Raw genomic sequence first — 112,528 nt, 5'->3', positions numbered from 1 at the left:
GATCATCCACTTCTGGGCACTGATCTTCCTGTACATCTGGGCTGGTCCGCACCACCTGCACTATACCGCGTTGCCTGACTGGGCCTCGACGCTGGGCATGGTGTTCTCGGTGATCCTGTGGATGCCGTCCTGGGGTGGTATGATCAACGGCCTGATGACCCTGTCGGGTGCATGGGACAAGCTGCGCACCGACCCTGTGATCCGGATGATGGTGATCTCAGTTGGCTTCTACGGCATGTCCACCTTTGAAGGCCCGATGATGTCGATCCGCGCGGTCAACTCGCTCAGCCACTACACCGACTGGACCATTGGTCACGTGCACTCGGGCGCGCTGGGCTGGAACGGCATGATCACCTTTGGTGCGCTGTACTTCCTAGTACCTGTCCTGTGGAAGCGTGAGCGTCTGTACTCGCTGCAAATGGTCAGCTGGCACTTCTGGCTCGCCACCATCGGCATCGTGCTCTACGCCGCGTCGATGTGGGTCACCGGTATCATGGAAGGCCTGATGTGGCGTGAAGTGGATGCCAACGGCTTCCTGGTGAACTCGTTCGCCGACACCGTGGCTGCCAAATTCCCGATGTATGTGGTGCGTGCGCTGGGCGGTGTCCTGTTCGTCGCTGGCTCGGTCATCATGTGCTACAACCTGTGGATGACTGTGCGGAAAGCGCCGGCCAAAGAGGCCAGCCTGACCGTCGCGGTCCCGGCTGAATAAGGAGGGCCGGAGCAATGGCAATTCTCGACAAACATAAGATCCTCGAGACCAACGCGACCCTCCTGCTGATCTTCAGCTTTCTGGTCGTAACCATCGGTGGCATCGTTCAGATCACCCCGCTGTTCTACCTTGAGAACACCATCGAAAAGGTGGAGGGCATGCGCCCTTACACCCCACTCGAAATGGCGGGTCGTGAGATCTATCTGCGCGAAGGCTGCTATGTCTGCCACAGCCAGATGATCCGCCCGATGCGGGATGAGGTTGAGCGCTATGGCCACTACTCGCTGGCGGCTGAGTCGATGTATGACCACCCGTTCCAGTGGGGGTCTAAGCGTACCGGGCCTGATCTGGCCCGCGTCGGTGGCCGCTACTCGGACGACTGGCATGTACGCCACCTGCGCGATGCACAGTCGGTGGTGCCGGAATCGGTGATGCCTAAATACGGCTTCCTCGAAACCCGTAAGATCGACGGCGAGTATATTGGTGACATCATGGCCGCCAACGCTTTGGTGGGAACGCCTTATACCGAGGACATGCTGGAGAACGCCGTGGCCGATTTCCGCGCGCAGGCCGATCCGGACAGCGACTATGACGGGTTGCTGGAACGCTATGGCGATAAAGTCAACGTGCGCAACTTCGACGGCCAGTCTGATCTGACCGAGGCCGATGCGCTGATCGCTTATCTTCAAATGCTGGGCACGCTGGTCGATTTCTCGACCTTCACCCCGGACGCAAGCCGCTAAGGAGGGTGTGATGGAAGAATATACACTCCTACGGCAGTTCGCGGATAGCTGGATGCTGCTTGTGTTGTTCGTCTTCTTTATCGGCATCATCATCTGGGTGTTCCGCCCCGGTGCCAGCAAAGAATACAACGACACCGCCAACATCCCGTTCCGGCATCAAGACAAACCCGCCACATCCAAGGAGGCGCGGCAATGAGCAAGACACCTGAAAAACAGCCGGGTGATCCAAACACAACCGGCCATTCCTGGGATGGAATCGAGGAATTTGACAACCCGATGCCGCGCTGGTGGCTATGGACCTTCTATGCGACCATCTTCTGGGGTCTGATCTATACGATCATGTACCCGGCATGGCCGCTGGTTCAATCTGCAACAGCAGGTGTTCTGGGATGGTCCTCGCGTGAGCTGGTTCAGCAGGAGCTGGTTTCGTTCGAAGAGGCAAACGCCCCTTGGAATGCCAAGCTGGTCGAGACACCGCTCGAGGATATCTCGAAGGACCCCGAGTTGCAGCAATACGCCGTGAACTCTGGCGGGGCCGTATTCCGCACCTGGTGCGCACAGTGCCACGGTTCCGGTGCTCAAGGCGCGCCCGGCTTCCCCAACCTGTTGGACGATGCATGGCTGTGGGGCGGTTCGCTTGAAGATATCGAGTACACCGTTGCCTATGGTATCCGGAACGAAGAAAGCGACGATGCGCGCTATTCTGAAATGCCGGCCTTTGGTGAGATCCTCGAAAGCGAAGAGATCACACAGGTTGTCCAATATGTCATGTCGCTGACCAATGCGCAGACGGACGATGCGGCGGCGCAAGCGGGCAAGGTTGTTTTTGAGGACAACTGTGCTGCCTGCCACGGCGATAACGGCCAGGGCGACGTCTTTCAGGGCGCTCCGAACCTGACCGACGCGATCTGGCTTTACGGTGGCAGTGAAGAGGCTCTGACCGAAACAGTCACATACAGCCGCTTTGGCGTAATGCCTCCGTGGGAAAACCGCCTGACCGACGCGCAGATCCGCGCCGTGACGGCCTATGTCCACCAGTTGGGTGGTGGTCAGTAAACCATAAGGAACACCTTCGGGCAGTTCGCTGCCCGAAGGCTGTGGCACCGGCTGTTCCATCTGTTCGCGCGTTTCCTGAACAGCCGGTGCCCACTTTTACCACGTTCTGCCAGTTTCGTTGAGTTGTCTGTAGTGATGCGGGCAGCTTTGACGCGTCCAGGCGGGCGTAGTCTTGGGCTGCGACAATTGGCCGGTATGTGACCTGCGGCTAACCCGCGACACAGCAGCTTTCGCGACAATCGCGGTTTTTCTGCTAAAATAAGTGAAAAAGCGGGCAAAACATCTCTGCTCCGACACACTCAGGGTCGGCTGATTTGCAAAAGATGTGTGTTCGATGCGCGTTTTGACCCATGTCAAAGTTCGCTTGCCCGTGATCTGGAACAAGTCGCCTTCAGAAGACCCATTTGTGGAGCCAGCCAGTGAGCGATTCCGATCCCGCCCCCAGCCTTTACGCAGCCAGAGAGCCGATCTTTCCAAGACGTGTCTCAGGGCCGTTTCGGAACCTGAAATGGATCATCCTGATCGTGACACTGGGCATCTACTATGTGACACCCTGGATCAGATGGGATCGCGGGCCAAGCCTGCCGGATCAGGCAGTTTTGCTGGATTTGGCAAATCGTCGGTTCTATTTCTTCTGGATCGAAATCTGGCCCCACGAATTCTACTTTGTCGCCGGTCTGCTGATCATGGCCGGTCTGGGCCTATTCCTGTTCACCTCGGCCTTGGGGCGTGTCTGGTGTGGCTATGCCTGCCCGCAAACAGTTTGGACCGATTTGTTCATTCTGGTTGAACGTTGGATCGAAGGGGATCGAAACGCCCGTCTGCGTCTGCACCGTCAGGAAAAGCTCGATTTCCGCAAGGTCCGGCTGCGGGCCACGAAATGGACCGTCTGGTTCCTGATCGGTCTGGCAACGGGTGGGGCCTGGGTATTCTATTTTGCAGACGCCCCGACGCTTTTGGTGGATCTGGTCACAGGCAACGCGCATCCAGTCGCCTATACGACGATGCTGATCCTGACGGGCACCACGTTCTTCTTTGGTGGTTTCGCCCGCGAGCAAATCTGCATCTACGCCTGCCCTTGGCCACGCATTCAGGCGGCGATGATGGACGAGGACACGCTGGTTGTCGGCTACCGCGAATGGCGCGGCGAACCAAGGGGAAAAGGCAAGCGGACAGCGGATTCCGAGTTGGGGGATTGCATCGACTGCATGGCCTGCGTGAATGTCTGCCCAGTTGGGATCGACATTCGTGACGGTCAGCAGCTGGAATGCATCACCTGCGCCCTGTGTATTGATGCCTGTGATGACATGATGGCCAAGATCGGTAAGCCGCGCGGGCTGATCGACTATATGGCCCTCAGCGATGAAACGCGCGAGCGGTCTGGGCAGCCGCCGAAAAGTGTGTGGACGCATATTTTCCGCGCCCGCACGATCCTATACACGGCCCTGTGGTCGCTGGTTGGTTTTGCGTTGCTGTTCGCTTTGTTCATCCGCTCGGATATTGACCTGACCGTTGCTCCGGTTCGTAACCCGACATTTGTCACGCTGTCCGATGGCACAATTCGCAACACCTATGACGTGCGGTTGCGCAACAAGCATGGCGAAGATCGTTTGTTCACTCTGTCTCTGACCGGGGATCCGGCCATGCGGCTGGAAATCGAAGGCACGAACCTGCACACTGTGAATGTTCCGGCAGATACGGCACAATTAACCCGTGTGTATATCATCTCGTCCCGCGACTCGGGCCCAGCCGGAGCGGATTCAACGCCGGTCCGCATCTGGGTTGAAGATCTGAGCAGCGGTGAGCGGGCCTATAAGGACACCACGTTTAACGGACGGGGGAATTGATCATGGCGGAACGGAAATTCACCGGAAAGCACGCTTTGGCGGTATTCATCGGCGCTTTTGGCGTGATCATCACCGTGAACCTTGTGCTGGCTTACAGCGCGGTCAAAACCTTTCCGGGGCTTGAGGTCAAGAATTCATACGTGGCCAGTCAGGAGTTCAACGAACGTCTGAAAGAACAGCAAGCACTGGGGTGGACCGTACGGGCTGAAACCAAGGGCGGGTTGCTGATCCTGCACATCACTGACGAAAGCGGCGCACCTGTTCAGGTCAGCGAGTTGCAGGCTGTTGTGGGCCGTGCGACCCATGTGCGCGAGGATTTCGTGCCGGATTTCACCTTTGACGGAACAGCCTACGCCACGCCAGCTACGTTGGGCGAGGGCAATTGGAACATTCGTCTGGTGGCGCGGGACAGTGATGGCGCGGAATTTTCGCAGCGCGTTCCGCTGTATGTGAAGGGGTAAGCGATGACCGTGCAGCTTTCTTCCGGCACTGCAGCCTGTCCGGGCTGCCTTGCGGCACCGGCGGAACCCGCCCGGCCGATTCCGGAGGATGTGCAGATTGCCCTGTCTTTGCCGGGCATTCACTGCTCGGCCTGTATTGCAACGGTCGAGCGGGAACTGAACGCGCATCCCGGCGTCGAAGATGCACGGGTGAACCTGACCCTGAAACGCGCGATGATCAAAGCAGCGCCTGAAACGCGCGCTGTCGATCTGATCCCAGTGCTTGAGAAAGCCGGTTTTGAAGCGCACGAGCTTGATCCGGGTGCCTTGTCGGCCACTCAGACGGACAAGGCAGGGCGCGACTTGCTGATGCGCCTGGCGGTGGCCGGGTTTGCCTCCATGAACGTCATGCTGTTGTCGGTTTCGGTCTGGTCCGGGGCCACTGACGCCACGCGGGACATGTTCCACTGGATTTCTGCCGCGATTGCTCTGCCTGCCATCGCGTTTTCAGCCCAGCCCTTCTTTTCCAATGCGTTGAGCGCCTTGCGGGTGCGCCGCCTGAACATGGATGTGCCCATTGTGTTGGCGATCTTGTTGGCGCTGGTCACATCGCTTTGGGAAACCGCGTTGAGTGGCGAGCACGCCTATTTCGATGCGGCCCTGACCCTCACCTTCTTCCTGCTGGCGGGACGTTATCTGGATTACCGCACCCGTGCCGCAGCCCGTTCCGCCGCCGAAGAACTAACCGCGCTTGAGGTGCCGCGCGCGATCCGTTTGGTGGATGGCGTAGAACATGAAATCGCAGTTGCTGATCTGAAAGTTGGCGATTTGATCCTTGTGCGCCCCGGCGGTCGGATGCCTGTGGATGGTGAGATCGTGTCTGGCCAGTCCGAACTCGACCGCTCGCTACTGACCGGGGAAACGGTGCCTGTATTTGCCGAAATCGGCCAGTTGGTCAGTGCGGGTGAGGTCAACCTGACTGGTCCCTTGACCCTGCGCGCAACAGCAGTGGGCGAGGATACGTCGCTGCACCGTATGGCGGATCTGGTGGCCATCGCTGAATCCGGTCGTTCGCGCTATACCTCTTTGGCTGACAAGGCGGCCAAGCTTTATGCGCCGGGCGTTCACATCCTATCAGCGCTCAGCTTTCTGGGCTGGTACATTTATTCCGGCGATATCCGCACGGCGTTGAATATCGCGGCGGCGGTTCTGATTATCACCTGCCCATGTGCTCTGGGTTTGGCCGTTCCAGCGGTGACAACGGCGGCGTCTGGCCGGTTATTCCGCAAAGGTATGTTGATCAAACATGCAACCGCATTGGAACGTCTGTCCGAGGCAGACACGGTGGTGTTCGACAAAACGGGCACTCTGACATCAGGTGCGCCGGAACTGGTCAATCTTGGGGAACATGCCCGCGCAAAAGTCGAAGTCGCTCTGGCGCTGGCCGAGGCGTCGGCACATCCTTTGTCTGTGGCTTTGGCGAAAGCCGCGCGTGAGGCCGGGATCAAGCCTGCCAGCGTGCGGGGCGTCGTTGAGGTTCCGGGTTACGGCACCGAAGGTGATTACCGTGGTCAACGTGTGCGTTTGGGCCGGGCCGCTTGGGTCGGGGCCGAGCAGGGCAGTGAAACCTCAGCCTGGCTGTCGATTGGTGATCACGCACCTGTGGCGTTCCGCTTCTCGGACGCGTTGCGCCCGGGTGCGGCCGAGGCGGTCGACGCTTTGCGTTCCGCTGGCAAGCATGTGGTCCTGATGTCCGGCGACTCGCAGGGGGCTGTGTGCACACTGGCTGAAAAGCTGGGGATCACCGACTGGATTGCCGAGGCATTGCCGCAGGACAAGGCGCAGCGCATTCAGGATCTCAGCGATCAGGGTCACTATGTCCTGATGGTGGGCGACGGTCTGAATGACACAGCGGCCTTGGCGGCGGCGCATGTTTCGATCTCACCGGCATCGGCGTTGGATGCCGCACGGGTGGCGTCGGACATTGTGTTGTTGGGCAATGACCTGAGCCCCATCGCGGATGCGTGCGACACGGCGGTCAAAGCGACAAAACGCATTCGCGAAAACTTCCGCATAGCGACAGTTTACAACGTGATTGCCGTTCCTTTGGCGGTGATTGGGCTTGCAACTCCATTGATCGCAGCTTTGGCGATGTCGACCTCTTCGATCACCGTGTCGCTCAACGCTCTGCGGCTGAGGTAAACCAGATGGAAGTTCTTGCCTATCTCATACCGATTTCTTTGTTGCTGGGCGGCGTTGGTTTGGTCGCCTTTATCTATACTGTTCGTTCAAACCAGTACGAAGACCCCGAAGGCGATGCGCGCCGGATCCTGAGCGATGAATGGGACGACAAACCCAAACCCTGACCGCGTTGGGCAGAGTTGATCCAACTGCCCTTGAAATTGCCGCAATGCCCGGTTATGTCCATGCCACCCGCTAGCAGAGAGAACACGCCAAATGGCCACCACCAACCCGATTCAGTTCATTCAGCAAGTCCGTGCCGAAGTGTCCAAGGTCGTCTGGCCGACCCGGCGCGAGGTGCTGTTGACCACGGTTATGGTTTTCATCATGGCGGCGCTTACGGCTGTATTCTTTGCGTTGGTCGATCTGGGCATCCGGGGTGGTCTTCAGCTGATCCTAGGCGCGTTCAGCTAAGCGCCGAAACGCTGCAGCCCTCTTGCACTGCGGGCAATGTCAGAGTAGTTGACGCAGGACTATTCGGAATGGGCGTGTGGCGATTCGGGCTGCGCGCCGCTTTTTATTCCGGATGACGTGATAAGATTTCAATGACGGGCGTATCCGGCACATCCGATACCCCGAAGACAGACAAGGACGACAGGTTCATGGCGAAACGGTGGTACTCGGTCAGCGTTCTTTCGAATTTCGAAAAGAAGATCGCAGAACAGATCCGCACGTCGGTGGTTGAGCAGGGCCTTGAGGACGATATCGACGAAGTACTGGTGCCCACCGAAGAGGTGATCGAAGTGCGCCGCGGCAAGAAGGTCACAACCGAGCGCCGCTTTATGCCCGGCTACGTGCTGGTGCATATGGAAATGTCGGATCAGGGCTATCACCTGATCAATTCGATCAACCGCGTCACCGGTTTCCTTGGCCCGCAAGGCCGCCCGATGCCGATGCGCGATGCCGAAGTGAACCAGATCCTCAACCGCGTTCAGGAAGGCGAAGAAGCGCCGAAACTGATGATCACCTTCGAGGTGGGCGAAAAGGTCAAGGTCAACGACGGCCCGTTCGAGGATTTCGACGGCATGGTCGAAGGCGTGGACGACGAAGCTCAGAAGTTGAAAGTCTCGGTTTCGATTTTTGGTCGCGAGACACCGGTCGAACTGGACTTCACGCAGGTAACAAAGCAGAGCTAATTGCTCTCCACTTGTATTAGACGCCGCGGTGCTTCGAGCAGCGCGGCGTTTGTTGTTTTGACGCCCCAGTCTTCCAACCAGAACAAAGAGAGGTTCGACAGGCAAGGTTTAGTCTGCGCTAGGGTCGACCCGGTATAAGTTCTTGTTGTTGAAGCACTGTCAGAATGTCGAGGATTGTCGAAGGGCTGACGTCAACTGAGCCTTCAAGGAAAACGCCAACACCACCTTCTGCGATCTCGCGCGGGCCGCCTTTGTCGTAGGCTGGGTCAAGTGACGCAAGCTCTGCCGGGAGTTCCGGGCACAAAGGAGTGTCGTTCAGTGCAAGATCCACTGCTGCCAACATCAACTCCTTCACAGAGTCTAAAGTGTCATCTTCCAGCAGTTGCTCTCGCTGTTCTTCGGGGGCCGTTAGAGTAAGATCAATAAGCTTGAAATAGGCGCAGTTGTCCCGCACTTCGACAGTCGCTTCGGTGGACAAGCTGGCCAGGATCGATCTTTTTTCTTCACCGCGTTCAAAGTTGCGTTCACCGGTGCGGCTGCATTCAAAGATCGTGATGGTCACATCGCCATCCAAATCTATTGTTTGGTCTTCGGCCTTAAAGCTCAAATCATCTAGTCGGACCTGCAGGCCACAATTGTCGACGATTGCATTGTCAGCCAACCGCTCGGGCACAACCTTTTGAACTTCGCGCAGGTCGAGAAGGGCACCGACCCCTATCCGAGTGGGCGCAGCGGCGGTGAGATTCAGATCAAGTGTATATGGCAATTCTGTATCGCGAACGGGCAGTGTCGCATCGATGACAAAGTCCACTTGCTGCGCGTCGGGTACGCGGGCGTCCAGAAAAGATGCCAAAAAGGCGGGGAGGATAAACCAAAGTCTCATTCAGCAAACTCCAACACGCCAAGTTCTTTCAGACCTGCAAGGACTTTCACAATTGTCTCAGCACTTACATCCGCTGATCCGACAACAGCGGCGCCCAATCCTCCGGGTGCGATTTCGCGCGTTCCGCCAGATTCGTAATTCGGATCAAGAACAGAGAATTCTTCGGGCAGTGGCGGACAAACCGGATTGGCCGCCAAAAACTCTCCACCCTTTTCAAGGACCGCTTCGTTGATGCGGTTTGTCAGGCCGAAAAAGTTGGTGACAGCACCGATAAATCCGCGCGGGCTGAGATCGGCACTTTCGATGCTGAATGTAAGGCATTGACCCTTCACTTCTGCCTTGGCGACAGCGACCGCATCCACCGTGGCCCCGAAATACCGAAAGCCCGCTTCTTCATTCCGCTTGCATCGTGTGAACTGAGCACGAGCTGACCCCTCAACCTTTACAGTTTCGCCTATGGCAGTAACGTCTCGAACCTCAAGATAGATTTGACGCTTACAACTTTCTTCCAGGGGGCCCGTCAAAATCTGGGGCGCCTTTTCCTGCAATCCGCGCAAATCCATGAACGCGCGCAATCGCAGTCGGGTTGGGCTGGATTCCTCTAGACCACCGTAGACGGTGAAGGGAACGGGAATATCGCGCAGAGGAACTTCTTTGGTCAATTTTACCTGAAAGCGACCGGCATAGGTAGCGGGATCAATGCCTGCCGTGTTGCGTGAGGAAGCGTTTTGGGATGCTTCTGATTGGGCAACTGTCTCGGATACTGTGCCCTGATCTTGTGCTTTGCTGCCGCACCCCGGCAACACAGCAAAAAGAGCACAAATCAGTAGTCCCTTGCCTCGTCGAGATGATGCCATCCCAGACCGCCCCTTCTTTAACTAAGTTGCCCTAAGATAACCGTCGGCGGTTCGTACGCAACTTTTGTATTCAAATTAGGTAACTTCTAAGCCGCTCCAGTCTGTCGCAACGTTTGGTTTGGCTAGTGCAGGTATGGTTCAGGAATACGGCGGGATCCTCTTGCCAACGTCACCTTTCCGCTATAAATGCCGCCTCTATCGTCTTCGGGCGAGATTCTCTCGTGGGAGGGTGCTGGGATCGCGATCCCGGTCCGAACCACGCAACATAATCTGGGTGGGACGCGTCCTGCCTAAGTTGAAAGGAAAACCAAATGGCCAAGAAGCTTGCTGGTACAATGAAGCTGCAGGTTCCTGCAGGTCAGGCGAACCCGTCGCCGCCAGTTGGTCCAGCGCTGGGTCAGCGCGGTATCAACATCATGGAATTCTGCAAGGCGTTCAACGCCAAGACAGCAGACATGGAGCCCGGCGCTCCTTGCCCGACCGTGATCACCTATTATCAGGACAAGTCCTTCACCATGGACATCAAGACGCCGCCCGCGTCTTACTACCTGAAAAAAGCAGCTGGTCTGAAGCCGGTCGGCAAGCGTAACCGCCCCCGTGGCGCGGAAAACCCAGGTCGTGAGACCGTGGCAACCGTGACCTCGAAGCAGGTTCGCGAAATCGCCGAAGCCAAAATGAAAGATCTGAACGCCAACGACGTCGAAGGCGCAATGCAGATCATCCTGGGCTCGGCCCGCTCTATGGGCATCGAGGTGAAGTAAGATGGCAAAACTCGGTAAACGTACCCGCGCTGCGCGCGAAGCTGTCGCCGGCAAGGAAAACCTGTCGGTTGAAGAAGCTGTTGCCCTGGTCAAAGGCAACGCAACCTCGAAATTCGACGAGACCATCGAAATCGCGATGAACCTGGGCGTTGACACTCGTCACGCAGACCAGATGGTTCGCGGCGTTGTTGGCCTGCCGAACGGCACCGGTAAAGCGATGCGCGTTGCTGTGTTCGCTCGCGGCCCCAAGGCTGACGAAGCGAAAGAAGCTGGCGCAGATATCGTTGGCGCAGAGGACCTGATGGAAACCATTCAGGGCGGCACCATCGAATTCGATCGCTGCATTGCCACCCCGGACATGATGCCGATCGTCGGTCGTCTGGGTAAAGTTCTGGGCCCCCGTAACCTGATGCCGAACCCCAAAGTTGGCACCGTGACCATGGACGTGAAAGCGGCCGTGGAAGCAGCCAAGGGCGGTGAAGTTCAGTTCAAGGCGGAAAAAGGCGGCGTTGTGCACGCTGGCGTTGGCAAAGCGTCGTTTGACGAAGCCAAGCTGGTTGAAAACGTTCGCGCTTTTGTCTCGGCTGTTGCCAAGGCCAAGCCGTCGGGCGCCAAAGGCACCTACATGAAGAAAATCGCGCTGAGCTCGACCATGGGCCCGGGCGTGACACTGGATGTTGCGGAAGCTTCGGGCGAATAAGCCCCGGCATTCAGCTTAGAAGAATTGATCCCGGGTGGTGCGAACTGCCCGGGATTTTTCTTGTGTCTTTTTAGGTCCAATCCATGCCTTCACAGAAGGGCCAACTTTTTGCAGCAAATTTAGAAACTTCACACGCTCGGCCTTTTATGCAAACCATACTGGTGCAAGGGTAAAGTTAGGTTTTGAGTTGGTAGCCCAAAAACTGCCGTAATTCTCGAATAACGAACGTAGAAATTCTATTTCAGCCAGACGGGATCGTGGGCCTGTCAGGTGGCATTCTTGGAGAATACAATGTGTGGATATTGCGCACGCAGATTGAACCCTGACCTTATCGAGCAAATGAAGGGTGAACTGCCGGGCACTGTTGCGACCACAGTCACTGCAAACACACCTGGAAGCCCGGCTTTGGTCAACGCGATCGCAGCGGTTGCGAGTGGTAGTTTGCAAATCGTGGATACAGGGGTTTCATTCCGTTCTACTGACGATGCGTTGTCTGCGGGTGTTGGCGCGCGCGATGACGCGTTCGTTTTTGCGGCTGCCGTGTCAGCGGATGAAGGTGGTTCATTGGCCAGTTGGATGGGGCGCGGTCTTCCCAATTTGGCCGAGCGGGAAATTCCATCGATGTCCTTGCAGCCCACAGATACTCCTGAACCCGAGTTTTGGGCGTTCACTTTGGCCTCATCATTCGAAGATTGGCTCTCTTGATCCGGGAATGATCAAAAGGTTATTGAAAGACGTTACCGCAGCGACATCTTTTTGTGACTATCCGTTTACGCACCTGATCGGCGCCGAGAGAACTTAGTCAGTCAAAATCACTTTCCATTCGTTCTGCTTGAGACCCTGGAAATTTCTGAGGGTCATCATAAGCATTTGAGTTTGAATTGGGTTCCCAAGCGGTGTTGAGGAAGGCTAGGCACTTTTGGCCGTGATCGCCGAATCCGGAAGCAATGTTGAGATGAAACTTACCCGCTTCGATGAATGTGAAAGTACGCTTGCGATTGACGCAAATTTACCCCTTGGAAACCCCGCCTATCTGCCCTAAGTAGACCTGCGGAATAAAGCGTGCGATTCGTCGTGCGCTTTCTTTCGTTTCGTCCAAGACGGTGGGTGGGTCCATTCGGTCCCTTAATTCCCTGCCTGAGACGGGTAAGACCAAAGAATTCTGAGGGTCCCACCCTCGGGCGCATTTTGGCCAATCCCGTAATAACGGACCTGAACGCCGGAGCGAAAGCTGCGGCAAATATGAGCCGGGGTGAGGTATCGCCCCAAACTTGGAGAGAACTGTGGATAGAGCCCAGAAAGAGAAAGTGGTCGAGGAACTCGGCCAAATCTTCGAAAGCTCTGGCGTCGTAGTGGTTGCTCACTACGCCGGTCTGACAGTTGCCGAGATGCAGGATCTTCGCGCACGTGCTCGTGACGCGGGTGGTTCCGTGCGTGTTGCCAAAAACAGGCTCGCCAAAATCGCCCTTGAGGGTAAGCCGTGTGAAAGCATGGCCGACCTGCTGACAGGGATGACCGTTCTGACCTATTCCGAGGACCCTGTGGCAGCAGCCAAGGTGGCCGAGGACTTCGCCAAGGATAACAAGAATTTTGAGATCCTCGGCGGTGCAATGGGTGAGAACGCTCTGGACCGCAAAGGCGTCGAAACAGTTTCGAAAATGCCGTCTCGCGAGGAGCTTATTGCTTCGATCGTGGGCTGCATTGGCGCACCTGCTTCGAACATCGCCGGCGCGATTGGCGCACCTGCAAGCAACATCGCAAGCATCCTTTCCACCATCGAAGAGAAGGCGGAAGCTGCGTAAGCGGTTGGCACTGAATGATCTGCGTGGGGCATATGCCCTGACGTTGGAACACACACTGTAAAACGGAAAGAGCTAATACAATGGCTGATCTGAAAGCACTCGCAGAAAGCATCGTGGGTCTGACCCTGCTGGAAGCACAAGAACTGAAAACCATCCTCAAAGACGAATACGGCATCGAGCCCGCAGCTGGCGGCGCCGTAATGGTTGCAGCAGGCGGCGACGCCGGCGGTGCAGCTGAGGAAGAAAAAACCGAATTCGACGTCGTTCTGAAGAACGCCGGCGCATCGAAAATCAACGTCATCAAAGAAGTTCGCGGCATCACCGGCCTGGGCCTGAAAGAAGCCAAGGAACTGGTCGAAGCCGGCGGCAAGATCAAAGAAGGCGTGGACAAAGCAGAAGCAGAAGACGTCAAAGCCAAGCTGGAAGCAGCTGGCGCCGAAGTCGAGCTGGCCTAAGCTTAGTCTCAGGTGCATCGCTGATGCGCCGAAAAATTTGGCTGGGTCCGGAGAAATCCGGGTCCAGCCGAACCTGTCTTAGAAAGGGCCTCAAAATGTGGGGCGTTTTCTAAGACACGGTTTTCGGATCGGGAGGCCGCCTTCGGGACGGTGGCCATGAATTGATCCGGACGTGTTGTCTCGATTGTGCAAGATGCCGGGGCCCGACGGTGTCTTTGCCCGCTGAGAACATCGAAAGGTGACATCTGACATGGCTCAAACGTTCCTTGGCCAGAAACGTCTTCGTAAATACTACGGCAAAATCCGCGAAGTGCTGGAGATGCCGAACCTTATTGAGGTACAGAAATCTTCTTATGATCTTTTCCTGCGCTCCGGCGATGCAGAGCAGCCAACAGACGGCGAAGGCATCAAGGGTGTGTTCCAGTCGGTTTTCCCGATCAAGGATTTCAACGAAACCTCCGTTCTGGAGTTCGTGAAATACGATCTGGAAAAACCCAAATATGACGTCGAAGAGTGTATGCAGCGCGACATGACCTACAGCGCGCCGCTGAAGGTCACTCTGCGACTGATCGTGTTTGATGTCGACGAGGACACCGGCGCGAAATCGGTAAAAGACATCAAGGAACAGGATGTCTTCATGGGCGATATGCCCTTGATGACACCGAATGGCACTTTTGTCGTGAACGGGACCGAGCGTGTGATCGTATCCCAAATGCACCGCTCGCCCGGTGTGTTCTTTGACCACGACAAGGGCAAGACCCATTCCTCGGGCAAGCTGCTGTTTGCCTGCCGCATCATCCCGTATCGCGGCAGCTGGCTGGACTTTGAGTTCGACGCCAAGGACATCGTGTTCGCCCGTATCGACCGTCGCCGTAAGCTGCCTGTGACAACCCTGCTTTATGCGTTGGGTCTGGACCAGGAAGCGATCATGGACGCGTATTACAACACCGTGTCCTACAAGCTGGACAAGAAGAAGGGCTGGGTCACGCCATTCTTCCCCGAGCGTGTGCGTGGTACACGCCCGACCTATGATCTGGTCGACGCCAAATCCGGTGAAGTGATTGCTGAGGCCGGCAAGAAAGTCACCCCGCGCGCGGTCAAGAAGCTGATCGACGAAGGCACCGTCACCGACCTGCTGGTTCCGTTCGATCACATCGTTGGCAAATTTGTCGCCAAGGACATCATCAACGAAGAAAACGGCGCGATCTATGTCGAAGCCGGTGATGAGCTGACCCTGGAATACGACAAAGACGGCGACCTGATTGGCGGCACCGTGAAAGAGCTGATCGATGCGGGCATCACCGACATCCCGGTTCTGGACATCGACAACGTCAATGTTGGTCCGTACATGCGCAATACCATGGCTCAGGACAAGAACATGAGCCGCGAAACCGCGCTGATGGACATCTACCGCGTCATGCGTCCGGGCGAGCCGCCCACCGTCGAAGCTGCGTCGGCCCTGTTCGACACGCTGTTCTTCGACAGCGAGCGTTATGACCTGTCCGCCGTTGGCCGTGTGAAAATGAACATGCGTCTGGCTCTGGACGCGCCGGACACCCTGCGCACTCTGCGCCGCGAAGACATCGTGGCCTGCATCAAGGCGCTGGTGGAACTGCGTGACGGCAAAGGCGACGTGGACGATATCGACCACCTCGGCAACCGCCGTGTACGTTCGGTCGGCGAACTGATGGAAAACCAGTACCGCGTTGGCCTGCTGCGCATGGAGCGCGCGATCAAAGAGCGTATGTCGTCGGTTGAAATCGACACCGTCATGCCTCAGGACCTGATCAACGCGAAACCTGCTGCGGCTGCTGTCCGCGAATTCTTCGGTTCGTCGCAGCTGTCGCAGTTCATGGACCAGACCAACCCGCTGTCGGAAGTCACCCACAAACGCCGTCTCTCGGCGCTTGGCCCCGGTGGTCTGACACGTGAGCGTGCGGGCTTTGAGGTTCGCGACGTACACCCGACCCACTATGGTCGGATGTGCCCGATTGAAACGCCGGAAGGTCCGAACATCGGTCTGATCAACTCGCTGGCCACCTTTGCTCGCGTGAACAAGTATGGCTTCATCGAAACACCGTATCGCGTCGTCAAAGACGCCGAGGTGACCGATGAGGTTCACTACATGTCCGCGACCGAGGAAATGCGTCACACCGTGGCGCAGGCGAACGCGACCTTGGATGCCGATGGCAAGTTCATCAATGATCTGGTTTCGACCCGTCAGGCCGGTGACTACACCCTCGCACCGCGCGAGAATGTGGACCTGATCGACGTGTCGCCGAAACAGCTGGTATCGGTTGCTGCATCGCTGATCCCGTTCCTTGAAAATGACGACGCCAACCGCGCTCTGATGGGCTCGAACATGCAACGTCAGGCGGTTCCGCTGCTGCGGGCCGAAGCACCGCTGGTCGGTACCGGTATCGAGGAAAAGGTTGCGATCGACTCGGGTGCTGCGATTCAGGCGAAACGCGCCGGTATCATCGACCAGGTCGATGCCCAGCGTATCGTTATCCGCGCCACCGAGGATTTGGAACTGGGCGACGCTGGCGTTGACATCTATCGTCTGCGCAAGTTCCAGCGCTCGAACCAGAACACCTGCATCAACCAGCGTCCGCTGATCAAGGTAGGTGACACCGTCCAGAAGGGCGAGGTCATCGCCGACGGTCCGTCGACCGATATGGGTGAACTGGCTCTGGGTAAGAACGTGGTCGTCGCGTTCATGCCGTGGAACGGTTACAACTACGAAGACTCGATCCTGATCAGCGAACGTATCGCGCGTGATGACGTCTTTACCTCGGTCCATATCGAGGAATTCGAAGTCGCCGCCCGTGACACCAAGCTCGGCCCGGAAGAGATCACCCGCGACATCCCGAACGTTGGTGAAGAAGCGCTGCGCAACCTCGACGAGGCGGGCATCGTTTACATCGGCGCAGATGTTGAACCGGGCGATATTCTGGTCGGCAAGATCACTCCGAAGGGCGAAAGCCCGATGACCCCGGAAGAAAAGCTGCTGCGCGCCATCTTTGGTGAAAAAGCATCTGACGTGCGCGACACCTCGCTGCGCGTGAAGCCGGGCGATTACGGTACGGTCGTGGAAGTCCGCGTCTTCAACCGCCACGGCGTCGAGAAAGACGAGCGTGCGCTGCAGATCGAGCGTGAGGAAGTCGAACGTCTGGCCCGTGACCGGGACGACGAGCTGGCGATCCTGGACCGCAACATCTATGCACGTCTGCAAGGCCTGATCCTTGGCAAAACCGCTGTCAAAGGCCCGAAAGGCGTCAAGGCAGGGTCGGTTATCACCGAGGACCTGCTGGAAACCCTGACCCGTGGTCAGTGGTGGCAGCTGGCGCTGGAAGGTGAGCAGGACGCACAGATCGTTGAGGCTCTGAACGAGCAGTACGAAGTGCAGAAACGCGCTCTGGACGCCCGTTTCGAAGACAAGGTCGAGAAGGTCCGTCGTGGCGACGATCTGCCGCCGGGTGTGATGAAGATGGTCAAAGTCTTCATCGCCGTGAAGCGCAAGCTGCAGCCGGGCGACAAGATGGCCGGTCGTCATGGGAACAAAGGTGTGATCTCCAAGGTTGTTCCGATGGAAGACATGCCGTTCCTGGCCGATGGTACGCCGGTTGATTTCTGTCTGAACCCGCTGGGTGTGCCTTCGCGTATGAACGTCGGTCAGATCCTTGAAACCCATATGGGTTGGGCCGCGCGCGGTCTGGGTCTGAACATCGATGAGGCTCTGGGTGAATATCGCCGGTCCGGCGACCTGACCCCGGTGCGCGAAGCGATGAAGCTGGCCTATGGCGAGAATGTCTACGAAGAAGGCATCACCGGTCTGGACGAGGATGGCCTGATCGAGGCTGCGGGCAACGTGACCCGCGGTGTTCCGATCGCAACCCCGGTCTTTGACGGTGCCAAAGAGGCTGACGTCAACGACGCGCTGGTGCGTGCGGGCTTCTCGGAAAGCGGTCAGTCGGTTCTGTTCGACGGTCGTACCGGCGAGCAATTTGCACGTCCGGTCACCGTGGGCATCAAGTACCTGCTGAAACTGCACCATCTTGTGGACGACAAGATCCACGCGCGTTCGACCGGGCCGTACAGCCTGGTGACCCAGCAGCCGCTGGGTGGTAAGGCGCAGTTCGGTGGTCAGCGCTTTGGTGAGATGGAGGTCTGGGCTCTGGAAGCTTACGGCGCCGCCTACACCCTGCAGGAGATGCTCACCGTGAAATCGGATGACGTCGCCGGCCGGACCAAGGTCTATGAGTCGATCGTCAAGGGCGAGGATAACTTTGAAGCGGGCGTACCGGAATCGTTCAACGTTCTGGTGAAAGAAGTCCGTGGCCTCGGCCTGAATATGGAACTCCTGGATGCGGAGGTTGAGGAGTAAGGGCGCTGCCCTTTCTCCCGTCCCCCCTTCCGCAAGATTTGAGGTAACAAATGAACCAGGAAATCACCAACAACCCGTTCAACCCGCTGACGCCCCCGAAGGTCTTTGACGAGATCAAAGTCTCGCTGGCGTCGCCCGAGCGGATCCTGTCTTGGTCCTATGGCGAGATCAAGAAACCCGAAACCATCAACTACCGGACGTTCAAGCCTGAACGTGACGGCCTGTTCTGCGCGCGTATCTTTGGCCCGATCAAAGATTACGAATGTCTGTGCGGCAAGTATAAGCGGATGAAGTATCGCGGCGTTGTCTGCGAGAAATGCGGTGTGGAAGTCACCCTGCAGAAAGTCCGCCGCGAGCGTATGGGCCACATCGAATTGGCCGCGCCTGTTGCGCATATCTGGTTCCTGAAATCGCTGCCGTCCCGCATCGGTCTGATGCTGGACATGACGCTGCGCGATCTGGAACGCGTTCTGTACTTTGAAAACTACGTCGTCATCGAGCCCGGTCTGACTGACCTGACCTACGGCCAAATGCTGACTGAAGAAGAGTACATGGATGCGCAGGATGCCTATGGCATGGACGCGTTCACCGCCAACATTGGTGCCGAAGCCATCCGCGAGATGCTGGCCCAGATCGATCTGGAAGCCGAAGCCGAGCAGCTGCGCGCTGATCTGGCCGAAGCAACCGGAGAGCTGAAGCCCAAGAAGATCATCAAGCGTCTGAAGGTTGTTGAATCCTTCCTCGAGTCGGGTAACCGTCCCGAATGGATGGTAATGACCGTGATCCCGGTCATTCCGCCGGAACTGCGTCCGCTGGTTCCGCTGGATGGTGGCCGTTTTGCGACCTCGGATCTGAACGATCTGTATCGCCGCGTCATCAACCGGAACAACCGTCTGAAGCGTCTGATCGAGCTGCGTGCGCCTGACATCATCGTCCGCAACGAAAAGCGGATGCTGCAGGAATCCGTGGATGCTCTGTTCGACAACGGCCGTCGCGGCCGCGTGATTACCGGTGCCAACAAGCGTCCGCTGAAATCGCTGTCGGACATGCTGAAAGGCAAGCAGGGCCGCTTCCGTCAGAACCTTCTGGGTAAACGTGTCGACTTCTCGGGCCGTTCGGTCATCGTGACCGGGCCCGAGCTGAAGTTGCACCAGTGTGGTCTGCCCAAGAAGATGGCGCTGGAACTGTTCAAGCCGTTCATCTACTCACGCCTTGAAGCCAAGGGTCTGTCTTCGACCGTGAAACAGGCGAAGAAACTGGTCGAGAAAGAGCGTCCCGAAGTGTGGGATATCCTCGACGAGGTGATCCGCGAACACCCTGTCATGCTGAACCGTGCGCCGACGCTGCACCGTCTTGGCATTCAGGCGTTCGAGCCGGTCCTGATCGAAGGTAAAGCCATTCAGCTGCACCCGCTGGTCTGTTCGGCCTTTAACGCTGACTTCGACGGGGACCAAATGGCCGTTCACGTCCCGCTGAGCCTTGAGGCGCAGCTGGAAGCCCGTGTTCTGATGATGTCGACGAACAACGTTCTGTCGCCTGCAAACGGCGCACCGATCATCGTTCCGTCGCAGGATATGATCCTGGGTCTGTACTATGTGACCCTGGAACGTGAAGGCATGCCGGGCGAAGGCAAGGTCTTTGGCTCGATCGAAGAAGTTCAGCACGCGCTGGACGCGGGTGAGGTGCATCTGCACTCGAAAATCACCGCGCGGATCACGCAGATCGACGACGAAGGCAACGAAGTTCAGAAGCGCTATGAAACCACTCCGGGCCGTCTGCGTCTGGGTGCCTTGCTGCCGATGAACAACAAAGCGCCGTTCGAGCTGGTCAACCGTCTGCTGCGGAAGAAAGAAGTGCAGCAGGTGATCGACACCGTCTACCGTTACTGCGGTCAGAAAGAGTCGGTTATCTTCTGTGACCAGATCATGTCGATGGGCTTCAAAGAAGCGTTCAAGGCTGGCATCTCGTTTGGTAAGGACGACATGGTCATTCCGGGTGACAAGTGGGGCATCGTTGATGACACCCGCGGTCAGGTGAAAGACTTTGAACAGCAGTACATGGACGGCCTGATTACTCAGGGTGAAAAGTACAACAAAGTTGTCGATGCCTGGTCGAAGTGTAACGATCGCGTCACCGAGGCTATGATGTCGACGATCTCGTCGTCGGATCGGGCAGAGGACGGCTCGGAACAGGAACCGAACTCGGTCTACATGATGGCCCACTCGGGTGCGCGTGGCTCGGTCACTCAGATGAAACAGCTGGGCGGTATGCGCGGTCTGATGGCCAAGCCGAACGGTGACATCATCGAAACGCCGATCATCTCGAACTTTAAAGAAGGTCTGACCGTTCTCGAGTACTTCAACTCGACCCACGGTGCCCGTAAGGGTCTGTCGGATACCGCTCTGAAGACGGCGAACTCGGGTTACCTGACCCGTCGTCTGGTGGACGTGGCGCAAGACTGTATCGTTCGTGAGATCGACTGTGGCACCGAGCGTGCGATCACTGCAGAAGCAGCCGTGAACGACGGTGAGGTTGTCGCCTCGCTGGCCGAACGTGTGCTGGGCCGTGTCGCTGCTGACGATGTTCTGCGTCCGGGCACAGATGAGGTGATCGTCGCAGCAGGTCAGCTGATCGACGAACGTATGGCCGACACCATCGACGAAGCCGGTGTTCAGTCGATGCGCATCCGTTCGCCTCTGACCTGTGAGTCCGAAGAAGGCGTCTGTGCAACCTGCTACGGTCGTGACCTTGCGCGTGGTACCATGGTGAACACAGGTGAAGCTGTTGGCATCATTGCCGCCCAGTCGATCGGTGAACCCGGTACACAGCTGACCATGCGGACCTTCCACATCGGTGGTGTTGCGCAAGGTGGTCAGCAGTCGTTCCAGGAAGCCAACCAGGAAGGTGTTGTCGCGTTCGAGAACCCGCAGATCCTGGTCAATGCCGCAGGCGAAAGCCTGGTCATGGGCCGGAACATGAAGCTGGTAATCAACGACGAACATGGCGAAGAGCGTGCCAGCTTCAAGCTGGGCTACGGCTCCAAGCTGTTCGTCAAAGACGGCACCAAAGTGGCCCGTGGCGACAAGCTGTTCGAATGGGATCCCTACACTCTGCCGATCATCGCCGAGAAAGCCGGTACCGCGAAATACGTTGATCTGGTTTCGGGCCTTGCTGTCCGCGACGAGACCGACGAAGCAACTGGTATGACCCAGAAGATCGTGATCGACTGGCGCGCGGCCCCCAAAGGCAGCGACCTCAAGCCCGAGATCATTCTGGTCGGTGAAGATGGCGAGCCGGTCCGCAACGACGCGGGCAACCCGGTTCACTATCCGATGTCGGTCGATGCGATTCTGTCGGTCGAAGACGGCCAGAAGATCGAAGCTGGTGACGTTGTTGCGCGTATCCCGCGTGAAGGTGCCAAGACCAAGGACATCACCGGTGGTCTGCCGCGTGTGGCCGAACTGTTCGAAGCGCGTCGTCCGAAAGATCACGCGATCATCGCAGAAGCCGATGGTTACGTGCGCTTTGGCCGCGACTACAAGAACAAGCGTCGCATCAGCATCGAACCGGCGGACGAGTCCATGGAGACCATCGAGTACATGGTGCCCAAGGGCAAGCACATCCCGGTCGCCGAAGGGGACTTCATCCAGAAGGGTGAATACCTGATGGACGGTAACCCGGCTCCGCATGACATCCTGTCCATCATGGGTGTCGAAGCGCTGGCGGATTACATGATCGACGAGGTGCAGGACGTCTATCGTCTGCAGGGCGTGAAGATCAACGACAAGCACATCGAGGTCATCGTGCGCCAGATGCTGCAGAAGTGGGAGATCCTGGATTCAGGCGACACCACCCTGCTGAAAGGCGAGCATGTCGATAAGCAGGAGTTCGACGCAGCCAACGAGAAGACCCTTTCGCGTGGTGGTCGTCCGGCACAGGGCGAGCCGATCCTGTTGGGGATCACCAAAGCCTCGCTGCAGACACGTTCGTTCATCTCGGCGGCGTCGTTCCAGGAAACCACCCGCGTGCTGACCGAAGCTTCGGTTCAGGGCAAGAAGGACAAGCTGGTTGGCCTGAAAGAGAACGTCATCGTTGGTCGTCTGATCCCTGCCGGTACCGGTGGAGCAACTCAGGCTGTCCGCCACATCGCGCAGTCGCGTGACAACGTGGTCATCGAAGCCCGCCGGGAAGAGGCCGAAGCCGCCGCTGCTCTGGCTGCACCGACCTTCGACGACGACATGGTTGGCGATGAGCTGGACGTTCTGGTGGAAACACCGGAAAGCCGCGAGTAAGCTCGACAGCATAAATTTGAAAAAGGCCCTGCAAAACGCGGGGCCTTTCTTTTGTGGAAGACTGTCAAGTGCCAGCTCAATATTGTTAGTGCTCGATCTGCCATCTAGTGGCTGTTTTGAGCCCAAAGCAGAAGCCCAATGATTTGAACCTGCGCCAGTTGTGCATTCAAAGCCGAACGCCACATTTAATCGAAATCCAACCCTACGTCTCCGCTCGGGTCGAAGGGAAGACTTGGCAATTGCTCAATGAAGTCCAACAATCCGAAAGGCAGGTTATTCAGTGCTTCGGGCGGATTGCTTAGCGCCAAGGTCTCAGGCCTTGCGTTTTCAATCCCGGTGTAGGCGGGGCCATACGCACGGGGCAAATGGGGGTATCTTGCAATCCACTGCTCGTGCCGCGCTCGCATACGACGGAATGGCTCCTTGAAGTGAAAACCGCCAACCACAATGGGATTAACTTCGCGGTGGTCATTCAAAAGGTCGAAGACTGAAGTGATGCCAGCGGACGCTTGTGAGGGGTCAGACGAAATCCAGTGCATCTTGTAGTGATCTTTCACACTCGCTCCGAGGTTTGGACCGGAATAGATCATTACGCTGTCTCGGCGGCTAAAGCTGTCGCCATTGATCAGCAAAGAAGTTTGATCGACGCCATCAATCACACGGTCTTTGGGAACGAATTCCAACGCGCCGCCGATGCGTGCAAATGTCGTGAATAGATCCGTGACATGGATGATGTCTCCGACAATCTGCCCTTCTTCGATCATCCCGGGCCACCAAGCTTGAGCAGCAACGCGGACGCCGCCTTCGAGAAAGTCACCTTTGCCACCTCGGAATGGTCCTTCCCCAAGGCCTGCCCCAGCAGGCGGATTATGGGTCATAGGACCGTTGTCCGACATGGCGATAACAAGTGTGTTCTCGGCTATGCCCAACTCATTGAGAAGCGAAATTAACTGTCCGACGTCCGGATCAAGGTATTTGTGATAAGCCTCTCCGACCAGACCACGTTGTAGTGTTTCTTTGTTTGGGTCTGGCAAAAAGCTTATCCACATGGGCCACCATGCAGCATAGAAAGGGTTTCCTTCCTCGGCGTTTCTGCGAATGAAATCAAACGTTCGATCCCGCGCTTCGCCGTCAAATGCGCGGTAGCACTCGTTTGTCGTGCCGCACCATTCTCGCGTTGGACCACCCTTTGTGCCTTCTACGTAAAAGACATAGCCATCCTGAAGAAACTCTTTGTCTTTCTGATACGGGTTCTCGGGCAGAAGCTCGGTTTTCAACCCTACGACTGCGTTGGCGGCTTCGGCTTCGATGTTCCAAAGACTCGTCGATTGGTTGTAGAGCGCGGTGAACGCTTCGTCGTATCCTTGATTATGCGGATAGGCCTCTTCGATATCGCCAAGGTGCGTTTTGCCAAAAAATCCAGTCGCATATCCGGCATCGCTCAAGACTTCCGCAATCGTGATATTCTCAGCCGCAATTCCTTCGTACTCTATAGGAAAACCGACTGAAAACATGCTGGACCGCACAGCATATTGACCCGTCCAAGCTGCGGCTCTTGTAGGTGTACACGCGGGCTCCGTATACATACGCGTGAACAGCATACCCTCTTCGGCCATCTGATTGAGGTTCGGCGTCTCGTATCCACGGATTTGTTGCATGGCTGGGATGCCGACTGCGCCGAGTGGCTGGTCGTCCCACATTAAGTGGATGAGGTTAGGAGGAGAACCGTATTTCTCCCTCAACTCGGCGAGTTTTGCGTCAAGTTGTTGGTCTTCTATCTGCCACACTGAGCCGTTTTGAGCTTCCAGAATAAAATACTCGGCATCATGAACAATTCTTTGATCTTGAGCGGCGACTTGTGACGCATATCCAAATGCCAGCGCCAATCCCAACTTCCATGTGAGGGGCTTGCTGCATGTCTCTGATTGCACCTTCACCTCTACCTCCACTTGCCTGGGCAACTCTCTAGTCGACTGGAAAACAACTCCATGCATATATCAAGTTAAATTGATGTGACACTTAATCCCATCCTACTGGAATTGATGCAATGTGCATTTAGCCCGCGTTGCAGCCATAGATCGTTCGCACGTCAATTTCATTCGTTTGCATCGTACGCGGCGGAGTTAGGATCAAAACAGTGCCGTTAACCGGCCTGTGTAGGCCTTTTGTTTTTCCTGCCTGTCAGGATTCAAAAAACCAAGTTCCGATTTCGGTTAGCCCAGGTCAAAGTGCGCGCGGTTCATGTTACTGTCGCAGGACAGCACGACATTTTGATCCAACCCAGTATTTGTGCACGATGGCTCGTTCTTGCGGTCATACAATCTCTAGTTTAGCTCTGGCTTGAGATTTTAATTTGATTTTGAATTGGCTCATGGGCACAGAAAACAACTCTTTCGAAGATCGCGTTGCGCGGATCAAACAGCGCTCGGATGAGAACGCAAGGAATGCACCTCGGCCCAGAACCGAGAGCATCTGGCAACGTCTGGCCTATCCCGGTGCGTTTTTGGGGGCCTTACTGCTGGGAATCTGTGCCGTGTTTCTGACCCGTTACATTCAATACCAATCCGTTGGTATTCCGGTTCAGCGGCAAGTTGATACGCAGGATTTCGTCAGCCTCGGACTTGCGGGCGGGGCTTGCATCATGGTGATGCTTTTTCTGAAAGGTAAACTGCGAGAGTTCGCAGGCGCGCTTACGGTTGGCGCGTTGCTGACGACGTTCACCTTTCACAATCTTATTTGGAAGTACCCAGACTTTTTCGAGCAGACCTACGGAAAAGATTGGGTGGATTTCGTCAAAGATACAACCGAGCCGTCCAGTTTAAATCTGTTTGGGACCATTGTCCCCTTCGGCTGACATCCGGCTGACGGGCAAAAGCGATATTGACATCCGAAGCTATAGTTTGGCCAATACCGGCGTTTGCCAGCCCGGAGCCCAGCCAACATGACCCCGAATACCAAAGGTGCCTTGCTGATGATGGGCAGCATGGCCGCGTTTACCCTGAACGATACGCTGGTGAAGATCGCGCTGCAGGAGCTGCCCCTTTTTCAGTTGGTGGCCCTAAGAGGTGCCTTGGCTGTTGTTCTGGTCTATCTGCTTGCCCGTTCACTTGGGGCCCTGCATCTGAATTTTTCGCGTCACGACAAATGGCTTGTAGCGTTGCGCAGCCTGACTGAACTGGCTGCCACGTTCTTTTTCCTGACGGCGTTGAAGAGCATGCCGCTTGCCAACGTAACGGCTATTCTGCAAGCGCTGCCGCTGACGGTAACGCTGGGCGCCGCGTTGGTTTTTTCCGAACAGGTTGGCTGGCGGCGTACCCTGGCGATTTTGGTGGGATTCATTGGCATGGTGTTAATCGTCCGGCCGGGCCCGGACGGCTTCAGCGTCTATTCTGTCTACGCGCTGATCGCCGTGGCATCGATAACCGTGCGGGATCTCGTCACCCGTCGTATGTCTGCCGACGTGCCGTCGATGGTTGTGACATTGGCAACCTCAGGCTCTATCGCAATTGCTGCGGCGGTTGCCTCGGTGTTTGAAGGGTGGGTTCCGGTTTCGGCCGCAGCGGGATCATTGGTCGCCGCCGCCGCTATTTTTGTGCTGATGGGCTACCTGTTCAGTGTCATGGTCATGCGTCAGGGCGATGTTGGGTTTGTCGCGCCGTTTCGGTATTCCAGTCTGCTTTGGGCGCTGGGGCTGGGTTGGGTCGTATTTGATGAATGGCCCGACACGGTGACAATGCTGGGTGCTACGTTGATTGTAGGCGCTGGTTTGTTCACCTTGTTCCGCGAGCGTGCCCGTCAAGGCACAGAGTGAACCCGCCTGACATGGCTCTGATCAATGGCAAAACGTGATTGAAACTCGGCCTCCTGAAGCTGTGATAGGGGGCTGAGTTCGGCCGTTGTGCTTCTGGTTTTGGGAGAGTCATTGAACCGGTTCAAGCCGCGGACCCACATCGGCTTATCCGGGCGCGTAATCACCGGCATGGCCCGATTGATCCTGTTGTGGGTAAAGTTCATGATCGATTTGCGGTTGCCGCCTTGCGCAAACATTCCAAGTCCGGCTGTCATCAACGGACGATGTACGCGCTTGGCTTGAATGCCCGCAGCATCTGCGCGCGCCAGGTAGCCACAGTTGAAATCAATTGCAACCATGGCTCGGTTTTGAAACAGCCCGGCATTGTCAATTACAGTTCCACGCAGCCGTTCGACGAAATCTACTGCCACCGCATCATCGTCATCATGGCGAAATTGCAGGCAGGGCAGGTCGAGGTTTTGACGCGCGGCATTCATAACCTCTTGCATGACCTTTCTGTGCCGGCCTGGAGGTCTGGCGGCGATTTGCACCTGTTTCAGGTCGGCGGTCAGATCATGCAAGCGATCAAAGGCTGGCTTGGGCAAGCACTCACCAACAACGATCAGAAGATGAAAGTCTTGATCGGTTTGCTGTTTCAGTCCGGGCAGGGCGATGGTTTCAAACAACCGGAATCGTTCGTCCAGCCGTTCAGATTGATACAGAAACTGCCGCCGTTCTTCGACAGTGGAGTGCATGGTCTGAAACCCACCAATGGCGGGATAAGAAAAGCGGCAAAGACCGAGGACCTGCATCTGCTCAAACCCGCACAGGTGTAGTTTCGAACTCTTTAGGGTCGATCGCGAAACGTGTCCGCAATTCTTCCGCCTGTTCTGGATTAAGCGGCAACAGCTCACGCGTGTCTTTTCGGGCATGGTCCGAGTCGTTGAACCCGTGCAGCATACGCATCCACATCGGCGCGTCGGGGTAGCTAACCACCGGCATGAACCGCGCCAGTCTGTTGTGTAAACGGTCAAAAATTGTCCGTTTACTTCCGCCCTGAATATACATGCCCAAGCCAACGCCCAGAAGCGTCCGATAAACCTGCGCGACGTGTATTTGATGTTTGTTGCATCGTGCGACGTAACCGTGGTTGTAGTCGATCGCGACTGACTCGCTTTGCTGCATTAGCCCTGCGTTTTCGCGCGTTGCAGAGCGGAGCTTTTCTATGAAGTCGACCGAGACCGCGTCATCGTCGTCATGCCGAAACTGTAGGCAGGGTTTGTGTGGGTCTGTCCGGGCGGTGTTTAGGGTCTCTCTCATCACCTGCTTATGATCGGCTGGATCTTTTTCAATGATACGGACCTGTTTGATCCCGGCGACCAGATCCCGCAACCGATCAGAATAGGGTTGCGGCAGGCAAGTTTCCGTTATCACCAACAGCTCAAAACGTTCATCCGTTTGGACGCGAAAACCGGACAGGGTAACGGTTTCAAATAAGCGAAAGCGTTCTTCCATTCTGTCGGGTGCATAGAGAAACTGCCTGTGCTCCTCGATTGTCTTGTGGCTCAGCCGAAAGCCGCCAATAGCGGGATAGGAAAAACGGCACAGGCCAATCACTTGCATCTGTCGTCCATCGGCTGGTATTCAGCGCAACTATGCCCCCGCTGTACACCGGTCGCAACAGGGATAAGGGTGACTTTGCGGCCAGTCAGTTAAGCCCCAAACCGCACTAGGTCGCGGTCGTCGGGATAGTGCTGTTGACACTTGGGCCGACTCCCCCTATTACGCGCGTCATCTCGGTGCCGGGGGCCGCCCCGTAGCCGATTCCAGTAATGAGCTGGTCAAGGCCCGGACAATTTTACAGTTCGCGCCCTCTGAGAAACAACCGCGACGTTCACCTCGGAATGGGAACGCTCGTGGGTTTTGCGCTTGTGGACGCACGAACGCAGCGAATTTAGCCGCACGCAACGCGCGTGCATGTCATGTGTGTTGCAAAACGGGGAAAGAACCGGAATGCCAACTATTCAACAGCTGATCCGCAAACCGCGGCAGCCCAAAGTAAAACGCTCGAAGTCCATGCACCTGGAGCAGTGCCCGCAGAAGCGCGGCGTCTGCACCCGCGTGTACACCACCACACCGAAGAAGCCGAACTCGGCTATGCGTAAGGTTGCCAAGGTGCGCCTGACCAACGGGTTCGAGGTCATCTCTTACATCCCCGGTGAAAGCCACAACCTGCAGGAACACTCGGTTGTTCTGATCCGTGGCGGCCGTGTGAAAGACCTTCCCGGTGTGCGTTACCACATCCTGCGCGGTGTTCTGGATACTCAGGGCGTCAAAGACCGTAAGCAACGTCGTTCGAAATACGGCGCGAAGCGTCCCAAGTAAGAAGGAGAGGCTGATATGTCACGTCGTCACGCCGCCGAAAAACGCGAAGTCCTGCCTGACGCCAAATTTGGCGACAAGGTACTGACCAAATTCATGAACAACCTGATGATCGACGGCAAGAAGTCGGTCGCAGAGCGCATCGTTTACAACGCGTTTGACCGCGTTGAGAACAAGGTAAAGCGCGCTCCTGTCGAAGTGTTCCACGAAGCACTCGACAACATCAAACCGTCGGTCGAGGTTCGCTCGCGCCGGGTTGGTGGTGCAACCTATCAGGTTCCGGTCGAAGTGCGCCCTGAGCGCCGCGAAGCACTGGCCATCCGCTGGCTGATCACTGCTGCGCGTGGCCGCAACGAAAACACCATGGAAGAACGCCTCGCCGGTGAACTGCTGGACGCTGTACAGTCCCGCGGTACTGCCGTGAAGAAGCGCGAAGACACCCACAAGATGGCCGAGGCGAACAAAGCCTTCAGCCACTACCGTTGGTAATTCAGAGGCTTATCAAAAATGGCACGCGAATATCCGCTCGAACTGTACCGTAACTTCGGTATCATGGCGCACATCGACGCAGGTAAGACCACCTGCTCGGAGCGTATCCTGTATTACACTGGTAAATCCCACAACATCGGTGAGGTGCACGATGGTGCAGCCACCATGGACTGGATGGAGCAGGAGCAGGAACGCGGCATCACCATCACCTCGGCTGCGACCACCACCTTCTGGGAACGCACCGAAGACGGTCAGACCGCCGATACCCCAAAGCACCGCCTGAACATCATCGACACCCCCGGCCACGTAGACTTCACCATCGAAGTTGAACGTTCGCTGGCGGTTCTCGATGGTGCCGTCTGCGTTCTGGACGCAAACGCCGGTGTTGAACCCCAGACCGAAACCGTGTGGCGTCAGGCTGACCGCTACAAGGTTCCGCGTATGGTTTTCGTCAACAAAATGGACAAGATTGGCGCAGACTTCTTCAACTGCGTTCGCATGATCGAAGACCGCACCGGCGCTCGCGCTGTTCCGGTTGGTATCCCGATCGGCGCCGAGTCCGAGCTGGAAGGTCTGATCGACCTTGTCACCATGGAAGAGTGGCTGTGGCAGGGCGAAGATCTGGGCGCAAGCTGGATCAAAGCTCCGATCCGCGACAGCCTGAAAGACATGGCTGACGAATGGCGCGGCAAGATGATCGAAGCGGCTGTCGAAATGGACGACGACGCGATGATGGAATACCTGGAAGGCAACGAGCCCGACGTTCCGACCCTGCGCGCCCTGCTGCGCAAAGGTACTCTGGACATCGCGTTTGTTCCGGTTCTGGGTGGTTCGGCGTTCAAGAACAAAGGCGTTCAGCCACTGCTCAACGCTGTGATCGACTATCTGCCCAGCCCGCTGGACGTTGTTGATTACATGGGCTTTAAGCCCGGCGACGAGGAAGAAGTTCGTGACATCGCACGTCGTGCCGATGACGCAATGGCGTTCTCGGGTCTGGCGTTCAAAATCATGAACGACCCCTTTGTTGGCTCGTTGACCTTTACCCGGATCTACTCGGGCACCATGAACAAGGGTGATTCGATCCTGAACTCGACCAAAGGTAAGAAAGAGCGCATCGGTCGTATGATGATGATGCACTCGAACAACCGGGAAGAGATCGAAGAAGCGTTTGCAGGCGACATCATCGCGCTGGCGGGTCTGAAAGACACCACCACTGGTGACACCCTGTGTGACGCGAAGGATCCGGTGGTTCTGGAAACCATGACCTTCCCCGATCCGGTGATCGAGATCGCGGTTGAGCCCAAAACCAAGGGCGACCAGGAAAAGATGTCTCAGGGTCTGGCCCGTTTGGCCGCCGAAGACCCGTCCTTCCGTGTGGAAACTGATCTGGAATCCGGTCAGACCATCATGAAAGGCATGGGCGAACTTCACCTGGATATCCTGGTTGACCGTCTGAAGCGCGAGTTCAAGGTTGAAGCGAACATTGGTGCACCGCAGGTGGCCTATCGTGAAACCATCTCGATGCCGGTCGAGCACACCTACACCCACAAGAAACAGTCGGGTGGTTCGGGTCAATTCGGTGAGGTCAAGCTCGAGATCACTCCGACCGAGCCGGGCGAAGGTTATTCGTTCGAAAGCCGCATCGTTGGTGGTGCCGTTCCGAAGGAATACATCCCGGGTGTCGAAAAAGGCATCCAGTCGGTTATGGACAGCGGCCCGCTGGCTGGCTTCCCCGTGATCGACTTCAAGGTTGCCCTGTTGGACGGTAAGTTCCACGACGTTGACTCGAGCGTTCTGGCGTTCGAAATCGCGGCCCGTATGTGTATGCGTGAAGGCATGCGCAAAGCTGGCGCGAAACTGCTGGAACCGATCATGAAGGTCGAAGTGATCACCCCGGAAGAATACACCGGCGGCATCATCGGCGACCTGACCTCGCGTCGTGGCCAGGTGTCTGGTCAGGAACCGCGCGGCAACGCAATCGCGATCGACGCGTTCGTTCCGCTGGCGAACATGTTCGGCTACATCAACACTCTGCGTTCGATGTCGTCGGGCCGTGCCCAGTTCACCATGCAGTTCGACCACTACGATCCGGTTCCGCAGAACATCTCGGACGAGATCCAGGCGAAATACGCATAAGCGAAGATTTGAGGGAGCTCCGGTCAGGGGCTCCCTTCATTACCGAAAAAGGAGGCCATCATGGCAAAGGAAAAGTTTGAGCGTACAAAACCGCACGTCAACATCGGCACGATTGGCCACGTTGACCATGGTAAAACGACGCTGACCGCAGCAATCACCAAGTATTTCGGTGACTTCAAAGCGTATGACCAGATTGACGGTGCGCCGGAAGAAAAAGCGCGCGGCATCACCATCTCGACCGCCCACGTGGAATACGAGACCGACAACCGCCACTATGCGCACGTTGACTGCCCCGGCCACGCCGACTACGTCAAGAACATGATCACCGGTGCTGCCCAGATGGACGGCGCGATCCTGGTTGTGAACGCCGCTGACGGCCCGATGCCGCAAACGCGTGAGCACATCCTGCTGGGCCGCCAGGTTGGCATCCCGAAGATGGTCGTGTTCATGAACAAAGTTGACCAGGTTGACGACGAAGAGCTGCTGGAACTGGTGGAAATGGAAATCCGCGAGCTGCTGTCTTCGTATGAATACCCCGGCGACGATATTCCGATCATTGCAGGTTCGGCTCTGGCCGCGATGGAAGGCAACAACCCGGAAATCGGCGAAGAGAAGATCAAGGAACTGATGGCGGCTGTTGATGACTACATCGACACCCCTGAGCGTGCTGTTGACCAGCCGTTCCTGATGCCGATCGAAGACGTGTTCTCGATCTCGGGCCGTGGTACCGTTGTGACCGGCCGTGTTGAGCGTGGCGTGATCAACGTTGGCGACGAGATCGAAATCGTCGGCATCCGCGACACTTCGAAAACCACCTGCACCGGCGTTGAAATGTTCCGCAAGCTGCTGGACCGCGGTGAAGCAGGCGACAACATCGGCGCGCTGCTGCGTGGTGTTGACCGTGACGGCGTTGAGCGTGGCCAGGTTCTGTGTAAGCCGGGTTCGGTTACACCGCACACCAAGTTCGAAGCCGAAGCCTACATCCTGACCAAGGAAGAAGGCGGTCGTCACACCCCGTTCTTCGCGAACTACCGTCCGCAGTTCTACTTCCGTACAACTGACGTGACCGGCACCGTGACCCTGGCCGAAGGCACCGAGATGGTCATGCCTGGCGACAACGTGTCGTTCGGCGTTGAGCTGATCGCACCGATCGCGATGGAGCAGGGCCTGCGCTTCGCGATCCGCGAAGGCGGCCGCACCGTCGGCGCCGGCGTTGTGTCGAAAATCATCGAGTAAGGCGCGCTTGTCGCGCCTGGTTGCGGCAGGCGATTTTCCTCAGGAAAATCTGCCGGGAGCAACTCGGTAAAGAACTAAAGAAGGCCGTCCAACAGGGGGCGGCCTTTTTCGTTTCTACCATTTCAAGCGCATACATCTTGTACCAACCGGGCGATCAAATAAGTCAGGAACATTCGTCGAAAAATCTAGCGAATGAACCAACGGAAACTGCCCAGAATAGGTGACTTGTGCCAAAACTCAGGGCAAATCAGAAACAGCGCAATACTCGCTACTTCGCGGAGCACTGTTAACCAGCAGCTCGAACGCAAGGCCCTTGCCACATTGTCGACGGTGGTACAGTGTTCTTCAGATTTGAACGCGCACTCTGCTAACAGGGTCGGAAACTGCGATGATTGCACATCTTGAACATGTATTCCTGAATGTTTTCAATATCATTCTACCCGTTCTGATCTGTGCAGGCATTGGTTACTGTCTGGCTCTGTTCAAAGTGCCCTTCGACAACAAAGTGATAAACGGGCTGATATCGCGTGTCGGCTTTCCCACGCTTGTCATTTCGCATCTTTCAACGGCGCAGATCGATGCGAACACCTTTCTGACGGTGATGGCCGCAGCCGCGACAATCGTCGCTGGTTTCGCCGCGTTGAGTTTTATTGTCCTCAGAGTGTTAGGATACTCTGTGCCCGTTTTCCTCGGCCCGTTAATGTACGGAAACATCGGGGGCATAGGGTTGCCGGTCACGTTGCTGGCCTTTGGCGGAGAAGGGTTGGCCTATGCAATGGGCTTTGTCGTGGTCATTCTTCTTTGCATGTTTTCCATCGGAATATGGATTCCATCCGGTTCTATTTCGATAAAAAGGCTGATCACTTCTCCGGTAATATACGCGGCGATCATCGCTTTGGGCGTTGTTTTCACCGGATTCAGCCTGCCGCAACCAATAGAGTCGAGTTTCAATATCTTGGGTGGTTTAACGATCCCGCTGCTCCTTTTGACGATGGGGCATACCTTGGCTTCTTTTCAGATAAGAGATGTGCGGCAAGCGGGTGTGTTGACCATTGTTCATTTAGGCATCGCAGTTGTCGTGGCCTTGTTTGCGACTTGGTTATTTGGCTTCACTGGTACTGAGCGCGGCGTCGTTATCCTGTGCTGCTTGATGCCTTCGTCCGTCGCGAACTATCTTTTCGCAGACCAGTACCAGCCCGACAGAGCACCTGACGTGGCGGGATTTATCCTCTTGTCAACCCTGACGACGCTGCTGGTTCTGCCATTGGCGTTGACATATTGGGTTTAATTCTGGGCGCGGGGGTCTAAGCGCACAGTGAGTGATCTGTTCAAGAGAGTTTGTCCTTACGGATCTTATGTAGAATGCACCTAGGTGTTTCGGTTTTCTGATCCGGTTTTGTGAGGCGTCCAGTTTGCACAGAAACCCCCTTGCCAAACCCGACCAATCCCACTAATACGCGCGAGTTCTCAACAAGAACATCAAGGCGGGGTGATTCCCGCCTTTTGGGTTCGAAGAGGGTTGGCGATGCGCGTCTGTCCTCCTCTCAACCTCAACGCCTGAAAAAAGGCTGTATCTATGCAAAGCCAAAACATCCGTATTCGGCTGAAGGCATTTGACTATCGCGTTCTGGATGCCAGCACGCAAGAGATCGTCAACACTGCCAAGCGGACCGGCGCGAACGTGCGCGGCCCGATCCCGCTGCCGAACAAGATTGAGAAGTTCACGGTTCTCCGTGGCCCTCACGTTGACAAGAAATCCCGCGACCAGTTCGAGATCCGCACGCACAAGCGTCTCTTGGACATCGTTGATCCGACCCCCCAGACCGTTGACGCGCTGATGAAGCTCGACCTCGCTGCTGGTGTGGACGTCGAGATCAAGCTGCAGTCGTAAGATCGGAGGGTATAGATTATGCGCTCTGGTATTATCGCAAAAAAAGTTGGCATGACCCGCCTGTTCATGGAAGACGGCAAGCAGATCCCTGTGACCGTGCTTCACCTGGACAACCTGCAGGTTGTAGCACAGCGTACCGCTGACAAAGATGGCTACACTGCCGTTCAGCTGGGCGCCGGTGCTGCCAAGGCAAAACGTACCTCGAAAGCCATGCGCGGTCACTACGCCGCTGCCAAGGTTGAGCCCAAGCGTAAGCTGGCTGAGTTCCGCGTCTCTGAAGATGGCCTGATCGAAGTAGGCGCCGAGATTTCGGCAGAACACTTCCTGGAAGGTCAGAAAGTTGACGTTTCGGGTACCTCGATCGGTAAAGGCTTTGCCGGTGCAATGAAGCGCCACAACTTCGGTGGTCTGCGCGCCTCGCACGGTGTTTCGATCAGCCACCGTTCGCACGGTTCGACCGGTCAGTGTCAGGATCCGGGCAAGGTGTTCAAAGGCAAGAAGATGGCCGGTCACATGGGTGCTGCCCGTGTAACCACCCAGAACCTGGAAGTTGTCAAAACCGACGCCGACCGGAACCTGGTCTTCATCAAAGGCGCCGTTCCCGGACCGAAATCAGGCTGGGTCACCGTCAAGGACGCCGTGAAGAAGAAAGCACCGGAAGGCCTGCCTTTCCCGGCTGCTGTGAAATCGGCTGCAACCGAAGCACCTGCGGAAGAAGCTCCCGCGGAAGGTGGTGAAGCATGAAACTTGATGTAATCAAACTGGACGGCGGCAAAGCCGGCGACATCGAGCTGAACGCCGATCTGTTCGGTCTCGAGCCTCGTGCGGACATCCTGCACCGTGTGGTCCGTTGGCAGCGCAACAACGCGCAGGCCGGCACCCACAAGGTCAAGACCCGCTCGGAAACCAGCTACTCGACCAAGAAGATCTATCGCCAGAAGGGCACCGGTGGCGCACGCCATGGTGACCGCAACGCGCCGATCTTCCGCAAGGGTGGTATCTACAAGGGCCCGACCCCTCGTTCGCACGGCCACGACCTGCCGAAGAAGTTCCGCAAGCTTGGCCTGCGCCACGCTCTGTCGGCCAAAGCCAAAGCAGGTGAACTGGTTGTGATCGAGAACGCCGAAGCCGAAGGCAAGACCGCCGCACTGGCCAAACAGGTTGCAAACCTGGGCTGGAAACGCGCTTTGGTCATCGACGGCGCGACCGTGAACGAAGGTTTCCTGAAGGCGTCGCGCAACATCGAAGGTCTGGATATCCTGCCGTCGATGGGTGCAAACGTTTATGACATCCTCAAGCGTGACACCCTGGTGCTCACCAAAGCGGCTGTCGAAGCACTGGAGGCTCGTCTGAAATGAGCGCGAAGGCAGAACACTACGACGTGATCCGCAAGCCGATCATCACCGAAAAGTCGACCATGGCGTCCGAAAACGGCGCGGTTGTCTTTGAAGTGGCGATCGACAGCAATAAGCCGCAGATCAAAGAGGCCGTTGAGGCGCTGTTTGGTGTGAAGGTCAAAGCGGTGAACACCACCGTGACCAAAGGCAAGGTCAAGCGGTTCCGCGGCCAGCTGGGTCGCCGGAAAGACGTCAAAAAAGCATATGTGACCCTGGAAGAGGGCAACACAATCGATGTGAGCACCGGTCTTTGATCCGACGCTTACTGCGACTATTTACGGCCTCGGCGGTTCAACCCGCCGGGGCCGATTTCGTTTCGGACCCTGAAATTGAGCGGGCGCAGGTGCTGGAACGGATGCGGGCATTCAGCACCGAACCTTATTTCCAGATTGCTGACGAGCATTTGGGGCTTTTGTCGGTTTTCGATGATCTGAAATACGACCGGGCGGATGTGGACATGATCTCTCCGGCGATGCGTCGCCATGTCGTCGGCAAGCTTGGCCCGCTGGGGTTCCGTCAGACCTCCGGCACGGTGTTGGAGCACGTCAAAGCGGACATGCGCGTACATGTTCCAAAGTTCCATGCCCTTGGCGCGTCGCCCTTCGACATCACGCGCTATACGGACAAGCGGGCTCAGGACTATTGTCTGCTGACCCCGACGCAGGTGGCTTGCCAGTTCGTCGACCACTATGCGTTGGACGATGCCGTGCAGCGGATCGAAACGCTTGTTAAGAAGCATCCGATCAACCTGCTCAAACTGGCGGATTATCTGGAAGGCAAACCCAAGCACCGCGCGTTTCGTGAGGTGCTGGGCCATATCAAGCTCAAGCAGCGGATTGCAGTGGAGTCAGAACCACTCTGCCGTAGGCGGTCTTTGGGGTAGGGTGTCAGCAGGCCGCGGATCGGCGAAACGCATAGTGCGGGACGCCTACGGTTGGAAAGCGACATAGAGCCGGATTTTAGCTTCGTACAGCGTCATTGCGATCTACAAGGATTTTCCCCTGCTGTGGCGCGTCTTCTAGCCATTCTGAGAGCCAATGCATGAAGCAAAAAAGGCGCCCTTTGGCGCCTTTGTGTCTTGCTTCCGGTTGTTCGAATTTACGAACAGTAGACATGCTTGTGTGCGATATCCGCGATGTCACAACGACGGATGCCGATGTCATCGAGTTCCCGGTTGCTCAAACGTTGCAGCTCGGAAAACGTGCGCTGGTACTCGGCAGCACGGGCACGCGCGGCTTTCACGCGTTCGATCATGTCCGTAATCCGTGCAGTAAAGTTCAAGCCTGAATGTGTCAGTGCAGCAGTTGTCATCTTTTTGTTCCTTTCTCAAATCAAGGCGTATTCCTTGACGTTTCCTTTTTGTGTTCCTTGTTTGGACAAGGCTGAGATAAGGTCGAAAGTTATCGCTAACAACGGAAGTTTCGGTCTAGCCGATATGCACCAAGGGAATAACAACTGGGCGACATGTACGTGACCGTGTGCAGCGCAAAACCTGAGTGTTTCCGCTCGATGTACCCAGAGTGACTTTTTCGTTGCTGGGGTGAATTGACTCTAGCTGCTTAGACTCGACGCAGCCTGAACAATTCGTCTTTCTCCCAAGGGAATCGGATGGTGGTATTGCGCCCCGTCTTCTGAAAAGACCAGCCTTTGAATTTTTCGAAAGGACTCAAGGTATTCTGCGTAGCTCGTTACATCTACTGCCTTGGGCGCGGGCAGGATGTCTCCGAGGGGGCCGTAATAACCAAGCACACTGATCTCCATCTCGGCCTTGCTGTGACCCAGCTGTGCTTCTGCTGCGATATTTGGAATTGACACCTGCGCCCCCAACTCAAACCGGTCGGCATTGACCTCAAGGCGCACAGAAACCCCGACCTCGTATTCTTCACCATCAGTGTCGAGCAAAACGGTAAATGACTTTGCTTCCTGAAAGACGCCGACCCGTTTACCCTTAAACTCGATCCCCAGAAGGCGAGGGAAAAGGGTGGATCGGCCCTCAGCGTCCCAGAAATAAGATCTCGCAACAGTTATGTGCCGGTCCAGCTTTAACCCGTTGGATGCGTTCGCTCCTTGCGTCGTTCGGATGAGTTTTTCTGCTTTTTGATACTTTTCGTCACCGATTCTAAGAATCTCGGATTCGGCAGGTTCGGACACTGTGTCGGTCATCAAAAAACCCCCTGACTATGTGGCCCTAAAGTCTAGCCAAAAAGCCGCAAAAGTCGAGGATTCCCCCGCCCTCAGGTGTTTCTGGGCCTGTGGGCGCATGCCTTTGGACTCGGTGTTGTGGTCCTGCAGATTGGTGTTGGCTGGGCGTCCAGGTATCAATGACAAAAAAAACGCCCCTGAATGAAGTCAGGGGCGTTCTTTGAAATTCTCGAAGGTTTCGGGCTTAGCCGCGCTCTTCGACGATCTCGACCAGATGCGGGATCTTGCGGATCATGCCACGAACCGAAGGAGTATCTTCCAGCTCACGGGTTTTGTGCATCTTGTTCAGACCCAGACCGATCAGGGTTGCGCGCTGTTCGGCGGGGCGACGGATCGGGGAACCGATCTGTTTGACGACGATGGTTTTTGCCATGGGTCGCTCTCCTTATGCTTCTGCTTCAGCAGCAGCAGGTGCTTCGTCCCGCTTGGGCAGGATGTCGGCAACTTTTTTGCCACGACGTGCGGCAACCGAACGCGGGCTCTGCTCTTTCTGCAGGCCGTTGATGGTGGCGCGGATCATGTTGTACGGGTTCTGCGAGCCCAGCGACTTGGACACAACGTCCTTGACGCCCAGCATTTCGAACACGGCACGCATCGGACCACCGGCGATGATACCAGTACCTTCAGGTGCGGTGCGCATAACCACTTTACCGGCGCCGTGACGGCCTTCGATGTCGTGGTGCAGGGTCCGACCTTCGCGCAGCTGCACGCGGATCATTTGACGCTTGGCTTGTTCGGTCGCCTTACGGATGGCCTCAGGTACTTCTTTCGCTTTACCTTTGCCAAAGCCGACGCGGCCTTTCTGATCGCCGACAACCACCAGAGCGGCGAAGCCAAAGCGCTTACCACCTTTTACGGTTTTCGACACGCGGTTGATTGCGACCAGACGATCTGCAAATTCCGGTGCCTCTTCACGGTCGCGGCCACGGCCCCGACGGTTTTCACGTTCTGCCATTTGGCATCCCTTTTCTCATGTGGCGCTTGTGACGCCGTTTACTTCAATCCAAGTGAGCCCCGACTGTTGCCGAGGCCCCCGGATCATCGGGGCAGCCGCAAAGCTGCCCACAAGTCTTAGATCTTCAGACCACCTTCACGCGCAGCGTCGGCGACAGCCTTCACTTTGCCGTGGAACAGGAAGCCACCACGATCGAAATAGGCCTCTTCGACGCCTGCCTTCTTGGCACGCTCGGCGATGGCCGCGCCCACTTTGGTGGCCGCTTCGACGTTGTTCTTGCCAACAACACCCAGATCTTTTTCCAGGGTCGAGGCCGAAGCCAGGGTCACGCCACGAACGTCGTCGATCAGCTGAACGCTGATGTTCTTGTTCGAACGGTGAACCGACAAGCGTACACGGCCGGCGTTGACTTTGCGAAGTTTGTTCCGAACGCGCAGGCGGCGCTTCAGAAACAGGGTTCTTTTGCTGTTTGCCATTGTTTGCGTCCTTACTTCTTCTTGCCTTCCTTGCGGAAGATGAACTCGCCCTTATAGCGGATGCCCTTGCCTTTGTACGGCTCGGGACGGCGCCACTCGCGGATTTTGGCCGCGGTTTCGCCCACCAGCTGCTGGTCGATACCTTCCACAACGATTTCGGTCTGCTTCGGTGCGGTGATGGTGACACCTTCCGGAGCAGTGAAATCAACATCGTGGCTGTAGCCCAAGTTCAGCTTCAGGGTGTTGCCCTGCATCTGAGCCCGGTAACCAACACCCTGGATCTCCAGCTCTTTTTTGAAGCCTGTGGTCACACCGGTTACCAGGTTGGCAACCATGGTGCGGCTCATGCCCCACTGCTGGCGGGCACGCTTGGACATGCCACGGGGGTCGATCTTGACCACGTTGTCTTCAACCGACAGCGTTACGTCGTCGGTGGCGGTGAAGCTGCGGGTGCCTTTCGGACCTTTCACTTCGATGGTCTGGCCGGACACAGAGGCGGTAACGCCGCTGGGCAGCTCGACCGGTTTTTTACCAATACGAGACATTGCAGACCTCCTTAGAAGACGGTGCAGAGCACTTCGCCGCCAACATTGTTGGAGCGAGCGTTTGCGTCCGACATCACACCTTTCGGAGTGCTGACAATCGACACGCCCAGACCCTGACGGACCTGCGGGATGTCATTGACGCCCATGTATACGCGACGACCGGGTTTCGAGACCCGCTTCAGTTCGCGAATAACAGGGGTGCCTTCGTAGTATTTCAGGCTGATTTCGATGGCCGGATGACCGTTTGCACCGGTCGTCTTTTCATAGCCACGGATGTAGCCTTCGTCCGCCAGCACGTCCAGAACCCAACCGCGCAGCTTGGAAGCCGGGGTGGAAACGGTGGACTTGCCGCGCATTTGCGCGTTGCGGATACGGGTGAGCATATCGCCGATAGGATCATTCATATCTATGTCTCCCTTACCAGCTCGATTTCACCATGCCGGGGATCTGACCAGCAGAACCCAGCTCGCGCAGCGCGATACGGCTGACCTTCAGCTTACGGTAGTAAGCGTGGGGACGACCGGTCAGCTGACAACGGTTGTGAAGACGTGTAGCCGAGCTGTTGCGCGGCAGTTTCGCCAGTTTCAGACGCGCTTTGAAACGCTCTTCCATCGGGCGGCTCTCGTCATTCGCGATTTCTTTCAGCTCGGCACGCTTTGCGGCATATTTGGCCACCAGGCGTTCGCGCTTTTTCTCGCGTTCGATCATTGCTTTTTTAGCCATGTCTCAATCCTCCCGGCGCTTACGCGTTGAAAGGCATGTTGAATGCTTTCAACAGGCTCTTCGCTTCAGCGTCGGTTTTCGCTGTGGTGGTGATTACGATGTCCAGGCCCCAGACTTCGTCGACTTTGTCGAAGTCGATTTCCGGGAACACGATGTGCTCTTTCATGCCCATGGCAAAGTTGCCACGACCATCGAAAGACGGCTTAACACCGCGGAAGTCACGAACGCGCGGCAGCGCGATGGTGATCAGACGATCCAGGAATTCGTACATCCGGTCACCGCGCAGGGTCACTTTCGCACCCAGCGGCATGTCTTCACGGACGCGGAAACCCGCGATCGACTTCTTCGCCTTGGTTGCAACGGCCTGTTGACCAGCAATCGCCGTCAGATCTTCGACAGCAGCTTTTGCTTTCTTCGAGTCTTTGACCGCCTCAGCACCACAACCGATGTTAAGAACGATTTTTTCCAGCTTGGGCAGCTGCATGTCGTTCTTATAGCCGAACTCTTCTTTCAGAGCGGCACGGATGGTTTCAGCGTACTGTGCTTTCAGACGCGGGGTGTAGGTTGCGTTATCAAGCATCAATCACGTCCCCTGTGGTCTTGGCGAAGCGGACCTTCTTGTCACCTTCCATGCGGAAGCCAACGCGGGTTGCTTTGCCGTTCTTGTCCAGCAGCGCCAGGTTCGACAGCTCGATCGGGTTTGCCTGAGGCAGGCGACCACCTTGTGAGGTTTGCGACTGACGGGTGTGGCGGATGGCGATGTTGATGCCATCGACAACAGCTTTACCGGCTTTCGGGTCAACCGAGGAAATGGTTCCCTCTTTTCCCTTGTCCTTGCCGGCCAGCACGACGACCTTGTCGCCTTTGCGGAGTTTAGCAGCCATGATTACAGCACCTCCGGAGCCAGCGAGATGATTTTCATGAAGTTCTTGCCGCGCAGTTCGCGAACAACGGGGCCAAAGATACGGGTACCGACTGGCTCGTTGTTGTTGTTCAGGATGACGGCGGCGTTGCGATCAAAACGGATCGCGGTGCCGTCTTCGCGACGGACTTCTTTGGCGGTGCGTACGACGACGGCCTTACGGACGTCACCTTTCTTTACGCGGCCGCGCGGGATGGCTTCCTTCACCGAGACGACAATGATGTCGCCAACGGAGGCGTATTTACGCTTGGAACCACCCAGGACCTTGATGCACTGAACTCGGCGTGCGCCGGAGTTGTCAGCAACATCCAGATTGGTCTGCATCTGGATCATGTGGTTTCTCCCGACCTGTGGGGGCTGGTCTGATTAGATCCCCCAGGGTTTCGACAAATGAAAAATCCCGGAAGCTTACGCTTCCAGAACTTCCCAACGTTTCGTCTTCGATTTCGGCGCGCATTCGATGATGCGTACGGTGTCGCCGACCTTGAAGGCGTTCTTTTCGTCGTGAGCCCGGTATTTCTTGGACTTACGAACGGTTTTCTGCAGCAGCGGGTGCTTGAAACGGCGTTCAACCGAAACAGTCACGGTCTGCTCATTGGCGTCGCTGGTTACGATTCCGGACAGGATACGCTTGGGCATAGGATTACTCCTCCGATGCCGCGGCAGCGGCCTTTTCGTTCAGAATGGTTTTGACGCGGGCAGCATTGCGGCGGGCCGCTTTGATACCAGCTGTATTTTCCAGCTGACCGGTTGCCTGTTGAAAGCGCAGGTTAAAGCTTTCTTTCTTCAGGTTGGCCAGTTCCTCGCGGAGCTGGTCCGGGGTCTTGTCACGCAGTTCTTGGGCGTTCATCGCCTTTTTCCTTTGCTCAAAACACCAGAAGGCCCCCTTGCAGGGTCACCTTGGACCTGGTGGATGAATGATAGACATGCGAATCCCCCGACTCGGCCGGGGGACTTGCAGGATGCCGCCGTATAAGGGTTTAGGGGGTGGGTGGCAAGGGAAAGTTTGGAGAGAATCTATCGGGTCAAAAAACTGATTGATCGCTACAAATCTTTACACGCATCCAAAACCTGAAAGAACACGTAAAACGTTCCGCCCATTGTTGCTGCCCAAACAACCAATTCAAGCGTTGTGAGGTCGCCTAACCCCCGCAATCCGACCATCTTTAAGGTGCTCTCTCGAAAATTCCAGCCTGTTCGATAGAGCGTCAATAGGAACAACACCAAAGCGCCACTCCAGAATACCGGAGTCGCAACTTCCATTGCATGCCTGATACAGGGGTCAATCCCACTTGTAGTTGAAGCTGACACTGATCCGCTCGTCCTCGGCCATATTCATCGGCACTTCGTGGCGCAGCCAGCTTTCCCACAGTAGGACGTCGCCTACCTGTGGCTTCATATAGATGAACGGCTGCAAATCCCGCCGTCCGCCTTTTAGACGCGTCGGCGCGGCCATCATGCGGCCCGAGCGCGGATCTTCCAGCTTCAACGCGCTCGCCCCTTCGGGCATCGCCACATAGGTCGTGCCTGAAATGACGCTGTGCGGGTGCAGGTGGCTGGAGTGCATACCACCTTCGGGCAGGATGTTGATCCACAGATCCTCCAGCTTCAGCTCTCCTTCGCCGAGATCAAACTCCAGATCCTTGGCAAAGGCCGCCACGTGTTGATCCAGCACTCTCACCAGATCGGCAAAGATCGGGAACCGCCAGGGCAGGTCCGTCAGCGAGGCATAGCTGGTATAGCCGGAATAGCCGTTTTCTTCGCACCAATCCTGTCCGGCCTCGTCATCTTCGGCGATGACAAGGCAAGAATTTTCAAGCTCCTCCGCGTCGATTTTGGGACCAAACTCGGACAAAGCTGCGCGATAGAGACGGGTAACGAAGAGTGATTCAATCTGTGCCATGCGCCCTCTCTTAGACCAGTGATGCGGGGAAGGCGATGGCGGAATTGCGAGGCTCTGCCTCGCGCTCCGAGATATTTTTGGCCAGATGAAGCAGGGATCCATTTTTCATCTGGCTGAAAATACCTCGGGGGAGGCGCGGCTTGCCGCGGCGGGGGCAGCGCCCCAACATAAAACCCCCGCCGGTGTCCCGACGGGGGGTCAATCTTTTAACGAACAGGGCCTGAGCCCCAATCGCTTACCAGTCTTCGCGAACCACTACGCGGGTCTTGATCGGCAGCTTCATCGCAGCCAGGCGCAGGGCCTCGCGGGCGATGTCGTCATTGACGCCGTCGATCTCGAACATCACGCGACCGGGCTTGACCTTGCAAACCCAGCGGTCCACCGAACCCTTACCTTTACCCATACGAACTTCGATCGGCTTTGCAGTGACCGGAGTGTCGGGGAAGATACGGATCCAGACACGACCCTGACGTTTCATGTGACGGGTCATGGCACGACGTGCAGCTTCGATCTGACGCGCGGTGACGCGTTCAGGCTGCAGAGCTTTCAGACCGTAAGTGCCAAAGTTCAGATCAGAGCCGCCTTTGGCTTCACCCTTGATCCGGCCTTTGTGCATCTTGCGGAATTTTGTACGCTTTGGTTGAAGCATCTCAATTCCCCCTTAGCGACGGCCGCCTGCACCGCGAGGTGCCGGACCATCCTGGAGTTCCTGTGCTTTACGGTCACGTGCCTGCGGATCGTGCTCCATGATCTCACCTTTGAAGATCCAGACCTTGATCCCGATGATCCCGTAAGGAGTCATCGCTTCGGCATGTGCGTAATCGATGTCGGCACGCAGGGTGTGCAGAGGCACGCGGCCTTCGCGGTACCACTCGGTCCGTGCGATTTCGGCACCACCCAGACGACCAGCGACGTTCACCCGGATACCCAGGGCGCCCATGCGCATGGCGTTCTGAACGGCACGCTTCATCGCGCGGCGGAACGAGACACGGCGTTCCAGCTGCTGAGCGATCGACTCGGCAACCAGTTGACCGTCGAGTTCCGGCTTGCGCACTTCGACGATGTTCAGGTGCAGTTCGCTGTCGGTCATCTTGGCCAGCTTCTTGCGCAGAACTTCGATGTCCGCACCTTTCTTGCCGATGATGACACCCGGACGTGCGGTGTGGATCGTGACGCGGCACTTCTTGTGCGGACGTTCGATGATCACACGTGCAACACCGGCCTGCTTGCACTCTTTGTTGATGAACTCACGGATCTTGATGTCTTCGAGCAGAAGATCACCGTAGTCCTTGGTATCAGCGTACCAGCGGCTGTCCCAGGTGCGGTTGACCTGAAGGCGCATGCCGATCGGATTGACTTTATGTCCCATTAGGCTTGCTCCTCAACTTGACGCACCTTGATGGTGATCTCCGAGAACGGCTTCATGATCTTGCCGAAACGGCCACGGGCACGCGGGCGACCGCGCTTCATGACCAGGTTCTTGCCAACCCATGCTTCGGCGACGATCAGCTCGTCAACGTCCAGGTTGTGGTTGTTTTCGGCATTCGCGATTGCGGACTGCAGGCACTTCTTGACGTCCTGCGCGACACGCTTGTTGCTGAAAGTCAGGTCGGTCAGAGCCTTCTCAACTTTCTTGCCGCGGATCATTTGCGCAACCAGGTTCAGTTTCTGCGGGCTGGTGCGAAGCATGCGCGTTTTCGCCATTGCTTCGTTTTCAGCCACGCGGCGGGGGTTCTTTTCCTTGCCCATGACTTACTTCCGCTTCGCTTTTTTGTCTGCGGCGTGGCCATAATAGGTACGGGTCGGCGAGTATTCACCGAACTTCTGACCAATCATGTCTTCCGAGACGTTGACGGGAATGTGCTTCTGGCCGTTGTACACACCAAAGGTCAGACCCACGAACTGGGGCAGAATGGTGGAACGACGCGACCAGATTTTGATGACTTCGTTGCGGCCCGACTCGCGCGCTGCTTCGGCTTTTTTCAGCACGTAAGCATCGACGAAAGGACCCTTCCAAACAGAGCGAGACATAGATTAACGTCCCTTCTTCTTGGCGTGCCGCGAGCGGATGATCAGCTTCTGGGACGCTTTGTTCTTGTTGCGGGTACGCTTACCCTTGGTGTCCTTACCCCACGGCGTAACCGGTGTACGGCCACCCGAGGTACGACCTTCACCACCACCGTGCGGGTGATCGATCGGGTTCATTGCAACACCGCGAACCGACGGGCGCACGCCTTTGTGGCGCATGCGACCGGCTTTACCGAGGTTCTGGTTCGAGTTGTCGGGGTTGGACACGGCACCGACGGTGGCCATGCATTCCTGACGGACCATGCGCAGCTCGCCCGAGCTCAGACGGATCTGAGCGTAGCCGCCATCGCGACCAACGAACTGAGCGTAAGTACCAGCCGCACGTGCGATCTGACCGCCTTTGCCAGGCTTCATCTCGATGTTGTGGACAATGGTACCAATGGGCATGCCCGAGAACGGCATTGCGTTGCCCGGCTTGATGTCGGCCTTGGCGGATGCCACGACTTTGTCACCAACAGCCAGACGCTGCGGAGCCAGGATATATGCCTGCTCGCCGTCTTCGTATTTTACCAGTGCGATGAATGCGGTCCGGTTCGGGTCATATTCGATCCGCTCGACGGTTGCCGCGACATCAAATTTGTTCCGTTTGAAGTCAACGATCCGGTAGAGACGCTTTGCGCCACCGCCGCGGCGGCGTGAAGTGATCCGTCCGGTGTTGTTCCGGCCGCCCGATTTGGTCAAACCCTCAGTGAGAGACTTGACCGGACGTCCTTTCCAAAGCTCCGAACGGTCGATCAGCACCAGCCCGCGCTGGCCCGGCGTCGTCGGCTTGTACGACTTGAGTGCCATGCTTTCTGTCTTCCGTTTAGCAAGTGCAGGGAGTTCCCCCGCTATGTGATAGGCCCCCGTAGGTGCCAAGGGTATAGGGCCCCGAAGGTCCCCGGTTACAAATATCAGAGGCCCCGGAACGAATCCGAGGCCGCAAGATTGGGAGCATTTAACAGGGTTGGGGGTGGGTGTCTATAGGGCGATAGATTTTCTGGTTTCACGTTTTTGCGTCTGTACAATGCCTCTATGGCAACTCTAGACTCGTGTAGCTTCGCCAACCTAGTATCGAACATATTCGACGAATGAAGGCTAAAGAAAGCGGACTTCGTGAGTTACCCTTTCCACCGCGTCGTCTTTGGCAGCAGAAATCGTTTCCATCACCAAAGTAGTGAGTTCAAATCTGTTTGACGGGAGTTTCCTACTTCAAAAAATATCAGCGTTAGAATAGCAGCCGGAGAATAAAGCGAGGCGCTAAGACATGACTGAATTCATTTTGAGCAACGTGACAGTTTATTCATCAATTTGTCAGGATGCATTTCGCAACATTGAGGATGATCACATTGAGCTTCAGCGAATGATGCCTGATGGAGTAGTAATAACGAGGAAGACACTTGATCTAAGCCAACGTAGTTTCAAGAACGCGTTGATACTAATCGTGTTTTCAGGGATGTGGTTGGAGGCAATTCTGCACCTGCTAATTGTCGAACACCACAGTAAGACAAAGTACAACCAGAATGATAAAGCCACCTATGAGGAAAAAATGAAGTTGCTGGGGGTTGGAGATGACGAACTATACAATTCTCTGAAGTGGTTTAGGGATTTGCGCCGCGAGGTGGTGCACGAAAAAGCATACTTTGACAGAAAAAATGTGCGTATTGCGCAAGACGAAGCTCAGAAAGCCCATGCGCTGATGGGTAAGGTGTATAGTTGTCTTGTCCAAGCCAAAATTTTGGACAGTCACTTAGAAAACCATCCGACTGCCTAGCTATACAATGACGTTTCAACCCACTAAAAAGATTGGCTATCTTTCACGAGCAGGCTCAGGAGGGCGTTAAACCGGTTCCCATTGAGCCGCGACCAAGCGCGGGACTAGGCCGAAGGCCGCTGCGCCAGCGACTGCCCGTCCCGGCGGGCTGGTGCTTTGAGGACGTTTACGCCTAACTATGAGGTCTGATGTATCTGGCACCATAAAGCGCGCTGATCAACCGTTGCCGCGCCATCCTACGGGCAGTCGCTGGCGCGGCTTATCGATCGGTCGGAACGATCAGGGTCTGGGTCAGGTTGCCCCTCACCCATAGAGCGACCGCGCCTCGGCGAAGGACAGCAGGCGGCGGCTTTGCTCATCCCACAGATGCAGCCGCGCGTTGGCGAGGCTTTCGCGGATGGTCATTCGGTTGCTGTTGGCCAGCTCATCATGATCGCGCAGCACTTCGGGCAGGCGATAGAACGGAATGCGGCTGTACAGGTGATGCACGTGGTGGATGCCGATATTGGCGGTGAACCACTGCAAGACCGACGGCAATATATAATTAGAGCTTCCGTGCAGTGCCGCTTCGTGCAGCTGCCAGTTCTCATCTGACTCCCAATGTGTGTCCTCGAACTGGTGCTGCACGTAGAACAGCCATACTCCGGCCGCTGCGGCAATCAGGGTTGAGGGCAGGAAGATCAGCAGCATCGGCATCACGCCGCCAAAATAATAGACCGTCAATAATATGACCAGAATGGCGACATTGGTGGCCATCGCACTGACCCAGAACCTGACGCTGTCGGTCAGCCCCAGCGGAAGGCGGTTCTGAAACAGAAACAGATAGCCGGGGCCAAACACAAACAGGGTGATCGGATTCCGATAGACGCGATACCAGAACCGGTTCATTGGCGTTTTGGCTTGATACTCGGCCACAGTCAGGGTGTGGATATCGCCCATCCCGCGCTTGCCCAGATTGCCCGAGCTGTTGTGATGCGTGGAATGCGTGCGACGCCAGACATCATAAGGCGTCAGTGTCAGAACGCCGATCCCGCGCCCGACCCAGTCACTGAGGGCCCGGTTCTTAAAGAACGCGCCGTGCCCGCAATCATGCTGGATGGCAAACAGGCGCAGCAGAAAGGCCGCATTTAGCACGGAAATCGCGAAGGCCAGCCAATAGCTGATCGACAGCGACATCCAGGACAATGCCCAAAGCGCGAAGAATGGAACAATGCTGACGCACAGCTCGAACGAGCTGCGCAGTTCGTCCGGTTCGCGATATTTGGCAAGAGTTGTGACCCAGTCACGTGCGGCGGTTTTCTCCGGCTTGTCCCGAAGCGAGTGAGAAGGGTGAGTCATGCGCCTGCCAGTCTGGTGTTTTCAGGCATCCCGATAGACTACCACCCCGGCATGGCAAGTGGTTTCTGTCAAAACCGCTGCAATTCGTAGTCAAATAACGGTCAGAATGCAGTGAGCTTGTCATTTAGGTATCATCTGGAAACCTCATACAGGGGCTTGTGACCGTACCGCAGGCCAGACGGCAATCTGCAGGCTTGCCAAGCCCCGCCATCGGGCCTATACGCCTGCGGTGGCTTTCCGCCATGAGAATCAAAACCAAGAAATGCCGTGTTTGGCCCATCACGCTTCGGGGGTCATATCCGGCTTAGGAGAAGCGAAATGAAACTGAACGAATTGCGCGACAATCCTGGCGCCGCACCGAAACGCACGCGCGTTGGCCGTGGTCCGGGTTCCGGCAAAGGTAAAATGGGTGGCCGTGGTATCAAAGGCCAGAAATCCCGCTCGGGTGTGGCCATCAATGGCTACGAAGGCGGTCAGATGCCATTGTACCAGCGTCTGCCAAAGCGTGGCTTCAGCAAGCCGAACCGCAAAGCATTCGCCGTTGTTAACCTGGGCCTGATCCAGAAGTTTGTCGAAGCCGGCAAGCTGGATGCTTCGGCTGCGATCACCGAAGACGCTCTGGTTGCGTCCGGTCTGGTCCGCCGCAAGCTGGACGGTATCCGCGTTCTGGCCAAAGGCGAAATCAGTGCCAAAGTGAACCTGGAAGTAACCGGTGCTTCGAAATCTGCCGTTGAGGCAGTTGAAAAAGCGGGCGGTTCACTGAAGGTCACAAAAGCTGCTGCGGCAGAGTAATCGCTTGTGAGCGGGCCAAGACCCGCTTACATAGACCTCAGAGTTTTCCAAGACGCCGTCCGAGCCGGAAAACGGTTCCGGGCGGCGTTTGCATAAGAGAGACCGATTTATGGTATCAGCAGCAGAACAAATGGCAGCCAATACAAGCTGGGCTGCTTTGGGCAAAGCCACCGATCTGCGCAACCGCATCCTGTTCACGCTGGGTTTGCTGATCGTCTATCGTCTGGGCACCTTTATTCCGGTGCCGGGGATCGACGGGCAAGCGCTGCGCGAATTCATGGAACAGGCGGGGCAAGGCATCGGCGGCATGGTTTCGATGTTCACCGGCGGAGCGCTGGGGCGGATGGGTATCTTTGCCCTCGGCATCATGCCCTATATTTCGGCCTCGATCATCGTGCAGCTGCTGACATCCATGGTTCCCGCGCTTGAGCAACTCAAGAAAGAGGGCGAACAGGGCCGCAAGAAAATCAACCAGTACACCCGCTTCGGCACCGTGGCTCTGGCCACTGTGCAGGCTTATGGTCTGGCGGTCTCGCTGGAAGCAGGGGATCTGGCGACCGATCCGGGCATGTTCTTCCGTATGTCGACCATGATTACCCTGGTCGGCGGCACCATGTTCCTGATGTGGTTGGGTGAACAGATCACCGCGCGCGGTATCGGCAATGGTATCTCTTTGATCATCTTCGTCGGCATCATCGCCGAGGTTCCCGCCGCGCTGGCGCAGTTCTTTGCCTCGGGACGTTCGGGCGCCATCAGCCCCGCAGTGATCGTTGGCGTGATCGTCATGGTCATCGCTGTGATCACTTTTGTGGTCTTTATGGAACGTGCGTTGCGCAAGGTTCACATTCAGTATCCGCGTCGTCAGGCCGGTATGAAAGTCTACGAAGGCGGCTCCAGCCACCTGCCGGTCAAAGTGAACCCGGCGGGCGTGATCCCTGCGATCTTTGCCAGCTCGTTGCTGCTGCTGCCGGTAACGATCTCAACCTTCTCGGCAGGTGCTGCGAACGGACCGATCATGTCGTGGATGCTGGCCAATTTCGGCCCCGGACAGCCGCTGTATCTGTTGTTCTTCGCTTCGATGATCGTGTTCTTTGCGTATTTCTATACGTTCAACGTGTCGTTCAAGCCCGATGACGTGGCGGACAACCTGAAAAAGCAAAACGGTTTTGTGCCGGGTATCCGTCCGGGTAAAAAGACCGCCGAGTATCTGGAATACGTGGTCAACCGTGTTCTGGTTCTGGGCTCGGCCTATCTGGCGGCGGTCTGCCTGTTGCCCGAGATTCTGCGAAACCAGTTCGCTATCCCGTTCTATTTCGGCGGCACCTCGGTTCTGATTATTGTCTCTGTAACCATGGATACAATCCAACAGGTTCAGAGCCATCTGCTGGCGCATCAATACGAAGGGCTGATTGAAAAGTCCCAACTGCGCGGTAAGAGCAAGAAACGCGGCAGGAAGGGACCCGCTCGTCGATGAACATCATTCTTTTGGGCCCCCCGGGGGCAGGCAAGGGCACGCAAGCGCAGCATCTGGTTGAAACCCGCGGCATGGTGCAACTGAGCACCGGCGACATGTTGCGCGAAGCCAAGACCAGCGGAACGGAGATGGGCCAGAAAGTTGCCGAGATCATGGACTCGGGCCAACTGGTCACCGACGAGATCGTGATCGGCCTGATCGAAGAAAAGCTGACGACCGAAAAGGGTGCAGGCTTTATCTTTGATGGCTTCCCGCGCACACTGGCGCAGGCTGACGCTTTGGCGGCTTTGCTGACCAAGATGGGCCAGTCGCTGCACACGGTGATCGAAATGCGCGTCGACGACGAGGTTCTGGTGCAGCGCATCGTTGGCCGCGCTGAAGAGGCGCGCGCGGCGGGCAAGCCGGTGCGGGCGGACGACAACGAAGACAGCGTTCGTATTCGCCTGATGGAGTACTACAAAAAGACTTCTCCGTTGATTGGGTATTATCATGCCAAGGGCGACCTGCGCCCGGTCAATGGTCTGGCCAGCATCGAAGAAGTCACCGCCTCGATCGAGGCGATTCTCGGCTGACTTCAGGTTGGGGCTTGACGCCCCTTCCAAAAGCCCATATCGACCCCCATCCCTTTAGGGAATCAAGACCGCACGCGGGATTCGTCCCAAATGCCCCGACCACCTCGAATAATGCTGAACCCTCTGGCCACACTGCCAAGGTAAAGCGTTGTGAAAAAAGGTTCTGGAGTTACGGAACCGCAACGAAAAGGAAAGTGACACGTGGCACGTATTGCCGGCGTAAACATCCCGACTGCCAAGCGGGTACCTATCGCCCTCACATATATCACCGGAATCGGCAACACCTCGGCCAAAGCGATCTGCGAAGCCGTGGGCATTGAAGCGACCCGTCGCGTCAACGAACTGTCCGACGCCGAAGTTCTGAAAATCCGTGAATACATCGACGAAAACTTCACCGTCGAAGGTGACCTGCGTCGTGAAGTTCAGATGAACGTCAAGCGCCTGATGGACCTGGGCTGCTACCGCGGTCTGCGTCACCGCCGCAACCTGCCGGTTCGCGGTCAGCGCACCCACACCAACGCTCGTACCCGCAAAGGCCCCGCAAAGGCCATCGCTGGTAAGAAGAAATAAGGGAGGGTCTGACTGATGGCACGTGACAAGACTCGCGTTAAGCGCAAAGAGCGTAAGAACATCGCATCGGGCGTTGCCCATGTGAATTCGACCTTCAACAACACTAAGATCCTGATCTCGGACGTGCAGGGCAACGCCATTTCGTGGTCGTCTGCCGGTACCATGGGCTTCAAGGGATCGCGGAAATCGACCCCCTACGCCGCTCAGATGGCTGCAGAAGATGCAGGCAAAAAGGCGCAGGAACATGGCGTCAAGACGCTGGAAGTCGAAGTTCAGGGCCCCGGTTCGGGTCGTGAATCGGCTCTGCGCGCGCTGGCTGCCGTGGGCTTCAACATCACGTCGATCCGCGACGTGACCCCGATTGCTCACAACGGCTGCCGCCCGCCGAAGCGTCGCCGCGTCTAAGCGATTTTGAATTGAGCTGGGGCTGTGTTCGTGCACGGCCCCAGCACGTCATTTTGAACCTCGGGCGTCTGCACCTTGTTGGTCATGGGGCGCGGACAGGAATGGAGGGATTACATGATCCACAAGAATTGGGCAGAATTGATCAAGCCGACCCAGCTGGAAGCCAAGCCGGGCAACGATCCCGCACGTCAGGCGACCCTGGTTGCCGAACCGCTGGAGCGTGGCTTTGGTCTGACCCTGGGCAACGCCCTGCGCCGCGTTCTGATGAGCTCGCTGCAAGGTGCGGCCATCACCAGCGTTCAGATCGACAACGTCCTGCACGAGTTTTCCTCGGTCGCAGGTGTTCGTGAAGACGTTACCGATATCATTCTGAACCTCAAGCAGGTTGCCCTGCGCATGGAAGTCGAAGGCCCCAAGCGCCTGTCGATCAATGCCAAAGGCCCGGCAATTGTCACTGCGGGTGACATCAGCGAAAGCGCTGGCATCGAGGTTCTGAACCGCGATCACGTCATCTGTCACCTGGACGATGGCGCCGATCTGTTCATGGAACTGACCGTCAACACCGGCAAAGGCTATGTCTCGGCTGAGAAGAACAAGCCCGAGGATGCACCTATCGGTCTGATCCCGATCGACGCGATCTATTCGCCGGTCAAAAAGGTTGCCTACGACGTTCAGCCGACCCGTGAAGGTCAGGTTCTGGACTATGACAAGCTGACCCTGAAGATCGAAACCGATGGTTCGATCACACCGGAAGACGCGTTGGCCTTTGCTGCTCGCATCCTGCAGGATCAGCTGTCGATCTTCGTCAACTTCGACGAGCCGGAATCGGCAAGCCGTCAGGACGAGGACGATGGTCTGGAGTTCAACCCGCTGCTGCTGAAGAAAGTGGACGAGCTGGAACTGTCGGTCCGTTCGGCAAACTGCCTGAAGAACGACAACATCGTTTACATCGGCGATCTGATCCAGAAAACCGAAGCCGAGATGCTGCGCACCCCGAACTTCGGCCGCAAGTCGCTGAACGAGATCAAAGAAGTGCTGTCCGGCATGGGTCTGCACCTCGGCATGGATGTCGAGGATTGGCCGCCTGACAACATCGAAGATCTGGCCAAGAAATTCGAAGACGCGTTCTAAACGCGTCTTCCCCAATGCCCGGGTTTCCGGGGACGACATGGGCACTTCCGCCCCAAGGAGAGCCGGTGACACGCATCGCCGGCCAGACAAAGCAAAACGCAAGATAGGAATTGAAAAATGCGTCACGCACGTGGTTACCGCCGCCTGAACCGTACTCATGAGCACCGTAAAGCTCTGTTTGCGAACATGGCTGGCTCGCTCATCGAGCATGAGCAAATCAAGACAACTCTGCCCAAGGCAAAAGAACTGCGCCCGATCATCGAAAAGCTGGTCACTCTGGGCAAGCGCGGCGACCTGCACGCCCGCCGTCAGGCCGCGGCACAGCTGAAAGAAGACAAAGACGTCGCGAAGCTGTTCGAAGTTCTGGGCCCCCGCTACGCCGAGCGTCAGGGCGGTTATGTCCGCATCCTGAAAGCTGGCTTCCGTTATGGCGACATGGCCCCGATGGCGATCATCGAATTCGTTGATCGTGACATCGACGCCAAAGGCGCGGCAGACAAAGCCCGCGTTGCCGCCGAAGAGGCCGCAGACGAAGAATAAGAAAGCACGGCTTTCTGATTTTTGGCCCCCGCGTCCCTGACGCGGGGGTTTTTGTTGTTTTTAGAATCGTGGCGCATGTTCCGAGATTTGTTGCCAGAATCATGAACTTGGGCGATCCTCAAAGAAATTGAAGGATCGCAATATGTTTAGATATCTGATTTTTGCGCCCCTGTTTTGCGCAAGCACTGCGCTTTTCGCGCAGGAAACAACGGATGAAACGACCGAGGCGGCGTCGCAAGAAACAACTGACCTTCTGACCGACGCAGAACTGCAAACTCTGGTCGCGCCGGTTGCCTTGTATCCGGATACTCTGCTCATCCAGATACTTGTCGCCTCGACCCAGCCGCTAGAGATTGTGAAGGCCGAGCGTTTTCTGATCGACAACGCGGACCGAGACCCGGCTGAGCTTGAACCTGAAATCGAGGCCATGGGTTGGGACCCGTCGGTCAGCGTGCTTGCAACAGCGTTCCCCGAAGTCGTTGGGCAAATGGCGACGCATGTCGACTGGACCGAAACAATGGGAACAGCAATGCTGGCCCAATCAGACGATGTGATGGATGCCGTCCAGGTGATGCGGGATCAGGCAATCGACAGCGGTGCACTGGTGTCCGGCCCGGAACAAACGGTTGAGGTTGAAGAGGATGAAACCGTCGTCATCACACCGACCAACACGGAAACCGTTTATGTTCCCCAATACGATCCCGCGACGGTGTATACCGGGCCATCAACCGGTGACGTTGTGGGGGCCGCTCTGCTTACCTTTGGCACGGTGGCGTTGATTGACGAGATTTTCGACGATGACGATGATTGGTACGATTATTGGGGGTGCCGAAACTGCGGTGGATGGGGCGGTGGCCCGATCTACAGAAACCCGAATATCGACATAGACGTCGATGGTAACGTCAATATCGGTAACAACATTAATCGCAAAGATGTTGAATGGAAGCCTGATACGAACCGTCAGCAACAAGCGCGGAACAAAATCGCCGATCACAAACGCACTGGCGGCGGTGCCGGAACATTGCCCGTTGACCGGCCAAATGGCCGCACAGATGAGCTGCGCTCAAAGCTCAGCCGAGAATCCGGGGCTGCCGACATAAGTCGCGACGGCTCGGGCGCTGCGGCATTGGCGGCCGGGGCGGGCGCCGGGGCGATTGCGGGTGGTGCACTGGCCAACCGCGGCAATGATAAGCAACTGCCCAAGGTCAATCGGGGGAATGTCGACACTGACAGAGCCGCCGCGAAACAGAAGGCTGTGGACAGAACCAAGCAATCCTCTGGTGCCGCCAAGAAGCCGGTTAAAAGCAACGCGAAGACCGCCAAGAAACCTCAGGCCCAAAGGGCTGCAGTTCAGCAGAAAAAACCTGCGGCCAAAGGGAAAGCCATGCAAAAGAAAGCGTCCGGCAAGAGAACCCACAGCGCGTCAAAACGCGGGCACGCGGCCAAGGGAAAGCGGAGGAGATAAGATGCGGAATTTCATAGTTTCTTCTGCCATTCTTTTGATCACGGCGAGCACAGCGGCATCCGAGGGTGCCCGATACAACAGCCCGCAAGCGGCTTTGGATGCGTTTGTCGGTGCTCTCAAGTCGGGTGATCGGGACCAGTTGCTGGACGTGTTTGGGGCTGAAGCCGAAGACTTGCTTGCAACCGGCGACCCCGAAGAAGACCGCGCCAGACGAGAGGAAGTGCTTGGCATGTATGCCGAGGGCTATCGTTTCCAGCCGGACGAGGACGGTGTTGTCGTCTTGCTGGGGGAAGACAGCTGGCCCTTCCCAATCCCGATTTCTCGGGCTGGTGAGGAATGGCACTTTGACCTCGAAGCGGGCATCGAAGAAGTTTCGGCCCGCGAGATTGGCTTGAATGAGCTGGAAGTGATGGAATTGCTTGATGCTTATGTCGATCTTCAGGCCGCGTTCCGTTTGGCCGACCATAATGGCGACGGTGTGATGGAATTCGCGCGCAACATCATTTCCGACCCGGGTGTTAAAGATGGTCTGTTCTGGCCCGAGGAAGACAGCTTTGTCGGCGCCGCACTTGCGCGGGCGGTGGCTTCTGGGTGGAGTGACGGCGAAGAGGACTACGAACCTGAACCCTTCCTGGGTTATTACTATACGATCCTTCAGGGACAGGGACCCAATGCTCCGGGTGGTGCGTATTCGTACTTTGTTGGGGATCATTTTGTAGCAGGTCATGCGCTGTTGGCTGTTCCTTCCGAGTATGGCGAGACCGGAATTCACTCGTTTCTGGTAGGTGAGAACGGGATCATTTTCGAGGCGGACTTGGGTCCTGACACGCTGGAACGCGCGGAGGGTATCCTAGAATATGACCCAGGCCCTGACTGGACCCCTGCCGAGTAGAACCCGAACCGTTCGAGCAAGCACACCGAATTGGTGTCGTGTTTTTACAAGTTTCGGTGACTTCAGGTGATGACCTGTGCTTTCTCACAAGCGAACATGCGGAAAGCGTGAGGAGAGGCAGCGATGACCGTGTTTTCTGAATTACCGGCGCAAATCTCCGGTCCATCTGTTTGGACCGGACGGGAAATGGTAGCGCGGCAGAATGAATGGTTGTTGCATCTGAGCCCTGAGGATGTCGCAGACCTTGAGCAAGCCGCGCGCCACTATCAAAGCTTGGGGCGGGATATCGGCGAAATCACCAAAACAGATTTTCCGCTGCGCCGGTTCGACCGCCATCTTGAGACTCTAAGAGACACGCTGATCAACGGTATTGGGTTCGAAGTGATCCGGGGCCTGCCGGTCGAGACTTATTCTCAGGAAATGGCCGCCGCGATCTTCTGCGGGGTGGGTGCCCATTTGGGATCGGCACGATCCCAAAATGCGCAGGGGCATATTCTGGGTCATGTCCGGGATATTGGTGCGGACGCAAGTGACCCGAACACGCGGATCTATCAGACCCACGAGCGCCAGACATTTCACACAGACAGTGCCGATATCGTGGGGCTTTTGTGTCTTCGGGACGCCAAAGAGGGCGGGGATTCACTGCTGGTCAGCGCTGAAGCCATCTATAACCGGATGCGCAACGAATGCCCGGACCTGCTGGAGCGATTGTTCGACCCGATAGCAACCGACCGGCGCGGTGAAGTGCCGGAAGGCATGCAGCCCTTTATGACTATTCCGCCCTTCAACTGGCATGATGGCAAGCTGACCGTATTCTATCAGCGACAGTACATCGACAGCGCGCAGCGGTTTCCCGAAGCCATGCGCCTGACCCCAGAGCATGTCGCTGCTTTGGACAAGTTCGACTCCTTGTCGAACGACTCAGATCTATATCTGACCATGCGGTTGCAACCAGGCGACATGCAATTTGTCTACAACCATTCTCAGTTACACGACCGGACGGGTTTTGTGGACTGGCCTGATCCGGCCAAGCGTCGGCATCTTTTTCGCCTATGGCTCTCACCCGACGGAGACCGGGAGTTACCTGACGTTTTCAAGCAGCGCTACGGGTCGATCGAAGTGGGCAATCGGGGTGGGATCATTACAAAAGGGACCCGCCTGCACGCGCCACTGGATTGAGCACGCCGGACAGGTGCTTGCATTAGCGCGCCCGTAGTCGCATATCCTACGCAGCTTTTGAGGTAGAGGTATCCATGCTTCGCGCGACACTAATCGCTTTGACCTGTGCAGTTTCCACATTTGCGACGGCTGAAACACGTGTGCCGCAGTCGCAGGCCGAGATTTCGCTGGGCTTTGCTCCTGTGGTAAAAAAAGCCTCTCCTGCGGTCGTGAATATCTATGCCAAGATCGTGCGGCAGGGGCGCGCCAGCCCGTTCTTTTCGGACCCGTTTTTCAAAGACTTCTTTGGCCGCGGCTTTGGCACGCCACAGCCGCGTGTTCAAAACTCGTTGGGTTCTGGGGTGATCCTGTCCGATGACGGCTATGTCGTGTCCAACTATCACGTGGTTGGGTCCGCAACAGAGATTCGGGTCGTCACCACGGACCGACGCGAGTTTTCGGCCACTGTTGTTTTGGGCCATGAACAAAGCGATATTGCGATCCTGCGTTTGGACGAGGCCGAAAACCTGCCTTTCCTAAGCCTGCGGGATTCCGATCAGGTTGAGGTGGGCGAACTGGCCCTGGCCATTGGGAACCCCTTTGGTGTGGGGCAAACCGTGTCCTCGGGTATCATCTCGGGTCTGGCGCGCACGGGAACGGCAACGGGCAACGGTCGCGGGTATTTCATTCAGACGGATGCGGCGATCAACCCGGGTAATTCCGGCGGCGCATTGATCGACGTGAATGGTGATCTGATCGGGATCAACACGTCGATCCTGACGCGGTCAGGTGGTTCCAACGGTATCGGCTTTGCCATCCCGGCAAATTTGGTGGCCGAGTTCCTGAAACAGGCGCAGCAAGGCAATGACAGCTTTGTCAGCCCTTGGGCGGGAATGTCGGGTCAGCACATGAGCGCGGATATCGCGGAATCTTTGGGGCTGGTTATCCCGCTGGGCGTTGTGATCTCGGACCTGCATGACCTCAGCCCGCTGCGCGAGGCGGGGCTGAAGGTGGGCGATGTTGTCACCCATGTAGACGGGGACGAGGTGAACTCCCCCGCTGAAATGAAGTTCCGCATGTCTATTGCGGGTGTGGGGGGAAGCTCGGTTCTGACGCGGCTGCGCGGCGACCAAAGCGATGAGGTCGAGGTGGCCTTGATCAAAGCACCTGAAACACCCGCTGCCGAAGAAACCGCGCTGGACGATACGACAGTTTTGCCGGGTTTGATCGTGTCTCGGATCAATCCGGCGGTGATCACCAAGCTGGGCCTGCCCCTGTCCCTGACCGGCGTTGTTGTGGTTGATCCGGGCCCTTATGGCGCGCGGGCCGGGTTACGACCCGGCGATGTGATCGAGACAATCAACGCGGTTGATATTCAGCGCCCTGGTGACGTTGAACGCGCGATGACGAACCCGGGACGCCGCGTGCAGATGGGTCTTCAACGCGAGGGCCGGTCCGTGTCCTTGCGATTCCGGCTGTAACGTATGAGCGATCTGTTCGACACCGGGCCAACCGAACCCGTCGATGCCCCGCACCGCCCTTTGGCAGATCGATTGCGGCCCCAATCACTGGGCGACGTCATCGGTCAGGAGCAGGTGCTGGGGCCGGAAGCTCCGCTGGGTGTGATGCTGGCAGCGGGCAGTCTGTCCAGCCTGATCTTCTGGGGTCCGCCCGGGGTAGGAAAGACGACCATAGCGCGGCTTTTGGCGCAGGAAACCGATCTGCATTTTGTCCAGATCAGTGCGATCTTCACGGGTGTACCTGACCTGAAGAAGGTCTTCGAGGCCGCAAAGATTCGCCGTCAAAACGGGCAGGGGACGCTGTTGTTCGTGGACGAGATCCACCGTTTCAACAAGGCGCAGCAAGACGGGTTTCTACCCCATATGGAAGACGGCACCATCCTGTTGGTCGGTGCCACAACCGAAAACCCGTCATTTGAACTGAATGCAGCTGTGCTAAGCCGGTCGCAGGTTCTGGTACTGGAACGCCTCAGCCTTGCCGACCTTGAGCGCCTGACGCAGCGCGCCGAGAAAGAGCTGGACCGCGCATTGCCTTTGACCCCAGCTGCGCGCGATGCGTTGCAGGAAATGGCCGATGGTGATGGGCGGGCGTTGCTGAACCTGATCGAACAAGTCTCGGCCTGGAAAGTGGACGCGCCGCTGGATCCCGATGCATTGTCGACGCGGCTGATGCGGCGGGCTGCGAAATACGACAAGTCGGGTGATGAGCATTACAACTTGATCTCGGCCCTGCATAAATCGGTACGTGGGTCTGACCCGGATGCTGCGCTGTACTGGTTCGCACGAATGCTAACCGGCGGCGAAGACCCGCGCTATCTGGCACGTCGGATCACGCGGATGGCGGTTGAGGATATCGGTCTGGCGGACCCTCAGGCGCAGGCCATTTGCCTCCAATCTTGGGAAACGTATGAACGGCTGGGGTCTCCCGAAGGGGAATTAGCGCTGGCGCAAGCCCTAGTTTACTTGGCGCTGGCTCCAAAATCCAACGGGGCTTATGTCGGCTACAAAGCGGCCATGCGACTGGCCAAACAATCCGGCAGCGAGCCACCGCCCAAACATATCCTGAACGCGCCTACTTCGCTGATGAAGGATCAGGGATATGGTGCGGGTTATTCTTATGACCATGACGCCGAGGATGGGTTTTCCGGTCAGAACTACTTCCCGGAAGCCATGAAACGCCCGGTCCTCTATCAACCGGTCGAACGCGGGTTCGAACGAGAGCTGAAAAAGCGCCTCGACTACTTTGCCAAGCTTCGGACACAGCGCAACAATTAGTTACGCAGGGTCAGTAATGGACATGCCGCCGCGTCACAGGCGACAGGTTCGCAATTGAACGCTTCCCTAGGGTCAATACCAGCAAGGGAGGACGGGAAATGCCGGTTTCAATTGAAAAGACCCAAGACGTCTGGACCATCATCCACGACAGGCCGGATGCACGAAATGCCGTTGATACGGAACACGCCGTGGCTCTGGTTGACGCGTTCCTAAGTTTTGAGGCCAGTTCTGCCAAAGCCGCAGTGTTCTGGGGCAAAGGCGGTAATTTCTGCGCAGGCTGGGATCTGAAACTCGCCGCCTCGCTGGCCGATCCTGAACTGCGTGAGGCTTATTTCGACAAGCATGCCTTTCCAATAGGTTCAGCCACTTCGACGCTAGGGCCGATGGGACCGTCCCGTTTGGAGCTTTCGAAACCTGTCATCGGTGCGATTGAGGGTGCCGCCGTGGCCGGTGGAATGGAGCTTGCCCTTTGGTGCGACATCCGTGTGATGGCGGAAACGGCATATCTGGGTGTTTATTGCCGCCGCTGGGGGATTACCCTGATGGATGGCGGCTCGGTCCGGTTGCCGCGTTTGGTGGGGCAAGGCAAAGCGCTGGAGATCGCGTTGACGGGTCGGAAAGTCGAGGCTGAGGAGTGTTATCGGATCGGGCTGGCGGAAAAAATTGTCCCGCAAGGTGAGGCGCGTTCTGTAGCTGAAGAAATGGCCCATGAAATCGCACGTTTTCCGCAAGAGGCTGTGCGGGCTGACCGCCGTTCGATCATCGAAACGCGGGGTATGCCGGTGCGCGAGGCGCTCAAGTTGGAGTGGGCCAACGGATTGGAGGCGATCCGTCGCGAAGGAACCTCGGGCGCGGGGCGTTTCCGGGACGGGGCGGGGCGACACGGGGATTTCTCGAACATCTGATCGCAACAGCCAGATACCTTGACTCTTGGTGCATTGCGCGCGACAGACGCCCATGATTTCTGGGACACGGACAAAGGCGCAATCCGGGCGGCTCACCCGCGCGGTGCAAGGGTTAATGGCATGAGTGGCGTACAGATGATTACAGTCGCTGAAGGGGATGGCGACCAGCGCGTTGACCGCTGGTTGCGCCGTCTGTTTCCGCATGTCAGTCAGGGCCGCATTGAAAAGATGTGCCGCAAGGGTGAACTGCGTGTCGATGGCAGCCGCGCCAAAGCCTCGACCCGGCTGGAGGTCGGGCAAGTGGTGCGTGTGCCGCCTTTGCCTGACGCGGATCATAAACCGGCTGAGGTCAAACATCGTATCTCGGATGCCGATGCCAAGATGATTCAGTCCTGTGTGATCTACCGCGATGATCACATTCTGGCGCTCAACAAGCCGCAGGGCCTGCCGGTTCAGGGCGGTAGCGGGCAGACCCGCCATGTCGACAGCCTGTCCGAAGCACTGCGGTTCGGTTATGAGGAGAACCCGCGTCTGGTCCATCGCCTGGACAAAGATACGTCAGGTGTTCTGCTGCTGGCCCGCACGCGTGAGGCCGCCAAGGGTCTGACGGCCGCTTTCCGTCACCGCGACACACGCAAGATCTATTGGGCGCTGGTTGCCGGTGTTCCGACGCCCTATTTGGGTGAGATCAAGACGGGCCTTGTCAAAGCACCGGGTCATGGCAAGCACGGCGAAGGCGAAAAGATGATCCCCGTGCATATGAACGAAATCGATAGCACGCCGGGCGCCAAACGCGCGCATACGCATTACGCTACTCTCTACCGTGTCGCCGGACGGGCTGCATGGGTCGCGATGGAGCCGATCACCGGGCGGACGCACCAGCTGCGGGCCCATATGGCGGCCATCGGGCATCCGATTATCGGGGATGGTAAATACGGCGGCTCGGGTCAGGAAAACCTTGGCGACGGCTGGGGCGCGCAACTTGGCGGGATCATTAGTAAAAAGCTTCACCTGCATGCGCGACGTCTGTCCTTTCAACACCCAATGACCCGCAAGCCTGTGACAGTCACGGCACCTTTGCCGGATCATATGAAGCACAGCTGGGATACGTTCGGGTGGACCGAAGATCTGGCTGCTGACGATCCGTTTGAGGATCTGCAATGAGCGCACCCTTACGGCTGGTTCTGTTCGATGTCGACGGCACATTGGTCGACAGTCAGGGCAGTATCGTTCACTCCATGGCAACCAGCTTTCAGGCTGCTTCGGTGCCTGTCCCGTCGCGCGACGCGATCCTTTCGATTGTTGGTCTGTCCTTGCCACACGCCATTGCGCGACTGGCACCGGATCAACCATCCTTGGTCCAGAGTGATCTGGTTGAAGGGTACAAAGAGGCTTACCACGCACATCGGCTTGACCTAGGGGCGGCCAGTTCGCCGCTTTATCCCGGCGCGCGTGAGGCGATTGAAGCATTGCACGCCGTACCCGAAGTGCTTTTGGGCGTCGCGACGGGAAAATCTCAGCGCGGTCTTGATGCGTTGATCGAGGCGCACGGGTTGGAGGCTTACTTCGTCACACGTCAGGTTGCAGATCATCACCCCTCCAAGCCGCACCCGTCGATGGTGCAAACCGCCTTGTCTGAAACCGGTGTTGATCCGGATTGCGCAGTGATGATTGGTGACACGAGCTTTGACATGGATATGGCTGCCGCGGCGGGTGTGCGCGGAATTGGGGTGACCTGGGGATACCATGATCGCTCGGCTTTGGCTTCGGCGACTTGCGTGATCGAGACATTTGACCAGTTGCCCACGGCGCTGGCTGGAATATGGAACTAGGAAATGAGCGACTGGAAACCAAAACGCTTTTGGAAAGAAAGTGCCGTTGTTGAAACTGATGGCGGGTTTACGGTTGAATTGGACGGTCGGCGCGTCAAAACACCTGCCAAAGAAGGTTTGGTCCTGCCGACCCGCACCATGGCCGACGCCGTTGCTGCTGAATGGGACGCACAGGACAAAGAGGTTGATCCAGCCTCAATGCCGTTCACCCGTTCCGCCAATGCTGCAATCGACAAAGTGCGCATTCAACACGCCGAGGTGGCGGACATGCTTGCCGATTATGGTGATTCAGATCTGCTGTGTTACCGGGCAACGCACCCGCAAGAGCTGCAAAACCGCCAAAGCGCCGAATGGGACCCCGCCCTTGACTGGGCCGCGGCAACCTTGTCGGCGCGTCTGGTGCCGGTCGCTGGGGTGCTGCACAAACCGCAAGCTGACCCTGCTCTTGAGACACTGCGTGCGCGCGTTCATGCGTTGGATTCGTTTCAACTGGCGGCTTTCCACGACTTGGTCAGCTTGTCAGGGTCATTGATTCTCGGGTTTGCCACGGCCATGGATTGGCGCGAACCGGACGAGATATGGCGCATTTCGCGACTGGACGAAACGTGGCAGATCGAACAATGGGGTCATGATGACGAGGCCCATGCGGTTGCCGAAACCAAAAGGATCGCGTTTTTACACGCAAAACGCTTCTTTGATATGTCGGTTTGAGCCTTATTTCCTGATATTTGGGCAAATGTTAAAAGACCTTGGTGCATGAACCATCGATTTCGATGATCGGCCCCTTGACGTTTGTTTATGAATACGCCCAAACTCAGTCCCACTAAAGGGGAGACGCCTTTGGGGTAACCTTTCCGGCATCCACTTGCCGGGCAGAGCCGCCTCGTAAGAGGTGGAAAATCAGGAAGAGGTAAAAATGAAAAAATCCGTAATCTTGGGCGCGGCAACGATTGCCGGTCTTGCAGCTGGCGCAGCCGCGGCAGGGACCGTTGACGACGTTAAAGCGCGCGGCAAGCTGAACTGTGGTGTGACCACCGGTCTGGTTGGCTTTGCTGCACCCGACGCAAATGGTGAATGGCAAGGCTTTGACGTGTCGTTGTGCCGTGCTGTTGCTGCTGCTGTTCTGGGCGATGCAAACGCTGTTGAGTTTGTTCCCACCACCGGTAAGACACGCTTTACCGCGCTGGCTTCTGGCGAAATCGACATGCTGGCCCGTAACACAACCTGGACCTTCAGCCGCGACGTCGACCTGAAGTTCGAATTCACCGGCGTGAACTACTATGATGGTCAGGGCTTCATGGTTCCCAAGGCGCTGGGCGTCAGCTCGGCGAAGGAACTGGACGGCGCAACCGTCTGCATCCAGACCGGTACCACCACCGAGCTGAACCTGGCGGACTTCTTCCGCTCGAACAACATCAGCTATGAGCCGGTTCCGATTGAAACCAACGCCGAAGCGCAGCAGCAGTATCTGGCCGGCGCATGTGACGTTTACACCACCGACGCATCTGGCCTGGCCGCAACCCGCGCCACGTTTGAAGCACCGGACGAGCACGTTCTGCTGCCCGAAATCATCTCGAAAGAGCCTCTGGGCCCGCTGGTTCGTCACGGCGACCACGAGTGGGGTGACGTTGTGCGCTGGACTCTGAACGCGCTGATCACTGCAGAAGAACTGGGTGTGACCTCGGCCAACATCGATGAGCTGAGCGCCGGCACCGACAACCCGGAAATCAACCGCCTGCTGGGTACCGAAGGTACTCTGGGTGAGATGCTGGGTCTGGACGCTGACTGGGCGGCCAAAGCCATCAAAGCGGGTGGCAACTATGGTGAAGTATTCGCCAAAAACATCGGTGAAGAGACACCGATTGGTCTGGCACGCGGTCTGAACGCACAGTGGACCGAAGGCGGCCTGCTGTACTCGCCGCCGTTCCGCTAAAACCTACGGAGAAGGGCGCAGGGCAACCTGCGCCCTCTTCACATCAAAGAGCTGCGGGAACATGCAGAGCGGGGACAAACCCGCCAAGACAAATAAAACCGCACGCTACGGGGATTTCAAAATATGTCGACTATGACTGATCCACCGAAAGCTGACTTTCGGTTGTCCATGCTCATTAACGACACCCGCTATCGCTCCCTGACGTTTCAGGTGATCGCGGCGATCGTTATTGCGCTTTCCATCTGGTATCTCGGTAATAACCTGATCCAGAACCTCCGGGCCGCTGGGCTCAACATTTCCTACTCTTTCCTAGGCGACCCATCCGGGTATGACATCAACCAGCGTCTGGTTGAATACGACAGCCAGTCCAGCCATGGGCGTGCTGCGGTTGTTGGTATTCTCAACACGCTGTTGGTCGCCTTTCTGGCGTGTATTACGGCTACGGTGTTCGGCGTTATCGCGGGTGTTCTGAGGCTTTCGAACAACTGGCTGGTGTCCAAATTGATGGCCGTCTATGTCGAGATCTTCCGGAATATTCCGGTTCTGATCTGGATCATCATCATCTTCACCATCATGACTGCCGTGTTGCCGGGACCGCGCGCGTTCCGGGGTGACAATGCAACATCCAGCATGTTGTTCGATGCTTTCGCCTTTACCAACAGGGGTGTCTATATTCCGCGCCCTGTGTTCGCAAACGGGCTATTTGGCGCGACCATTCTGAACTGGTTGATGGTCATCGTTGTTCTGATCGGCTCGTGGTTCGCGTCGCGAGAGATCGAAAAACGGGCTACTTTAAAACAAGAAGCAACAGGTGAACGCCCGAAAACGTTCTTGGTCAAGCTGGCTGTTTGGCTGGTGCCTTTTGCTCTGTTGATGCTGATCATGGGCCTGACCTGGGATATTCCCGCTTTGAAAGGCTTCAACTTCAGTGGTGGCATCAAGGTTGGCGGTCCGCTGATTGCGCTGTGGTTTGCCCTGTCTATCTACACTGGCGCATTTATCGCAGAGAACGTGCGCGCGGGTATTCAGGCGATCAGCAAAGGCCAAACCGAGGCTGCGGCCGCGTTGGGCCTGCGTCCAGGGCGGATTATGAACCTTGTTGTTCTGCCTCAGGCGCTGCGGGTCATCATTCCGCCGCTGATTTCGCAATATCTGAACATCACCAAAAACTCGTCGTTGGCAATTGCCGTTGGCTATGCGGATATCACCGCGACCCTAGGCGGCATCACACTGAACCAGACCGGTCGCGCGATCGAGTGTGTTCTGCTGCTGATGTTGTTCTACCTCACAGCTTCGTTGCTGATTTCGATGGGGATGAACATCTACAACGCCTCCGTTAAGTTGAAGGAGCGCTGAGCCATGAGTGATCAAACAACAAACCCGATCGCCTTTGTGGCCGAAGGCACTATCCCGCCTTCACCGCCACCGGCAAATGAAGTCGGAGTGGTCAAATGGCTGCGCGAGAACCTCTTCTCGGGCGTGACAAACACCATCCTGACGGTGTTGTCGTTGGTGCTGATCTACATTCTGTTGAAAAACACGTTGCCGTGGATTTTGAACGGGGTGTGGAATGCCAACTCTTTGGCGGAATGTCGTGAAATCCTGGACGGCAAGACCGGTGCCTGTTTCGCGGTTCTGACGGAACGCTGGCCTCAGCTGATCTATGGCTTCAAATACCCTGCCGAAGCTTATTGGAGACCGAACCTGGCTTTTGTGCTGATGCTGGTCGCCCTTGCTCCGGTGTTGTTCTTTGACTTGCCACGCAAGATGCTGCTGTTCACTGCGGTCTATCCGTTTGTGGCCTTCTGGCTGATTTGGGGGGGCACGATCTTGGTTCCTCTGGTGGCACTGGTAGGTTTCATCGCTGCGGGTGCTGTGTTCCAGAAGCTGGGCAACAACAGCTTCGCTGCCGGGTTCTTTGGCGCCATCGTGACTGCGCTGGTCATTTGGAACGTCGGCGGAGCACTGATCCCCGAAGACGCATCCGAGAATGCATGGCTCATAGCGGTCCCCAGCCGTGATCTGGGTGGCTTCATGCTGAACATGATGCTGGGCGTGACCTGTGTGTCTCTGTCCGTGCCGCTGGGCATCGCGCTGGCCTTGGGTCGTCAGTCGAACATGCCGCTGATCAAATGGGTCTGCGTTATCTTCATCGAATTCATCCGTGGCGTGCCTTTGATCACGCTGCTGTTTGTGGCTTCGGTGATGCTGGCGTATTTCTTCCCGCCTGACAGCACAGTCGACCTGTTCCTGCGTGTTGTGATCATGATCACCATGTTCTCAGCCGCCTATATCGCCGAGGTGATCCGCGGCGGTCTGGCAGCGCTTCCGCGTGGACAATACGAAGCAGCAGACAGTCTGGGTCTGGATTACCCGCAGGCGATGCGGCTGATCATCCTACCGCAGGCTCTGAAGATCTCGATCCCCGGGATCGTGAACGTGGCCGTGGGCCTGTTCAAGGACACCACACTGGTATCGGTCATCTCGATGTTCGATCTGGTGGGCATGATCCGGGGTCCCATCCTGGCGTCGACCGAATGGAACGGCGTCTATTGGGAGCTTCTGGGCTTTGCCGCGCTTCTGTTCTTCGTCGTCTGTTACGGCATCTCTCAATATTCTCAGTGGCTCGAGCGTCGCCTTGCCACAGATCATCGTTAAGGAGTTCAACACATGTCTGAACTTGCAATTGACCGCGAAATCGACCGCTCCAAAATGCAGGTGAGCGACGAGGTCGCCATCGAAATCAACGGCATGAATAAGTGGTACGGCTCGTTCCACGTGCTGCGCGACATCAATCTGACCGTCAATCAGGGCGAGCGGATTGTTATCGCGGGCCCGTCGGGTTCGGGTAAATCCACGCTGATCCGCTGCCTGAACGCGCTGGAAGAACACCAGCAGGGCAAGATCGTCGTGGACGGGATCGAGCTGTCGAATGACCTGAAAAACATCGACAAGATCCGGTCTGAGGTTGGCATGGTGTTTCAGCACTTCAACCTGTTCCCGCATCTGACCATTCTGGAAAACTGCACGCTGGCCCCGATCTGGGTGCGCAAGACGCCCAAGAAAGAGGCTGAAGAGCGCGCGATGCACTTCCTTGAGAAGGTGAAGATCCCCGATCAGGCTTTGAAGTACCCCGGTCAGTTGTCCGGTGGTCAGCAGCAGCGTGTGGCGATTGCCCGTTCGCTGTGCATGATGCCGCGGATCATGTTGTTCGACGAACCGACATCGGCGCTGGACCCCGAGATGATCAAAGAGGTGCTCGACACCATGATCGAACTGGCCGAAGAAGGCATGACCATGCTGTGTGTGACCCACGAGATGGGATTTGCCCGTCAGGTCGCCAACCGCGTGATCTTTATGGATGCCGGCCAGATCGTGGAACAGAACGAACCGGAAGAGTTCTTCAACAACCCACAGAGCGAACGGACCAAGCTGTTCCTCAGCCAGATTCTGGGTCACTAAGCGAGTTGAAACCAAAAGGAAGGCGGGGTGTTGCCCCGCCTTTTTCTATTCCGGCAATTCGCGCGGAATGACGAAGCCAAGAACCGTCCCGCTGTGCCTTTGAAGTTCGGCCCAACTGTCAACGTCAAATTCTATGACGGTTGTCGCGCAGGTTGGATAATCCAGAAACCGCGGATGTTTCGGGGCATCCTGAACCAATTGCTGCGCGAACTGGGCAATCCCCGGATTGTGTCCCAGCATCAAAACGGTTTGACCCTTCGCATCAAACAGCTGGCGTAACATCTGGTCGGGACTCGCCAGATAAAGCGCATCCTGAAAGCGGACATGCTCAGCTGTCATGCCCATCCTGTCCCAGGTTTCACGAGTTCGGGCCGAGGTTGAACTCAGTACTTCGTCCGGCGCCCATCCATGAACGCGCAGCCATTTGGCAATTGCGGGGGCCGACTTGCGCCCGCGCTTGTTCAGTGGACGCGCGTGGTCGTCCAGCATCGGGTTGTCCCAACTGGATTTGGCGTGGCGTGTCAGGATCAATGTGCGGGTCATGACGGGTGGAAAGACCTCATGTGATGGGCGGATTGTTCTGATGTGCGCGCCGCGCCTGCGCTAAGAGGGCAGGCAAGCCGGGCAAGACATCCGCCGGTCATGCAGGTCTGCCCTTGGGACGTGTCCAAATGGCTGTGGCAGGCCGAAACCTCATAGAACTCTTGCGCGTTCAGGGCTCCGACGGGGCAGGCTCGCGTACAGGGCGCGTCGCAAGTGGTGCAAGGGGATTGCCCGGTTGTGTTCGGGATGTCGAATTCGTCGGTAAAATGCAGTGCACCGCGATATGAGATCATCATGCCAACGGTATCGTGCACTAATGCACCCACCGGGCTGCTGAAGGTCCGCCCCGATTTCAGGGCCCAGTCGATGAAAGGGGCATAGGGCGGCCCGCCAAAAGGGAAATAGACTTCGGCACCAAGTTTCTGGGCCATCCCACCAATCACTCTGGTCGACCAACGGTCAACCGGGTCCGGGGCACCCCACTCGGGGGATGCCTTCAAGGCTCGCCAAAAGTCCCCTCCGGCCCCCAAAAGGACCAGCGTGCCTGTATCAAGCTGTTTGGCGTCTGTCTTACGGGGATGCAGAGCCCCCATAACAATCAGCCCCTCACGATGAGCCGATTCAATGATGTGGTCATAGGATACTGCATTTTGGTCAGAGGAAGGCTGCGCAAGGTTGGACATGTTTTTCCCTTCCTCAAACGGGTCAGTCCGGCCGTATCAGCGATCCGGCCCCGTGTTCCGTGAACAGCTCAAGCAATACAGCATTCGGCGCGCGCCCGTCCAAGATCACCACGGCCCGGACGCCGCTGTGCAAGGCATCCAGAGCAGTTTCAGTTTTGGGGATCATGCCGCCTGCAATCGTGCCCTCGCGGGTCATTTCGCGAATTTGCCCGGCCTTCAGTTCGGTCACAACATCTCCGGCGGCATTCTTGACGCCTGAGACATCGGTCAGCAGCAGCAGCCGGTCGGCTTTCAGGGCCGAAGCAATTGCGCCCGCCGCCGTATCGCCATTGACGTTGAATGTTTCACCATTGCGACCTGCGCCCAACGGAGCAATCACCGGGATTACGTCATATGAGAACAGGTCTTGCAGGATTTTGGGGTTCATTTCGGCAGGGCTGCCAACAAACCCCAGCGATGCGTCGGTTTGGTCACAAACCATCAGATTTGCATCCTTGCCAGACAGGCCAACTGCCGAGCCGCCCTGATCGTTGATCGCCTGGACAATGCGCTTGTTTACCAACCCGGACAAAACCATCTCGACCACTTCAACGGTGGCCGAATCTGTTACACGCTTGCCGTTCACGAATTCGGACTGGATATCCAGCTTGTCCAGCATCGAGTTGATCATCGGACCGCCCCCATGCACAACAACGGGGTTAACCCCAACCTGACGCATCAGAACCACGTCGCGGGCAAAGCTTTCCATCGCCTCATCGCTGCCCATCGCGTGACCGCCCAGCTTGATGACGACAATGGCCCCGTCATAGCGCTGCAGATAGGGCAGAGCGCTGTTGAGTGTGGCTGCGGTGGCGATCCAGTCCCGGTACATATCTCTTGTCTTCATGGCTAAAGTCCCTTTGGAGACCTGTGTTAGGGCCTTTGTCCGGCCCTGCCAAGTGTGAAGCTATTCCAGATGCGCAATGATGGACCGCAGGGTTGCGATACCGTCGCCTTTCTCGGAAGACGTCAGTACAATTTCCGGGAATGCTGCGGGGTGTTTGGACAGGGCGGCGCGTGTTTGGTCCAGCACCTTTTCGCGTTCCTTGGCCTTGACCTTGTCCGACTTGGTCAGAACGCATTGAAATGTCACGGCACTGGTGTCTAGCAGTTTCATGATCTCGGCATCAACCGGTTTCACGCCGTGGCGCGCATCGATCAGCACAAAGGCGCGACGCAAGGTCTGGCGACCACTGAGATACTGTTTCAGCAGTTTTTGCCACTTCTCCACCACTTTCAGCGGGGCGTTGGCGTAGCCATAGCCGGGTAAGTCCACCAGATAAAGCTCGGGGCCTTGGGTGAAAAAGTTGATCTCTTGCGTGCGACCGGGCGTGTTTGAGGCGCGCGCCAGACCCTTGGTTCCGGTTAGCGCGTTGATCAGGCTGGACTTGCCGACATTCGACCGGCCTGCAAAGCAGACCTCCAGCCGATCGGGGGCGGGCAGGCCGTTCATGGCGACCACGCCTTTGACAAATTCAGAAGGGCCCGCAAACAGCTTGCGCCCGCGTTCTTTGGAAAAATCATCCGGCTCTTCAGCCAGTGGAAACGGAAGCGATGTCATAGCACGCGCACCTCATCATTCAGGCGGACTTCACCACCCTGAATGACTTCGGCGTAAACACCGAAATCCTGATGGCCCCAATTGCTCAGCGCACCCAGAGTATCCGCGTCTCGCGTGCCTGTGTCAGGGTTGGCGGTGGTGGCCATGCAGCGGGTGATGCGTTCGCGGATACGGAACACGGCCTGCCCAATGCGGATGTCGCGACCCAGCCAGTCAAACTCTTCCCACAAGGGCAGACCGTCAACCCAGATGTTCCCGCGCCAGCGGATGGTGGACAGCGATTGTCCTAGCTTTTGCTCGACCGCGCGGTGGGATGCCATATTGCACAGGCTGATGGATGGGAAATCGCTATCCGTCATGCCACGTCCTGGAACCCGGACAATTCGGGCGGATGCTGCGCGGTCCGCTGGCATCAACGGCTTCACCCAATCCAGAAAAACCTCTTGTTCGGTATCCGGCTCAAACTGCAGATCAGGCCGGTTGGGGTGGCGGAGAGTCACTTGCTCTCCGTGCAACTCGGCCGAGATCGCCGCTAGCTCGGGTGCTTTTGCGACGCGGCTGAAATTCGAACACGGGGCCCAGTCCGAACCATCTGTCTTGGCCGCCTCATGAGCCACCGCCCAAACGCGATCCCCGGGCATGGTCTGCCCGGGGATGACTGTGACTTGGCTCAGCGCTTCTCGACCATGGCTTTTGATCGGGTGACGCCAGAGGTCTGAGACTGTGCCGCTCATTTGTTGTCCGTCTTCGGCGTTTTCTTGAAGCCGGACTTTATGTTCCCGAACACGTCCGGGGTATAGCCCTGACTGCGCATGATCAGATATTGCTGCGTGAACGTGATCGTGTTGTTCGCAATCCAGTAGACAACCAGACCGCTGGCGAAACCGCCCAGCATGAACATGAAGACCCAAGGCATCCAGGCAAAGATCATCGCTTGTGTAGCGTCGGTTGGTGCCGGGTTCAGCTTTTGCTGCAGCCACATCGAGATACCCAGCAAGAGCGGCAGAATACCGATGAAGATCAGCGCCATGAAGCTTTCGGGCGCGGGTGCGGCCCAGGGCAGCCAGCCAAAGAAGTTGAAGATCGAGGTCGGATCCGGCGCGCTCAGATCCTGGAACGGGCCGAACCAGGGGGCCTGACGCAGTTCGATCGTGACAAAGATCACCTTATACAGCGAGAAGAAGATCGGGATCTGCAACAGGATCGGCAAACAGCCCGCTGCCGGGTTCACCTTTTCCTTCTTGTACAGTTCCATCATGCCTTGCTGCATCTTCTGACGGTCGTCGCCAGCGGCCTCTTTCAGGGCCTCCATCTGCGGCTGCAGTTCCTTCATCTTCGCCATTGAGACGTAGGACTTGAACGCCAGCGGGAACAGGATCGCCTTGATGATCAGCGTCAGGCCGATGATCGACCAACCCATGTTGCCAATCAGCACGTTGATGTTGTGCAGCAGCCAAAAGATTGGTTTGGTCAGGAAGAAGAACCAGCCCCAATCAATGCTGTCGATGAATTTCTGAACACCTTCAGACTGGTATTCCTGAATGGCTTCCCATTCTTTTGCACCGGCAAATAGGCGTGTTGAGACCTGCTCGGTCGCACCCGGCGCTACGGTCAGCGTCGGCAGAACCGTTTCTGTCTGATAGATTTTGCGGCGCGAGTCATATTTGGCCGCCGCTTTGAATGCGGATCCCGGGTCGGGGATCAGAGTGGTCATCCAGTAGTGATCGGTAAATCCGATCCAGCCGTTTTCCTTGACCTGATAAACCTCGGCCTGCGCGCGCTCGTTAGGATCGATGTCGAAATCACGTACGTCGCCATAGTCCACTTCTGTAAGGGTGCCGTCAGCCATGCCGATAACACCCTCATGCAGAATGAAGAAGTTTTTCAGACCAGGCAGATCACCGTCTTCGCCGATGCCGTGGCGCGCCAGGATGCCATAAGGGGCCATTCCAACCTCGGCCTCGGTGGCATTTTCGACCGACTGCGTAACGCTGAACATATAGTTCTCATCCACCGAAATGGTGCGGCGGAAGGTCAGACCGTTACCATTGTCCCAAACAAGCGTCACAGGGCTGTCAACGCCAAGGGTCTCGCCCTGCTCAACGGACCAGATGGTGTTGGGGCCGGGAACGTCCGAGCCACTTAGGCCAGCACCGGGGGCCCAGCCGTACAGGGCATAATAAGCTGACTCGGTCCCCACCGGCGACAGCAGTTCGACAATTGGAGAATCGTCTGCCAGAGAGACCTTGTAGTCCTTCAGCGACAGCTCATCGATGCGCCCACCAGCCAGTGAAAGGCTGCCGGTCAGGCGCGGCGTGTCGATGTTGATCCGTGGCGCCTGGGCCTCGGGCTCTGCTTCCGTAGCGGCCGCAGTTGCTTCTCCTACAGTGCCCGTATCAGCAGCGCTTGGAGCCTGAACCTCATTGCCTTCGGCGCTGGTAATTTCAGCCTGTTCCGGTGCTGGTGTCGGTTCCGGCGGAGGGAACAGCACAAACCAGACCAGGATCACGAGAAAGCTGAGCGCAGTTGCGAGGATGAGGTTCTTGTTCTGATCGTCCATCGGGGACAGCCACCTTGAGCAGTGAAAGACACCCGCAGGGTTCAACAGAGTGCGGGCCCAAAGGTCAAGCGGAATCGCCCGTCATTTCGTCACGTACTGGTCTTCTTTGCCTCAATTCAGTGTTCATTAACCTGTTTCCCGTCCAATTTTGGGCACACCATCCAATTTGTTGCGATATGAAGTGATCCAGCCCTTGGTTTTTTCGAAAGGCATGGGCTTGCCAATGCCAAAGCCCTGAACGTGATCGCAACCCAATTGCGCCATGAGTGCATGCTCGTCCGGGGTTTCGACGCCTTCGGCCAGCGTTTCCAGATTCAAGCGTTCAGCCATGGTCAGAATGGCGCTGGCAAGCTGCTGTTGGCTGGGGTCTTGATCGGCTTTAGTGACAAAGGACCGGTCGATCTTTATGCGCGACACGTGAAACCGCTTGATGGACGCGATCGATGCATGGCCGGTTCCAAAATCATCCAAATCAATGCAGCACCCCATTGCAGCCAATCCGGTGACGTTACGGGTGATGACATCGTCTGGTCGACGAGAGAAAACGGTTTCAAGCACTTCGACAGCCAGCCTGTCGGGCGTCAGGTCGAATTGATCCAGCTCCCATTTCAAGCGGTCGATCAGGTCCGGGTCTCGCAATTCATCGGAAGAGAAATTGACCTCGATACGCGGTACATGAAAACTGGACTGATCTCAGTTGCGCATAGCTGAAAAAGCATAATACCGCACGGTCTGCCCCAACCGACCCATCAGATCGGCGTGTTCGGCAAACGGCAGAAAGACCTTAGGCCCCAGAATCCCCTTTTGGGGATGCTCCCACCGGGCCAACGCTTCGAAACCGGTAACGCGCCCGTTATCGGTCGAAATTTGTGGCTGAAACCATGGGCGAATTTCGCCGCTGTCCAAGGCGGTTTCAAATTCTTTGCGCAGATTGGTGCGCACCAGAGCGCGCCGCCGGGTCGCGGAAGAAAAGGCGCGTATCGTGGATGGCCCGTCTTGCTGTGCCTCAAGCAAGGCATTGTTTGCAGCGTCACGCCAGTCAATGGCCAATCCTTCAGGGAAGCTACTGCTCAAGCAGATCCCGATGGAACATGACATATAAACGCCTGTACCATTTAGCATGATAGGTTCTTCAATGGCCGATTGCATTCGGCCTGACATCTGGATGCAGGTCTCAAGGTCCAGTTGTCGCTTAGGGCGCAGGACCACCTTCATCTTGTTTTCGCCAATTTGCGTTGCACAGTCGCTGGTGCGGATCATGGACATGACACGTGCACAAAATTGCTGCGCGACATGGTTCGCGGCGGCCTGCCCGTGAAGATCGAGCAACGCGGTGTAATCATCCAGAACCACGGCAAAACACGCGGAGTCTTCACCCGTGCGACGGGTTTCGGCAAACACCTCGTTCAGCGCGGATGCAAAGTGATCGTTTGACAAAAGTCCAGTCGCAGACCTGCGTCGAGGACTGGACCGGGTGTTCGAAAACGCCCCGATCCCGGCGACGGCCAGAGGCAGGCCCAATGCCATCGAAACCAAGGCGCGCTCGCCCCCAAGCCAGAATGCGCCCAGACTGAGTGCCGGAACAAACGCAAGTGCAGCTGGGCCGTTCAGAATGGGTTTCAATGATTGAATAAAACGGTCGAAGGTAGAGTGGTTCCGCATCGTGCTTTGGGCCTTGGGCAAGAATGACACGCCACCGAGCCTAAGAAACCAGTCTGAGTCAGTCGTTAACGCAGCTGCGGAATTCCATCCGAGATAGTTTTTTTTCGTCAGAATTTATTGAAAGGTTAAGGAAATCAAACAGTTTTGCGTCCAAAAGATGCGAAGGACGCGCATTTGTTAACGCGCGGAACATGACCTGACGCCGACCGGGACTGTTCTTTTCCCATTGATCAAGAATCTGTTTCACCTGCTGGCGCTGCAGCCCGTCCTGACTGCCGCACAGGTCGCAGGGAATGATGGGGTATTGCATTGCGTTGGCGAATTTCTCGCAATCGGCTTCCGCGACATGGGCTAGCGGGCGGAAGACGAACAGATCGCCCTCTTCATTCACCAGCTTTGGCGGCATGGTGGCCAAGCGGCCGCCATGGAAGAGGTTCATGAAGAACGTCTCAAGAATGTCGTCGCGATGATGGCCCAGTACGACGGCAGAACACCCTTCTTCCCGCGCGATGCGGTACAGGTTGCCGCGGCGCAGGCGTGAACACAGCGCGCAATAGGTTCGGCCTTGCGGGACCTTGTCCATCACAACGGAATAAGTGTCCTGATACTCGATCCGGTGTGGCACACCCATGCGATCCAAAAACTCTGGCAGGACTGTCGCGGGAAAGCCGGGTTGGCCTTGATCCAGATTGCATGCCAGCAGATCGACGGGCAACAAGCCACGCCATTTGAGTTCATAAAGAACGGCCAGCAGCGTGTAACTGTCCTTGCCGCCTGACAGGCAGATCAACCAGCGCGGGGGTTTGCCGTCTTTGTCATGTGCGGACGGATCCACCATCCCGTATTGCTCGATCGCTTCACGGGTTTGGCGCACGATGCGTTTGCGCAGCTTCTTGAACTCGGTGGTCGAGGGCGCGCCAGCAAACAGCGGGTGGATATCGTCTGCATCATCAAACATGCGCTGCCCCTACAGCAGATGGCGCAACCGGGCAAGATGGTCACTGAACGCCGGGTCTAGTCCTTGTCAGTCGAGGTATCGGAGTCGGGGACCGGATCATAACCGTCGCCACCCCACGGATGACAGCGCCCGATCCGGCGAGCGGCCAGCCATGTCCCTTTGATCGCACCGTGTTTTTCCATCGCTTCAAGCGCATAGGCTGAACATGTTGGCTGGTAACGGCAGTTAAACCCAACCCAAGGGCTGAAGATCAGCCGGTACGCCCGAACGGGCAGGGCGATTATATGGGACAGAAGGGTCATTTGCCCGAAGCGTGTACCTTGCGCAATGCATAGCGCAAGTCGCCTAACAGTGCGTCGTATGGGCGGTCGGCCGTGACCTCGGCGCGGCCGATCAGAACGTAATCCCAGCCATCGCGGCCCGCCTCGGGCAAAATGGCCCGCGCAGCCTCGCGCAGTCGGCGCTTTGCACGGTTGCGCGCGACTGCGTTGCCCACTTTCTTCGAGCAGGTGAAACCAACACGAATGCCGCAGGCTTCGTCGGGCGCACGCTTACGGGCCTGCACCATCATGGAAGATGTGCCTTGCCGCCGCGCTCGTGCTGCTTTCAGGAAGTCTGATCGATTTTTGAGAACAGTCAAAGAGACCGGCGCACAAACGGACGCCGCCGGGGGCATGTTCCCGGGGTGGTTATTACCATCCACAGGGGCCTCCGGCGGCGTCATGTTCATAACCTGATCGGTGAGCGGTTTACGCGCTCAGCGATTTGCGGCCGCGTGCGCGGCGTGCGTTCAGGATCTTGCGGCCGGCCTTGGTGGCCATGCGCGCGCGGAAACCGTGGCGGCGTTTGCGAACCAGGTTCGAAGGCTGATAGGTGCGTTTCATCGCTCCGTCTCCAATCTATAGCGGTCGGGTGCGGCGCGGATTCGCCTGGCCCTAGTGTTCGAAGCCCGTCCTCTACTGCTAAGCGGGGGGTAAGTCAAACCCCAACAACCGGGTTTTCGCGCCTTTTGCAACAATTCTGTAACCGCAAAGGCGAAAAGATTTCAAAACACCCAAATATCGAAGGAATCTCTCACATTCGGGGCCGCAAAGATCAAGGCCCCGTGATCCCCCTGTTGCTGGACCGCCCGGCAGCGCATCTTGAGCACAAGATGAAGCAGAAAGAACCGGAAAACCTTATGTCCGAAACAAGCCAGGCGCCACGCAGCGGGTTTGCGCGCCATATTCCATTGCTGGTTATCCTTGGTGTTGCCGTCGCGGGGTTTTTCACGCTTGGCGACTATCTGAGCTTTGAAACCCTGCGGGACAATCGTGAGGCTTTGCTGGCTTGGCGGGACGGTCACTATTGGGTCATGGTGGCTGCATTTGTTGCCATTTACATCGTCATTGTGGCGTTCTCGTTGCCGGGGGCGGCGGTGGCGTCGATGACGGGTGGGTTCCTGTTTGGTCTGTTTGCGGGCACGGTTTTCAACGTTGTAGCAGCGACTATCGGAGCCTCGGCGATTTTTCTGGCTGCACGCTGGGGGTTGGGTGAGTCGCTGACCGCCCGGTTGGAATCCTCGGAAGGGACGGTCAAGAAACTGAAAGACGGTCTGCGCGAGAACGAGATCTCGGTCCTGTTCCTGTTGCGTCTGGTGCCGGTTGTTCCGTTCTTTGTGGCCAATCTGGTGCCTGCTTTGGTTGGCGTAAAGTTCCGCAACTTCCTGATCACCACGGCGCTGGGCATTATTCCGGGCGGGATAGTCTACACGTGGATTGGTGTAGGGCTTGGTGGTGTTTTCGACCGCGGTGATACCCCGGATGTGTCGTTATTGTGGGAGCCGTTCGTAATCGGGCCAATTATCGGCTTGTGCGTTCTGGCCGCTTTGCCCATCGTTATCAAAGCCTTGCGTGCAAATAAGGACAGCTGAGCCATGACCGAATTGAAAACAGACCTCCTGGTCATTGGGGCCGGGTCCGGTGGGCTGTCAGTTGCAGCTGGGGCCAGCCAGATGGGCGCGGATGTCGTTCTGTTGGAAGGGCATAAGATGGGGGGCGATTGTCTGAATTTCGGCTGCGTCCCGTCCAAAGCGCTGATTGCAAGCGGGAAGGTTGCTTATGGTCAGGCGCATTCCGCAGCATTCGGGATCGCGGATGCGGCTCCTCAGATCGACTATGCGGCGGCCAAGGATCATGTGCATAACGTCATCGCCCAGATCGAACCGATGGACAGCCAAGAGAGGTTCGAAGGATTTGGCGTCAAGGTGATCCGCGAATACGGCACCTTTAACTCTTCCAACCAAGTGCAGGCGGGGGATTACGTGATCTCTGCGCGCCGAATCGTGATTGCGAGCGGATCTTCGCCCTTGGTGCCGCCAATCCCGGGGTTGGACACGGTTCCTTACTATACGAATGAAACCATTTTCGACCTGCGCGAGCGACCGGATCACCTGCTGATCATCGGCGGTGGCCCGATTGGTGTGGAAATGGCGCAGGCCCATCGACGGCTAGGAAGCAAAGTCACTGTCATAGAAGGTCAGAAGGCGTTGGGCAAAGACGACCCCGAAGCCGCTTCGCTGGTGTTGGAGACGTTGCGCAATGAAGGCGTCGACATCCACGAAGACGCCATGGTGGCGCAGATCCGTGGCGGTGAAGGCACAGTAGAGGTCGTGACCGAGAACGGTGAGATTCACCGGGGCACCCATCTTTTGATTGCGGCCGGACGTAAGGCCAATGTTGAAAGCCTGAACCTGGATGCGGCAGGAATTGAGCGCACCCGGACCGGCATCAAAACTGATGAGGCACTGAGGACGACAAACCGCAAGGTCTATGCGATCGGTGATGTTGTGGGTGGGCTGCAGTTTACCCACGTGGCCGGGTACCACGCAGGTATCATTATTCGCTCGGCATTGTTTGGCCTGCCGTCCAAAGCCAAAACCGCGCATATCCCCTGGGCGACCTATACCGATCCGGAACTGGCGCAGGTTGGTATGACCGAAGCACAGGCCCGCGACCAACATGGTGACAGGTTGGAAGTTGCACGGTTTGACTATCACCACAACGACCGGGCGATATCCGAGCGTAAAACAAAGGGCTTCATCAAAGTCATGGTTGTTAAAGGCCGACCTGTCGGGGCCACAATTGTGGGCCATCAAGCAGGCGAGTTGATCAACTTGTGGTCGCTGGCATTGGCCAATAACTTAAAGATGGGGCAGATCGCCGCGATGGTTTCGCCTTATCCGACGATCGGAGAGCTTAACAAACGCGTGGCGGGTGCTTATTTCACGCCAAGGCTGTTTGAGAATCAGACAGTTAAACGAGTGGTCAGGTTCGTCCAGCGCTGGATTCCCTGACCTGAGGAGGGGCGCATTTTGAATTCGCTGTCGGGCCGATTTCTGATCCTGACGACGGTCTTCGTCATGTTGGCCGAAATCCTGATTTTTGTCCCGTCTATCGCTCGGTTCCGCGAGGATTTCCTGCTGAACCGTCTGGAGCGCGCCCAGATTGCCTCATTGGCGTTGTTGGCAGACGATATGCTGGCCGAGGATCTCGAGGCGGAACTGCTGGCGAATGCCGGTGTATATAACGTCGTGTTGCGTCGTGACGAAGTTCGGCAGCTTATGTTGTCTTCGCCGATTCCGGAATCGATCACCCAGACATACGATCTGCGCGATGCCGGTCCTTGGGTTTTGATCCGTGACGCCATGAGCCGGATTTTCAAGCCCGAAAACGAGATCATTCGAGTTATTGGCGAACCCGTCAAAGGCGCAGGGCTTTTGATCGAGGTCACCACGGACAGCGCCCCATTGCGCATGGCGATGGTGGATTACGGCCTGCGTATCCTCGGCCTTTCCTTTGTCATTTCGATAATCACTGCTTCGTTGCTTTTCCTGGCTGTGCGGGTGGTGCTTGTACGGCCAATCAAAAGCGTAGTGGGATATATGCAGCGCTACGCCAGCGCGCCCGAAGACGCGCGGGGCATTATCTCGCCAAACTCGAAAGTGACGGAACTGCGCGAGGCAGAAGAGGCGCTGAAAATGCTGCAGACGGATCTGACACAGGCGTTGCGACAGCGTGAAAGACTGGCGCAACTGGGTGGGGCGGTTGCCAAAGTCAGTCACGATCTGCGCAATATCTTAACGTCGGCACAGCTGTTCACCGACAGGATCGAATCCAGCGACGATCCCTTGGTTCGTCGGATGGCTCCGAAACTGGTGAACTCCATCACCCGCGCTGTGTCGCTGTGCGAAAGCACGCTGGCCTTTGGGCGCGCGGAAGAACCCGCGCCCACCTTGACGATGGTTCCTGTACGGGCGCTTGCTGCTGACGTTGCAGCCAGTGAGCAGCTTGCCGTCGCCGATGCCTGCGTTGAAATCGTAAACGAAGTGCCAGATGACCTGATTGTCCGCGCAGACCCCGAACAATTGTTCCGAGTCATCATGAACCTCGTGCGCAACGCCCGTCAGGCACTGGTCGCATCTGCCAAACCCGGGCGAGTAACAATTGCTGGCTGCGAATATGGAGACACCTGGTGCATTGAAATCAGCGATACAGGCCCGGGTCTTCCACCAAAAGCGCGCGAAAACCTGTTTACACCATTCCAGGGCGGAGTTCGAAAGGGCGGTTCGGGTTTGGGACTGGCAATTTCGCAGGAACTTGTGCGCGGACATGGTGGAGACCTGAGTTTGAAACACACCGGACCCGAAGGAACAGTGTTCGAAATAAGCCTTCCACGTGGCGACATGACTTTTTGAAAAATTTTTGAAGAATCGACTTGCACGTCCCACGCACCGGGTCTAAACACCGCTTCACCAACGCGGACCGATAGCTCAGCTGGATAGAGTACTTGACTACGAATCAAGGGGTCGGGGGTTCGAATCCTCCTCGGTCCGCCACTTGGTGATATCCCTAGATTTTGAAGAGACACACTAGGCCGCCTAAACCTTTGTATTATATGGCTACAGCAGCGCTGGTGGGTTTCATTGGATTTCACCCGATAACACAAGTATACTTTCATTAAGTGGTATATTTTGTGGTATTTTTATGTCTGCGCTCGATGGGAAGCTGACAAAGAAGCTGGTAGAGAATCTCGGCCCGGGTCGTCATGGCGACGGTTCTGGCCTGTACCTCGTTGTTGATCCATCAGGCGCAAGGCGCTGGATTGTGCGTGTAACGGTCAAAGGGCAAAAGAACCGCAAAGGCGCGCCGCTAAGAACGGACTTCGGTTTAGGCGGCGCGGATGTTGTCACGCTGAACCAGGCCCGCGAAAGAGCACTCGAATATCGACGCATGGCTAAGTCCGGACTGAACCCTCGATTCAACGCCCAGCGCGAAATCCCGACCTTCGAAGAGCTCAGCCGACAGGTCCACATCGACCGCCTTCCAACATGGAAGAACGCTAAGCACGGCCAGCAGTGGCTCAACACCTTGCGCGACTATGCATTCCCAAAAATCGGGCGCATGCCAGTCGACAGCATTGATCAACCCGAAGTGCTGATGTGCCTCTCCCCGATCTGGACCGAGAAACACGAAACCGCAAAGCGACTGTCTCAGCGGATCAAGACGGTGCTCGACGTGGCAAAGTCCAAGGGTTTCCGCTCGGGCGAGAACCCGGTTACCGCGATCCGCGAAGGCAAGGTGCTACCCACCGTCAAAGCCAAGGTACAGCACCATGACGCAATGCCGTGGCAGGAGGTGCCCGCATTCTATGCCGAGTTGCAAACCCGCTCTGCCATGGCCGCCAAGGCGCTGCAGTTTACCATTCTGACCGCCTGCCGGACTTCAGAGGTGCTGGAGACGAAATGGCCCGAGGTCGATATCGATACGCGCCTTTGGACCATACCAGCGGAGCGCATGAAGGGCGGGCAGGTCCACCGCGTCCCTCTCACCGACGAAATGCTGACCATTCTGGAGCCGTTGCGCGCGCTGGCCTCTGACTATGTGTTCGAGGGCCAAAAGCGGCACCAGCCCTTGTCAAACATGTCCATGTTGATGCTGCTGCGCCGGATGCGGCAGGATGGCGTCACCGTGCATGGCTTTCGCAGTTCGTTTCGGGATTGGGCGGCGGAGGCCGCAAACGCGCCGCGCGAACTGGCAGAGGCGGCCTTGGCCCATCAGGTTGGTTCAGATGTTGAGCGCGCTTATGCACGGTCGGATTTGTTGGAAAGGCGGCGAGAATTGATGGAAGAGTGGTGCAAGTCTGTTTCAAGTTAGCATTTTAGATGGATATGAGTTGATGACGGATAAAAAATGGACAAAGCCTAATCGGCTTACAGAGGTTATTCGTCACGAAGCATCCCCCGTCACTGTGGGGGCGTTCCCAGGCCCGTCTGTAGCCTCTCTGAAAAACACATTTAGTGATGATTTCAGCGAAACAAGGGACGGAGATACAGTATGGGAAGTTTGGATAACGACTAGGACAGGACTAGACAAAGAGGTCGTGGGATTAAGCTATTTCGCGACAGAAGAAGCGGCTGTAGCGGCTGTAGCGTCTATGCCCGTTGGGATGACATACGGAGACCACTATGGTTTTCCCAAGAGATTGAAAGAAATAGTTGGAAACGGTGGCCTGGACCCCTCCGGAATGCTGTCATTTATGTTTGGATCTGGCGATCACGATGCGGTTCATTTTGTCTGTTACGAAGCGCTTGCCGAGGCGGGTGTCATATCAAAAAAGGACTACAGTATTCTGCCAAGTGTTCTCGATTGGTTGGGCGACGAACATGTTGCTTGGATGAGAAACACCTTTGGTGAAAATTGGTCAGCAGTTGCAAAATTTGAGTTTTGCTTGAACCACTTCCCTGACTCGTCTCTGGCTAGTCTCTCAGCGAAACTACTCTTGTCGCAGTTCGTAACAAACGACGACTTTACTGCGGGCTACATAACTAAGGAAATTGAGGCTATCTCAGGTGGCACTGAAGCTGCAGCAATTCTGGCGGCAAATACCCGAAAAAAGGCTGGCGAAGCCGGGGCGCGTGCATCACGAGAACGCAGGCTCCAAAACTTGGAGTTGCTGATGCAGCAAATCGAGCAGCTGTCAGACGCGGTCGGTTCTTTCAGTGAAGAACGCATTGTTGAGCAAGCTTTGGAAAAGACAGTTGAGAAACAAAAGGACTTCCCTAAATCGCAAAAAACTCATGCGGACTACGGAACGGCATTGCGGTCAGAGGAGCCCTTCAAATCGAGGTACGAAGCGGTTTTCAAGAAAAACGCTTAAGCATTTTCTCACTTCCGGAAGACGCTTAAGCGCAGGAAAAAGTCTGGTGACACTTCGGCAAAGCTGCCCATAATCGGGAGCCATCGCAACTGATCCAAGAGGATTTCAACGATGGCAAACGTCTTTAATGACGACCGGGTCTATTTCCCAGAAGACCCTGAAATGCAATTGCTGGGAAACCGTGAAAAGCTGGCTCAATGGCGCCACCGCATGTGTGGTCCGGCCTTTCTCCGCATCGGTCGGCGGGTCGCCTATCACGGCGCCGATTTGAACGCTTGGCTGGCGGCCCGGCGCACCGATCCCAACAACGAGGCTGCATAATGAAAAACCCCAACTCCAAGCGCGGAGATGGGGCTTTTCCAGTGACATCAACTGCCACCCTAGCAAGTCCAGTTGATGCCACAGGATGCCCTGCGCCGACAAGACAAAACGAGCGCCTGTACTACTGGTCGCCTTTGAGCCATTCGGTTGAACGGGTGATCGTACGGAAAGGACGGATCAAGCATGGCTGATATATCCTTTTCCAAGCCGAACAGCACGAGTCTCGATAGGGGGCCAGACACTGGCCTTCTTTCCCGAACCGATCATCGCGAAACTGCTGAGACCTACAGCGGCGAACTCTTTCGCCATGGTATCTACCGCGTCGCCGTATGCCGGGATGGTATCCAATGGTTGTTTCAGCGCCAGAGACCCCAATTTCCGACCGGTGGAGCGGCATGGGACACGCTCGGGTACTGTGTGTCCAAATCCGGCCTAACCCGGTTCGTCCGGGCGCATATCGGCTGTGACGATCCTGATCTGGATGCATTGCCCGCGCATTTCCAGCAGAGGTGTCGCGATGAGTAGGCGCCGGTCTCCCAAGGGCAAACGGTCGGATGAGGGGCAATACATCCCTCTGCCCTACGCCATGATCAAGTCCCCGGCGTGGCGGGCTCTGTCCGGACCTGCAGTGAAGCTCTGGCTGGAGCTTCACACCCGATACAACGGCGGCAACAACGGCAAGGTGTTTCTGTCGATGAACGAGGCGGCAGAGATACTGGGATTGGGCAAGGCCACGGTTCAGCGGGCTTTCGAGGATCTGCAGGACAAAGGCTTCCTTGTGCTGGAGCAGGAAGGCAACTGGTATCACCGTCGCGCCCACGAATGGCGGTTAACGACTAAGACCACACAAACCCGGTCCGGCAAAAAAGCCGCCACTAACGACTGGCGTTTCTGGCAGCCCGAAAAAACAAAACGCGGTTCTGAGACGGAACCGTCAGCATTCTCTGTGGTTCCGTTTGAGAACCCAAAGACCTCCCATGGTTCCAAATCAGAACCCGTCAGGCCGGTTTCTCGTCGGTCCTTCGGTTCTGAATCGGAACACTAATACTAACCACTCCCTGCTACGCGAGGCGGACATGAGCAAGACACAGAAAGACAGTGGCAATGATCAGCAGCCAAAGGGCTCTGAGCTTACCGAAGCGGAGACCAACGCGGTTGCCGATCTGAGGGAACGGAAGAGATCACGCGTTCGGGCGCCGGACATAAAGTTAGACTTCGAGGAGGAAACGCGAAGGCTCATCGTCGGGCACAAAGGGACAGACCCAAACGCAGCCTGTGCATTGGCAATGCATGAGCTAGGCACAGCAGACTACCGATTCTTCGAAGGCGTTATGGATCAAGTCGCGACTCTCGGGCAACAGGACAGCTCGGTTTCTGAGACAGCATCAAACTTCGTAATGTCCGTTGTTGCCGGGGTCAGGCCGCGAGACGAGATTGAAGCTATGCTTGCGATCCAGATGGGTGCGATCCATCAGGCCACGATGATGATGGCGCGCAGGCTCAATCACGTAAAATCTCTTCCACAGCAAGACTCAGCGGAACGGGCACTCAATAAACTTGCGCGGACCTTCACGAGCCAGGTTGAAACTCTGAAACGGTATCGCTCCAAGGCGGATCAAACCGTCCGTGTCGAACGCGTCGAGGTCAAAGAAGGTGGTCAAGCTATCGTTGGCAATGTTCAAAACGGGGGCGGGGTGAATGACAAAAAGTAACGACAACCTCAGGGACCCTACCAAACGGCTCAATGATGCGCCAAGGTGCACAGCAACAGCGAAGTCCACTGGCAAGCGATGTCGCGCACCCGCCGTTCAGGGCTGGAGCGTTTGTCGCGTCCATGGGGCGGGAGGTGGGCACTGTTCTGGACCGGCTCATCCTTCCTGGAAGCACGGCGACCGGTCAAATGAAGCAGAAAGGGCACGCAAAACAGTGAGCGATCTGATCCGGGCCGACAAAAAACTTCGGAGGCGGCTATTTTCGCTAAAGCGCCATTGATTGGCTGGGCCAAGCGGAAACACGACCATGTTGGTCTATCTCTATGACTGCCACGACTCGTATAGATCGTTGCGATCACCGTATAAATGTGGTGATAGTGTTTCGGATATTTGAGCTCAAACTCAGTACCAATTTTGTAGATGGAAGGATTGAACCGGTTATGAGCAAAGTAAAGTGGCTTCATTTGTCAGATTGGCACCATAGACCGATGACAGCTGATCGACGCGTCATTCTGGATAAGCTCCTAGAGGACATCAAAGAACGAGAAGAAATCCACGATGAGTTACTTAATCTGGATTTCGTAATTTTCAGTGGCGACATCGCTTTCAGCGGAATGAAGACAGAGTTTGATGAAGCTCACGATCTTTTCTTTAAGCCGCTTCAAGATAGGATTGGATCGGATGTACCCTTTGTTTTTTGCCCCGGTAACCATGACATCGATAGAGCGACGATCGATAAAATTCCAGCTGATTGGGCGAAGGAAGCGGGAACCTTAGGTTCTTACAGCGAACCTCTGGAAGAAATGGTGAGTGATAGCGCCATAACTGAACTGTTTTTGCGCCCGTTTAAGAATTACAAGAGTTTTTGCGAAAAGTTTGGCCAGAATTACGAAACAGGTAGCCTCTCGTACTTTAAATCGTTGAAGCTGGCAGGAAAAAATATAGGAATTTGCTCCATTAACACTGCGTGGCATTCAGCACGCTATGACATTACACACCGAACCTGCGATGAAGTGACCGGCATCTGGGATTACGGAGCACTAAAAGTTACAGAAAAGCAAATTAGGGGTTGCATTGAGCAGTCAAAGTGCTGCGACCTAAAAATTCTGGTTATGCATCACCCACTTAACTGGCTGTCAGAAGATGACCAAGTTCGAATTGGAAGATTGATCAATTCTCATTTTGACATTGTTCTAAATGGGCATGAGCACAGGCCAGATATGAATGAGCTTTCTGGGGGCGCGGGAAGCATTCTGCAAATACCAGCAGGTGCTTCATACAACCGCAGAGTTTCCAGCGACCCACGCTATACCAACGCCTACAATTTTTGCCTGTTGGATGCCGAAGATTTCTCTGGTCAAGTGCATCATAGAATATGGTCGGAAGACCGAGATCGCTGGTCGGCTGATGATAGGTACTGGAACAAAGGGCAGTCGTCATTTTTACTGAATACTTCTAAAAGGGAAGAATTTCTCGATCGTAAAAGCTTGTTGTTCGATGTTGAAATTAACTATGCTCCAAGTCTGTATAAAAGAACTGGGAAATCAGCTGTAATAACAATAGCACACAAACCCGTAGAAATTTCGGGGCAAAAACTCATCGAAACAAGGACACAATATGAGTTCACCTATGAACGGGGGGAAGTTGAAGATTTTGAGATAAAATGTCGCGCGAGTCGTCGAATTGAGAATCACAGAGTCAAGGAAATTCGGGATCGTGGATACAAATTAGAGCACACTCAACCTCGACATATATATAAAAATTCCTATATCGAAGACGGAATTCCTAGGTTTGATTGCAAAATCCCGATCGGAAGGGACGAGCAATCCATTGTCTACCGATACAGTTCCCTTGAAATGCCAGAAGAGGTCTTTCTTTGGAGATTAACTCGCTTTACCAGAGACATTAAGTTAGTGATTCATGAAGCCGAAGGCTACGAATATGAGTATTGTAGCCTTGGCGGGTTTCCTGCACTAATTCCCCGTGAAAATCCAATGGACAAAAGCCGAGTACTGGAGTCCCGAGGAACGATGCACCTTCCTGGTCAAGGTTATCTTATTCAATGGTATCCAAAACCAGTTGACATCTAGGGTTTTGATCCCATCTAATGCACTCAAGGTTTAGCTATGTTAGGTAGTGAGATGACTATCAGAGAAGAAGAGTTCGGATAATAGTTGGTGCCGCCTAAACTGAAAAGGTGGCTCTGATAGAAGTCGCGTGCCATGCGCGCGACTTCCTTTTTGATGAGCATCGTGCCTTAATCCTGAAAAAACAAATAAAATCAATAGTTCGGTATTCGGCGTTTCGGCGTTTCCAAGAAGCAAAAGCTACCCTTAACGGCGTTTGTATTCAGTTGATAAGGGCAAGTTCACGAACAGATTGGGGTGCCGAACTGTGATGCATGGCCGCTAACAGCATGTGGTCACGTAAGGAGCCACCGAATCCGATTTTGAAGCTTAGTTATAAGGTTTTGCTGGAGAGGGGTGGTACATTTTGTGGTATGCCTATTGCGTGATGAAAATTAAGTGTTTTTTATCATTATCTTGGGGGAAATATATGGCCGCTCCTCGGTCCGCCACTGGTTTACCTTTGACAATAAAGCCTTAAACGGTGCGGCCCACTTGATGATTTCGTGCGCGCTTTACTCAAGGCAACTTTGAGGCAACCGTTCTGGGTGAAAAAGGGTGTTTTCACCCCAATCCATACGGTCCACCCACCTGTAAGTCGCCGAACACTGCCCATGCCTGGTGACGGGCGTTTACGAGTGCTATGTCATCCTCGGGAATGCTGTCCTTGAAATTGGAGTAGGCCATTCGGTCGCCCAAGTTCATCAGCACGGTCATGAGTGGTTGCGTGGAATGAACGCCCGGAAACGATAGTCACCGCTCGGTGTTTCGATCACCTCGCCGTCCATACCATAGTCGCGTAGAAGTTCGGCGTCCTAGGCGCGGCGGAACCGCAGACAGACGCGAGAACCGATGTTCGGCCCGCTGGTTTTGCCGTATTCATCCTTTGCAACGGCAGAGAAAAAGCCCGAACCCTCGGGCGTCGAGAATGCTACCCACATATGCAGGTCTTCCTAATTTTTTGGAAAAGGGCGCCTTGCTTATCAAATACAATATAGGGCCGTCAACTCGAGGGGGCTTACGTGCGCGGGCGCATGGCCTGCAGGCACAAACCCAAACCTCTGCACCTAGCAGTAGCTTCGTGATGGTTGGAGACTATTCGTTGTCATCCAGTTTTGCCTCAATCACCTTCTGTTGAGCCAATCTCTCTGGAAGGCGGTCGCTGATGTCTTTGAGCCGCTGTGTTGGACTGACGCTCATGCCTACAGTTCCGCTGTGGGTGTGCGTGATGCTAACGCCATCAGCGCGTCCGAATGCTCGGTCCTGAGCTAGGGCCAGCAAGGCAATTTGTTCTTTGCCCGAAAGTTTTCCTGACACAAATTCACCATTCTCATCTCGGCGATTGAAGAGTTCGTTCATCGACAACAGATCGTTCATGCGTTTTACAGCGATCTCGCCGTTCGACTGGATCAACTTTCTTGTCTCGGGGTCCAGCTTGGGTCGCCCGCCGGGATTGCCAGAATGACCGGGCTTGAAGAGTGGTGTTGGCATAGTGAACTCCTCTGTTCTCAGAAAGCGAATGCACCAAGCAATAACTATCTATTTTATATACTATAATTCGGTTTGAGTTGCGAATACTTGTGCAATTTGCTGCGGGGCTGGGCGGTAGTCATGTCAGAACTACGGTCACAGCGAATTTTTGGTTAGCGTCTGCTATCGCGGAAAGCGGCCAGCAAATCAGTAAGAACTGGAAGTTCGGTTTTTTTGACTGAATGACCGCTTAGCGGCGATTAGCCAACAACTATCAAAAACAGTCGGATGACGTTGTTACGGATCGCTTGGCTATGTACCGAGCTGCGCTCAGAGATCTTGGTGTGACGGAAAAGCAATGAACGGGCAGGTGGATCAACAACCGCGTTGAGAACTTACACCTCCCGTTCAGGCGACGAGAACGCACGATGCAAAGATTTAGGCGTATGCGAAGTTTACGGAAATTCGCCGTCGTCCATTCATCCGTCTACAACCACTTCAACCAAGAGCGTTCTCTCATCAGCCGAGAAACCTTCAGGTTGACACGAGCCGCCGCTCTAAAAGAATGGGCGAAATTGGCGCGGCATAAAGGGCAGCTCTACTGGTCTATCTCAGACTGGTTCGAATTTGTCTGACAACACTGTACGGCGGGTTCGAAGTTGTATGTTGGCACAACATCTTCAGCGTATCACAAACGGGTTAGACATTGGCTCTTCTGAAGTATTTAGCCAAACAGTTTTTGTTCGTGTGTAATCGTGAATAGATTCAACACCAGCCTCTCTGCCATAGCCAGATTGATTATAACCACCAAAGGGCGCAATTGGTGACACAGCACGATAGGTGTTGATCCAACAAATTCCCGATTTCAAACGGGACGCAATGCGATGGGCGCGGGCGACATTTTCAGTGAAAACACCAGATCCAAGCCCGAACGGCGTGTCGTTGGCCAGGGCAATCGCTTCGTCTTCCGTATCAAAAGGAAGCAATGTCATCACAGGTCCGAACATTTCAACCTTGAGCGTCTCTGTTTCAGCGCTCGTGCATTCAACAAGTGTCGGGGCCATGTAATTTCCTGGCCGGTCCAGCGGCGCTCCACCAAAACGGATGCGTGCGCCTTGTTCTGTTGCCTTTGCTAGTGTGGCCTGAATTTTGGAAACCTGGGCATAAGTACAGAGCGGGCCAATATGTGTGATTTGTTCCAAAGGGTCCCCAATAACGATACCCTTCATTTTCTCTTCAATCCTTTCGGCCAGGGCTTCCAGCACTGGACGATGTATCAACCCGCGCGACCCGGCCACGCAGCTTTGGCCTGAGGCTCCAAAATTTCCTGCAATCAGGCCGTTGGCCGCGCCATCCAGATTGGCATCATCGAAAACGATGATCGGAGATTTACCGCCTAACTCCAAAGTGGTTACAGCAAAATTCTCAGCCGAATTGCGCACGACGTGACGCGCTGTTTCCGGTCCTCCGGTGAATGCGATCCGGTCCACCTCGGGATGCCGCGTGAGGGGGACCGAACAATTTTCGGCATCACCAGTAATAACGGAGATAACACCGGGCGGAAATCCTGCTTCATCGATTAGTCGCGCAAACTCCAGGATCGGAGCGGGCGCAATTTCTGATGCTTTCAGCACGACCGAACAACCTGCCGCAAGCGCAGGTCCTAGTTTTGTTGCAGTTAGAAACATTTGGGCATTCCAGGGCACGATTGCGACCACTACGCCTATGGGTTCGCGCTTTGTAAAGACATGCATATCCGGTTTGTCTATCGGAAGGACCGCACCTTCGATCTTGTCTGCGAGGCCGGCATAGTATCGATAATAATCGCCGACATAAGCTGTCTGACCCGCGGTCTCGACCAGTAGCTTTCCGCTATCCTTCGTTTCGAACTCGCCCAAGTGTTTAGCGTTCCGTTCGATCAGTTCCGCAAGCTTTAGCAACAGCCTGCCGCGTGAGGTTTGCGTCATGTCGCGCCACGCTGGGTCTTCAAGCGAACGACGCGCCGCAGAAATGGCACGGTCCACGTCTTCCGCGGACGCGCAAGCGAAACTCGACCATTCCTCACCGGTTGCAGGGTTTTGCGATTTCATCACTTGCCCACGCGATCCTTCTACCCATTCGCCATCAATATAGAGCTGAAAGTGTGGTTTCTGATGCATGATCAACCCTCACTGAAACTTTGGCATTACATCGTCGATGAAACGGGCCAGCGAATCGCGCTTGCGCTCGAAGCTCATACCGCTGTCGATCCAGTACGAGAACTCATCATATCCAAGGTCCTCATAGCGTCTCAGGCGGTCCGTGACATCATTTGCGGTCCCGAAAGTTAGATCACGAGCCAGGTTTTCCGGGACCATCATCGTGTTGGCCGCCATCTCTTCTTCCGTCAATTCTTGGATCAAGCCCTGTTGGACTGGCCGTTTGTTTTGGAACCATGCTCCGAAATAATTATAAAAGCGTGACAATTCCTTTGCAGCCTGATCCAGATCAGTTTCGTTGCTGCCAACATAGGTGTGGTGCAGTAGCATGATCTTGGGGCGAGAGCCCTGATAATCTGCACAGGCATATTCAAATCGACCCATTAGCGTTTCTATTTCCTCCATGCCCTGCCACAGCGGTGTAACCTGGATATTAAAGCCGTTCTGAACACCGAACTCATGGCTGTTTGGATCCCGTGCGGCGATCCAGATGGGCGGTCCTCCGGGTTGTACGGGCTTGGGTGCCGAGGTGGTTGCAGGAAATTCGAAGAACTCTCCGTGATGCGCACAATCTCCTTCCCATAGCTTGGGCAAAAGCGGCGCGATCTCGCGCATACGCTGGCCGGCATCCCATGCATCCATTCCGGGCATCATCCGTTCGTACTCATAGGAATAGGCACCGCGCGCGATCCCTAGTTCGATACGGCCGCCGGTCATGAGATCAGCAGCCGCCGCTTCCCCAGCTAGCTTGATCGGGTGCCAGAAGGGCGCAATCACTGTACCGGTGCCAAGCCGTATTTTTTTGGTGTGATGCGCGATATCCACTAAGGACATCAGCGGGTTCGGCGCGATGGTAAAGTCCATGCCGTGGTGCTCGCCGGTCCAGACAGCACGCATTCCGGCCTCATCGGCCATCTTGCACAGCTCAATGAACTCTTCATACAGCTTCTCATGGGATTGATCGGGGCTCAGCCGCTCAATGTGTGCAAAAAGAGAAAACTCCATCATTCAGTTCCTTTCCGAGAGGCCGTGCGTGTCGCCCTGCAGCGCGCTGCCAAGATAAAGTGAGAAGTCGCGGGTCCGGCTTTCCAGTGCATAGCGAGCCATCATTGTCGCGATCGGTTGCGTAGCGTAAGAAAGGGTTGCCAAATCCTTGATTGCGACCACATCGAGATCGCCGGGCCGCGCAATATCTGGTGCTTTGGCCAGTGTATATACATGATGCGTTGTGGGATCGTCATAGACCGAGTAGATAACGCCCAGATGTGCGTCGACTCCACAAGCGTGTAGCTCTCGCCGGAGGCTGTCCCGCAGTTGCCGCCGATCTGAAAGCGTGACTTGGGGCGGTCTGAAGCCAGCCTCGGTTTTCTCCAGTAATACACGTCCTTCATGTTCGATGATAGCACCGCAGACGACCTTTAGCCCCGTGGGTTCAAGAGCACCGCGTTCCAGACCAAGACTGAAATACCGTCCGTTTGCAAAGCCGAGTGCCGGGATTTCGGTGTAGTTATACGCCTCGACTTGCCCGATCAAAACGCAATGGTCGCCTGCCTCAACCACCTTATGGGTCTTGCAGGAAAACGTCGCGACTGCGTCGGTAATCAGTGGAATGCCGCGCGTGTCGAGGGTGTGTTCTACTTTGGCAAATCGATCACCTTTGAAACCGGCGAATGTGTTGGACACATCCTCTTGCCCCTCGGCCAGAATATTCACAGCAAAACGATTACAGGTCGAGAATTCGTGATATGATGACAGGCTTTTGCCGGGGCAAACCAAGAGGAGTGGCGGATCTAGCGAAACCGATGTAAAAGAATTTGCCGTGAAGCCTAGAACCATGCCAGAGGTATTGCGCATGGTCACAACTGTTACGCCTGTCATGAAACCGCCAAATGCGCGTCGGAGTTCACGGGGGTCGAGTTCGGTCATGGTTGTATCTCGCTCAGTAAGCTGGAAATGGCGGTGTTGACATGAATTGCATGTGTCATCGGCAACATATGGGCCGCGCCGTCAATGATCTGCGCACAGCCGTTTGGGGCGACTTCCGCCATAGTGCGAGACATGTCAGGCGTGGAGTTCGGCTCTAGACTGCCAGTCAGAAAAAGCGCTGGAAATCTAATCTTCCCCAACGCCTCTCGCCGAGGACTTTGGCTTTGGGCAAAAACTGAATACGCCAGCTTGTAGGCCGCTGGATCCATGGCTGTTAGCCATTCATAGCAGGCATCGCGTTCGGGCGAAGCAACATCGCCGAACCATCGGTGCAACGTGTCGGTTGGATCGACCTGTGTTTTGCCGTCCAATTTTGCAGCCCGATCCTGTACCGCTTGCGCTGCTTTTGCACTGCGCTCAAAAACAGCGTTCAAAGCCACGACACCTCGGACCTGATCCGTTGCCTTGGCGGCAAGATCCAGAGCGATCATAGCGCCCATGGAGTGACCCACCACAATGACCGGCCCATTCAAACAGTCCAGAACACTCTGGACCGCATCCCGGTAGTCCGACAGCTTACCGTTGGAGGTGTTAAGCGGGCTTTCTCCATGACCAGGCATGTCCGGAGCGGTCAAGCGACCTGCAGAGGCCAGCCCGTCCAACTGGGCCCCCCATGCTTCAGCGCGTAGGCCGACGCCGTGCAGCAACAGAACATCCGGTCCTGAGCCAGATTGAGTTGCGGCCAGCCCGCCGATCTCAGAGCGCGGCCGGGTTGTCCACGTCATGGTCCAATTCCTGAAGGTCTTGATAACGATCACCAATGCGGTGATGCGGTCTGCCTGAGGTAGCCGCCCCCAAGACGATAACGATCTCGTCATCGCGCGGCGCATCAGAGATTGAAAACTGTATGGTTAGGTAGTGTGAACGGCGCCCGACATCGTTCTTGTCCATCAATGGCACCATGATCGGCGCATTCGCCGGACCACGTGTATTCGTGAACGCCAGATAGGATTTAGCGCCAACCGCCTGTCTGTAGTGATTGCCGAAGCGCAGAGTATGAATGAGCCCCGAAGCGTGCTCGACCTCGCCATTCAGCCCGACGACTGCCGCCTTACCATAGGCTTCGATCGCGTTACTACTTCCGGCTAACGCAATCATGCGGTCTGAAATCATCTTTCCAAGAATGGGTCCGTAGACCTGGATTTCCGGTTTAAGGTCTTCGACGTATCGACCAGCCCATGGGTTGGTGACTATTGCGGCCACTGCAAACATGCGCCAGGGGGGATCCGCTGGCCGGAATCCTTCAACAAGAACCTCTTCGTCGTAGGTAACAAACTTGCGTATCTCTGGCTGCATCATACCCCTCCTGTCGCGCTGGTTGAGGTTAGAAACGAGCGTGATTTTTGACAAATGATTGAATTATGTGCTTTCACATTAAAAAGACTAATGGCCAACTTGACCAATGAGCAAATCACTTCCGCCTCTAACCTGGTTCCGCTCCTTTGAGGCCGCTGCGCGCACACTGAGTTTTACGATAGCGGCGGAAGAAATCGGTCTGACACAATCGGCCGTTAGTCAGCAGGTAAAATCTCTTGAGATGCGATTGGGGACAGCGCTTTTTACGCGGCATCCGCGCAGTCTGGCCCTGACAGATGCCGGGCGAAAACTGTTGCCCGAGGTTGGCAGGGCACTTGAGGTACTTGCCGCGGCTGCTGGAAGGGCCGATGCTAGCGCACCAGGTGATGTTCTGACGGTCGCAACATCAGTCAGCATCGCACAATGGGTCATCGCTCCAAATCTTGCAGACTTTGCCAGGCGCCATCCCGATATTCGCGTGCGCCTGTTAAGTGCAATCTGGCCTGACGATTTCCATGCGACTCAGGCTGACGTTCAAATCCGGTTCGGTTCAGAAAAGCAGGTAGGGCAAGATTCCGAGCGCTTGATACCGGACAGCCTGGTTGCTTTTAAGGCGCCGACGCTTGCCGGAGACCCGTTTGATCTTCCGCTTATTGAGGCAGTCGGAACGTCAAGCGGTTGGAACACTTGGTTCGAGAAGCAGGGCGAGCGGCGCCAGCCAACCGTTTTCGTCGATACATTCGGTATGGCGCTTCAGCTTGCCGCTCATGGTAGCGGTGTCGCTCTGGTTAGCGAATTGCTGGCAAAACATGCGATTGCATCCGGTTCGGTCGAACGCGCGCATAGCTTATCTGTCAAATGCAACGAGGGGTATTTTCTTTCCTCCGATGACACCAATCCTGCGGCCACATTGTTTCATAACTGGTTGCTTGAACAGTTCAACGATTGATCAAATTTCCACAACCAATCGACGGTGCAACTATCACGGTTTCACAGACATTTTTCGAGGCCGATGGCACAAACACTCTGCAGGTCCGCTTTCCTTGATCAGGATCGACTCGGTTATCGCAAGGCCCCAATCGTCCATCCAAAGTCCGGGCATAAAGTGGAACGTCATGCCTGCTTCCAGGATCGTATTGTCTTCGTCGCGCAGCGAAATTGTGCGTTCACCCCAGTCCGGAGGATAACTGAGGCCGATAGGATAGCCACAGCGCGCACCGCGTTCGATCCCTTCACGTTCAAGCGGTGCCGCAAGCGCCTTGGCAATATCGCTTGCGCGATTACCGGGCCTAGCGGCCTCTAGGCCTTTCTCCAACCCTTCAACCAAAGCTGCCTCGGCCTTTTTGACGTGATCGGGCGGTTGGCCCAGAAATACCGATCGGCAGAAAGGTGCATGATAGCGGCGATAGCACCCTGACAGCTCAAAGAAGGTACATTCGCCCGACCTGAACACATCTCCATTCCATGTCAAATGCGGCGCAGCAGCGTCGGATCCTGACGGTAAAAGTGGCACGATGGCTGCGTAGTCTCCCCAGTCATCACCGACGCCCGTTATCGCATCGTGATATATCTGCGCGACCAGTTCATTCTTACGCAGCCCGGGTACAACGCGTTCAAGCACACCGTCAGTCACGAATTCTGAAATTCGGGCCGCCTTGCGCATCAGGGCGATTTCTTCGTTGGATTTCACGACCCGTTCCCAGTTAACCAAGGCCGTTGCATCGATCAGGGTTGCCCCGGGCAGTTCCGTTTTCAGAGTAATATGGGCTTTGGCCGAGTAGTAATAATTATCCAGTTCCACCCCAATTCGGCTTTGGCCATGTCCGCATTCTTCAATAAGCTTGGCTAGGTCCTGCATTGGATGCTGCGTGGTCGACTGCACGAAGTGATCTGCGTATCCGAAAACCCGATCGTCCCCCATCCACACGGTGCGCAGCGCACCGTTTGCATCCTGCCGGCGCCCCCACCAGATCGGGTCCGCGTCAAGAAAAATCAACGCACCCTGGTGAACGTAGAAAGACCAGCCCTCATATCCAGTGAGCCATCCGATGTTCGAAGGGTCTTCGATAAAAAGGCAGTCAATTCCTTTTGCGTCCATCGCCTTTCGGGTCTTGGCAAGACGACGGTCATATTCCGCCCGGCTGAAGGCTGGATCAGAGTGGGTCATTGGCGCCTCCGGTCAACAAAAGACTTTGGTTGACAGAACCCTACCGATCCGCTCACGTCAACGAGCGAGAATTCGGGGGCTGCATGAAAACCGATATCAATCCGCACCGAAAGGTGCGAAGCACCGGGCCATTCAGGCTGCGTCATTTCAACTTTTCAGCCTGCATGCGGCGCATTATCGCTGAGGTCGCCGGATGAGGGGGTTCGAGCCAGCAGAATTCGCAGCGCGTACCGAACGCGTACAGGTGATGATGAATGCCGTGGGCCTGTCGGCGCTGCTGCTGACCACGGAAACCGATGTGCGTTACTTTACCGGATACCTGACCAGATTCTGGCAAAGCCCGACCCGTCCTTGGTTCCTGATCCTGCCTGCGGTCGGTAAACCGGTTGCAGTTATCCCCTCGATCGGCGCCTCGTTGATGGGGCAAACCTGGATCGACGACATCCGAACGTGGAGTTCGCCCGACCTTCAGGATGACGGCGTCTCGCTTTTGACGGATGCCCTGACGGAATTGACGCCCCCCAAAGGCCGTATCGGAATGCCCGATGGTCACGAGACGCACGCGCGTATGCCAATGTCGGATATTGAACGCCTGCGAAACAGGCTCGGTTCGCGCCACATCACCGGAGACCACGGTATTTTGCGCGAACTGCGCATGGTGAAGTCCGAGGCGGAAATTGCCAAAATTGAAACCGCGTGCGGCATTGCCGGTCGAGCCTTCGCCCGAGTTCCTGAGATTGCTCGGGATGGCGTGCCCTTGGATCAAGTATTTCGCCGTTTCCAGATACTCTGTCTGGAAGAAGGTGCCGACTGGGTGCCGTATCTCGCAGGTGGGGCAGAGCAGGGCGGTTATTCTGACGTGATTTCGCCGGCGTCGTCGTCCCCCTTGAAGGCTGGCGACGTACTGATGCTTGATACCGGCTTGGTCTGGGATGGGTATTTCAGCGACTTCGACCGCAACTGGTCGGTTGGCCCACCAAATCCCGACGTGCGATCTGCTTACGCCAGGCTGATCGAAGCGTCAGACGCCGCATTCGAAATTGCGCGACCCGGCGCAACCGCTGCAGACTTGTTTCATTCCATGAATGCGGTACTGACCAAAGACTCTGAAGGCACGGATGCCGGCCGATTGGGTCACGGGTTGGGGATGTCACTGACCGAATGGCCGTCCCTGATCTCGACGGATCAGACCGTTCTTAAACCTGGTATGGTGCTGACTTTGGAGCCGGGCATCGCAGTCGGGGAAAAGATCCTGGTTCACGAGGAAAACATCGTCGTTACTACCGGTGCTCCTCGCTTTATTAGCCCGCGCATTGGTCCGGAGATGATCGAGCTATGACCCAAATTCCCTACACGCTTGATGAAGATGACCCGCAAATTTATCCACTAGGTTTGATTGTTCTGCAGGTCGACGAAACGATTGAGCCAGAACTCAGCGCGTATTTCTCAGATCAGAAAAACCCGCTTTATGTTACACGCATACCCAGTGGGATTGAGGTAACAACTGAAAGCCTTTCCGAAATGGAGAAAGCCCTGCCAGCGGCGGCAGGGTTGTTGCCAAGCGTGCGGCCCTTTCGAGTGGTCGGATATGGCTGTACATCGGCCAGTTCGGTCATCGGATCAGAACGTGTGGCTGAACTTGTCAAGCAAGCGTGCAAAACAGACGAAGTTACAAACCCTATGCGCGCTGCGACTGCTTGCGCTGCTGACATAGGTGTTTCGAAATTCGCTTTGCTTTCTCCTTACATCGAGGAGGTCAACGCACCGCTGCGCACCGCGTTCTTGGAAAACGGTATAACTATGGACGTTTTTGGGACATTTGGGCAAGCCGAAGAGGCAAAGGTTGCGCGTATTTCAGTACAGTCTGTGATCGACGCTGCTACAGACTTGGGATCTGATCCGTCAGTTGAAGCGGTATTCCTTAGCTGCACCAACCTTCGGACTTTTGACGCAATCCCAGAGATTCGTGAGCGAATTGGCAAGCCTGTTCTATCAAGTAATCAAAGCCTTGCATGGCATATGCGTCGCCTCAATGTTGCTGATTGAAGTAGCAAACATGAAATGAAAAAGCGAAAAAACGTCATCTAATGTTGCCAAGCGCCCACTGCATCGTCTTAACTGATGACTACAGATCAATGAAATCCGAACTCATCGGATAATCAATTGACGCAACAGGGGGTCTTGTGACCGACACGAATAACGATGCCGCGTTTGTTGAATTTCAACGCGTTCAAAAGTCTTATGATGGCGAGAATCTCGTCGTTAAAGACCTTAATCTGGCAATGCCAAAGGGTGAGTTCCTAACGATGCTCGGGCCGTCCGGCTCGGGCAAAACAACCTGTCTGATGATGCTTGCCGGCTTTGAAACAGCCACTCATGGCGAAATCCTGTTGGATGGGAAGCCTATCAACAATATCCCGCCGCACAAACGTGGCATTGGTATGGTGTTTCAGAACTACGCTCTGTTTCCGCATATGACAGTTGCCGAAAACCTTTCTTTCCCCTTGGAAGTCCGCAAACTGGGCAAGTCTGAACGGGAGGAAAAGGTTCAACGCGCTCTGGATATGGTTCAGATGGGCGCTTTTGGGGGGCGCCGTCCCGCTCAGCTTTCCGGTGGCCAACAGCAGCGGATTGCGCTGGCCCGTGCGCTGGTGTTCGAACCCGAATTGGTTCTGATGGACGAACCGCTGGGCGCGCTGGACAAGCAGTTGCGCGAGCACATGCAGTTCGAGATCACACGCTTGGCGCACGAATTGGGTATCACCACCGTATACGTGACCCACGACCAGACCGAAGCGCTGACCATGTCTGACCGGGTCGCCGTTTTTGACGACGGTCGTATTCAACAGCTTGCTCCGCCTGATCAGCTCTATGAAGAACCGGAAAACAGCTTTGTTGCTCAGTTCATCGGGGAAAACAACACCTTGGAAGGTGCCGTAAAATCGATTGATGGTGACACGTGCCTTGTGCAACTGGATGATGGATCTGAGATTGACGCGGTGCCTATCAATGTTCACGCGCCGGGTGAAAGGACCAAAGTGTCAATCCGGCCTGAGCGTGTGGAATTCAACAAAGATCGCCTGCATGCCGATGCTCACACGCTGAAGGCTACGGTCAAAGAGTTCATATACATGGGCGATGTGTTCCGTTTCCGCATGTCCGTTGCGGGGAATGATGAGTTCATCGTTAAAACCCGGAACGCACCAGACGCAATTCGCCTGACCCCCGGTCAGGAGATCGAGATCGGCTGGCTGGCTCAGGATTGTCGTGCGCTCGACGCATAGACCAAGCTGCGCGAAACAAGCACAGCTCAATCAGAGGGACCGGCTGATGAAGACCCGTGCATCAGCTGACCACACACATAAACGGGACCAACTGGGAGTAATCTACACATGAAAGCAACTAAAACCCTTCTGACAACGGCCGCCGTCGCCATTGCGGCGGGTGGTGTTTCTGCCGAGGAAATGACCATCGTTTCTTGGGGCGGCGCCTATTCCAAATCGCAACTCAAGGCCTATCACGAGCCCTATTCGGAAAAGACAGGCGTCACCATTCTGAATGATGACAGCTCGGCCGAAGCTGTGGCCAAGCTGCGCGCGATGAACGAAGCGGGCAACATCACGTGGGATGTGGTCGACGTTGTGGCAGCGGATGCGATCCGTCTGTGCGATGAAGGTTTGGCAATGGAAATCGACCCCGATACCATGCTGGCACCTGCACCCGATGGCACCTCGGCCGCGGATGATTTCGGCGATCTTCTGGTGAGCGACTGCTTTATCCCGCAGATTGTGTATTCGACCACGTTCGGCTATCGCACCGATCTGGTTGGTGACACCCCGCCGACCGAGATCTGCGCGGTGTTCGACCTCGAGAACTATCCGGGCAAGCGCTCGCTCGAAAAGCGTCCGATCAACAACATGGAATGGGCTCTGCTTTGCGACGGCGTCGCCAAGGATGACGTCTATGACGTGCTGGCCACACCTGAAGGTCAGGACCAGGCCTTGGCCAAGCTCGACACGATCAAGGACAGCGTCGTCTGGTGGTCCGCAGGTGCCGATACACCGCAGTTGCTGGCCGATGGCGAAGTCATCATGGGCTCGACCTATAACGGTCGACTGTTCAGTGTGATCGAAGAGCAGAAGCAGCCTGTCGCCATGTTGTGGGACGCGCAAGTGTTCGATCTGGACGGTTGGATCATTCCGGCTGGCCTGAGCGAAGAGCGTCAGCAGCGCGCTCTGGACTACATCATGTTCGCGACAGACACGCAGCGTCTGGCCGACCAGGCCAAGTACATCTCTTATGGCCCAGCTCGTGCTTCGTCCGCTCCGCTGGTTGGACAACACGCGGAACTGGGTATCGACATGGCACCACATATGCCGACCGATCCGGAAAACGCTAAGAACACTTTCCTGTATAACTACGAGTTCTGGGCGGACTACCGCGACGACATCGACGCCAAATTCCAGGCGTGGTTGGCACAATAAAAGCCTAATTTCATAAAATAGCCGGGGGCGGTGCGCCGCCCTTGGTCAACAAAACCCAAGGGGCTTATATGACCGACGCAACCCAAAATGCGGGGCCGATGCTGGCGGCTGACGGAACGCCGCTCAAGCAATCGCTGGCGCGCTCGCTTCGGCGGCAAAAACTGCGGGCGCTGATGTTGGTTGCCCCGTTGCTGCTGTTTGTTCTGTTCTCGTTCATCGTTCCGATAGCGTCGATGCTGTTCCGCTCGGTGGAAAACGGCATTGTGCAGGAAACGCTGCCCCTGACCGTCGAGGCCTTGCAAAGCTGGGAAGAAAACAGCGGCGAATTGCCGGACGAGGCCGTCTATGACGCCTTTGTCCAGGATATGGTCGTGGCTGTCGACAACAAGACACATACCCGACTGGGCTCGCGTCTGAACTACGAAGAGACAGGCATGTCTTCGATGTTCCGCCGCTCGGGTCGAAAAATGGGCAAGCTGGACCCCGAAACAGATGGGCCGTTCAAGGATCAAGTGATCGAAATCCACGAGGGTTGGGGGGACCCGCAGACTTGGGCGGTGATCAAGACGCACTCGCCCGCTGTGACGAATGGATACTTCCTGAACGCGGTCGATATGCGCCGCACACCCGAAGGCGCGCAGGCGCAGCCCGAGGACAAGCAGATCCTGATCAAGCTGTTCGGACGCACCTTGTTCATGTCGCTGGTGATCACCGCGTCCTGTATCTTGTTAGCCTATCCGGTCAGTTACCTGCTAGCGACCCTGCCAATGCGGGTGTCAAACCTGCTGATGATCCTTGTTTTGTTACCTTTCTGGACCTCGCTGCTGGTGCGAACCTCGGCGTGGAAGGTCATGTTGCAACAACAGGGTGTAATCAACGAAACGCTAGTCTGGCTTGGCTTGGTGGCCGATGACGCCCGACTTGTCATCATCAACAACCAGATCGGTACGATCATCGCGATGACGCATATCCTTCTGCCCTTCATGATCCTGCCGATGTATTCGGTGATGCAGACGATCCCCGAATCTTACACCCGCGCCGCGAAATCTATGGGCGCGACGAACTGGACGACCTTCTGGCGCATCTATTTCCCGCAATCCATTCCAGGCATCGGCGCGGGGTCGATCCTCGTGTTCATTCTGGCCATCGGCTATTACATCACACCCGAGATTGTGGGCGGCACAAAAGGTGTCTTCATCTCGAACCGGATTGCGTATCACATCTCGTCCTCGCTGAACTGGGGGCTTGCGGCTGCGCTGGGCACGATCCTGTTGGCCGTCGTGCTGTTGCTATACTGGTGTTACGACAAAATCGTTGGCATTGATAACGTGAAGCTGGGATAATCGACATGGCCGCACTTACTCCGATTTCCCGCAAACCGATGTCCATGGTCCTGCCAAGCGTCGCGTTGGCAGGGGCTTTTGCCGGTGTTTTCGTTGGCGCAGGAAACGGTTCGATCTTTCTGGGCATTATTGGCGGAGCCGCCATTATCGCGGCGCTGGCCTGGATCTACATCGCTGTTCTGAAGAATGAGAACCTGGCCCGCTGGATCACCATCCTCGGCTTCGGCGTAGCCGGAATTCTGTTTTCGGGCCCGATGGGTGGCGTTCTGGGCCTGCTGGGCGGCTGGTTCTTCGCGTGGTTCATATTCTGGCTTTATGAGGGCCGCTATCGCCGCAAACTGCTGCCATATCTGACAGCGAAACAGGTTTTCTATCACTACCTGTTTCGCGTGATCTGTGGTGCGATCTTCGTCTTCCTGATCACGCCGATTCTGGTGGTGTTGCCATTGTCTTTCAATGCGCAAGATTTCTTTACCTTCACGCCCGAGATGCTGAGGCTTGATCCGGAAGGCTATTCGTTGAAGCATTACCGAGATTTCTTCACCAATAACGAATGGCAACGCAGCTTCAAGAACTCGCTGATCATCGCGCCGATTGCGACGGTTATTTCGGTAACGTTGGGAACGCTGGCCGCGATCGGGCTCAGCCAGTCTCACGTTCCCGGACGCCGCGCAATCATGGGAATTCTGATTTCGCCGATGATTGTGCCGCTGATCATCTCGGCGACGGGTATGTTCTTTTTCTACAGTGATATCGGGCGTTTCCTCGAAGGTACACTGGGCATGAACAAGAACTTCGTAGGCTATCTGAAAGTTATCCTGGCCCACGCAGTGCTGGGTATCCCCTTTGTGATCATTACCGTGACGGCGACACTGGTCGGCTTTGATCGATCTCTGACACGGGCGGCGGCTAATATGGGCGCAGGGCCTGTGCGGACCTTCTTCAAGATACAGATGCCATTGATATTGCCGGGCGTTATCTCGGGTGGCCTGTTCGCCTTCATCACATCATTCGACGAAGTAGTTGTGGTGCTGTTTGTCGGCTCCGCCTCGCAAAAGACGTTGCCGTGGCAGATGTTCACCGGCCTGCGGGAGCAGATCAGTCCAACCATTCTGGCGGTCGCGACAATCCTTGTGGTCCTGTCCATCGCCCTGCTGACGACGGTCGAACTGTTGCGACGTAGATCGGAGCGTCTGCGGGGTCTTTCGCCCGCTTGACGCAGCAAACCGTCTGATCTAACGATTCACCTGTTCATCTCTGCTGCGATGGCGTCGCGGCGACGAATGAGGTGATCGGCTCTCGGACCCCGAGGCCGCCTGTCCTGAACGCCGGGACATGTGGCCGGGAAATGCACGCCCGGCATAGATGAGAGACCAAGGATGACTGACATTTCTAACCGACCTCAGTTCTTCACCTGTCACAATGGCGACAAGGCCCCGTTGCCGTTCAGCAAAGCCGAGTATGACCGCCGTCTTGGCAAGCTGCGCGCCATCATGGCCAAGCGGGATATTCCGGTGGTGTTGCTGACATCGATGCAGAATATCGCGTATTATTCGGGCTTTCTATACTGTGCGTTCGGGCGCCCTTATGGCTGTGTTGTAACCCAAGACAACTGCACCACCGTTTCCGCCAATATTGATGCCGGGCAACCCTGGCGCCGGTCGGTTGAAGACAACGTGATTTATACTGACTGGAAACGCGACAACTACTGGCGGGCAGTTGCGAGCCTGATCGGGAATGCGAAACGGATCGGCGTCGAAGGCGACCACATAACGCTGGCGGCGCGCGACACGGCGCTGAACATGCTGGGCGAGCCAGAGTTGGTTGACATCGCCGCCGACACCATGGGCACGCGTATGATCAAGTCCGCGGAAGAAATCGAATTGATCAAGGGTGGAGCGCGCACTGCCGATGTGGGTGGCGCTGCGATCCATGCCGCAATCCGCGAGGGCGCAACCGAAATCGAAATTGCGATGGCCGGCCGAGACGCGATGGAAGTGGAAATCGCGCTGGCCTACCCGGATGCGGAATACCGTGACACATGGGTTTGGTTCCAATCGGGTTTGAACACCGACGGCGCGCATAACCCGGTCACCAAACGCGCGTTGCAAAAAGGCGATATCCTGTCACTGAACACCTTTCCGATGATCTCGAGCTATTATACGGCCCTGGAGCGGACCCTGTTCCTGGGCGAGCCGGATGCCGACAGTCTGCGCCTGTGGAAGGCCAATGTGGCCGCGCATGAACTTGGCCTGAGCCTGATCAAACCCGGCGCCACTTGTTCCGGTATCACCGCCGAGATCAACCGGTTCTTTGCCGACGAAGGCCTGCTTCAATATCGTTCCTTCGGCTACGGGCACTCGTTTGGTGTTCTGAGCCACTACTATGGTCGCGAGGCCGGTCTCGAACTTCGCGAAGACATCGATACAGTGCTGGAACCCGGCATGGTGGTCTCGATTGAGCCGATGCTGTGGATACCCGAAGGCCAGCCAGGTGCAGGCGGTTACAGGGAACACGATATTCTGGTTGTGGGCGAAGACGGAGCCGAAAACATCACCGGCTTTCCCTACGGGCCGGGGCACAACGTTATCGACGCCTGAGGTTTGGGGTGGCGCTTCGGCTCCACCCGCTTTTCATGTGCGTCGGGCACGTTCGTGAAAAATGAAACCCAGAAAATTCAGCAGAAGCTGCGCCGCCAGAATCTGAGTGCTTTCAGTGGGATCGTAGGCGGGGGCCACCTCGACCAGATCGATGCCGACCACGTCACCCCTTTTTGCCAGTCCCTGAAGGATTTCCAGAACGTCATAGTACAAAAAGCCTCCGTGGCTCGGAGTTCCGGTTCCTGGCGCGATCGAGGGGCAAAACGCATCGATATCGATTGTAACATAGTACCGTTTGCCTTTGGGAATGCGGTCAAGAACAGCCTCTGTTCCCAATCTGCGAACCTGCCGCACCGACAGGATGTCCGATCCGCGCGCACGCGCGTCGTCATACCCTTCCTTAGCGGTGGACGATACATTTCGAATGCCCAATTGGGTCATCCCTGAAACATAGTCTTTCTCGATCGCGCGGCGCATGGGATTTCCGTGCCCGTTGGTGACGCCATGACGTTCATCTACAAAGTCCAAATGCGCATCGATTTGAACAACGTGTATCGGGCCGTTTTCAGAGCAGTCGCTTTTAAATGCGGAAATGCAGGGGATGTTGACCGAGTGATCACCGCCAATCACCAGCGGAAGTGCCCCGGCCTTGAGAATTTTTTGCACGCCAAAGGCTATGTTCTTGTGGCTCGTCTCGGTCTTGGTGTGGACTATGTCCGCATCGCCCAGGTCGACGATCCGAACCGAGCTGTCCAGATAGGTCGCGTCATCCTCATGATCATAGGCGCCAGCATGGCCAAAGCTGAAAAGGGTCGATGCCTCTCGCACGGCCCGAGGGCCAAAACGGGCGCCTGGGCGCCATTGGGTTCCAAAGTCGAACGGTGCGCCGAGCACGCAAACGTCGGCGTCAATTTTGTTCCAGTTTTCGACATATGGAGATTTGCCAAAAGTCGAGATTCCTACGAAGGGTAAATTTAGCCGCCCAGACGCATATCCATGACCTTGCACTTGCATTCCTTTCACTGGAAGTGTCCCTTCCACTGCATGTGAACATAAGTAAGTACTGAATTGGAAGGTCTTGTAAGATGAACTTTGCTTGATAGAGGGAGGACGGTTGCGTAGCTTTTGCCCATGACCAGACCCGCCTCCTTCAAGTACTTCAAAGCCAGCCCCGAGATCATCCACCTAGCAGTAATGCTGTACTTCCGTTTCCCACTCTCGCTTCGGATTGTGAAAGCTTTCAAAGATGAACAGGTGGATGCCCTTACCCAGTTCGCTGAAAGTATGCGCCTTAGTCAAGGGACATATTTCGATACGGGTCCTTACTCCGGCCGCCGCCAACGCAACTATCGACCTGAACAACCAAGAAGGGAAGATCGCACGCGGTTCTGACGCTGCGCGAGGGCGCTTTCGACCGAGCTGTGCGTGGGTATGAAATCTTAGACCTCAAACGTCTGCGATGAAGCGCAAAGCTGCCATTTGGGCTAATTGCAGCGAAGGTCTGGGCCGAGCCCAAAGCGGTCACCTGTTTTAACGTTGACCATATATTTTGTTTCTGGTCTTTAAATTGCTGTTTGGTAGTTTTTTTTGGTCAAAATGAAGCAAAGCTCGCCTTCGTATTTCCTCTTTGATTGTGGAGGGCAGAACACCGGAAAAACTGCGCACAAGATTTCTTCTCGTCCTAAGTTTCACCTGCTTCTTCAAGCTTATCCAAAAATTTGTAGTCTGTTGGCGGATCGTCGCAAATACCTGGTCCACACTCCAACAGAGCTGAGCCTGCGTTGGCAACTCCCAAAGATAAGATCAACATGAACGCCGTTTTGGCCAACTTGCTTCCACCGAACCGCTCCGATGCCCTGACGTCCGCAGCCAGATCGTATTGCTTTTCAAAGACAAGCATCACCGCGGTCCCGAGTATTATCAATCCGAAGGCTATGCCGGCCCAAGTGTAAAAATGCAGACCAAGAACCGGAGCCCCATAGTGCCCAGTGCCGGGCACAATATGTAGTAGGATTTGGCGGATCGAAACGCTGATGCCAAATATTGCTGCCACAAGGACTATTCCGTAATTCCGTGCACGCGTACCCCACAAGAGATTTAGCCCGAGCCCAAATCCCACTGCCACGAAACCGACACGCTGCAGTAAACACAACGGACAAGGTAGTTCGTAGAGAACAAGTTGAAAATAGAATGCGAGAACCAACACTAGGCAAACAGCCAGAACACCAAGCGCGTTCATATTTCGGGCAAATTCAGGTGACATGGAACAATCTCACAATTGGATTGAAAGCGGCGTTGTTGCATGAAATTTTAGCCAATAAACGCTCGCCAAAAGCGTTACTGCGAAGAGTGCGTATGAAAGGCGAACGAGTTTGTAGTAAGCGAGCCCCAAGGCGCATGTGAACAACGCAAATAGTAATGCAATCATATTGATCCCTTTGACTTTTTGGCCTTGTCGATACTAGCAGGCACTGAGGACACCGTTTTCTTTTTCGAAAATAGGTTCTGAGCTCCAGAACAAATCTCGCATAATCTTCCGCCTTGTTTGAGATATTGTCCCCTTTGGGGTTTTACTCTAAGCCTCAGGATTCTCCGAAGAACTCCCGAGCTTGGCGAGTTCGTCCCAAACGCCTTCAGGGATGGGCCACTCTGCCCATTCCATTGCCTGTTGAACATGCTGAGGCCATGTCACTCCGCAAACCGTCGAAGTAATGTCGTCGTTTTTTAAAGAGTATTGCAACGCGACCGCTCCGACTGGGACATCGTAATGCCCGCATACCTCTTCAACAGCACGTATTGGCGCAAGTACTTCATCATCTGCAGGTCGATAGACATAAAAGCGATGGATCGCGCTGCCTCGGGCCAGTGCACCTCCGGAATACGGTGCCGCGTTCAATATCGAAACGCCTCGTGATTTCGCGAGTTTTATTAGAGGTGCCGCGTTATCGTTTACCACAGTATGCCTGTTGTGTGTTAGGACCACGTCAAAATCCCAACTCTCCAAAATTGGCATCATCAAGTCGATACGTCCCGCCGCGATTCCGACCGCCTTGGCCAGACCTTCCTCCTTGATACGGAACAACTCTTCAATCGCGCCACCCCGCCCTTTGACCTCAGATAGGTCACTTGCATATTCGAAATCATGGACGTGGAGTATATCAACGCTGTCGACGCTTAAGGCCGTAAGACTTTCCTCGAATGATCTACGTGCCTGAGAACCATCAAAAGCACCGGTTTCCATGTCCCGGTCGATTTTGGTGGAAAGCACTCGCCCTTCCGACCACCCACCAAGCTCACGAATGACTTGACCTATGCGCTCTTCACTTCGTCCCATGGCATAGCAACGGGAAGTGTCCAGGAACGCATTTGGCTGCGAAAGAATTGCCCGAATTGTATCAATCGCGCGGTCTTCCTCAACTTCATACCCATAGATTTCCGGAATACTCCCCAACCCCGTCGATCCAAACCCGATGCGAGGAACCCGTACCCCAGTCTTGCCAATTTCGCCTAGCTCTGCCATGCCAACCTCCCAATTGGTTCAGGACATTCATAGATGTTGCGCCAGTAGTTTATTGAAAACAAGTCAGGCTTGTTGCTGGAGTTACTCTCAGGCCTCAACGCAATCGTTCAAGCCGAAAATTCACAAAGCTTTTTCGCGAATGGCAGAAATGTCCGCGTTGCCGACTTTGGAAGACCTGATGGGCCACGAAACAATGCGAATGACCGTTTTGAGCCCAAAGCGGACTACTAGATATCCGATCTCAGTAGGTGGCAAAAGAACCAGACTGTCGTTAGCAACCTTCGAGATGCAGCATTCGGATCGACAGCAAGTTCACGGCAAAAATATTAGAGTTTTCACCTGAAAATTTCCACTATTTGTTCTAGAGAGAAGTAACTGGACCACTTGCCAAGTTACGTTCAAGGCGACCTAATAGATTTCCAAAAAAATCCGCAGGACGACTCTCAACCTTTTTATGGAGCTTGTGAATGAATCAGGGTTCAAATGATAAAGGTCCCGCTCCAGGTTTCTGGGGGCTCACTTTCTGGTATCAGTTGGTCGTCCTTGTGTTCTTGACAATAGCGTCGTTAGTCCTCGCTTCGTCTGTACTGGTTCCCCTGTTTTTTGCGGCTCTCCTGTTCGTTCTCCTCACAGCGACTGCAGATCGCATTGGTAGATTCAAGATATTTGGAAAGACTGTCCCGAAGTGGTTTGCGCATTTGGCCGCAATTTCAATTGTGTTAATCGGCCTCTCGCTTGTTCTGTCGATACTATCCAGTCAAGCCGGTGAGGTTTCGGAAGCTTTTCCGCGCTACGAGGAACGGTTTTCCAGCATAGTAGCAAAGCTGGTTTCACTTGTTGGGCAAGACAACTATGCAGCCGCGGTAAAGGCTTTGGAACAAATCAACCTGGCTGGGTTCGCGACAGGAGTGATCGGGTCTGCTGGGGCGTTCCTAAGCGCTTTTTTCCTGGTGCTGCTCTATGTGCCATTCATGTTGGTTGAACGCGTTCCAATGCGCGCCAAAATCAAGCTCGCAATCAAAGACAGGGAAGCCGCTGAAAAAGTTCGTCGTGTTCTTGAGAGCACGTCGGACAGCATTCAAAAATATGTTGGCATCAAAACGCTGGTGAGTGCACTAACTGGCTTGGGCAGTTATACCGTGATGGCATCCGTCGGCCTGGACTTCTCTGAAACCTGGGCGGTTCTTGCGTTTTTGTTGAATTTTATCCCGACAGTCGGCTCTATCGTCGGCGTCGCGCTTCCTTCCATTGTCGCACTGGTACAGTTTGAAGAAGTCGTGCCCTTTCTTGTGGTTCTGATTGGTTGTGGCGCGGTTCAATTCTCTATCGGCAATATCCTGGAGCCAATGCTACTTGGGAAAAGCCTGAATTTATCGCCATTCATGGTCATTTTGGCGCTCACTTTTTGGACTGCGATCTGGGGCATTGCCGGAGCGTTGATGAGCGTCCCGATCACCGTGTGCATCATGATTGTGCTTTCGAATATCCCGTCAACGCAGCCAATCGCGATACTGATGTCCGGTGATGGGAAGATAAACGACACTGACGCAGTGAACAGCTAAGCGCGAGAGACGTTCGCCAAAATGGATGGCGGCTTTTTACCTGACTCTATCGGCGAGTGTATGTGCCAGCCCCGAATAAAACGTTGGAAACACCGTGCGAAGTCTGAGTTTAAGGAGAGACCCGCACTACTTACCGCTTGGGAAAACGAAGTTCAGCGCTTTTGGTTTAATTGAAACCTCAAAGCGTTGATCAATCATCGGTTCGCCGTCCAAATTCATATGAAACGGCTGGGAGGTTTCCAAAACCATAGATCTCAGACGAGAGCGTTGCACAACACCCTCTTCGGGGTCCGAAAAATCCGGTAGCCTGCCAAAGGGCAGGTTTTCTGGCATCAATCGCTCCGTGGAGAGCACGCTTAAATCGAGCAACCCATCGGAGATGTTCGCTTCTGGTGCCACGTCAAAACCGCCACCTGCATAGCGGCTGTTCGCAATCGCTATTGCGGAAATGGAAACGTCGTACGGGTCTTTTTCATCAATTGAGATCTTTGCTGGAACAGATTTTGCATCAGATAGGCGAGCAAGCCCAAACAGTGTGTACGCGAGGCCGCCGAGCCTTTTCTTCATTTCCTTGGGTGTCGTTGCAGTGATCATCGCTCCAAAACCGCCGCTTGCAACATTCACAAATGGACTGCCGTTTATGTATCCGACATCAATTGGTTGCGCGTCTTCCGATGCTGCAACTCGAACAGATGTTGCCAAGTCCAAACCCTTATCACCATACGACCGGGCGAAATCATTTGCTGTCCCCAACGGAACAAGACCTAGCGAGACAGGCGACCTTGACTTCAACTTCAAAACAGCATCCGCGACCGAGTTCAAAGTGCCGTCACCGCCGCCCGCGATCACCCTGGTTACGCCATCGCTTACGGCTTCTCGAAGGGTCTTCCTCAAGTCTTTTCCTGACCAAGGAATACAAACCCTAATGCCAAGCTCTTTTTCCAATGGGCGGACAGCTGAACGCAGATCGGGTCTTGCTGCGGACTTCCTATTGAGAACTAGCAGGGTACGTTTGGCCATAGTTCCAGCATAAAGCTCTAACAAGTTGGAGCAACCGCCTTAACATTTCTTAATGCAGGGGCGCTCCGGCAATTGAAACTTTATTTGCGCTAGCCAACCCCTAAATGACAGTAGTCAGCTTTGTCCGCAACTCGGACGTAGGTTCTTTTCAAATCAAAGTCCAGTTCCTGCATAAGCGGTCAGTGGGGCGTCAAAGTATACGTTGCCGCGTGCAGACCCGTATTGAGCGTCCGGTTTGAGCCGCTTTGTGGACATCCGACAAAAGTGTTCAGATGACCGCGTTGAGCCCAAAGCGGTCGCAGCTTCTGCGCACGAAACTTGAACAGATGGCGCTAGAGTAGGTTTGGCTCTTTTGAAGCATCAAGGCGACTTACCCGTTTTTATATCTGTAGCATTGCTTCGAGCTCGGGGATACCCATGCCATTATCGATGAAGGGCCGTTGTCGCCGCAGCCAACCTGAATGTCCAGCCAACAGTGGCGCATCTTGAACGGGGTACAATAAGTGCTTGGAGTAATTATAGAAGTTGTGAAGATCGTCTTCGCGATGTGCTACTTTGGCGGTCCCGCTCCTCAGATCCTTGGCGAACGAAACTGGATTAGTATAGGTGTTTAACCATGCACCGGTAGCCACGCTGCTGATCTGAAAAACTGGTTTAGAGAAAAAGCATCTCAAAAAGACAGTTTTTGAGTCCGTTACGGACAAGCCATCGACATGCTGCGCAAGCCTCCACGATGGGAAGCGCGCGTGCTGATCGGGAGTTACGAAGTGCACATTGGGGAGATGGGAGAAGCGTTTCAGAATTGTGTTCTCTTCTCCTGCACCGAATTTAGTCGGATGATCGGAAACCAATAGGTTAAAATCACTAAGGTGTTTCACCAACAAATCTACGAAATCCTCGTTTTTTGTCCTTAGGTCAACGGTTTGTAGCAACCGTGAACCAAGTTTTCTGGTGCTGTAACGAGCAATTGAGGTTGATGCGCCAAAGTGGATGCACTACCGGCTGGCTTAGCGGTCACACATGTTTCAGTTCCAGACATGCGGAAACTTAACAATC

Annotated in this window: 117 protein-coding genes, 1 tRNA gene and 4 pseudogenes (1 of these 122 running past the window's edge); 73 read left to right on the top strand and 49 right to left on the bottom strand. The window is 55.9% G+C overall.

What is annotated here, in order from left to right:
• The 10 genes from ccoN to nusG all read left to right on the top strand — a co-directional run.
• On the top strand, window positions 1–712 hold the 3' portion of the coding sequence (gene ccoN, locus GS646_RS14910) for a cytochrome-c oxidase, cbb3-type subunit I (protein WP_171095983.1). The gene continues 896 nt to the left of window position 1, outside the view; the window shows 712 of its 1,608 coding nt (coding positions 897–1,608); its start codon lies beyond the left edge, outside the window; the stop codon is at window positions 710–712.
• Window positions 713–726: 14 nt separating this feature from the next.
• Window positions 727–1,455 (top strand): cytochrome-c oxidase, cbb3-type subunit II, encoded by a 729-nt coding sequence (gene ccoO / locus GS646_RS14905; RefSeq protein WP_171180111.1) that lies wholly within the window; start codon window positions 727–729, stop codon window positions 1,453–1,455.
• Window positions 1,456–1,465: 10 nt separating this feature from the next.
• The gene (locus tag GS646_RS14900) at window positions 1,466–1,651 is read left to right on the top strand and encodes a cbb3-type cytochrome c oxidase subunit 3 (protein WP_171095986.1); all 186 of its coding nucleotides are present in this window, start codon (window positions 1,466–1,468) and stop codon (window positions 1,649–1,651) included.
• Complete coding sequence (ccoP, locus tag GS646_RS14895; RefSeq protein ID WP_171095988.1) at window positions 1,648–2,511, top strand: cytochrome-c oxidase, cbb3-type subunit III; 864 nt, start codon at window positions 1,648–1,650, stop codon at window positions 2,509–2,511. Before GS646_RS14900 ends, ccoP begins: the two co-directional genes overlap by 4 nt.
• Window positions 2,512–2,930: 419 nt before the next feature.
• Complete coding sequence (gene ccoG, locus GS646_RS14890) at window positions 2,931–4,358, top strand: cytochrome c oxidase accessory protein CcoG (RefSeq protein ID WP_171095990.1); 1,428 nt, start codon at window positions 2,931–2,933, stop codon at window positions 4,356–4,358.
• Window positions 4,359–4,360: 2 nt separating this feature from the next.
• On the top strand, window positions 4,361–4,819 hold the full coding sequence (locus tag GS646_RS14885; RefSeq protein WP_171095992.1) for a FixH family protein: 459 nt from the start codon (window positions 4,361–4,363) through the stop codon (window positions 4,817–4,819).
• Window positions 4,820–4,822: 3 nt separating this feature from the next.
• On the top strand, window positions 4,823–7,000 hold the full coding sequence (locus GS646_RS14880; RefSeq protein ID WP_171648398.1) for a heavy metal translocating P-type ATPase: 2,178 nt from the start codon (window positions 4,823–4,825) through the stop codon (window positions 6,998–7,000).
• A 5-nt stretch (window positions 7,001–7,005) separates the two neighbouring features.
• Complete coding sequence (ccoS, locus tag GS646_RS14875; RefSeq protein ID WP_074737762.1) at window positions 7,006–7,164, top strand: cbb3-type cytochrome oxidase assembly protein CcoS; 159 nt, start codon at window positions 7,006–7,008, stop codon at window positions 7,162–7,164.
• 91 nt (window positions 7,165–7,255) lie between these two features.
• The gene (gene secE, locus GS646_RS14870; protein ID WP_050605011.1) at window positions 7,256–7,453 is read left to right on the top strand and encodes a preprotein translocase subunit SecE; all 198 of its coding nucleotides are present in this window, start codon (window positions 7,256–7,258) and stop codon (window positions 7,451–7,453) included.
• 188 nt (window positions 7,454–7,641) lie between these two features.
• A complete protein-coding gene (nusG, locus tag GS646_RS14865) occupies window positions 7,642–8,175 on the top strand; it encodes a transcription termination/antitermination protein NusG (RefSeq protein ID WP_171096042.1) in 534 nt (177 codons plus the stop codon).
• A gap of 118 nt (window positions 8,176–8,293) precedes the next feature.
• Here the strand turns inward: nusG and GS646_RS14860 are convergent, their stop codons facing one another.
• On the bottom strand, window positions 8,294–9,058 hold the full coding sequence (locus GS646_RS14860; protein WP_171648400.1) for a hypothetical protein: 765 nt from the start codon (window positions 9,056–9,058) through the stop codon (window positions 8,294–8,296).
• A complete protein-coding gene (locus GS646_RS14855; protein ID WP_171095998.1) occupies window positions 9,055–9,915 on the bottom strand; it encodes a hypothetical protein in 861 nt (286 codons plus the stop codon). The genes GS646_RS14860 and GS646_RS14855 overlap by 4 nt, the downstream gene beginning before the upstream one ends.
• 311 nt (window positions 9,916–10,226) lie before the next feature.
• Here GS646_RS14855 and rplK point away from each other — a divergent pair, with 311 nt between their 5' ends.
• The 7 genes from rplK (at window position 10,227) to rpoC (ending at window position 22,312) form a co-directional block, all read left to right on the top strand.
• A complete protein-coding gene (gene rplK / locus GS646_RS14850; RefSeq protein ID WP_010440985.1) occupies window positions 10,227–10,676 on the top strand; it encodes a 50S ribosomal protein L11 in 450 nt (149 codons plus the stop codon).
• A 1-nt stretch (window position 10,677) separates the two neighbouring features.
• Window positions 10,678–11,376: a 50S ribosomal protein L1 gene (gene rplA, locus GS646_RS14845; RefSeq protein WP_171180094.1), complete on the top strand. Its 699-nt coding sequence runs from the start codon at window positions 10,678–10,680 to the stop codon at window positions 11,374–11,376.
• A 291-nt stretch (window positions 11,377–11,667) separates the two neighbouring features.
• A complete protein-coding gene (locus GS646_RS14840; RefSeq protein ID WP_171678571.1) occupies window positions 11,668–12,081 on the top strand; it encodes a hypothetical protein in 414 nt (137 codons plus the stop codon).
• A gap of 578 nt (window positions 12,082–12,659) precedes the next feature.
• Window positions 12,660–13,178: a 50S ribosomal protein L10 gene (gene rplJ / locus GS646_RS14835; protein ID WP_170387618.1), complete on the top strand. Its 519-nt coding sequence runs from the start codon at window positions 12,660–12,662 to the stop codon at window positions 13,176–13,178.
• 80 nt (window positions 13,179–13,258) lie between these two features.
• The gene (gene rplL, locus GS646_RS14830; RefSeq protein WP_170446876.1) at window positions 13,259–13,633 is read left to right on the top strand and encodes a 50S ribosomal protein L7/L12; all 375 of its coding nucleotides are present in this window, start codon (window positions 13,259–13,261) and stop codon (window positions 13,631–13,633) included.
• A gap of 250 nt (window positions 13,634–13,883) precedes the next feature.
• Window positions 13,884–18,020 (top strand): DNA-directed RNA polymerase subunit beta, encoded by a 4,137-nt coding sequence (gene rpoB / locus GS646_RS14825; RefSeq protein ID WP_171096004.1) that lies wholly within the window; start codon window positions 13,884–13,886, stop codon window positions 18,018–18,020.
• 50 nt (window positions 18,021–18,070) lie between these two features.
• Window positions 18,071–22,312 (top strand): DNA-directed RNA polymerase subunit beta', encoded by a 4,242-nt coding sequence (gene rpoC, locus GS646_RS14820; protein WP_171236018.1) that lies wholly within the window; start codon window positions 18,071–18,073, stop codon window positions 22,310–22,312.
• A gap of 185 nt (window positions 22,313–22,497) precedes the next feature.
• Here the strand turns inward: rpoC and GS646_RS14815 are convergent, their stop codons facing one another.
• A complete protein-coding gene (locus GS646_RS14815) occupies window positions 22,498–24,306 on the bottom strand; it encodes a sulfatase-like hydrolase/transferase (RefSeq protein ID WP_171188738.1) in 1,809 nt (602 codons plus the stop codon).
• A 377-nt stretch (window positions 24,307–24,683) separates the two neighbouring features.
• On the opposite strand from GS646_RS14815, the gene GS646_RS14810 reads away from it, so the two are divergent.
• Together GS646_RS14810 and GS646_RS14805 are read left to right on the top strand one after the other, a co-directional pair.
• A complete protein-coding gene (locus tag GS646_RS14810; RefSeq protein ID WP_171188740.1) occupies window positions 24,684–25,166 on the top strand; it encodes a hypothetical protein in 483 nt (160 codons plus the stop codon).
• A gap of 87 nt (window positions 25,167–25,253) precedes the next feature.
• Complete coding sequence (locus GS646_RS14805) at window positions 25,254–26,123, top strand: DMT family transporter (RefSeq protein ID WP_171188742.1); 870 nt, start codon at window positions 25,254–25,256, stop codon at window positions 26,121–26,123.
• Here GS646_RS14805 and GS646_RS14800 read toward each other — a convergent pair.
• Both GS646_RS14800 and GS646_RS14795 read right to left on the bottom strand, forming a co-directional pair.
• Window positions 26,108–26,914 carry a glycosyltransferase gene (locus tag GS646_RS14800; protein WP_171648404.1) on the bottom strand — a complete coding sequence of 269 codons (807 nt, stop codon included), beginning with the start codon at window positions 26,912–26,914 and terminating at the stop codon, window positions 26,108–26,110. The genes GS646_RS14805 and GS646_RS14800 overlap by 16 nt on opposite strands.
• A gap of 4 nt (window positions 26,915–26,918) precedes the next feature.
• Window positions 26,919–27,725 (bottom strand): putative rhamnosyl transferase, encoded by an 807-nt coding sequence (locus GS646_RS14795; protein WP_171188745.1) that lies wholly within the window; start codon window positions 27,723–27,725, stop codon window positions 26,919–26,921.
• A gap of 390 nt (window positions 27,726–28,115) precedes the next feature.
• Here GS646_RS14795 and rpsL point away from each other — a divergent pair, with 390 nt between their 5' ends.
• From rpsL to GS646_RS14745, 10 genes are all read left to right on the top strand, one after another.
• Entirely contained in the window at window positions 28,116–28,487 is a 372-nt protein-coding gene (rpsL, locus tag GS646_RS14790) for a 30S ribosomal protein S12 (protein ID WP_005621086.1), read from the top strand.
• Between the two features lie 15 nt (window positions 28,488–28,502).
• The gene (gene rpsG / locus GS646_RS14785; protein ID WP_010441203.1) at window positions 28,503–28,973 is read left to right on the top strand and encodes a 30S ribosomal protein S7; all 471 of its coding nucleotides are present in this window, start codon (window positions 28,503–28,505) and stop codon (window positions 28,971–28,973) included.
• Window positions 28,974–28,991: 18 nt separating this feature from the next.
• Window positions 28,992–31,109, top strand: a complete 2,118-nt coding sequence (gene fusA, locus GS646_RS14780) for an elongation factor G (RefSeq protein ID WP_171096025.1) — start codon at window positions 28,992–28,994, stop codon at window positions 31,107–31,109.
• Window positions 31,110–31,169: 60 nt separating this feature from the next.
• Window positions 31,170–32,345 carry an elongation factor Tu gene (gene tuf / locus GS646_RS14775; protein ID WP_171182005.1) on the top strand — a complete coding sequence of 392 codons (1,176 nt, stop codon included), beginning with the start codon at window positions 31,170–31,172 and terminating at the stop codon, window positions 32,343–32,345.
• Between the two features lie 388 nt (window positions 32,346–32,733).
• Window positions 32,734–33,633: an AEC family transporter gene (locus GS646_RS14770; RefSeq protein ID WP_171186671.1), complete on the top strand. Its 900-nt coding sequence runs from the start codon at window positions 32,734–32,736 to the stop codon at window positions 33,631–33,633.
• Between the two features lie 288 nt (window positions 33,634–33,921).
• On the top strand, window positions 33,922–34,236 hold the full coding sequence (gene rpsJ, locus GS646_RS14765; RefSeq protein ID WP_008756422.1) for a 30S ribosomal protein S10: 315 nt from the start codon (window positions 33,922–33,924) through the stop codon (window positions 34,234–34,236).
• Between the two features lie 18 nt (window positions 34,237–34,254).
• Window positions 34,255–34,980 carry a 50S ribosomal protein L3 gene (rplC, locus tag GS646_RS14760; protein WP_170574972.1) on the top strand — a complete coding sequence of 242 codons (726 nt, stop codon included), beginning with the start codon at window positions 34,255–34,257 and terminating at the stop codon, window positions 34,978–34,980.
• Window positions 34,977–35,594 (top strand): 50S ribosomal protein L4, encoded by a 618-nt coding sequence (gene rplD, locus GS646_RS14755; protein WP_155148664.1) that lies wholly within the window; start codon window positions 34,977–34,979, stop codon window positions 35,592–35,594. Before rplC ends, rplD begins: the two co-directional genes overlap by 4 nt.
• A complete protein-coding gene (locus GS646_RS14750; protein WP_008757532.1) occupies window positions 35,591–35,887 on the top strand; it encodes a 50S ribosomal protein L23 in 297 nt (98 codons plus the stop codon). Before rplD ends, GS646_RS14750 begins: the two co-directional genes overlap by 4 nt.
• Window positions 35,884–36,516, top strand: coding sequence for a hypothetical protein (locus GS646_RS14745; RefSeq protein ID WP_171648973.1), 633 nt, complete (start codon window positions 35,884–35,886; stop codon window positions 36,514–36,516). The genes GS646_RS14750 and GS646_RS14745 overlap by 4 nt, the downstream gene beginning before the upstream one ends.
• A 215-nt stretch (window positions 36,517–36,731) precedes the next feature.
• On the opposite strand, the gene GS646_RS14740 is transcribed toward GS646_RS14745, so the two are convergent.
• From GS646_RS14740 to rplB, 19 genes are all read right to left on the bottom strand, one after another.
• Window positions 36,732–36,944 (bottom strand): DUF1127 domain-containing protein, encoded by a 213-nt coding sequence (locus GS646_RS14740; RefSeq protein ID WP_171186667.1) that lies wholly within the window; start codon window positions 36,942–36,944, stop codon window positions 36,732–36,734.
• Between the two features lie 240 nt (window positions 36,945–37,184).
• Window positions 37,185–37,796, bottom strand: a complete 612-nt coding sequence (locus tag GS646_RS14735) for a hypothetical protein (protein WP_171186665.1) — start codon at window positions 37,794–37,796, stop codon at window positions 37,185–37,187.
• Window positions 37,797–38,019: 223 nt separating this feature from the next.
• The gene (rpmD, locus tag GS646_RS14730; protein WP_050605831.1) at window positions 38,020–38,208 is read right to left on the bottom strand and encodes a 50S ribosomal protein L30; all 189 of its coding nucleotides are present in this window, start codon (window positions 38,206–38,208) and stop codon (window positions 38,020–38,022) included.
• A gap of 12 nt (window positions 38,209–38,220) precedes the next feature.
• On the bottom strand, window positions 38,221–38,790 hold the full coding sequence (gene rpsE, locus GS646_RS14725) for a 30S ribosomal protein S5 (protein WP_155148691.1): 570 nt from the start codon (window positions 38,788–38,790) through the stop codon (window positions 38,221–38,223).
• Between the two features lie 116 nt (window positions 38,791–38,906).
• Window positions 38,907–39,266 (bottom strand): 50S ribosomal protein L18, encoded by a 360-nt coding sequence (gene rplR / locus GS646_RS14720; RefSeq protein ID WP_039523386.1) that lies wholly within the window; start codon window positions 39,264–39,266, stop codon window positions 38,907–38,909.
• Between the two features lie 11 nt (window positions 39,267–39,277).
• Entirely contained in the window at window positions 39,278–39,811 is a 534-nt protein-coding gene (rplF, locus tag GS646_RS14715) for a 50S ribosomal protein L6 (RefSeq protein WP_170467582.1), read from the bottom strand.
• An 11-nt stretch (window positions 39,812–39,822) separates the two neighbouring features.
• The gene (gene rpsH / locus GS646_RS14710) at window positions 39,823–40,215 is read right to left on the bottom strand and encodes a 30S ribosomal protein S8 (protein ID WP_170373360.1); all 393 of its coding nucleotides are present in this window, start codon (window positions 40,213–40,215) and stop codon (window positions 39,823–39,825) included.
• Window positions 40,216–40,228: 13 nt separating this feature from the next.
• Window positions 40,229–40,534, bottom strand: a complete 306-nt coding sequence (gene rpsN / locus GS646_RS14705; RefSeq protein ID WP_068340744.1) for a 30S ribosomal protein S14 — start codon at window positions 40,532–40,534, stop codon at window positions 40,229–40,231.
• A 19-nt stretch (window positions 40,535–40,553) separates the two neighbouring features.
• The gene (gene rplE, locus GS646_RS14700) at window positions 40,554–41,114 is read right to left on the bottom strand and encodes a 50S ribosomal protein L5 (protein ID WP_171092004.1); all 561 of its coding nucleotides are present in this window, start codon (window positions 41,112–41,114) and stop codon (window positions 40,554–40,556) included.
• Complete coding sequence (rplX, locus tag GS646_RS14695; RefSeq protein ID WP_171092002.1) at window positions 41,107–41,418, bottom strand: 50S ribosomal protein L24; 312 nt, start codon at window positions 41,416–41,418, stop codon at window positions 41,107–41,109. The genes rplE and rplX overlap by 8 nt, the downstream gene beginning before the upstream one ends.
• Window positions 41,419–41,420: 2 nt before the next feature.
• Window positions 41,421–41,789 (bottom strand): 50S ribosomal protein L14, encoded by a 369-nt coding sequence (gene rplN / locus GS646_RS14690; protein ID WP_008757934.1) that lies wholly within the window; start codon window positions 41,787–41,789, stop codon window positions 41,421–41,423.
• A gap of 75 nt (window positions 41,790–41,864) precedes the next feature.
• Entirely contained in the window at window positions 41,865–42,095 is a 231-nt protein-coding gene (gene rpsQ, locus GS646_RS14685) for a 30S ribosomal protein S17 (protein WP_171092001.1), read from the bottom strand.
• Between the two features lie 4 nt (window positions 42,096–42,099).
• Window positions 42,100–42,306 (bottom strand): 50S ribosomal protein L29, encoded by a 207-nt coding sequence (rpmC, locus tag GS646_RS14680; RefSeq protein WP_010437082.1) that lies wholly within the window; start codon window positions 42,304–42,306, stop codon window positions 42,100–42,102.
• Window positions 42,307–42,738: 432 nt separating this feature from the next.
• On the bottom strand, window positions 42,739–43,359 hold the full coding sequence (locus tag GS646_RS14675) for a 2OG-Fe(II) oxygenase family protein (protein WP_171186661.1): 621 nt from the start codon (window positions 43,357–43,359) through the stop codon (window positions 42,739–42,741).
• Window positions 43,360–43,594: 235 nt separating this feature from the next.
• Window positions 43,595–44,008, bottom strand: coding sequence for a 50S ribosomal protein L16 (gene rplP, locus GS646_RS14670; protein WP_117872242.1), 414 nt, complete (start codon window positions 44,006–44,008; stop codon window positions 43,595–43,597).
• A 12-nt stretch (window positions 44,009–44,020) separates the two neighbouring features.
• A complete protein-coding gene (gene rpsC / locus GS646_RS14665; protein ID WP_171091997.1) occupies window positions 44,021–44,728 on the bottom strand; it encodes a 30S ribosomal protein S3 in 708 nt (235 codons plus the stop codon).
• Window positions 44,728–45,108 carry a 50S ribosomal protein L22 gene (gene rplV / locus GS646_RS14660; protein ID WP_039538267.1) on the bottom strand — a complete coding sequence of 127 codons (381 nt, stop codon included), beginning with the start codon at window positions 45,106–45,108 and terminating at the stop codon, window positions 44,728–44,730. The genes rpsC and rplV overlap by 1 nt, the downstream gene beginning before the upstream one ends.
• Window positions 45,109–45,111: 3 nt before the next feature.
• The gene (gene rpsS / locus GS646_RS14655) at window positions 45,112–45,390 is read right to left on the bottom strand and encodes a 30S ribosomal protein S19 (protein WP_005980699.1); all 279 of its coding nucleotides are present in this window, start codon (window positions 45,388–45,390) and stop codon (window positions 45,112–45,114) included.
• Window positions 45,391–45,393: 3 nt separating this feature from the next.
• Complete coding sequence (gene rplB, locus GS646_RS14650; RefSeq protein WP_008757664.1) at window positions 45,394–46,236, bottom strand: 50S ribosomal protein L2; 843 nt, start codon at window positions 46,234–46,236, stop codon at window positions 45,394–45,396.
• A gap of 457 nt (window positions 46,237–46,693) precedes the next feature.
• Between rplB and GS646_RS14645 the strand changes: the two genes are divergently transcribed.
• Window positions 46,694–47,200, top strand: a complete 507-nt coding sequence (locus GS646_RS14645) for a hypothetical protein (protein ID WP_171186659.1) — start codon at window positions 46,694–46,696, stop codon at window positions 47,198–47,200.
• A 303-nt stretch (window positions 47,201–47,503) separates the two neighbouring features.
• Here GS646_RS14645 and GS646_RS14640 read toward each other — a convergent pair whose 3' ends face one another.
• A complete protein-coding gene (locus tag GS646_RS14640) occupies window positions 47,504–48,538 on the bottom strand; it encodes a fatty acid desaturase (protein ID WP_171186657.1) in 1,035 nt (344 codons plus the stop codon).
• A gap of 318 nt (window positions 48,539–48,856) precedes the next feature.
• Between GS646_RS14640 and rplO the strand changes: the two genes are divergently transcribed.
• From rplO to GS646_RS14540, 20 genes are all read left to right on the top strand, one after another.
• Entirely contained in the window at window positions 48,857–49,330 is a 474-nt protein-coding gene (gene rplO / locus GS646_RS14635; RefSeq protein WP_171091991.1) for a 50S ribosomal protein L15, read from the top strand.
• Window positions 49,331–49,439: 109 nt separating this feature from the next.
• Entirely contained in the window at window positions 49,440–50,804 is a 1,365-nt protein-coding gene (gene secY, locus GS646_RS14630; protein ID WP_171091989.1) for a preprotein translocase subunit SecY, read from the top strand.
• Window positions 50,801–51,376 carry an adenylate kinase gene (locus GS646_RS14625; RefSeq protein ID WP_171091987.1) on the top strand — a complete coding sequence of 192 codons (576 nt, stop codon included), beginning with the start codon at window positions 50,801–50,803 and terminating at the stop codon, window positions 51,374–51,376. The genes secY and GS646_RS14625 overlap by 4 nt, the downstream gene beginning before the upstream one ends.
• Before the next feature lie 201 nt (window positions 51,377–51,577).
• Window positions 51,578–51,946: a 30S ribosomal protein S13 gene (gene rpsM, locus GS646_RS14620; protein WP_170332212.1), complete on the top strand. Its 369-nt coding sequence runs from the start codon at window positions 51,578–51,580 to the stop codon at window positions 51,944–51,946.
• 15 nt (window positions 51,947–51,961) lie between these two features.
• A complete protein-coding gene (rpsK, locus tag GS646_RS14615) occupies window positions 51,962–52,351 on the top strand; it encodes a 30S ribosomal protein S11 (RefSeq protein WP_008757289.1) in 390 nt (129 codons plus the stop codon).
• 114 nt (window positions 52,352–52,465) lie between these two features.
• Window positions 52,466–53,482, top strand: a complete 1,017-nt coding sequence (locus GS646_RS14610) for a DNA-directed RNA polymerase subunit alpha (RefSeq protein ID WP_050605850.1) — start codon at window positions 52,466–52,468, stop codon at window positions 53,480–53,482.
• A 117-nt stretch (window positions 53,483–53,599) separates the two neighbouring features.
• Window positions 53,600–54,022: a 50S ribosomal protein L17 gene (rplQ, locus tag GS646_RS14605; protein ID WP_170387757.1), complete on the top strand. Its 423-nt coding sequence runs from the start codon at window positions 53,600–53,602 to the stop codon at window positions 54,020–54,022.
• A 142-nt stretch (window positions 54,023–54,164) separates the two neighbouring features.
• Window positions 54,165–55,487, top strand: a complete 1,323-nt coding sequence (locus tag GS646_RS14600; RefSeq protein WP_171648971.1) for a DUF3300 domain-containing protein — start codon at window positions 54,165–54,167, stop codon at window positions 55,485–55,487.
• 1 nt (window position 55,488) lies between these two features.
• The gene (locus GS646_RS14595; protein WP_171648969.1) at window positions 55,489–56,379 is read left to right on the top strand and encodes a DUF2950 family protein; all 891 of its coding nucleotides are present in this window, start codon (window positions 55,489–55,491) and stop codon (window positions 56,377–56,379) included.
• Window positions 56,380–56,502: 123 nt separating this feature from the next.
• Window positions 56,503–57,558, top strand: a complete 1,056-nt coding sequence (locus tag GS646_RS14590) for a TauD/TfdA family dioxygenase (protein ID WP_171648967.1) — start codon at window positions 56,503–56,505, stop codon at window positions 57,556–57,558.
• 74 nt (window positions 57,559–57,632) lie between these two features.
• Window positions 57,633–59,018 (top strand): trypsin-like peptidase domain-containing protein, encoded by a 1,386-nt coding sequence (locus GS646_RS14585; RefSeq protein WP_171186649.1) that lies wholly within the window; start codon window positions 57,633–57,635, stop codon window positions 59,016–59,018.
• A gap of 3 nt (window positions 59,019–59,021) precedes the next feature.
• The gene (locus tag GS646_RS14580; RefSeq protein ID WP_171186647.1) at window positions 59,022–60,332 is read left to right on the top strand and encodes a replication-associated recombination protein A; all 1,311 of its coding nucleotides are present in this window, start codon (window positions 59,022–59,024) and stop codon (window positions 60,330–60,332) included.
• 98 nt (window positions 60,333–60,430) lie between these two features.
• Window positions 60,431–61,237: a crotonase/enoyl-CoA hydratase family protein gene (locus tag GS646_RS14575; RefSeq protein ID WP_171186645.1), complete on the top strand. Its 807-nt coding sequence runs from the start codon at window positions 60,431–60,433 to the stop codon at window positions 61,235–61,237.
• Between the two features lie 120 nt (window positions 61,238–61,357).
• Complete coding sequence (locus GS646_RS14570; RefSeq protein WP_171186686.1) at window positions 61,358–62,401, top strand: RluA family pseudouridine synthase; 1,044 nt, start codon at window positions 61,358–61,360, stop codon at window positions 62,399–62,401.
• Window positions 62,398–63,069 carry an HAD-IA family hydrolase gene (locus GS646_RS14565; protein ID WP_171186643.1) on the top strand — a complete coding sequence of 224 codons (672 nt, stop codon included), beginning with the start codon at window positions 62,398–62,400 and terminating at the stop codon, window positions 63,067–63,069. The genes GS646_RS14570 and GS646_RS14565 overlap by 4 nt, the downstream gene beginning before the upstream one ends.
• Before the next feature lie 3 nt (window positions 63,070–63,072).
• Window positions 63,073–63,780 carry an ATP12 family chaperone protein gene (locus tag GS646_RS14560; RefSeq protein ID WP_171186641.1) on the top strand — a complete coding sequence of 236 codons (708 nt, stop codon included), beginning with the start codon at window positions 63,073–63,075 and terminating at the stop codon, window positions 63,778–63,780.
• A gap of 205 nt (window positions 63,781–63,985) precedes the next feature.
• Window positions 63,986–65,002: an amino acid ABC transporter substrate-binding protein gene (locus tag GS646_RS14555; protein WP_171186639.1), complete on the top strand. Its 1,017-nt coding sequence runs from the start codon at window positions 63,986–63,988 to the stop codon at window positions 65,000–65,002.
• 123 nt (window positions 65,003–65,125) lie between these two features.
• Window positions 65,126–66,358 (top strand): amino acid ABC transporter permease, encoded by a 1,233-nt coding sequence (locus tag GS646_RS14550; protein WP_171186637.1) that lies wholly within the window; start codon window positions 65,126–65,128, stop codon window positions 66,356–66,358.
• A gap of 3 nt (window positions 66,359–66,361) precedes the next feature.
• Window positions 66,362–67,660, top strand: a complete 1,299-nt coding sequence (locus tag GS646_RS14545) for an amino acid ABC transporter permease (RefSeq protein WP_171091965.1) — start codon at window positions 66,362–66,364, stop codon at window positions 67,658–67,660.
• 12 nt (window positions 67,661–67,672) lie between these two features.
• On the top strand, window positions 67,673–68,464 hold the full coding sequence (locus tag GS646_RS14540) for an amino acid ABC transporter ATP-binding protein (protein WP_171091963.1): 792 nt from the start codon (window positions 67,673–67,675) through the stop codon (window positions 68,462–68,464).
• A 45-nt stretch (window positions 68,465–68,509) separates the two neighbouring features.
• On the opposite strand, the gene GS646_RS14535 is transcribed toward GS646_RS14540, so the two are convergent.
• The 11 genes and pseudogenes from GS646_RS14535 to rpmH form a co-directional block, all read right to left on the bottom strand.
• A complete protein-coding gene (locus tag GS646_RS14535) occupies window positions 68,510–69,007 on the bottom strand; it encodes a histidine phosphatase family protein (RefSeq protein WP_171186635.1) in 498 nt (165 codons plus the stop codon).
• Window positions 69,004–69,690, bottom strand: a complete 687-nt coding sequence (locus GS646_RS14530) for a ferredoxin (protein ID WP_171186632.1) — start codon at window positions 69,688–69,690, stop codon at window positions 69,004–69,006. Before GS646_RS14530 ends, GS646_RS14535 begins: the two co-directional genes overlap by 4 nt.
• A 22-nt stretch (window positions 69,691–69,712) precedes the next feature.
• Entirely contained in the window at window positions 69,713–70,576 is an 864-nt protein-coding gene (argB, locus tag GS646_RS14525) for an acetylglutamate kinase (protein WP_171648965.1), read from the bottom strand.
• Between the two features lie 60 nt (window positions 70,577–70,636).
• Window positions 70,637–71,290 carry a ribosome biogenesis GTP-binding protein YihA/YsxC gene (gene yihA, locus GS646_RS14520; RefSeq protein WP_171186628.1) on the bottom strand — a complete coding sequence of 218 codons (654 nt, stop codon included), beginning with the start codon at window positions 71,288–71,290 and terminating at the stop codon, window positions 70,637–70,639.
• Entirely contained in the window at window positions 71,287–72,024 is a 738-nt protein-coding gene (locus GS646_RS14515) for an MOSC domain-containing protein (protein ID WP_171186626.1), read from the bottom strand. Before GS646_RS14515 ends, yihA begins: the two co-directional genes overlap by 4 nt.
• The gene (gene yidC / locus GS646_RS14510; protein ID WP_171186624.1) at window positions 72,021–73,850 is read right to left on the bottom strand and encodes a membrane protein insertase YidC; all 1,830 of its coding nucleotides are present in this window, start codon (window positions 73,848–73,850) and stop codon (window positions 72,021–72,023) included. Before yidC ends, GS646_RS14515 begins: the two co-directional genes overlap by 4 nt.
• A gap of 126 nt (window positions 73,851–73,976) precedes the next feature.
• Window positions 73,977–75,377 (bottom strand): annotated as a pseudogene (locus GS646_RS14505) (putative bifunctional diguanylate cyclase/phosphodiesterase).
• 193 nt (window positions 75,378–75,570) lie between these two features.
• A complete protein-coding gene (ttcA, locus tag GS646_RS14500) occupies window positions 75,571–76,470 on the bottom strand; it encodes a tRNA 2-thiocytidine(32) synthetase TtcA (RefSeq protein WP_171648963.1) in 900 nt (299 codons plus the stop codon).
• Between the two features lie 56 nt (window positions 76,471–76,526).
• Complete coding sequence (gene yidD / locus GS646_RS14495; RefSeq protein ID WP_171648961.1) at window positions 76,527–76,772, bottom strand: membrane protein insertion efficiency factor YidD; 246 nt, start codon at window positions 76,770–76,772, stop codon at window positions 76,527–76,529.
• Window positions 76,769–77,194, bottom strand: coding sequence for a ribonuclease P protein component (rnpA, locus tag GS646_RS14490; protein WP_171648959.1), 426 nt, complete (start codon window positions 77,192–77,194; stop codon window positions 76,769–76,771). Before rnpA ends, yidD begins: the two co-directional genes overlap by 4 nt.
• A gap of 25 nt (window positions 77,195–77,219) precedes the next feature.
• Entirely contained in the window at window positions 77,220–77,354 is a 135-nt protein-coding gene (gene rpmH, locus GS646_RS14485) for a 50S ribosomal protein L34 (RefSeq protein WP_005980833.1), read from the bottom strand.
• Window positions 77,355–77,650: 296 nt separating this feature from the next.
• On the opposite strand from rpmH, the gene GS646_RS14480 reads away from it, so the two are divergent.
• From GS646_RS14480 to GS646_RS14430, 11 genes are all read left to right on the top strand, one after another.
• Window positions 77,651–78,382 (top strand): TVP38/TMEM64 family protein, encoded by a 732-nt coding sequence (locus GS646_RS14480; RefSeq protein WP_171648975.1) that lies wholly within the window; start codon window positions 77,651–77,653, stop codon window positions 78,380–78,382.
• 3 nt (window positions 78,383–78,385) lie between these two features.
• Window positions 78,386–79,804, top strand: a complete 1,419-nt coding sequence (locus GS646_RS14475) for an NAD(P)/FAD-dependent oxidoreductase (RefSeq protein WP_171648957.1) — start codon at window positions 78,386–78,388, stop codon at window positions 79,802–79,804.
• A 15-nt stretch (window positions 79,805–79,819) separates the two neighbouring features.
• Window positions 79,820–81,205, top strand: coding sequence for a HAMP domain-containing sensor histidine kinase (locus tag GS646_RS14470; protein WP_171186684.1), 1,386 nt, complete (start codon window positions 79,820–79,822; stop codon window positions 81,203–81,205).
• Between the two features lie 64 nt (window positions 81,206–81,269).
• A tRNA-Arg gene (locus tag GS646_RS14465) sits at window positions 81,270–81,346 on the top strand.
• 148 nt (window positions 81,347–81,494) lie between these two features.
• A complete protein-coding gene (locus GS646_RS14460) occupies window positions 81,495–82,664 on the top strand; it encodes a site-specific integrase (protein ID WP_171648955.1) in 1,170 nt (389 codons plus the stop codon).
• Between the two features lie 22 nt (window positions 82,665–82,686).
• On the top strand, window positions 82,687–83,667 hold the full coding sequence (locus GS646_RS14455; protein ID WP_171648953.1) for a hypothetical protein: 981 nt from the start codon (window positions 82,687–82,689) through the stop codon (window positions 83,665–83,667).
• A gap of 111 nt (window positions 83,668–83,778) precedes the next feature.
• The gene (locus GS646_RS14450) at window positions 83,779–83,988 is read left to right on the top strand and encodes a MerR family transcriptional regulator (RefSeq protein WP_171648951.1); all 210 of its coding nucleotides are present in this window, start codon (window positions 83,779–83,781) and stop codon (window positions 83,986–83,988) included.
• A 183-nt stretch (window positions 83,989–84,171) separates the two neighbouring features.
• Window positions 84,172–84,513 (top strand): hypothetical protein, encoded by a 342-nt coding sequence (locus GS646_RS14445; protein WP_171648949.1) that lies wholly within the window; start codon window positions 84,172–84,174, stop codon window positions 84,511–84,513.
• Window positions 84,506–85,033, top strand: coding sequence for a helix-turn-helix domain-containing protein (locus tag GS646_RS14440; RefSeq protein ID WP_171648947.1), 528 nt, complete (start codon window positions 84,506–84,508; stop codon window positions 85,031–85,033). The genes GS646_RS14445 and GS646_RS14440 overlap by 8 nt, the downstream gene beginning before the upstream one ends.
• A gap of 31 nt (window positions 85,034–85,064) precedes the next feature.
• A complete protein-coding gene (locus GS646_RS14435; protein ID WP_171648945.1) occupies window positions 85,065–85,700 on the top strand; it encodes a hypothetical protein in 636 nt (211 codons plus the stop codon).
• A gap of 440 nt (window positions 85,701–86,140) precedes the next feature.
• A complete protein-coding gene (locus tag GS646_RS14430; RefSeq protein ID WP_171678599.1) occupies window positions 86,141–87,790 on the top strand; it encodes a metallophosphoesterase in 1,650 nt (549 codons plus the stop codon).
• 1,131 nt (window positions 87,791–88,921) lie between these two features.
• Here GS646_RS14430 and GS646_RS14425 read toward each other — a convergent pair.
• Window positions 88,922–89,317 carry a hypothetical protein gene (locus GS646_RS14425; protein WP_171186614.1) on the bottom strand — a complete coding sequence of 132 codons (396 nt, stop codon included), beginning with the start codon at window positions 89,315–89,317 and terminating at the stop codon, window positions 88,922–88,924.
• Window positions 89,318–89,589: 272 nt separating this feature from the next.
• Between GS646_RS14425 and GS646_RS22945 the strand changes: the two are divergent.
• Window positions 89,590–89,931, top strand: a pseudogene (locus GS646_RS22945) (DDE-type integrase/transposase/recombinase); the annotation flags it as partial.
• Window positions 89,932–89,976: 45 nt separating this feature from the next.
• Here GS646_RS22945 and GS646_RS14420 read toward each other — a convergent pair.
• From GS646_RS14420 to GS646_RS14400, 5 genes are read right to left on the bottom strand one after another with little or no spacing between them, the layout of a single operon-like run.
• Window positions 89,977–91,455 carry an aldehyde dehydrogenase gene (locus GS646_RS14420; protein WP_171186612.1) on the bottom strand — a complete coding sequence of 493 codons (1,479 nt, stop codon included), beginning with the start codon at window positions 91,453–91,455 and terminating at the stop codon, window positions 89,977–89,979.
• A 9-nt stretch (window positions 91,456–91,464) separates the two neighbouring features.
• Complete coding sequence (locus GS646_RS14415; RefSeq protein WP_171648941.1) at window positions 91,465–92,499, bottom strand: LLM class flavin-dependent oxidoreductase; 1,035 nt, start codon at window positions 92,497–92,499, stop codon at window positions 91,465–91,467.
• Between the two features lie 3 nt (window positions 92,500–92,502).
• A complete protein-coding gene (locus tag GS646_RS14410) occupies window positions 92,503–93,420 on the bottom strand; it encodes a flavin reductase family protein (RefSeq protein WP_171186607.1) in 918 nt (305 codons plus the stop codon).
• On the bottom strand, window positions 93,417–94,205 hold the full coding sequence (locus GS646_RS14405) for an alpha/beta fold hydrolase (RefSeq protein ID WP_171186605.1): 789 nt from the start codon (window positions 94,203–94,205) through the stop codon (window positions 93,417–93,419). The genes GS646_RS14410 and GS646_RS14405 overlap by 4 nt, the downstream gene beginning before the upstream one ends.
• Window positions 94,177–94,776: an amino acid synthesis family protein gene (locus GS646_RS14400; RefSeq protein ID WP_171186603.1), complete on the bottom strand. Its 600-nt coding sequence runs from the start codon at window positions 94,774–94,776 to the stop codon at window positions 94,177–94,179. Before GS646_RS14400 ends, GS646_RS14405 begins: the two co-directional genes overlap by 29 nt.
• 106 nt (window positions 94,777–94,882) lie before the next feature.
• On the opposite strand from GS646_RS14400, the pseudogene GS646_RS22940 reads away from it, so the two are divergent.
• A pseudogene (locus GS646_RS22940) lies at window positions 94,883–95,071 on the top strand (LysR family transcriptional regulator); the annotation flags it as partial.
• Window positions 95,072–95,089: 18 nt separating this feature from the next.
• Window positions 95,090–95,725, top strand: a complete 636-nt coding sequence (locus tag GS646_RS14395; RefSeq protein ID WP_253746799.1) for a LysR substrate-binding domain-containing protein — start codon at window positions 95,090–95,092, stop codon at window positions 95,723–95,725.
• 33 nt (window positions 95,726–95,758) lie between these two features.
• Here GS646_RS14395 and GS646_RS14390 read toward each other — a convergent pair whose 3' ends face one another.
• Window positions 95,759–96,943, bottom strand: a complete 1,185-nt coding sequence (locus GS646_RS14390) for a M24 family metallopeptidase (protein WP_171186599.1) — start codon at window positions 96,941–96,943, stop codon at window positions 95,759–95,761.
• Window positions 96,944–97,136: 193 nt separating this feature from the next.
• On the opposite strand from GS646_RS14390, the gene GS646_RS14385 reads away from it, so the two are divergent.
• From GS646_RS14385 to GS646_RS14355, 7 genes are all read left to right on the top strand, one after another.
• Window positions 97,137–98,282 (top strand): Xaa-Pro peptidase family protein, encoded by a 1,146-nt coding sequence (locus GS646_RS14385; protein ID WP_171186597.1) that lies wholly within the window; start codon window positions 97,137–97,139, stop codon window positions 98,280–98,282.
• Window positions 98,279–98,989, top strand: coding sequence for an Asp/Glu racemase (locus GS646_RS14380; protein WP_171186595.1), 711 nt, complete (start codon window positions 98,279–98,281; stop codon window positions 98,987–98,989). Before GS646_RS14385 ends, GS646_RS14380 begins: the two co-directional genes overlap by 4 nt.
• A gap of 137 nt (window positions 98,990–99,126) precedes the next feature.
• Complete coding sequence (locus tag GS646_RS14375; RefSeq protein ID WP_171186593.1) at window positions 99,127–100,227, top strand: ABC transporter ATP-binding protein; 1,101 nt, start codon at window positions 99,127–99,129, stop codon at window positions 100,225–100,227.
• 108 nt (window positions 100,228–100,335) lie between these two features.
• Window positions 100,336–101,427: an extracellular solute-binding protein gene (locus GS646_RS14370; RefSeq protein WP_171186591.1), complete on the top strand. Its 1,092-nt coding sequence runs from the start codon at window positions 100,336–100,338 to the stop codon at window positions 101,425–101,427.
• A 68-nt stretch (window positions 101,428–101,495) separates the two neighbouring features.
• Window positions 101,496–102,770, top strand: coding sequence for an ABC transporter permease (locus tag GS646_RS14365; RefSeq protein ID WP_171648939.1), 1,275 nt, complete (start codon window positions 101,496–101,498; stop codon window positions 102,768–102,770).
• A 5-nt stretch (window positions 102,771–102,775) separates the two neighbouring features.
• On the top strand, window positions 102,776–103,987 hold the full coding sequence (locus GS646_RS14360; protein ID WP_171186587.1) for an ABC transporter permease: 1,212 nt from the start codon (window positions 102,776–102,778) through the stop codon (window positions 103,985–103,987).
• A 162-nt stretch (window positions 103,988–104,149) separates the two neighbouring features.
• Window positions 104,150–105,370, top strand: a complete 1,221-nt coding sequence (locus tag GS646_RS14355; protein WP_171186584.1) for an aminopeptidase P family protein — start codon at window positions 104,150–104,152, stop codon at window positions 105,368–105,370.
• Between the two features lie 33 nt (window positions 105,371–105,403).
• Here GS646_RS14355 and speB read toward each other — a convergent pair whose 3' ends face one another.
• Window positions 105,404–106,378: an agmatinase gene (gene speB / locus GS646_RS14350; protein WP_171186683.1), complete on the bottom strand. Its 975-nt coding sequence runs from the start codon at window positions 106,376–106,378 to the stop codon at window positions 105,404–105,406.
• Window positions 106,379–106,501: 123 nt separating this feature from the next.
• On the opposite strand from speB, the pseudogene GS646_RS22935 reads away from it, so the two are divergent.
• Window positions 106,502–106,624 (top strand): annotated as a pseudogene (locus GS646_RS22935) (IS6 family transposase); the annotation flags it as partial.
• Between the two features lie 427 nt (window positions 106,625–107,051).
• Here the strand turns inward: GS646_RS22935 and GS646_RS14345 are convergent.
• The 3 genes from GS646_RS14345 to GS646_RS14340 form a co-directional block, all read right to left on the bottom strand.
• Window positions 107,052–107,633 carry a disulfide bond formation protein B gene (locus GS646_RS14345; protein WP_171186583.1) on the bottom strand — a complete coding sequence of 194 codons (582 nt, stop codon included), beginning with the start codon at window positions 107,631–107,633 and terminating at the stop codon, window positions 107,052–107,054.
• Window positions 107,634–107,642: 9 nt separating this feature from the next.
• Complete coding sequence (locus GS646_RS22930; protein ID WP_253284635.1) at window positions 107,643–107,798, bottom strand: DUF5993 family protein; 156 nt, start codon at window positions 107,796–107,798, stop codon at window positions 107,643–107,645.
• Between the two features lie 147 nt (window positions 107,799–107,945).
• Window positions 107,946–108,890 (bottom strand): aldo/keto reductase, encoded by a 945-nt coding sequence (locus GS646_RS14340; protein WP_171186581.1) that lies wholly within the window; start codon window positions 108,888–108,890, stop codon window positions 107,946–107,948.
• A 467-nt stretch (window positions 108,891–109,357) separates the two neighbouring features.
• Here GS646_RS14340 and GS646_RS14335 point away from each other — a divergent pair, with 467 nt between their 5' ends.
• On the top strand, window positions 109,358–110,452 hold the full coding sequence (locus tag GS646_RS14335; protein WP_171186579.1) for an AI-2E family transporter: 1,095 nt from the start codon (window positions 109,358–109,360) through the stop codon (window positions 110,450–110,452).
• Between the two features lie 126 nt (window positions 110,453–110,578).
• Here the strand turns inward: GS646_RS14335 and GS646_RS14330 are convergent, their stop codons facing one another.
• Together GS646_RS14330 and GS646_RS14325 are read right to left on the bottom strand one after the other, a co-directional pair.
• A complete protein-coding gene (locus GS646_RS14330) occupies window positions 110,579–111,472 on the bottom strand; it encodes a YegS/Rv2252/BmrU family lipid kinase (RefSeq protein ID WP_171186577.1) in 894 nt (297 codons plus the stop codon).
• 380 nt (window positions 111,473–111,852) lie between these two features.
• Complete coding sequence (locus GS646_RS14325; RefSeq protein ID WP_171186575.1) at window positions 111,853–112,350, bottom strand: hypothetical protein; 498 nt, start codon at window positions 112,348–112,350, stop codon at window positions 111,853–111,855.
• Window positions 112,351–112,528: the final 178 nt, after the last annotated feature.

Source organism: Ruegeria sp. HKCCD4315 (genome assembly GCF_013112245.1).
Taxonomy (GTDB): domain Bacteria; phylum Pseudomonadota; class Alphaproteobacteria; order Rhodobacterales; family Rhodobacteraceae; genus Ruegeria.
The sequence above is the reverse complement of the archived record's forward strand: the minus strand, read 5'-3'. Positions and strand labels throughout refer to the sequence as shown.

Excerpts from the sequence above, each read along its gene's own strand:
- ccoO (WP_171180111.1), top strand. The coding sequence starts at position 727 with ATGGCAATTCTCGACAAACATAAGATCCTCGAGACCAACGCGACCCTC.
- GS646_RS14900 (WP_171095986.1), top strand. The coding sequence starts at position 1,466 with ATGGAAGAATATACACTCCTACGGCAGTTCGCGGATAGCTGGATGCTG.
- ccoP (WP_171095988.1), top strand. The coding sequence starts at position 1,648 with ATGAGCAAGACACCTGAAAAACAGCCGGGTGATCCAAACACAACCGGC.
- GS646_RS14885 (WP_171095992.1), top strand. The coding sequence starts at position 4,361 with ATGGCGGAACGGAAATTCACCGGAAAGCACGCTTTGGCGGTATTCATC.
- GS646_RS14880 (WP_171648398.1), top strand. The coding sequence starts at position 4,823 with ATGACCGTGCAGCTTTCTTCCGGCACTGCAGCCTGTCCGGGCTGCCTT.
- ccoS (WP_074737762.1), top strand. The coding sequence starts at position 7,006 with ATGGAAGTTCTTGCCTATCTCATACCGATTTCTTTGTTGCTGGGCGGC.
- secE (WP_050605011.1), top strand. The coding sequence starts at position 7,256 with ATGGCCACCACCAACCCGATTCAGTTCATTCAGCAAGTCCGTGCCGAA.
- nusG (WP_171096042.1), top strand. The coding sequence starts at position 7,642 with ATGGCGAAACGGTGGTACTCGGTCAGCGTTCTTTCGAATTTCGAAAAG.
- GS646_RS14860 (WP_171648400.1), bottom strand. The coding sequence starts at position 9,058 with ATGAGACTTTGGTTTATCCTCCCCGCCTTTTTGGCATCTTTTCTGGAC.
- GS646_RS14855 (WP_171095998.1), bottom strand. The coding sequence starts at position 9,915 with ATGGCATCATCTCGACGAGGCAAGGGACTACTGATTTGTGCTCTTTTT.
- rplK (WP_010440985.1), top strand. The coding sequence starts at position 10,227 with ATGGCCAAGAAGCTTGCTGGTACAATGAAGCTGCAGGTTCCTGCAGGT.
- rplA (WP_171180094.1), top strand. The coding sequence starts at position 10,678 with ATGGCAAAACTCGGTAAACGTACCCGCGCTGCGCGCGAAGCTGTCGCC.
- GS646_RS14840 (WP_171678571.1), top strand. The coding sequence starts at position 11,668 with ATGTGTGGATATTGCGCACGCAGATTGAACCCTGACCTTATCGAGCAA.
- rplL (WP_170446876.1), top strand. The coding sequence starts at position 13,259 with ATGGCTGATCTGAAAGCACTCGCAGAAAGCATCGTGGGTCTGACCCTG.
- rpoB (WP_171096004.1), top strand. The coding sequence starts at position 13,884 with ATGGCTCAAACGTTCCTTGGCCAGAAACGTCTTCGTAAATACTACGGC.
- rpoC (WP_171236018.1), top strand. The coding sequence starts at position 18,071 with ATGAACCAGGAAATCACCAACAACCCGTTCAACCCGCTGACGCCCCCG.
- GS646_RS14815 (WP_171188738.1), bottom strand. The coding sequence starts at position 24,306 with ATGCATGGAGTTGTTTTCCAGTCGACTAGAGAGTTGCCCAGGCAAGTG.
- GS646_RS14810 (WP_171188740.1), top strand. The coding sequence starts at position 24,684 with ATGGGCACAGAAAACAACTCTTTCGAAGATCGCGTTGCGCGGATCAAA.
- GS646_RS14805 (WP_171188742.1), top strand. The coding sequence starts at position 25,254 with ATGACCCCGAATACCAAAGGTGCCTTGCTGATGATGGGCAGCATGGCC.
- GS646_RS14800 (WP_171648404.1), bottom strand. The coding sequence starts at position 26,914 with ATGCAGGTCCTCGGTCTTTGCCGCTTTTCTTATCCCGCCATTGGTGGG.
- GS646_RS14795 (WP_171188745.1), bottom strand. The coding sequence starts at position 27,725 with ATGCAAGTGATTGGCCTGTGCCGTTTTTCCTATCCCGCTATTGGCGGC.
- rpsL (WP_005621086.1), top strand. The coding sequence starts at position 28,116 with ATGCCAACTATTCAACAGCTGATCCGCAAACCGCGGCAGCCCAAAGTA.
- rpsG (WP_010441203.1), top strand. The coding sequence starts at position 28,503 with ATGTCACGTCGTCACGCCGCCGAAAAACGCGAAGTCCTGCCTGACGCC.
- fusA (WP_171096025.1), top strand. The coding sequence starts at position 28,992 with ATGGCACGCGAATATCCGCTCGAACTGTACCGTAACTTCGGTATCATG.
- tuf (WP_171182005.1), top strand. The coding sequence starts at position 31,170 with ATGGCAAAGGAAAAGTTTGAGCGTACAAAACCGCACGTCAACATCGGC.
- GS646_RS14770 (WP_171186671.1), top strand. The coding sequence starts at position 32,734 with ATGATTGCACATCTTGAACATGTATTCCTGAATGTTTTCAATATCATT.
- rpsJ (WP_008756422.1), top strand. The coding sequence starts at position 33,922 with ATGCAAAGCCAAAACATCCGTATTCGGCTGAAGGCATTTGACTATCGC.
- rplC (WP_170574972.1), top strand. The coding sequence starts at position 34,255 with ATGCGCTCTGGTATTATCGCAAAAAAAGTTGGCATGACCCGCCTGTTC.
- rplD (WP_155148664.1), top strand. The coding sequence starts at position 34,977 with ATGAAACTTGATGTAATCAAACTGGACGGCGGCAAAGCCGGCGACATC.
- GS646_RS14750 (WP_008757532.1), top strand. The coding sequence starts at position 35,591 with ATGAGCGCGAAGGCAGAACACTACGACGTGATCCGCAAGCCGATCATC.
- GS646_RS14740 (WP_171186667.1), bottom strand. The coding sequence starts at position 36,944 with ATGACAACTGCTGCACTGACACATTCAGGCTTGAACTTTACTGCACGG.
- GS646_RS14735 (WP_171186665.1), bottom strand. The coding sequence starts at position 37,796 with ATGACCGACACAGTGTCCGAACCTGCCGAATCCGAGATTCTTAGAATC.
- rpmD (WP_050605831.1), bottom strand. The coding sequence starts at position 38,208 with ATGGCAAAAACCATCGTCGTCAAACAGATCGGTTCCCCGATCCGTCGC.
- rpsE (WP_155148691.1), bottom strand. The coding sequence starts at position 38,790 with ATGGCAGAACGTGAAAACCGTCGGGGCCGTGGCCGCGACCGTGAAGAG.
- rplR (WP_039523386.1), bottom strand. The coding sequence starts at position 39,266 with ATGGCAAACAGCAAAAGAACCCTGTTTCTGAAGCGCCGCCTGCGCGTT.
- rplF (WP_170467582.1), bottom strand. The coding sequence starts at position 39,811 with ATGTCTCGTATTGGTAAAAAACCGGTCGAGCTGCCCAGCGGCGTTACC.
- rpsH (WP_170373360.1), bottom strand. The coding sequence starts at position 40,215 with ATGAATGATCCTATCGGCGATATGCTCACCCGTATCCGCAACGCGCAA.
- rpsN (WP_068340744.1), bottom strand. The coding sequence starts at position 40,534 with ATGGCTAAAAAAGCAATGATCGAACGCGAGAAAAAGCGCGAACGCCTG.
- rplE (WP_171092004.1), bottom strand. The coding sequence starts at position 41,114 with ATGCTTGATAACGCAACCTACACCCCGCGTCTGAAAGCACAGTACGCT.
- rplX (WP_171092002.1), bottom strand. The coding sequence starts at position 41,418 with ATGGCTGCTAAACTCCGCAAAGGCGACAAGGTCGTCGTGCTGGCCGGC.
- rplN (WP_008757934.1), bottom strand. The coding sequence starts at position 41,789 with ATGATCCAGATGCAGACCAATCTGGATGTTGCTGACAACTCCGGCGCA.
- rpsQ (WP_171092001.1), bottom strand. The coding sequence starts at position 42,095 with ATGCCCAAGCGTATCCTGTCCGGAATCGTAACCAGCGACGCCAATGAG.
- rpmC (WP_010437082.1), bottom strand. The coding sequence starts at position 42,306 with ATGAACGCCCAAGAACTGCGTGACAAGACCCCGGACCAGCTCCGCGAG.
- GS646_RS14675 (WP_171186661.1), bottom strand. The coding sequence starts at position 43,359 with ATGGCACAGATTGAATCACTCTTCGTTACCCGTCTCTATCGCGCAGCT.
- rplP (WP_117872242.1), bottom strand. The coding sequence starts at position 44,008 with ATGCTTCAACCAAAGCGTACAAAATTCCGCAAGATGCACAAAGGCCGG.
- rpsC (WP_171091997.1), bottom strand. The coding sequence starts at position 44,728 with ATGGGACATAAAGTCAATCCGATCGGCATGCGCCTTCAGGTCAACCGC.
- rplV (WP_039538267.1), bottom strand. The coding sequence starts at position 45,108 with ATGGGCAAGGAAAAGAACCCCCGCCGCGTGGCTGAAAACGAAGCAATG.
- rpsS (WP_005980699.1), bottom strand. The coding sequence starts at position 45,390 with ATGTCTCGCTCTGTTTGGAAGGGTCCTTTCGTCGATGCTTACGTGCTG.
- rplB (WP_008757664.1), bottom strand. The coding sequence starts at position 46,236 with ATGGCACTCAAGTCGTACAAGCCGACGACGCCGGGCCAGCGCGGGCTG.
- GS646_RS14645 (WP_171186659.1), top strand. The coding sequence starts at position 46,694 with ATGACTGAATTCATTTTGAGCAACGTGACAGTTTATTCATCAATTTGT.
- GS646_RS14640 (WP_171186657.1), bottom strand. The coding sequence starts at position 48,538 with ATGACTCACCCTTCTCACTCGCTTCGGGACAAGCCGGAGAAAACCGCC.
- rplO (WP_171091991.1), top strand. The coding sequence starts at position 48,857 with ATGAAACTGAACGAATTGCGCGACAATCCTGGCGCCGCACCGAAACGC.
- secY (WP_171091989.1), top strand. The coding sequence starts at position 49,440 with ATGGTATCAGCAGCAGAACAAATGGCAGCCAATACAAGCTGGGCTGCT.
- GS646_RS14625 (WP_171091987.1), top strand. The coding sequence starts at position 50,801 with ATGAACATCATTCTTTTGGGCCCCCCGGGGGCAGGCAAGGGCACGCAA.
- rpsK (WP_008757289.1), top strand. The coding sequence starts at position 51,962 with ATGGCACGTGACAAGACTCGCGTTAAGCGCAAAGAGCGTAAGAACATC.
- GS646_RS14610 (WP_050605850.1), top strand. The coding sequence starts at position 52,466 with ATGATCCACAAGAATTGGGCAGAATTGATCAAGCCGACCCAGCTGGAA.
- rplQ (WP_170387757.1), top strand. The coding sequence starts at position 53,600 with ATGCGTCACGCACGTGGTTACCGCCGCCTGAACCGTACTCATGAGCAC.
- GS646_RS14600 (WP_171648971.1), top strand. The coding sequence starts at position 54,165 with ATGTTTAGATATCTGATTTTTGCGCCCCTGTTTTGCGCAAGCACTGCG.
- GS646_RS14595 (WP_171648969.1), top strand. The coding sequence starts at position 55,489 with ATGCGGAATTTCATAGTTTCTTCTGCCATTCTTTTGATCACGGCGAGC.
- GS646_RS14590 (WP_171648967.1), top strand. The coding sequence starts at position 56,503 with ATGACCGTGTTTTCTGAATTACCGGCGCAAATCTCCGGTCCATCTGTT.
- GS646_RS14585 (WP_171186649.1), top strand. The coding sequence starts at position 57,633 with ATGCTTCGCGCGACACTAATCGCTTTGACCTGTGCAGTTTCCACATTT.
- GS646_RS14580 (WP_171186647.1), top strand. The coding sequence starts at position 59,022 with ATGAGCGATCTGTTCGACACCGGGCCAACCGAACCCGTCGATGCCCCG.
- GS646_RS14575 (WP_171186645.1), top strand. The coding sequence starts at position 60,431 with ATGCCGGTTTCAATTGAAAAGACCCAAGACGTCTGGACCATCATCCAC.
- GS646_RS14570 (WP_171186686.1), top strand. The coding sequence starts at position 61,358 with ATGAGTGGCGTACAGATGATTACAGTCGCTGAAGGGGATGGCGACCAG.
- GS646_RS14565 (WP_171186643.1), top strand. The coding sequence starts at position 62,398 with ATGAGCGCACCCTTACGGCTGGTTCTGTTCGATGTCGACGGCACATTG.
- GS646_RS14560 (WP_171186641.1), top strand. The coding sequence starts at position 63,073 with ATGAGCGACTGGAAACCAAAACGCTTTTGGAAAGAAAGTGCCGTTGTT.
- GS646_RS14555 (WP_171186639.1), top strand. The coding sequence starts at position 63,986 with ATGAAAAAATCCGTAATCTTGGGCGCGGCAACGATTGCCGGTCTTGCA.
- GS646_RS14550 (WP_171186637.1), top strand. The coding sequence starts at position 65,126 with ATGTCGACTATGACTGATCCACCGAAAGCTGACTTTCGGTTGTCCATG.
- GS646_RS14545 (WP_171091965.1), top strand. The coding sequence starts at position 66,362 with ATGAGTGATCAAACAACAAACCCGATCGCCTTTGTGGCCGAAGGCACT.
- GS646_RS14540 (WP_171091963.1), top strand. The coding sequence starts at position 67,673 with ATGTCTGAACTTGCAATTGACCGCGAAATCGACCGCTCCAAAATGCAG.
- GS646_RS14535 (WP_171186635.1), bottom strand. The coding sequence starts at position 69,007 with ATGACCCGCACATTGATCCTGACACGCCACGCCAAATCCAGTTGGGAC.
- GS646_RS14530 (WP_171186632.1), bottom strand. The coding sequence starts at position 69,690 with ATGTCCAACCTTGCGCAGCCTTCCTCTGACCAAAATGCAGTATCCTAT.
- argB (WP_171648965.1), bottom strand. The coding sequence starts at position 70,576 with ATGAAGACAAGAGATATGTACCGGGACTGGATCGCCACCGCAGCCACA.
- yihA (WP_171186628.1), bottom strand. The coding sequence starts at position 71,290 with ATGACATCGCTTCCGTTTCCACTGGCTGAAGAGCCGGATGATTTTTCC.
- GS646_RS14515 (WP_171186626.1), bottom strand. The coding sequence starts at position 72,024 with ATGAGCGGCACAGTCTCAGACCTCTGGCGTCACCCGATCAAAAGCCAT.
- yidC (WP_171186624.1), bottom strand. The coding sequence starts at position 73,850 with ATGGACGATCAGAACAAGAACCTCATCCTCGCAACTGCGCTCAGCTTT.
- ttcA (WP_171648963.1), bottom strand. The coding sequence starts at position 76,470 with ATGTTTGATGATGCAGACGATATCCACCCGCTGTTTGCTGGCGCGCCC.
- yidD (WP_171648961.1), bottom strand. The coding sequence starts at position 76,772 with ATGACCCTTCTGTCCCATATAATCGCCCTGCCCGTTCGGGCGTACCGG.
- rnpA (WP_171648959.1), bottom strand. The coding sequence starts at position 77,194 with ATGACGCCGCCGGAGGCCCCTGTGGATGGTAATAACCACCCCGGGAAC.
- rpmH (WP_005980833.1), bottom strand. The coding sequence starts at position 77,354 with ATGAAACGCACCTATCAGCCTTCGAACCTGGTTCGCAAACGCCGCCAC.
- GS646_RS14480 (WP_171648975.1), top strand. The coding sequence starts at position 77,651 with ATGTCCGAAACAAGCCAGGCGCCACGCAGCGGGTTTGCGCGCCATATT.
- GS646_RS14475 (WP_171648957.1), top strand. The coding sequence starts at position 78,386 with ATGACCGAATTGAAAACAGACCTCCTGGTCATTGGGGCCGGGTCCGGT.
- GS646_RS14460 (WP_171648955.1), top strand. The coding sequence starts at position 81,495 with ATGTCTGCGCTCGATGGGAAGCTGACAAAGAAGCTGGTAGAGAATCTC.
- GS646_RS14455 (WP_171648953.1), top strand. The coding sequence starts at position 82,687 with ATGACGGATAAAAAATGGACAAAGCCTAATCGGCTTACAGAGGTTATT.
- GS646_RS14450 (WP_171648951.1), top strand. The coding sequence starts at position 83,779 with ATGGCAAACGTCTTTAATGACGACCGGGTCTATTTCCCAGAAGACCCT.
- GS646_RS14445 (WP_171648949.1), top strand. The coding sequence starts at position 84,172 with ATGGCTGATATATCCTTTTCCAAGCCGAACAGCACGAGTCTCGATAGG.
- GS646_RS14440 (WP_171648947.1), top strand. The coding sequence starts at position 84,506 with ATGAGTAGGCGCCGGTCTCCCAAGGGCAAACGGTCGGATGAGGGGCAA.
- GS646_RS14435 (WP_171648945.1), top strand. The coding sequence starts at position 85,065 with ATGAGCAAGACACAGAAAGACAGTGGCAATGATCAGCAGCCAAAGGGC.
- GS646_RS14430 (WP_171678599.1), top strand. The coding sequence starts at position 86,141 with ATGAGCAAAGTAAAGTGGCTTCATTTGTCAGATTGGCACCATAGACCG.
- GS646_RS14425 (WP_171186614.1), bottom strand. The coding sequence starts at position 89,317 with ATGCCAACACCACTCTTCAAGCCCGGTCATTCTGGCAATCCCGGCGGG.
- GS646_RS14420 (WP_171186612.1), bottom strand. The coding sequence starts at position 91,455 with ATGCATCAGAAACCACACTTTCAGCTCTATATTGATGGCGAATGGGTA.
- GS646_RS14415 (WP_171648941.1), bottom strand. The coding sequence starts at position 92,499 with ATGGAGTTTTCTCTTTTTGCACACATTGAGCGGCTGAGCCCCGATCAA.
- GS646_RS14410 (WP_171186607.1), bottom strand. The coding sequence starts at position 93,420 with ATGACCGAACTCGACCCCCGTGAACTCCGACGCGCATTTGGCGGTTTC.
- GS646_RS14405 (WP_171186605.1), bottom strand. The coding sequence starts at position 94,205 with ATGACGTGGACAACCCGGCCGCGCTCTGAGATCGGCGGGCTGGCCGCA.
- GS646_RS14400 (WP_171186603.1), bottom strand. The coding sequence starts at position 94,776 with ATGCAGCCAGAGATACGCAAGTTTGTTACCTACGACGAAGAGGTTCTT.
- GS646_RS14390 (WP_171186599.1), bottom strand. The coding sequence starts at position 96,943 with ATGACCCACTCTGATCCAGCCTTCAGCCGGGCGGAATATGACCGTCGT.
- GS646_RS14385 (WP_171186597.1), top strand. The coding sequence starts at position 97,137 with ATGAGGGGGTTCGAGCCAGCAGAATTCGCAGCGCGTACCGAACGCGTA.
- GS646_RS14380 (WP_171186595.1), top strand. The coding sequence starts at position 98,279 with ATGACCCAAATTCCCTACACGCTTGATGAAGATGACCCGCAAATTTAT.
- GS646_RS14370 (WP_171186591.1), top strand. The coding sequence starts at position 100,336 with ATGAAAGCAACTAAAACCCTTCTGACAACGGCCGCCGTCGCCATTGCG.
- GS646_RS14365 (WP_171648939.1), top strand. The coding sequence starts at position 101,496 with ATGACCGACGCAACCCAAAATGCGGGGCCGATGCTGGCGGCTGACGGA.
- GS646_RS14360 (WP_171186587.1), top strand. The coding sequence starts at position 102,776 with ATGGCCGCACTTACTCCGATTTCCCGCAAACCGATGTCCATGGTCCTG.
- GS646_RS14355 (WP_171186584.1), top strand. The coding sequence starts at position 104,150 with ATGACTGACATTTCTAACCGACCTCAGTTCTTCACCTGTCACAATGGC.
- GS646_RS14345 (WP_171186583.1), bottom strand. The coding sequence starts at position 107,633 with ATGTCACCTGAATTTGCCCGAAATATGAACGCGCTTGGTGTTCTGGCT.
- GS646_RS22930 (WP_253284635.1), bottom strand. The coding sequence starts at position 107,798 with ATGATTGCATTACTATTTGCGTTGTTCACATGCGCCTTGGGGCTCGCT.
- GS646_RS14340 (WP_171186581.1), bottom strand. The coding sequence starts at position 108,890 with ATGGCAGAGCTAGGCGAAATTGGCAAGACTGGGGTACGGGTTCCTCGC.
- GS646_RS14335 (WP_171186579.1), top strand. The coding sequence starts at position 109,358 with ATGAATCAGGGTTCAAATGATAAAGGTCCCGCTCCAGGTTTCTGGGGG.
- GS646_RS14330 (WP_171186577.1), bottom strand. The coding sequence starts at position 111,472 with ATGGCCAAACGTACCCTGCTAGTTCTCAATAGGAAGTCCGCAGCAAGA.